This is a genomic window from Bradyrhizobium sp. 26S5 (genome assembly GCF_036923295.1).
GTDB lineage: Bacteria > Pseudomonadota > Alphaproteobacteria > Rhizobiales > Xanthobacteraceae > Bradyrhizobium > Bradyrhizobium septentrionale.
On record NZ_CP145948.1, the window covers coordinates 1,486,418 to 1,601,760 of the forward strand.

General features: G+C 59.9%; 68 protein-coding genes, 36 pseudogenes and 1 riboswitch (2 of these 105 running past the window's edge). Of the genes and pseudogenes, 50 read left to right on the plus strand and 54 right to left on the minus strand.

Going from position 1 to position 115,343, the window contains the following annotated elements; genetic code table 11:
• A protein-coding gene (locus V5279_RS07050; RefSeq protein WP_338696091.1) for a carbohydrate porin crosses the window boundary here: on the minus strand, positions 1-1,018 show its 5' portion. It extends 566 nt beyond the left edge of the window; 1,018 of the gene's 1,584 nt are visible here — the first part of the coding sequence; the start codon lies at positions 1,016-1,018; its stop codon lies off the left edge, out of view.
• Positions 1,019-2,165: 1,147 nt separating this feature from the next.
• Here V5279_RS07050 and V5279_RS07055 point away from each other — a divergent pair.
• The gene (locus tag V5279_RS07055; RefSeq protein WP_224496603.1) at positions 2,166-2,675 is read left to right on the plus strand and encodes a hypothetical protein; all 510 of its coding nucleotides are present in this window, start codon (positions 2,166-2,168) and stop codon (positions 2,673-2,675) included.
• Positions 2,676-3,217: 542 nt separating this feature from the next.
• Here V5279_RS07055 and V5279_RS46985 read toward each other — a convergent pair.
• From V5279_RS46985 to V5279_RS07080, 6 genes and pseudogenes are all read right to left on the minus strand, one after another.
• Positions 3,218-3,346 (minus strand): annotated as a pseudogene (locus tag V5279_RS46985) (sarcosine oxidase subunit beta); the annotation flags it as partial.
• 13 nt (positions 3,347-3,359) lie between these two features.
• Positions 3,360-4,223, minus strand: coding sequence for an IS21-like element helper ATPase IstB (gene istB, locus V5279_RS07060; RefSeq protein WP_338687724.1), 864 nt, complete (start codon positions 4,221-4,223; stop codon positions 3,360-3,362).
• A gap of 8 nt (positions 4,224-4,231) precedes the next feature.
• Positions 4,232-5,722, minus strand: a pseudogene (gene istA, locus V5279_RS07065) (IS21 family transposase); the annotation flags it as partial.
• A gap of 1,322 nt (positions 5,723-7,044) precedes the next feature.
• Positions 7,045-7,227 (minus strand): annotated as a pseudogene (locus V5279_RS07070) (IS630 family transposase); the annotation flags it as partial.
• A gap of 166 nt (positions 7,228-7,393) precedes the next feature.
• On the minus strand, positions 7,394-8,728 hold the full coding sequence (gene hemN / locus V5279_RS07075) for an oxygen-independent coproporphyrinogen III oxidase (RefSeq protein ID WP_338696094.1): 1,335 nt from the start codon (positions 8,726-8,728) through the stop codon (positions 7,394-7,396).
• Positions 8,729-9,545: 817 nt separating this feature from the next.
• Positions 9,546-9,647, minus strand: a pseudogene (locus V5279_RS07080) (IS66 family transposase); the annotation flags it as partial.
• Positions 9,648-11,333: 1,686 nt separating this feature from the next.
• Here V5279_RS07080 and V5279_RS07085 point away from each other — a divergent pair.
• Positions 11,334-11,591: a transposase gene (locus V5279_RS07085; protein WP_338696096.1), complete on the plus strand. Its 258-nt coding sequence runs from the start codon at positions 11,334-11,336 to the stop codon at positions 11,589-11,591.
• A gap of 75 nt (positions 11,592-11,666) precedes the next feature.
• Here the strand turns inward: V5279_RS07085 and istB (V5279_RS07090) are convergent, their stop codons facing one another.
• Together istB (V5279_RS07090) and istA (V5279_RS07095) are read right to left on the minus strand one after the other, a co-directional pair.
• The gene (gene istB / locus V5279_RS07090) at positions 11,667-12,509 is read right to left on the minus strand and encodes an IS21-like element helper ATPase IstB (RefSeq protein WP_176535476.1); all 843 of its coding nucleotides are present in this window, start codon (positions 12,507-12,509) and stop codon (positions 11,667-11,669) included.
• Positions 12,506-14,038, minus strand: a complete 1,533-nt coding sequence (gene istA / locus V5279_RS07095; RefSeq protein ID WP_422389058.1) for an IS21 family transposase — start codon at positions 14,036-14,038, stop codon at positions 12,506-12,508. The genes istB (V5279_RS07090) and istA (V5279_RS07095) overlap by 4 nt, the downstream gene beginning before the upstream one ends.
• A 180-nt stretch (positions 14,039-14,218) precedes the next feature.
• Here istA (V5279_RS07095) and V5279_RS07100 point away from each other — a divergent pair.
• A pseudogene (locus V5279_RS07100) lies at positions 14,219-15,191 on the plus strand (IS3 family transposase); the annotation flags it as partial.
• Between the two features lie 36 nt (positions 15,192-15,227).
• Here V5279_RS07100 and V5279_RS07105 read toward each other — a convergent pair.
• A pseudogene (locus V5279_RS07105) lies at positions 15,228-15,617 on the minus strand (ISL3 family transposase); the annotation flags it as partial.
• On the opposite strand from V5279_RS07105, the pseudogene V5279_RS07110 reads away from it, so the two are divergent.
• From V5279_RS07110 to V5279_RS07125, 4 genes and pseudogenes are all read left to right on the plus strand, one after another.
• Positions 15,615-16,385, plus strand: a pseudogene (locus V5279_RS07110) (NEL-type E3 ubiquitin ligase domain-containing protein); the annotation flags it as partial. The pseudogenes V5279_RS07105 and V5279_RS07110 overlap by 3 nt on opposite strands.
• Positions 16,386-16,829: 444 nt before the next feature.
• Positions 16,830-17,076: pseudogene (locus tag V5279_RS07115) on the plus strand (IS256 family transposase); the annotation flags it as partial.
• A 1,245-nt stretch (positions 17,077-18,321) separates the two neighbouring features.
• A pseudogene (locus V5279_RS07120) lies at positions 18,322-18,911 on the plus strand (helix-turn-helix domain-containing protein); the annotation flags it as partial.
• 198 nt (positions 18,912-19,109) lie between these two features.
• A complete protein-coding gene (locus tag V5279_RS07125) occupies positions 19,110-20,075 on the plus strand; it encodes a TauD/TfdA dioxygenase family protein (RefSeq protein ID WP_166104080.1) in 966 nt (321 codons plus the stop codon).
• 637 nt (positions 20,076-20,712) lie between these two features.
• Here the strand turns inward: V5279_RS07125 and V5279_RS46990 are convergent.
• From V5279_RS46990 to V5279_RS07140, 3 genes and pseudogenes are all read right to left on the minus strand, one after another.
• Positions 20,713-21,605: pseudogene (locus V5279_RS46990) on the minus strand (hypothetical protein).
• Entirely contained in the window at positions 21,575-21,949 is a 375-nt protein-coding gene (locus V5279_RS07135) for a hypothetical protein (RefSeq protein ID WP_224924218.1), read from the minus strand. The pseudogene V5279_RS46990 and the gene V5279_RS07135 overlap by 31 nt, the downstream one beginning before the upstream one ends.
• Positions 21,950-22,042: 93 nt before the next feature.
• On the minus strand, positions 22,043-22,717 hold the full coding sequence (locus tag V5279_RS07140; protein ID WP_338696106.1) for an EamA family transporter: 675 nt from the start codon (positions 22,715-22,717) through the stop codon (positions 22,043-22,045).
• A gap of 921 nt (positions 22,718-23,638) precedes the next feature.
• Here V5279_RS07140 and V5279_RS07145 point away from each other — a divergent pair.
• The 6 genes from V5279_RS07145 to istB (V5279_RS07170) all read left to right on the plus strand — a co-directional run bounded on the left by V5279_RS07145 (position 23,639) and on the right by istB (V5279_RS07170) (position 28,948).
• Positions 23,639-24,142, plus strand: a complete 504-nt coding sequence (locus V5279_RS07145; protein ID WP_338696108.1) for a cyclic nucleotide-binding domain-containing protein — start codon at positions 23,639-23,641, stop codon at positions 24,140-24,142.
• The gene (locus V5279_RS07150) at positions 24,057-24,233 is read left to right on the plus strand and encodes a helix-turn-helix domain-containing protein (protein WP_224924784.1); all 177 of its coding nucleotides are present in this window, start codon (positions 24,057-24,059) and stop codon (positions 24,231-24,233) included. The genes V5279_RS07145 and V5279_RS07150 overlap by 86 nt, the downstream gene beginning before the upstream one ends.
• A 120-nt stretch (positions 24,234-24,353) precedes the next feature.
• Complete coding sequence (locus tag V5279_RS07155) at positions 24,354-24,656, plus strand: hemerythrin domain-containing protein (protein WP_338696110.1); 303 nt, start codon at positions 24,354-24,356, stop codon at positions 24,654-24,656.
• A 552-nt stretch (positions 24,657-25,208) separates the two neighbouring features.
• On the plus strand, positions 25,209-26,513 hold the full coding sequence (gene hemN, locus V5279_RS07160; protein WP_338701024.1) for an oxygen-independent coproporphyrinogen III oxidase: 1,305 nt from the start codon (positions 25,209-25,211) through the stop codon (positions 26,511-26,513).
• A gap of 72 nt (positions 26,514-26,585) precedes the next feature.
• Entirely contained in the window at positions 26,586-28,085 is a 1,500-nt protein-coding gene (gene istA / locus V5279_RS07165; protein ID WP_166309211.1) for an IS21 family transposase, read from the plus strand.
• The gene (gene istB / locus V5279_RS07170; protein WP_166107168.1) at positions 28,085-28,948 is read left to right on the plus strand and encodes an IS21-like element helper ATPase IstB; all 864 of its coding nucleotides are present in this window, start codon (positions 28,085-28,087) and stop codon (positions 28,946-28,948) included. Before istA (V5279_RS07165) ends, istB (V5279_RS07170) begins: the two co-directional genes overlap by 1 nt.
• 839 nt (positions 28,949-29,787) lie before the next feature.
• Here the strand turns inward: istB (V5279_RS07170) and metE are convergent.
• Positions 29,788-32,121, minus strand: a pseudogene (metE, locus tag V5279_RS07175) (5-methyltetrahydropteroyltriglutamate--homocysteine S-methyltransferase).
• Positions 32,122-32,222: 101 nt separating this feature from the next.
• A riboswitch (cobalamin riboswitch) is annotated at positions 32,223-32,419 on the minus strand.
• Positions 32,420-33,319: 900 nt separating this feature from the next.
• On the opposite strand from metE, the pseudogene V5279_RS07180 reads away from it, so the two are divergent.
• The 7 genes and pseudogenes from V5279_RS07180 to V5279_RS07210 all read left to right on the plus strand — a co-directional run.
• Positions 33,320-33,511: pseudogene (locus V5279_RS07180) on the plus strand (helix-turn-helix domain-containing protein); the annotation flags it as partial.
• 4 nt (positions 33,512-33,515) lie between these two features.
• Positions 33,516-34,130, plus strand: coding sequence for a group II intron maturase-specific domain-containing protein (locus tag V5279_RS07185; protein WP_338701026.1), 615 nt, complete (start codon positions 33,516-33,518; stop codon positions 34,128-34,130).
• A 78-nt stretch (positions 34,131-34,208) separates the two neighbouring features.
• Positions 34,209-34,702: pseudogene (locus V5279_RS07190) on the plus strand (IS630 family transposase); the annotation flags it as partial.
• A 22-nt stretch (positions 34,703-34,724) separates the two neighbouring features.
• Positions 34,725-35,484 (plus strand): annotated as a pseudogene (locus V5279_RS07195) (IS30 family transposase); the annotation flags it as partial.
• Between the two features lie 178 nt (positions 35,485-35,662).
• Positions 35,663-36,380, plus strand: a pseudogene (locus V5279_RS07200) (IS256 family transposase); the annotation flags it as partial.
• Between the two features lie 593 nt (positions 36,381-36,973).
• On the plus strand, positions 36,974-37,219 hold the full coding sequence (locus V5279_RS07205; RefSeq protein ID WP_338696114.1) for a hypothetical protein: 246 nt from the start codon (positions 36,974-36,976) through the stop codon (positions 37,217-37,219).
• A 606-nt stretch (positions 37,220-37,825) separates the two neighbouring features.
• Positions 37,826-38,548 (plus strand): outer membrane protein, encoded by a 723-nt coding sequence (locus tag V5279_RS07210; RefSeq protein ID WP_338696116.1) that lies wholly within the window; start codon positions 37,826-37,828, stop codon positions 38,546-38,548.
• Between the two features lie 603 nt (positions 38,549-39,151).
• Here the strand turns inward: V5279_RS07210 and V5279_RS07215 are convergent.
• The 12 genes and pseudogenes from V5279_RS07215 to V5279_RS07265 all read right to left on the minus strand — a co-directional run bounded on the left by V5279_RS07215 (position 39,152) and on the right by V5279_RS07265 (position 54,087).
• On the minus strand, positions 39,152-39,877 hold the full coding sequence (locus V5279_RS07215; protein WP_338701028.1) for a LuxR family transcriptional regulator: 726 nt from the start codon (positions 39,875-39,877) through the stop codon (positions 39,152-39,154).
• Between the two features lie 2,603 nt (positions 39,878-42,480).
• Positions 42,481-43,323, minus strand: a complete 843-nt coding sequence (istB, locus tag V5279_RS07220; RefSeq protein WP_176535476.1) for an IS21-like element helper ATPase IstB — start codon at positions 43,321-43,323, stop codon at positions 42,481-42,483.
• Positions 43,320-44,852, minus strand: a complete 1,533-nt coding sequence (gene istA / locus V5279_RS07225) for an IS21 family transposase (protein ID WP_422389058.1) — start codon at positions 44,850-44,852, stop codon at positions 43,320-43,322. The genes istB (V5279_RS07220) and istA (V5279_RS07225) overlap by 4 nt, the downstream gene beginning before the upstream one ends.
• A gap of 353 nt (positions 44,853-45,205) precedes the next feature.
• A complete protein-coding gene (locus V5279_RS46995) occupies positions 45,206-45,367 on the minus strand; it encodes a transposase (protein ID WP_063618987.1) in 162 nt (53 codons plus the stop codon).
• A gap of 21 nt (positions 45,368-45,388) precedes the next feature.
• Positions 45,389-45,827 (minus strand): annotated as a pseudogene (locus tag V5279_RS07230) (transposase); the annotation flags it as partial.
• A gap of 332 nt (positions 45,828-46,159) precedes the next feature.
• Positions 46,160-46,966 carry a glycosyl hydrolase gene (locus tag V5279_RS07235; RefSeq protein ID WP_338696119.1) on the minus strand — a complete coding sequence of 269 codons (807 nt, stop codon included), beginning with the start codon at positions 46,964-46,966 and terminating at the stop codon, positions 46,160-46,162.
• A 460-nt stretch (positions 46,967-47,426) separates the two neighbouring features.
• On the minus strand, positions 47,427-47,639 hold the full coding sequence (gene tnpB, locus V5279_RS07240; protein ID WP_338696121.1) for an IS66 family insertion sequence element accessory protein TnpB: 213 nt from the start codon (positions 47,637-47,639) through the stop codon (positions 47,427-47,429).
• Positions 47,640-48,143: 504 nt separating this feature from the next.
• The gene (locus tag V5279_RS07245) at positions 48,144-48,668 is read right to left on the minus strand and encodes a hypothetical protein (protein ID WP_338696123.1); all 525 of its coding nucleotides are present in this window, start codon (positions 48,666-48,668) and stop codon (positions 48,144-48,146) included.
• Between the two features lie 247 nt (positions 48,669-48,915).
• A pseudogene (locus V5279_RS07250) lies at positions 48,916-49,179 on the minus strand (transposase); the annotation flags it as partial.
• Positions 49,180-49,478: 299 nt separating this feature from the next.
• On the minus strand, positions 49,479-49,664 hold the full coding sequence (locus tag V5279_RS07255; RefSeq protein WP_173640776.1) for a hypothetical protein: 186 nt from the start codon (positions 49,662-49,664) through the stop codon (positions 49,479-49,481).
• 240 nt (positions 49,665-49,904) lie between these two features.
• Entirely contained in the window at positions 49,905-50,915 is a 1,011-nt protein-coding gene (gene trpD, locus V5279_RS07260) for an anthranilate phosphoribosyltransferase (RefSeq protein WP_166072521.1), read from the minus strand.
• Positions 50,916-52,932: 2,017 nt separating this feature from the next.
• Positions 52,933-54,087, minus strand: a pseudogene (locus V5279_RS07265) (IS3 family transposase).
• 2,080 nt (positions 54,088-56,167) lie between these two features.
• Between V5279_RS07265 and V5279_RS07270 the strand changes: the two are divergent.
• Together V5279_RS07270 and V5279_RS47200 are read left to right on the plus strand one after the other, a co-directional pair.
• A complete protein-coding gene (locus V5279_RS07270) occupies positions 56,168-56,338 on the plus strand; it encodes a hypothetical protein (RefSeq protein ID WP_165125932.1) in 171 nt (56 codons plus the stop codon).
• A 182-nt stretch (positions 56,339-56,520) separates the two neighbouring features.
• On the plus strand, positions 56,521-56,739 hold the full coding sequence (locus tag V5279_RS47200) for a DUF7694 domain-containing protein (RefSeq protein WP_420840919.1): 219 nt from the start codon (positions 56,521-56,523) through the stop codon (positions 56,737-56,739).
• Positions 56,740-57,351: 612 nt separating this feature from the next.
• On the opposite strand, the pseudogene V5279_RS07275 reads toward V5279_RS47200, so the two are convergent.
• Positions 57,352-57,867 (minus strand): annotated as a pseudogene (locus V5279_RS07275) (transposase); the annotation flags it as partial.
• Between the two features lie 184 nt (positions 57,868-58,051).
• Here V5279_RS07275 and istA (V5279_RS07280) point away from each other — a divergent pair.
• Positions 58,052-59,584: an IS21 family transposase gene (gene istA / locus V5279_RS07280; RefSeq protein ID WP_422389058.1), complete on the plus strand. Its 1,533-nt coding sequence runs from the start codon at positions 58,052-58,054 to the stop codon at positions 59,582-59,584.
• On the plus strand, positions 59,581-60,423 hold the full coding sequence (gene istB / locus V5279_RS07285; protein WP_176535476.1) for an IS21-like element helper ATPase IstB: 843 nt from the start codon (positions 59,581-59,583) through the stop codon (positions 60,421-60,423). Before istA (V5279_RS07280) ends, istB (V5279_RS07285) begins: the two co-directional genes overlap by 4 nt.
• Before the next feature lie 102 nt (positions 60,424-60,525).
• Here istB (V5279_RS07285) and V5279_RS07290 read toward each other — a convergent pair.
• Positions 60,526-61,339: pseudogene (locus V5279_RS07290) on the minus strand (IS1380 family transposase); the annotation flags it as partial.
• An 898-nt stretch (positions 61,340-62,237) separates the two neighbouring features.
• Here V5279_RS07290 and V5279_RS07295 point away from each other — a divergent pair.
• Both V5279_RS07295 and V5279_RS07300 read left to right on the plus strand, forming a co-directional pair.
• Entirely contained in the window at positions 62,238-62,687 is a 450-nt protein-coding gene (locus tag V5279_RS07295) for an RICIN domain-containing protein (protein ID WP_166072413.1), read from the plus strand.
• Positions 62,688-63,141: 454 nt separating this feature from the next.
• Positions 63,142-63,648: pseudogene (locus V5279_RS07300) on the plus strand (transposase); the annotation flags it as partial.
• A gap of 219 nt (positions 63,649-63,867) precedes the next feature.
• Here V5279_RS07300 and V5279_RS07305 read toward each other — a convergent pair.
• Positions 63,868-64,512 (minus strand): class I SAM-dependent methyltransferase, encoded by a 645-nt coding sequence (locus V5279_RS07305; RefSeq protein WP_338696141.1) that lies wholly within the window; start codon positions 64,510-64,512, stop codon positions 63,868-63,870.
• Entirely contained in the window at positions 64,509-65,342 is an 834-nt protein-coding gene (locus V5279_RS07310) for a radical SAM protein (protein WP_338701030.1), read from the minus strand. Before V5279_RS07310 ends, V5279_RS07305 begins: the two co-directional genes overlap by 4 nt.
• Before the next feature lie 949 nt (positions 65,343-66,291).
• Here V5279_RS07310 and V5279_RS07315 point away from each other — a divergent pair.
• From V5279_RS07315 to V5279_RS47000, 4 genes are all read left to right on the plus strand, one after another.
• Complete coding sequence (locus V5279_RS07315) at positions 66,292-66,558, plus strand: hypothetical protein (RefSeq protein ID WP_338696143.1); 267 nt, start codon at positions 66,292-66,294, stop codon at positions 66,556-66,558.
• 1,197 nt (positions 66,559-67,755) lie between these two features.
• A complete protein-coding gene (locus V5279_RS07320) occupies positions 67,756-67,932 on the plus strand; it encodes a glycosyl hydrolase family 28 protein (protein ID WP_248577157.1) in 177 nt (58 codons plus the stop codon).
• A 451-nt stretch (positions 67,933-68,383) separates the two neighbouring features.
• Positions 68,384-68,686, plus strand: coding sequence for a hypothetical protein (locus tag V5279_RS07325; protein ID WP_338696150.1), 303 nt, complete (start codon positions 68,384-68,386; stop codon positions 68,684-68,686).
• 36 nt (positions 68,687-68,722) lie between these two features.
• Positions 68,723-68,905 carry a hypothetical protein gene (locus tag V5279_RS47000; protein ID WP_414645695.1) on the plus strand — a complete coding sequence of 61 codons (183 nt, stop codon included), beginning with the start codon at positions 68,723-68,725 and terminating at the stop codon, positions 68,903-68,905.
• Between the two features lie 330 nt (positions 68,906-69,235).
• Here the strand turns inward: V5279_RS47000 and V5279_RS07330 are convergent.
• From V5279_RS07330 to V5279_RS07340, 3 pseudogenes are all read right to left on the minus strand, one after another.
• Positions 69,236-69,932 (minus strand): annotated as a pseudogene (locus V5279_RS07330) (IS5 family transposase); the annotation flags it as partial.
• A 106-nt stretch (positions 69,933-70,038) separates the two neighbouring features.
• Positions 70,039-70,917: pseudogene (locus V5279_RS07335) on the minus strand (IS630 family transposase); the annotation flags it as partial.
• Positions 70,906-71,673 (minus strand): annotated as a pseudogene (locus tag V5279_RS07340) (IS5 family transposase); the annotation flags it as partial. The pseudogenes V5279_RS07335 and V5279_RS07340, both read right to left, overlap by 12 nt.
• A gap of 115 nt (positions 71,674-71,788) precedes the next feature.
• Here V5279_RS07340 and V5279_RS07345 point away from each other — a divergent pair.
• From V5279_RS07345 to istB (V5279_RS07370), 6 genes and pseudogenes are all read left to right on the plus strand, one after another.
• Positions 71,789-73,378 (plus strand): acyl-CoA dehydrogenase family protein, encoded by a 1,590-nt coding sequence (locus V5279_RS07345; protein WP_338696151.1) that lies wholly within the window; start codon positions 71,789-71,791, stop codon positions 73,376-73,378.
• 374 nt (positions 73,379-73,752) lie between these two features.
• Entirely contained in the window at positions 73,753-74,280 is a 528-nt protein-coding gene (locus V5279_RS07350; protein WP_338696152.1) for a hypothetical protein, read from the plus strand.
• 122 nt (positions 74,281-74,402) lie between these two features.
• Positions 74,403-75,893, plus strand: a pseudogene (istA, locus tag V5279_RS07355) (IS21 family transposase); the annotation flags it as partial.
• Positions 75,894-75,901: 8 nt separating this feature from the next.
• Positions 75,902-76,765, plus strand: coding sequence for an IS21-like element helper ATPase IstB (gene istB, locus V5279_RS07360; protein ID WP_338687724.1), 864 nt, complete (start codon positions 75,902-75,904; stop codon positions 76,763-76,765).
• A gap of 27 nt (positions 76,766-76,792) precedes the next feature.
• Positions 76,793-76,966 carry a hypothetical protein gene (locus V5279_RS07365; protein ID WP_338696153.1) on the plus strand — a complete coding sequence of 58 codons (174 nt, stop codon included), beginning with the start codon at positions 76,793-76,795 and terminating at the stop codon, positions 76,964-76,966.
• Entirely contained in the window at positions 76,963-77,805 is an 843-nt protein-coding gene (istB, locus tag V5279_RS07370) for an IS21-like element helper ATPase IstB (RefSeq protein ID WP_176535476.1), read from the plus strand. The genes V5279_RS07365 and istB (V5279_RS07370) overlap by 4 nt, the downstream gene beginning before the upstream one ends.
• A gap of 200 nt (positions 77,806-78,005) precedes the next feature.
• Here the strand turns inward: istB (V5279_RS07370) and V5279_RS07375 are convergent, their stop codons facing one another.
• Complete coding sequence (locus V5279_RS07375; protein ID WP_338696154.1) at positions 78,006-78,890, minus strand: type III secretion protein; 885 nt, start codon at positions 78,888-78,890, stop codon at positions 78,006-78,008.
• 914 nt (positions 78,891-79,804) lie between these two features.
• Here V5279_RS07375 and V5279_RS07380 point away from each other — a divergent pair.
• A pseudogene (locus V5279_RS07380) lies at positions 79,805-80,065 on the plus strand (transposase); the annotation flags it as partial.
• A 204-nt stretch (positions 80,066-80,269) separates the two neighbouring features.
• On the opposite strand, the pseudogene V5279_RS07385 reads toward V5279_RS07380, so the two are convergent.
• A pseudogene (locus tag V5279_RS07385) lies at positions 80,270-81,193 on the minus strand (transposase); the annotation flags it as partial.
• Positions 81,075-81,449, minus strand: a pseudogene (locus V5279_RS47005) (IS110 family transposase); the annotation flags it as partial. The pseudogenes V5279_RS47005 and V5279_RS07385, both read right to left, overlap by 119 nt.
• A 228-nt stretch (positions 81,450-81,677) precedes the next feature.
• Between V5279_RS47005 and V5279_RS07390 the strand changes: the two are divergent.
• Positions 81,678-82,553: pseudogene (locus V5279_RS07390) on the plus strand (IS3 family transposase); the annotation flags it as partial.
• Positions 82,554-84,352: 1,799 nt separating this feature from the next.
• Here V5279_RS07390 and V5279_RS07395 read toward each other — a convergent pair.
• The 6 genes and pseudogenes from V5279_RS07395 to V5279_RS07420 form a co-directional block, all read right to left on the minus strand.
• A pseudogene (locus tag V5279_RS07395) lies at positions 84,353-85,293 on the minus strand (IS630 family transposase).
• Positions 85,294-85,384: 91 nt separating this feature from the next.
• A complete protein-coding gene (locus V5279_RS07400; protein WP_338696155.1) occupies positions 85,385-85,612 on the minus strand; it encodes a DUF3329 domain-containing protein in 228 nt (75 codons plus the stop codon).
• A gap of 85 nt (positions 85,613-85,697) precedes the next feature.
• A complete protein-coding gene (gene iolE / locus V5279_RS07405; protein WP_338696156.1) occupies positions 85,698-86,615 on the minus strand; it encodes a myo-inosose-2 dehydratase in 918 nt (305 codons plus the stop codon).
• Positions 86,616-86,796: 181 nt separating this feature from the next.
• The gene (iolD, locus tag V5279_RS07410; RefSeq protein ID WP_338696157.1) at positions 86,797-88,647 is read right to left on the minus strand and encodes a 3D-(3,5/4)-trihydroxycyclohexane-1,2-dione acylhydrolase (decyclizing); all 1,851 of its coding nucleotides are present in this window, start codon (positions 88,645-88,647) and stop codon (positions 86,797-86,799) included.
• Between the two features lie 20 nt (positions 88,648-88,667).
• Positions 88,668-90,575: a bifunctional 5-dehydro-2-deoxygluconokinase/5-dehydro-2-deoxyphosphogluconate aldolase gene (locus V5279_RS07415; RefSeq protein ID WP_338696159.1), complete on the minus strand. Its 1,908-nt coding sequence runs from the start codon at positions 90,573-90,575 to the stop codon at positions 88,668-88,670.
• Positions 90,576-91,212: 637 nt separating this feature from the next.
• Positions 91,213-91,386: a hypothetical protein gene (locus V5279_RS07420; protein WP_321576395.1), complete on the minus strand. Its 174-nt coding sequence runs from the start codon at positions 91,384-91,386 to the stop codon at positions 91,213-91,215.
• 214 nt (positions 91,387-91,600) lie between these two features.
• Here V5279_RS07420 and V5279_RS07425 point away from each other — a divergent pair.
• From V5279_RS07425 to V5279_RS07435, 3 genes and pseudogenes are all read left to right on the plus strand, one after another.
• A pseudogene (locus V5279_RS07425) lies at positions 91,601-92,357 on the plus strand (ABC transporter permease); the annotation flags it as partial.
• 105 nt (positions 92,358-92,462) lie between these two features.
• Positions 92,463-93,458 (plus strand): inositol 2-dehydrogenase, encoded by a 996-nt coding sequence (gene iolG, locus V5279_RS07430; protein ID WP_338696165.1) that lies wholly within the window; start codon positions 92,463-92,465, stop codon positions 93,456-93,458.
• A gap of 62 nt (positions 93,459-93,520) precedes the next feature.
• Complete coding sequence (locus V5279_RS07435; RefSeq protein ID WP_338701032.1) at positions 93,521-94,333, plus strand: TIM barrel protein; 813 nt, start codon at positions 93,521-93,523, stop codon at positions 94,331-94,333.
• A gap of 94 nt (positions 94,334-94,427) precedes the next feature.
• Here V5279_RS07435 and V5279_RS07440 read toward each other — a convergent pair.
• Positions 94,428-94,855, minus strand: a pseudogene (locus V5279_RS07440) (IS5/IS1182 family transposase); the annotation flags it as partial.
• 406 nt (positions 94,856-95,261) lie between these two features.
• The gene (locus V5279_RS07445; protein ID WP_338696167.1) at positions 95,262-97,496 is read right to left on the minus strand and encodes a hypothetical protein; all 2,235 of its coding nucleotides are present in this window, start codon (positions 97,494-97,496) and stop codon (positions 95,262-95,264) included.
• 134 nt (positions 97,497-97,630) lie between these two features.
• Here V5279_RS07445 and V5279_RS07450 point away from each other — a divergent pair, with 134 nt between their 5' ends.
• The 4 genes and pseudogenes from V5279_RS07450 (at position 97,631) to V5279_RS07470 (ending at position 100,576) form a co-directional block, all read left to right on the plus strand.
• Entirely contained in the window at positions 97,631-98,086 is a 456-nt protein-coding gene (locus V5279_RS07450; RefSeq protein WP_338696169.1) for a hypothetical protein, read from the plus strand.
• Positions 98,083-98,547 (plus strand): reverse transcriptase domain-containing protein, encoded by a 465-nt coding sequence (locus V5279_RS07455; RefSeq protein WP_338696171.1) that lies wholly within the window; start codon positions 98,083-98,085, stop codon positions 98,545-98,547. The genes V5279_RS07450 and V5279_RS07455 overlap by 4 nt, the downstream gene beginning before the upstream one ends.
• Positions 98,548-98,811: 264 nt before the next feature.
• Positions 98,812-100,115, plus strand: a pseudogene (istA, locus tag V5279_RS07460) (IS21 family transposase).
• Positions 100,115-100,576 (plus strand): ATP-binding protein, encoded by a 462-nt coding sequence (locus V5279_RS07470; protein ID WP_414645908.1) that lies wholly within the window; start codon positions 100,115-100,117, stop codon positions 100,574-100,576. The pseudogene istA (V5279_RS07460) and the gene V5279_RS07470 overlap by 1 nt, the downstream one beginning before the upstream one ends.
• Here V5279_RS07470 and V5279_RS07475 read toward each other — a convergent pair.
• Complete coding sequence (locus V5279_RS07475; protein ID WP_173640842.1) at positions 100,500-102,569, minus strand: recombinase family protein; 2,070 nt, start codon at positions 102,567-102,569, stop codon at positions 100,500-100,502. The genes V5279_RS07470 and V5279_RS07475 overlap by 77 nt on opposite strands.
• Positions 102,550-102,738 carry a hypothetical protein gene (locus V5279_RS07480; RefSeq protein ID WP_207835012.1) on the minus strand — a complete coding sequence of 63 codons (189 nt, stop codon included), beginning with the start codon at positions 102,736-102,738 and terminating at the stop codon, positions 102,550-102,552. The genes V5279_RS07475 and V5279_RS07480 overlap by 20 nt, the downstream gene beginning before the upstream one ends.
• A 306-nt stretch (positions 102,739-103,044) precedes the next feature.
• Here V5279_RS07480 and V5279_RS07485 point away from each other — a divergent pair.
• Positions 103,045-103,559 (plus strand): annotated as a pseudogene (locus V5279_RS07485) (ATP-binding protein); the annotation flags it as partial.
• Positions 103,560-104,106: 547 nt separating this feature from the next.
• Here the strand turns inward: V5279_RS07485 and V5279_RS07490 are convergent.
• The 3 genes and pseudogenes from V5279_RS07490 to V5279_RS07500 form a co-directional block, all read right to left on the minus strand.
• Positions 104,107-104,481 (minus strand): NolY, encoded by a 375-nt coding sequence (locus V5279_RS07490; RefSeq protein WP_338696173.1) that lies wholly within the window; start codon positions 104,479-104,481, stop codon positions 104,107-104,109.
• A 1,432-nt stretch (positions 104,482-105,913) separates the two neighbouring features.
• A pseudogene (locus tag V5279_RS07495) lies at positions 105,914-106,442 on the minus strand (LLM class flavin-dependent oxidoreductase); the annotation flags it as partial.
• An 84-nt stretch (positions 106,443-106,526) separates the two neighbouring features.
• Positions 106,527-106,784: pseudogene (locus tag V5279_RS07500) on the minus strand (transposase); the annotation flags it as partial.
• 176 nt (positions 106,785-106,960) lie between these two features.
• Here V5279_RS07500 and V5279_RS07505 point away from each other — a divergent pair.
• On the plus strand, positions 106,961-107,173 hold the full coding sequence (locus V5279_RS07505) for a hypothetical protein (RefSeq protein ID WP_166104865.1): 213 nt from the start codon (positions 106,961-106,963) through the stop codon (positions 107,171-107,173).
• A 631-nt stretch (positions 107,174-107,804) separates the two neighbouring features.
• Here the strand turns inward: V5279_RS07505 and V5279_RS07510 are convergent.
• The 5 genes from V5279_RS07510 to nodD1 form a co-directional block, all read right to left on the minus strand.
• Positions 107,805-108,098, minus strand: coding sequence for an ABC transporter substrate-binding protein (locus V5279_RS07510; RefSeq protein WP_338696179.1), 294 nt, complete (start codon positions 108,096-108,098; stop codon positions 107,805-107,807).
• A 494-nt stretch (positions 108,099-108,592) separates the two neighbouring features.
• On the minus strand, positions 108,593-109,306 hold the full coding sequence (locus tag V5279_RS07515; protein ID WP_338701034.1) for a MerR family transcriptional regulator: 714 nt from the start codon (positions 109,304-109,306) through the stop codon (positions 108,593-108,595).
• 122 nt (positions 109,307-109,428) lie between these two features.
• Positions 109,429-109,638, minus strand: a complete 210-nt coding sequence (locus V5279_RS07520) for a hypothetical protein (RefSeq protein ID WP_176533550.1) — start codon at positions 109,636-109,638, stop codon at positions 109,429-109,431.
• A gap of 612 nt (positions 109,639-110,250) precedes the next feature.
• Positions 110,251-111,246 carry a LysR family transcriptional regulator gene (locus tag V5279_RS07525; protein ID WP_338696185.1) on the minus strand — a complete coding sequence of 332 codons (996 nt, stop codon included), beginning with the start codon at positions 111,244-111,246 and terminating at the stop codon, positions 110,251-110,253.
• Between the two features lie 620 nt (positions 111,247-111,866).
• Positions 111,867-112,811, minus strand: coding sequence for a transcriptional regulator NodD1 (gene nodD1, locus V5279_RS07530; protein WP_029084501.1), 945 nt, complete (start codon positions 112,809-112,811; stop codon positions 111,867-111,869).
• Between the two features lie 842 nt (positions 112,812-113,653).
• On the opposite strand from nodD1, the gene V5279_RS07535 reads away from it, so the two are divergent.
• The 3 genes in view from V5279_RS07535 to nodC are tightly spaced (at most 17 nt apart) and all read left to right on the plus strand, a layout consistent with a single transcriptional unit that may run on beyond the window.
• The gene (locus V5279_RS07535) at positions 113,654-114,286 is read left to right on the plus strand and encodes a NodA family N-acyltransferase (protein ID WP_338696191.1); all 633 of its coding nucleotides are present in this window, start codon (positions 113,654-113,656) and stop codon (positions 114,284-114,286) included.
• Positions 114,283-114,942, plus strand: coding sequence for a chitooligosaccharide deacetylase NodB (nodB, locus tag V5279_RS07540; RefSeq protein WP_166104841.1), 660 nt, complete (start codon positions 114,283-114,285; stop codon positions 114,940-114,942). The genes V5279_RS07535 and nodB overlap by 4 nt, the downstream gene beginning before the upstream one ends.
• Positions 114,943-114,959: 17 nt before the next feature.
• Positions 114,960-115,343, plus strand: partial view of a chitooligosaccharide synthase NodC gene (nodC, locus tag V5279_RS07545; RefSeq protein WP_338696196.1) — the 5' end (the start) only. It continues 972 nt past the right edge of the window; 384 of the gene's 1,356 nt are visible here — the first part of the coding sequence; the start codon lies at positions 114,960-114,962; the stop codon falls past the right edge of the window.

The following is a 115,343-nucleotide window of genomic DNA, read 5'->3' on the forward strand; positions in this document are numbered from 1 at the left end:
CCGCGTTTGCTGTGCTCCAGTTCAGGCCGCTGGGATTCTCGGTTACATGCGCATAGGGTCCATCTGGACTGATTGAGCGCTGCACGGAGACTTTGTTGTACCAGCGATCATCGAAATTGTACTTCAGGTTGAGGGCGGGGGTCGGCGCCGCGTTGGTGCTCATCCCTGCTTGGAAAAGGGCGAACATGTTTGATCCTGAAATTCCTCCGAACAATGTGCCGGTGAATTCGTTCTGATTTCTAAGATAGCCAAACTTGAGTTCGAGTGTCCTGTCGAGGAAAGTTTGGTAGTAAGCGAGCGTGTTGAGTCCTACTCGATCAGGCCCCGGGCGCTTCCATGTCCAGTATTGCTGCTCGGCCCCCACGGCAATTTGACCATCAGCAATACCGAAGCGGCTGAGATCGTAGGTGACGATCATGAAGTTCGCCGTGGCAAATGTCGGATTCTGTCCCATATAGAGCTGGTTTGCGAAGCTGCTTCTGGCTGCATTCGGCAGCTGGTTGTCTGCAAAGCTGTTGTGCGTCCAGCCGATATACCCGATGCCGATGTCCGCCAGCGCCGATCTGGCGCCGCCCTTGTCCTGATCTATCGTATCGGAAGGCCCAGGTATGGCGAGCCACAACCCCTTTTCTCGTAGATTGTCGAAACGCGCGAAAGGGTCGATCGCCGCTTGTGTTCTCGTCTGGGTAGCCCGATCGGCACCGCCGCTCTTTTTGAGAGGCATGCTGGGACCATTTGCCGGCGCCGCGGCACGGGGTCCGGATGCCTTACTGATCAAGCGGATGGAGAGCCTTGTCTTCCGATCGGGAGCGGTGCTGCGGCTTCTTTTGGTGACCTGATCTGCAGTATCTCTGTTGAGATCAAGCTCGTTAGCGGCTTTTGCCAGAACTGAATTGCCGACCAGACAAGCCGCCAGCGGAAGTGCGACAACCCGGCCCCGTCGCTTCGAGCTGTATGCAAGTGCCGCCGTAGCCGAAGATGTTCGAGACGTTATCGCCGAAACAATGCGATCGCGCATAATGTACTTCGCGTCCCTATCTGCGAGCCGTGAATGGATCGAGCTTCGGCCTGATTGCCCGAGAAGCGGACTTCCCAGCCTTTGGAGTCTGAAGGCTATGGTGACCTCTAAAAGCAAAAGGTGTCGTATGTCCCCAGCGGGACCGGCTTTAACCGTCCCGAACCTCGTCACCCGGGGAGGGCGAGGCTGATCTGGCCTGCACGTAGCTTGTGCATCATGCGTGGCGCCGAGCGCGAGCGGCGTGCTGGCTCGATGAGGTGATGATGACGAACGAGCTTCAGCTGTCCTTGCCAGCAAGACATCGCGAGCGACCGTGCTCCGTGATGCCGCAGAGGAGTCTTATGGTGCCGAACATCGTGCTTGAAGACGTCATTCTCGACGAAATGGTAGTCACCGAAAAGCAACCCCGCCGGTGACGAGGGCAGGCATCATGAAGCTTTGTTGGCATCTCGGTCACCGAAAGACGAGGCAATCGACGGGCACGAGGTCTGGAAAATGTTGCCGTCTGTGCCCCCGGCGATCGTGGCAGAGTGTTCTGCGAGCTGGCGCAGGAGAACGGAGAAAATAGCATTCGAGCAGCTTTAATCGCTGCCGCAGGGCAGTTGGCGAATCCGTCAGCTCCATTAGCGCGGCCAGATCTATGGTGCATTCCAAGTTCCTTGACAAATGACCCGTGGGGCGTTCGATGGCCACGCTTGCCAGCTGTCCATCGTCTCGATCAACCTGCCGAGATTGGTAGTTGCAATGGCTGCCGGTCCAATGGCATGGCGCCCAGTGCTGAGGTGGCTAGCTGGCAGGGCTGAGTTTCCGTCGCAACGCACTCCGGCGAGTTGGCGCGGTTCGTATTCGGCCGCAGCAGGGTGAGAAAATCTGCAAGGATCTTGTGAATCGTGAGAAAATGGTGCCCCGTTGCTCGCAAAGACGCGAAGCAGTACGCCGCTGCCGACGGTAGGATGCAGGAGATCCCCGCTAGGGGGGCTTTTGCGCTGAAAAAGAGCCCACATTGGAGCCGAAGGGCAAACAATCGGAGGTTGCGAAGAATGATGGTGCCCGGGGGGCGCGGGCGGCTGCAGCCCGTCAGCATCGCAGGCTATTGCAGCAACGAGCGGCCTATTGGGTCGGGGAAGTCGCGCGTGGAACCATGGAGATGACAGATCAAGCTGCCGCCTCGGACTTGCGGCCGCTCTTGCACAGCTCGTTAGGGCGCATTCGCTGGGGTTTGATGTTTCTTGTTGTCTTCGTCGGCCTGGGTGCGGCGGCAGCCCATTTTGCATCGAGCCTCGCAGAGTTCGTCGAAACGCCTGCCGCTGGGCAAGTCGGTTCAACGATGGTTCTGTCACCGGAGGACAGGGCATCCCTGACCGAGACACAGGGGGCGCAGCAGAAGCTGAGCGATGACATCGCAGAGCTCACCCGCCACATCGATGCCCAGCGGGGCGACCTCCAAGCGATCTTGGATCAGCTCACAACACTGACTTCGCGAATCGACACCTTGCAGATTCCGGCGCCTGGTCCATCTGCTCCTTCCGCTGCTACTTTGCCGCCAGACAAAGCGGTCTTGAGCTCCGTCAAGAAACGCATCGGACGCTCAAAACCACAGGGTCCTGTTTCGGTCGGAGGCGCGCCTTTGATCGCAGGACCGATCGGCGAGCGCTGACACCACAGACCGGTCGCCTCCGTATCGCTGTCTCACCGCCTCGCCACCGCCGGGGCGGGGCCCGCGCCGAGCGCCGCGTCAAGCTGGCTCGCGCCGCCTCGACCCAAACCGGATATGGATTGGCCCCGTCCATCACATGTCTCGTCAGTGCAGCCGGATCTTCGCGATCACAGCGAGAAGATCCGCTACGGACGGCCTCCGCCGTAAGTCCGAACCGAAACGCCTGTCGATCTGAATGATGGGCCCGAGCAACGCCGAACCTGGACTATCCTAGTGGCTCTGCACAGTGATTTTGACTGGTTAGCACCGTGGGGGTCCAACGGACTTTCAGCGGAAGCTTAAGAGCGCTAAGGATGCCGGGGTCATCTAACGGGCCAGGCAACTCGCAGGGCAGCCCGTCGCCGCCGGGGCGCGGACGCGTCTCCCGCGGGCTCGCGTGAATCTTCCGTATAGAGAGTCTGCGTTGCACGACGATCCTGGCCTTGCGCGCGACCCATCGCAGCACAGCCTGTCGGTGGAGGTCACCGCTGCGTCTGGGTCCAAAGGTTCGCATCGACGCCGTGTAGCCGCATGGCTTTGCGCGCCGCGTATAAGCGTCGCGCTGAGCGTCGGAATGGAAGCGATCCAACGCGCCACGCTGAGACCATGGCGTTTAAGTTGAAGTCCTGCTCCCAGTTCATGGTGTCAATCGGCCTGCAAATTTGACCCCTCATCGGCGTCCAATTTTGACCCCTTCGTGCGGCGGGGTTTGCTGGTAGCGCTCGTCTCGTCGGAGCTGGCCGGGATAGCGGAGGCGAGACGAGCGCGGGTGGCGTGATCGTCGTCTCGGCTCTTGAATCGCCAGCTGTCGTTGCCGGTCTCGACGATGTCGCAGTGATGGGTCAATCGGTCGAGCAGCGCGGTGGTCATTTTGGCGTCGCCGAACACGCTCGGCCATTCGCCGAAGGCGAGATTGGTGGTCACGATGATGGAGGCCCGCTCATAGAGCCGGCTGACGAGGTGGAAGAGAAGCTGTCCACCGGACTGGGCGAAGGGCAAATAGCCGAGTTCATCCAGCACGATGAAGTCCATCCGGGTCAGATGCTCGGCGAGCCGTCCTTGCCGTCCGTTGCGGGTCTCGGTCTCGAGGCGATTGACGAGGTCGACTACGTTGAAGAAGCGGCCGCGGGCACCGGATCGGATGCAGCTTCTGGCGATGGCAATGGCCAGGTGGGTCTTGCCTGTGCCGGTTCCGCCAACCAGCACGACGTTGCGTTGTTGGGCGATGAAGCCGCCGCCAGCGAGATCATTGACGAGCGTCTGATTGATCGGCGTGCCGTCGAACTGGAAGTCGGCGATGTCCTTGGCAAGCGGCAGCTTGGCAATGGTGAGCTGGTATTTGATCGACCTTGCTTGCTTCTCGTTGATCTCGGCGTTGAGCAGGTCGCCGACAATGCGCTGAGGTTCGTGCTGGCGCTTGACGGCGGTTGCCATGATCTCGTCGAAGGCGGCCTTCATGCCGTAGAGCTTCAGTTCGCCCATGAGGTCGAAGATTTGGGTTCGTTCCATCAGATGGTCCTCCGGAGGTTGTCGTAGCGGGCACAATCGGCGATCGGTGCATGACGGAGCGTCAGTGCGGCCGGCGTCATGATGTTGGCCGGTGGGGCGGGTTCACGTTGACGGGCCAGGATATTGAGCACGACATCGGCGGAATGGACGCCATGACCGAGCGCTTCGGCACAGGCCGCTTCCACCGCGGGCAGACCGTCAGTCAGCACCGCGTTGAGGATGTCGACCATCTGCCGATTGCCATCGTCGGTGCTGGCAAGCTTGCGCCGGATCCGCTCGATCGCGGCCGGCAGCACCCAGTCTTTGAAGGGAGCACCGTTGCGCAAGGCGCCGGGTTTGCGGGCGAGCACCGGCACATAATGCCAGGGGTCGTAGACGGTATCGCCGCGGCCAAAGGATCGCGGGTGCTCGGCAACGATGCATCCATCCTGACGGATCACGATGCGATCGGCATAGGCTTGAACCTCGACCGGTCGTCCGACTGCGCTGGCTGCGACCGAGTACTTGTTGTTGTCGAAGCGCACCAGGCAGGTCTTCGAGACCGATGCCGTCACCGCATGGAAGCCGTCGAAGCGGCCGGCATAGGGAACGAGTTTGGGGCGTTCGGCTTCGAACACTTCCCAGATCGTCTGATCGACCAGCTCCGGATGGCGATGAGCCTTGGCGTAGGCGATGCATTTGTCGAGCAGCCAGGCGTTTAACTCGTCGAGGTTTTTGAACCGCAGCCGCGGCGTGAAGAAGCGTTCCCTGACCAGCCCGACCTGGTTCTCGACCTGCCCCTTCTCCCAGCCCGACGCTGGCGTGCAGGCGACCGGATCGACCAGATAGTGGCTGCACATCTGCAGGAAGCGGCGATTGTAGAGACGCCCTTTACCGACGAAGATCGTCTCTACGGCAGTCTTCATGTTGTCGTAGATGCCGCGGGTGCAGGTACCTTTGAACAGGGCGAACGCCCGGTCGTGGGCGTCGAACACCATCTCCTGCGTCTCCCGCGGATAGGCCCGCACGAACAGCATGCGGCTGTGGCAGAGCCGGACATGGGCGGCCTTCACCATTACCGTGGTGCCGCTCAGCAAGACCACCTCGTGGCTCCAGTCGAACTGATAGGCTTCGCCTGGGGCAAAGCTCAGCGGGACATAAGCGGCCGCGGTCGATTGCCCGCGTTCTTTGCTCCACCGCCTGGCGTAACGCCGCACCGCATCGTAACCGCCGTCATAGCCGCGGCCGCGCAGCTCTTCGAAGATCCGGATCAACGTCAGCTGTTCACGAGCCGATTTGGCCGCGTTCGCCGCCAGCAATCCGTCAAGCTCTACTGCCCATCGTCCCAGCTTTGGCCGCGGCTGCACCTGCCGCTCGTACTCGAAGGAGGTCTCTCCCGACCTCAGCACCTTCCGGACCGTGTTCCGCGACACCTTCAGGTCACGGGCGATCTCCTTGATTGTCTTGCCCTTGATGAAGTGCTCGCGCCGGATCCGGGCAATCGTCTCCACGATCAGCATCCCCCACCACCTGCTTCGTTCCAAAGCAGGCAGCGCAACAGACCAATCTGTAGGGGGTCAATTTTGGACGCCGATCCCCCGGCTTAGGGGGTCAATATTGCAGGCCGAATGACATTCATGGCTCATAGAAGGGATTGTTGCCGGGCAGTAGGTAGTTCGAGCGAGCAATCGTCGCGTTACGACCAACATTGCCTACGATGTCAAGTCGCTATCCCTGGACGGAGCGGCCGTCGCGAGTCCATCGGGAGCCATTGTCCGTCGCAAGAAGGTTCTACGACTAAATTCTTCAGACAATTGAAGCGTCTCCGCACTGAGCGAGTATGCCGCGCGGTTGGCACAATCGCCAAGATCGGGGATTTCGGGTCAGTTGGTCGCACACTTGTCAGAGAGACGCGAGCTCACGACGAACATCAGTTGGCGATCGTGACAGCGGTGATCGCTCACCATCCCCCGCGTAGCGCTCATGGCTCATCAAGACGTCGAGGGGAGCCTCAGAGGGCTGGTAGGTCAAATTTGGCTTGAAGCTGACGTAAGGTCATATTGTAGCGTCGCCAGCGAAACATGACCAAAGCAGGCTCGATCCGATAATGCAATTTAGATTTACAGACTTCAACGACGTGCGCGCCGCAAACAGAGCATATAGCAAGGCTTCGGGAGTAGGTTATCATCGCAGTAGACTGCGCGGGACGCCACATCTCGAGCAGCAGGCAGCTTCAGCTCTTGACATATGGACTTGGTGTCTATCGCCTCAAGAGAGGATCAATTACATCCGAAAACATCGTTCCCAATTCCGGTTTGACAGCTACGGCCAGATGATCGGTGTCGTCCGCGGTCGTTGCTTCAGTGGTTACGCATCCGAGCTCATCAAATGGCGAAATCGATTCAGGGCCAACACGTGGCGTGCTGCCGTGTTGTTTTGCGCTGGGACTTGGGCAATCCTCATTTATGCTGTCCTCCGAATGCTAGATATTGTTCGCAATTGACTGGAGTTCCCATAGTAAGGCCGTTCACCGCCGCGTGAATTGAAAGTCTTTAGTATGCGTATGAACGGTTGCAAGCTGACTCGTGTCTGCAGCCGTAGTTCGGACTCGTCCCATCTTCGGCGCGTTACGGATTTGGTTCACGTGCAATCGGATAGTCATGAGATTGCCGCCCACGAACAGGGCCCCGTCTCGGTTGGTCGTCGGATGATCCAATCTTGGTCCGAAACCCCTGCCGGAGCTAATCTGACCGCCGGACCCAACTTATCAAAATCACTGTGCAGAGCCACTAGGCGAGCGTGATATCCGGCTTCGCTGTCACCGCCTCCAGAATCAATTGCGAATGCGCTTCGATTTGCGGTCACCGCCCTGGCGTTTAGGAGCGATGTCGCCGACTTCCTTGAGGCGACCGCGCCGGCGGATCGCGCTGACACCAAAGCGCTCGGCAGCCTGTCGACAGGACATGCCACCGTCAATCGCTGCTACCACCCTTTGGCGAAGATCAACCGAAAACGCCCTGGCCATACATGCTGGCCTCCCTCGCCAGCATGTGGCTTGAATCTGACTCGCGCCGTTTTGGGAATCCCACCCGATTCGGTCCGGTCGGAAAATGCTCTAGTATGACCGTACGGGCCGCGGCCCGCGACCTCATTTGATGCTTCAAGAACTGTGCGCATATGGGTGGTCTTCGTTAATATGGTGCGCGGTCGAGATAAGCGTCGAATGCCGCAGCAACGGCGCGGATGACAAAACGGTGCTCCTGCTTGACGCGGAGGATACCCTTCTCGATCTCCACTATCCCGTCCTCGGTGAGCATCTCCAAGCGATCAGCTGAAACAAGAAAAGCTACCGGATCAAATCCGTGCTTGACGCAGATTGCTGGAACATCGGCCTGTAAGTCGCACATCACGCGTTCGATGATTTCGGCCCGAAGCCGATCTTCCTCGGTGAGACGGTAGCCCTTTGAAGTCGGGAAGCAGCCAGCTTTGATATGCTGATGATAGGAAGCGGTTGCGAGCTCATTCTGGACGTAGCCGTCAGGAAGGCGGCCAATGGCGGACGGACCGAAGCCGATCACGGTTTGACAGGTATCAGCCGAATAACCCAGGGAGTTGCGGCAAAGGCGACCGGCCTTCTGCGCCAGCGCGAGCTCGTCGGATGGCAAGGCGAAATGGTCGAGCCCAATTTGTCGGTAGCCCGCCGCGACCAGAGTTTCAGCCACCGCCGCGGCTTGCTCGGCGCGAGCGACATTGTCTGGCAGCGCCGCCTCATCGATCTGGCGCTGACGTTTCATATAGGAGGAAACATGGGCGTAGCCGAAAACCGCAAGCCGGTCCGGCCGCATAGCTACCGCGATTCTGGCGGAGTCAACGCAGGACTGCACCGACTGGTGTGGCAATCCGAACAGGAGGTCGAAGTTGATGCGGCTTATTCCATGCTGGCGCAGACTTTCGACGGCAAGAGCTATCTGTGTCTCGCTCTGGACGCGGTTCACTGCCCGCTGCACCAGGGGATCAAAACTTTGCGCGCCAATGCTGGCGCGGCTGACGCCGGCTGAGCCTAATGTTTCGGCCATCTCGGTCGTGAACGTTCTGGGATCGATCTCGACGGCAACGGTGGTCGACTTGCTGAATGTGAAGCAGTCGCGCAGGAGCTCCATCAGGCCCAAGAAGTCGGCAGGCGAGATGATGGTCGGCGTCCCGCCGCCGAAATGCACGTCGCTGACGGACAAGGCGCGGGGCGCCTGCGCTGCGACCAAATCAATCTCCTCGCGGAGCACCGCGAGATATTTGCGGATCGGTCGCTCGCTGTGAGTGAGGCTTGTCGGGAAGCCGCAATACCAGCAAATCGAGCGACAGAACGGAACGTGGAGATAGATGGATACCGGTTCATCGCGCGGCAGCCGCCTCAACCATCTCCCATAAGTGTTGGCGCCCACCATCGCGGAGAAATCAGGTACGGTCGGATAAATAGTGTACCAAGGCAGGCGGGAATCGCAATATTTGTTCAGCAACGAGGTCTGCACGTCTTATCTATCCATGCTCACACAACATGAAGTTGACCCATCTCCTCTTCGGTGTCTTTGCTTCATGTCAATGCGCCCGCTTTGGTCTCGATCTTTGTCTGGGCGTAGTGGCAATCCGTCCTCCGAAGGTGTGTCGCTTCTGGCTCTCACACGTTTATGAAGAAGCAATGATCTCAAACCATCAGCTCGCGGCGGATGTGGTAAAGCGCGCCGACGGCTGGCGGGATCAAATTCGCTCTGGCAGCCTGGCAGCATAGGATCAATAGGGCAGGAGGGTTCATGAACTGATGGTCATACGTTCAAATCCGGTCCCGCAACGACCGATGTTTGCGATAGCAAGCCATCCAGAGCCCAGGCCTCCGAGAGGAAGTCGGGGTTCTTCTTGTCCGCCGCAAATCGCAGGATCGCGGCCAAGTCACCGCGCAGCACGATTCGAGCGCATCCATCTCAGCCTTCATCGACGGTTCATACATGCCATCTTGATCGCAGTGATAATGCCTCAAATCTGCTTTTTGACTCTTTCCAGCTCGCTTTGCCCAGCATCCTGATCGGTTCGACGTTCGATCCGCATTCGGTTCACTTCTTGGGTGAATTCCTCGCAAAACTGCTTGAACAATTCGGGCTTTATTAAGTGCGTCCGGAGGCCGTTCAATACGGATGGCGCCAGCGCATCGTGCCGGATGTTCACGCGATTATTGCACGTCCCCTTGTTCCCGCGCCGCCGCGCAGCCGAGCAGGTCCTTCGTGTACCCACCGCCGACGCCGGCGGCCCAGGCATCTCTTCGCCGGCCTAGTGAGATGCGGTTGTTGCGTGGCGGTCGAGCTTGTCGCGGGCGTAGATGGCCTCCTGGCGGTAAGGCGGCTCGCCATCGGCATATTTGGCAACGGCAATCTGGGCCAGAAGCGCTTCCGTCGTCAAAGCAAGTGCCGGTAACGAGAGACGCGGAAGCCAACTCCAGCGTCGCCGACCGCCTCGCAGTGTTCCAGTTCAACGTCCTCTCGGCCTAATCCTCCGTAGAAATCACCCGGCCTCGGCGAGCCGAGGGGCATCAGCAGCTATCGGATTGCACGTCTCTCCACCATACTGTGTATGTGAAGGACAGGACTTGGCGGCAATCAAATACCTGAACGTGACCGCTGACGATTTTCACTGAGAAGAAGGACGATGTGTCGTCCTCGTAGCCGATGCATATCTCCGAGGTCCCAGGGCTCAATATCCAACGCGATTTCGCCCCGTGGTGACATAGGTTCGGTAACAAACCGCTGACGTGGCATTCACTGTCGTAGTCGTATCCGTACACTTGTTTTCCGCATACGGCGACACTAATCTCGTTGCGCGTTTTGGTTTCGCGTTCGTACACGCTGAGGACTTCGCAGCGGCGATGGTAAGCGAACGCGACCGCCGCTGACGCCACTCGGACATGCTGTTTCATATCACCTACCTAATGCCGGACGGACGAAGGGCGGGATGCGCCGAGTGCGCCCCCGTGTCGTCAATGGCCGGCAACGATCGCCGAGGGTAAGGGAGTCCAAATAAAAGACGCCGCTCCTCTTCGTCCTAACTCCCCACCGCGGGTTCTTTCTTTAGGCCCGCAAGGGTGACGACCCGGATCCTGATCGCCGAATCACTGCGCTTTAGCTCACTCGCGATCTCTTGCGCAGCTCGCGCGGCTTCCCGCAGTTCGAATACCCGCTGGTCGTCCAGCTTAGTCCATCGGGTAAATCGCTTACCTAGCAACCCCACCTAAAAGCAGTCATTTATCTGGGTTCTCCCCGACTAAATTCGTGTCCTACCGCTGTGCGACGTCAGTGCTTTGCCTGACAAGCTCGCGAACTCTTACGCGATAAGGTCTCGTCTGAGAATGCTAACCCGTTTGTTCAGTGCTCGGCGCAACGCATTGCCCTCACCTGTCGTCATCCTGCCAGCGGACCGCTCGGACACACAATCCATCATGACCCGTTGAATCTGGACCAGTTTCATACTTTCGATCTGGGCAATGCGCTTCTTAACTTCGGCGTGCAAGCAGGCAGTCTTTCTAGACATCGTCAGATCCTGATGCTCCACGGAGTCCAGCCCGAAAGGCTAACGACGTTTGACGGTACAGCATCAACATTGGATCGGGCTCCTACCTTTTCTGGGGGGCCCGTCGCTCCCTGGCCACTCATCCTCTATTCATCCTCGGGGCGGCCCGGGCTAAAGAAGGGCACTGCCCGTCGTCACCCAGCGCTCAATCTAGCGGAGGTCGAGGCGCCGAGACCGAGCACCCGCGCCGTTTCCGTCTGCTCTCGCCGTCTTCGACCAGCGCGACCGCCCGCGCCCTGAGATCCTTCGAGTATCCCTTCGCCATCGCGACCTCGCCATTGCTTGTCAAAGCAACCCGAATCTGATTAGCGCGCCTCAGGGACCCCCCTTATTTGTTCCGATTCACATCAACCGAAAACCGCTCTAGCCTGAAGGAGATCGAGCTTAGCGCGCCCGTACATCTGCCGTTTGACCAGCTTGAGTTTCCTGAGCTTCCACTTGGCCATTGGACCATGGTTGCGTGTGAACCTCCTCCGAATGAGTGGACACCTGTAGTAGGCTCAATGAGCCCGGAGGTGTCGAATGGAACGTCAACGTCGGTCGTTTACCGAGGATTACAAGCGCCAGGCGGTCGAACTGGTCGTGTCGAGCGGTCGCTCGATCGGGTCGGTTTCCAAAGAGCTGGGTCTGCGCGACTCGGTGCTGCGGCGCTGGGTAGATAAGCTCCGGCAGGAGCCGGCATCGGCGGCGTGGCGCCCCACCACGCAGGCGACGCCGATGTCGGCGGACCAGGCTTATAGCGCGACAATCAGGATGAGAGCGGCGCGTCAATCAAGATGAGACGAGGCGGCCGAGTCAGGAGATAATTGACGCTGGCCGCCTACTTGGCAAGCGTTGATTGACGCTGCGCGACAATCAAGCGGCGCTGCCAGCGTCAATCACAGTCTTGTCGAGTTCGTTGGGGGTCGTGTGAACAGGTGGCCGGCCTGGACCGCGCTTGCGATCGAGGGCAACTTTTCGACGGTAACTTTCGACGTTCATCTCGAGGATCGTGGCGTGGTGGACCAAACGATCGATGGCAGCCAACGTCATTGCCTGGTCCGGGAAGATACGCCCCCATTCGCCAAATGGCTGATTGGCCGTGATCAGCAGCGAGCGTCGTTCGTAGCGGGCGGCGATCAACTCGAACAGCACACTGGTTTCCGCCTGATCCTTGCTCACATATGTGATGTCGTCGAGGATCAGGAGGTCATAGCGATCGAGTTTGGCGATCGCGGACTCCAGCGCCAGCTCGCGCCGCGCGACCTGCAGCCGTTGCACCAGATCAGTGGTGCGCGCGAAGAGAACGCGCCAACCGTTCTCGACGAGAGCCAGGCCGATCGCCGTGCCGAGATGGGTCTTGCCGCCGCCCGGTGGACCGAACAAGAGCAAATTGGCGCCGGCCTTCAACCAGGCGTCGCCAGCGGCGAGCGCCATCGCCTGTGCCTTTGATAGCATCGGCACGCTTTCGAAGTCGAAGGTGGCGAGCGTCTTGCCGGCGGGCAAACGCGCTTCCACCATGTGTCGCTCGATCCGACGGCGGGTGCGATCGGCCGCCTCGTGCTCGGCAAGGGCGGCGAGGAAGCGGGCGGCAGGCCACCCTTCCTTGTCCGACTGTGCGGCGAGCTTCGGCCAGATCGCCTTGACGCCCGGCAGGCGGAGCTCATTGAGAAGCAGCTCGACACGGGCAGCATCGACGGAGGTAGCGATACCGGTCATGCTGCCTCTCCCAGGTTCGAGCGGCCCGACATGACGCTGACGGAGGCGAGTTCATCGTAGACGTCGAGCGGCGCCAGCTTGACGGCGACACGCGGGATCGAGGCCGCCTCGGGTCGGAAGCGGTCGCGCAGCGCGGCAAGATCGGGTAACTGTCCGGCGTCCAGATCCATCGCGATCACCTCGGCGAGTTCTGCTTCGCAGGCGCGCTCGTGAGCCAGCGCCAGAAGCTCGACCGTCACCTTGCAGGCGCGCCGGTCATCACCATGCTCCCGCAAGGTCTCGAACAGACGTTTGTAAGCTGCACGCGGGAAGAGTTGGTCGCGATAAACGAGATTGAGGAGCGCCATCGGCTTGCGCCGCAGGGCATGGATGACGTGCCGGTAATCCACAACATGACCGCCCTGGCTCTCGGACACAGGCCGACCGCGCCGCAGCGTCACGACCGGCGTGACGCCAAGGAAGCATTCGAGCCGGTCGTCGAAGATGCGCACACGCAGGCGATGGCCGATCAATCTTGAAGGCACGGTGTAGAATACGCGCCGCAGGATGAAGCCGCCTGACGACGTCACCGGGATCACTTTCTCCTCGAAGTCGGTCGTGCGGCCTTTTGGCAGCGGCGCCAAGGCCTCCTTCTCGAGCGCGATCGGCTTGGCGAGGTTGGCGTTGCGCCGGCCGACAATCTCGTCGACAAAAGCCCGGTACGCATCGAGACTGGCGAACTCGCGCGTCCCCCGCAGCAACAGCGCATCTTCCAGTGCCCGCTTGAGATGGCCGTGCGCGCTCTCGATCGAGCCGTTCTCATGTGCGATGCCCGCATTGTTGCGCGTTGGCGCCATGCCATAGTGGCCCATCAGCCCGGCGTAGCGCTGCGTCAGATCCCCCCGTGCGTCGGCGGCCAGATTGCGGAATGCTGCCGACAGGCTGTCGCTGCGATGCTCCCGCGGCACGCCGCCAAGCGCCCACAGCGCGTTCTGCAAGCCCTCCGCCAGGGCGACGAAGCTTTCGCCGCCGAGCACGACATGGACATGCTCGAAGCCGGAGAACGCCAACCGGAAGTGATAGAGCCGGTGATCGAGCGGCTCACCCGCGATGGTAATACCGAGCGCGCTCACGTCGGTGAAGTCGGACAGACCCAGGCGGCCGGGCTCGTGCTGCTGGCGGAAGATCACGTCCTGTTCGGGGCCGTTGAGCGCCCGCCAGGCGTTGATGCGCCGCTCCAGCGTGCGGCGGATGTTCGGGTTCAAGTCATGATGCCGTCGGCGCAGCTCGTCCAGCACGCCGATCACGCGGATGCCGGGCGCAGCCTTCAGGATCGGAACGATCTCGGCGTCCCAATACTGCCCGAGCGGATCGGACCGGCGCCGGCCCCTCGGCGTCTTCTTCTGCGATGGCGGGCGACAATCGCCCTCGATTCGATACGCGCTTGCCTTCGAGAACCCCGCCTTGGCCGCGGCGGCCTCGGGGGACAGTGTCAGTCGGTACGTCATGTACAGCCTCATCTGGTGGTCGGTGATGTGGAGGCCAGGCAAGGCATCGATTCCCTCTTGTCGAGACGAACCAACAGCTTGCACCAGCCGCACCCGGCCGCCAGACGGGTCCAAAAACGCGCGACGCCGATGGGGACGGTCCTCCGGTCGGGCTGCGCCCTCCCTTCGGTCCGTCCCCATCGGCGCAGTCTCACCTTGATTGTCGCTGGAGTCTCACCCTGATCGCCGCCGCGCAAGGCTTCAGAGATCGCCCGGTTGCGTCAGGAGAACGAACGGCTGCGCATGGAGCGCGACATTTTAAAAAAGTCGATCGCGATCTTTGCCGGAACCCGGACATGAGCTTTCGCTTCATCGAGGACCACCGCGAGACCTATCCGATACGCTTGATGTGTGCCGTGCTCGAGGTCTCGCCGGCGGGCTATTACGCATGGCGCGAGCGCCCGGTGAGCGCGCGTGCGGGCTCCAATTCCACGCTCCTGGCCGAGATCCGGCAGGTCCATCACGACAGCGGTCAGCGCTATGGCAGCCCGCGGGTCTATGCCGCTCTGCGGACCCAGGGACGGGGCGCCAGCCGCGGCCGGATCGAACGGCTGATGCGTCGATATGGCATTCGAGCGCTCATGGCGCGACCCCGTCGGGTTCGCACCACCGACAGTCGTCACGATCTGCCGATCGCGCCGAACCTGATCGCGCGTGACTTTGCCGCCGCAGCGCCAAACCGGGTCTGGCTCGCCGATATCAGCTACATCCCGACCGCGGAGGGCTGGTTATACCTGGCGGCCGTCATGGACATGTTCAGCCGAAAGATCGTCGGGTGGGCGATGCGGGATCACATGCAGGTCGAACTGCCATCCGCGGCTCTGGCAATGGCCATCAAGCAGCAACGCCCGCAGCACGGGTTGATCCACCACTCCGATCGCGGAGTGCAGTATGCCTCACGCGCCCATCGCGACGCTTTCACGGGCGCCGGCATCACCGCATCGATGAGCCGCAAGGCCGATTGCTACGACAACGCCCCGATGGAGAGCTTCTTTCATACGTTGAAAACCGAGCTCGTCATCATCGCGACTACAACACCCGCGCCGAAGCCCAGCGCGATATCTTCGCCTTCATCGAGGGCTTCTACAACCGCACCAGGCTCCATTCCGCCATCGGATATATCGCCCCGATCAAAACGGAGCTAAAAGCCGCTTAAACCGTCCACTTTTTCGGGGGAAGATCAGTGTTAGCCGTGCACCGCACCCTTATCTTTGGCGATGCCATTCGCGAACGAGCCAATGAGGCTCCGCTTGGATTCATCCATCCAAGGTTCGAACTCGATCTCGCCCCTCTTTCTGATCATCGCGTGGAAGCGGCCAACGAGAGCGTGGGCATCGGCCAGCATAGGAACGCTTTGTTCAATACCGGCATCCGTTACGGTCTCGGCCTTGCTTAGGTGGTCGCTCTTCGTCGTCAACAACTGCGCGATCGTCCTGGCGGCGGGGACCTTCTGCAATTGTTGACGGCTGATAGTCTCGGCGCGTCGCCGTCGCGTGGCCCATTCCGCCACCGCGTGCAGTGATCCCTTAAAGCCTTGCCCTCTCAAACGGCGCTAGAGTTCGGCACCGTTGCGACAGCCGCCTGGTTCCTAGAGAGGCTACGAGAGACCGTTAACTATGGCAATCACGAGTTTCGGCAGAGAGTGGCTGATGATCTGCGGCAGGCGGCGGCCAATCCGAGATTGCGCGAGCAGTTTTTTGCACAGGCTTCCGAGGCCAACGCGAGCTGCGAGGATCGAGTTACCTTGCACTGGAACGGTATGCAGACCGCGCGCCTCAACGCTGATGTCGAAGGCGGCGTATATGACGATCGTCTTGGCGAACTGATCCAGCGCGGCCGTGTTGCGTTCCGCTTGGAGGCACTTGACGAGATCGCGCGCGACAGGGTCAACTCGCTCCTCAGCCTCGACCCAGACATAGACGACGTGGAAGTCTACTTGGCCTATCAACATCGGCTGCGCGAGCCGCTGGAGCTCAGTCACGTCGCCCCTGACATGCGCTTCCTGGCGGTCTCTCGCGTAAGCGAGGATGATGCGACGGAGGCGCTGGACCTGGTCCGGGAGCGGGAAGCGAACCAATTCACCGACTATATGGCCACCCGCTGGCAACCTTGGGAGACGGTGCTGAGGCGCATCGCACCGGACGAACATGCAGCGATGCAGGACCGGCTTGTCGAAGCCATGGGCGAAGAGTTTCAAAGCCGTCTGGATCAGCGACTGGCCGAACATGGTCTGGTAGGCGACGTCGATGCCGAGCGGGTGCTCGGAGCCCAAGTCCGAAACCAAATCGCAGCCGAGATAAAAGGCGAGGTCATGCACCGGCTGCTCGCAGAGCGTGGCCTAGAACAGTGAGACTTCCCCTCTTGGAAGCCGACATGAAGCTTTGCCACGCCGAGCTGGCCGAAGAGAATCAGCTCCTTTTTCTGGTCCTGGCATCGACAGGCGTGAGCCTGTCAGAGGCATTAGAAATCAACAAAGAATTCGAAGAACGAACTTGTAGGTACACCTTTGTTGGAATGAAGTCCTTGACCTCCAAAAGGCGCACTCCTTTCCGAAAGTCCTGCGTCTCCGCCAGCCGAAACAAATACGACGGAACCTATTGACAGGTCGCATCCCGGAGGCGTTGAAGAGGCTGAACAGGTTTCTGGACAATTGCTGAATCGATGATTCGATAAGGTCATCCAAGTGGATCGACCGGATGGGCTATGGGCGAAAGTTGGTGACAGCATGAAGAGGTAAGGCGGCGTATCGTGGTGGTGTTCGAAGCCTCCAGTTTCCATCGAAGGAAGATACGCCGTGACCGACACTAACGGTTTTCAATTTTCCCAGCCAGGAAGTTTCGCGGACCCGCTTACCGAGGTTTTTCGCAACGGCGCGCGAGCGCTGCTGATGGAGGCCGTGGAGGCCGAAGTGGCGGCTTTGCTCGGCAGGCACGCCGCAGGTTACCGATGATGGCCGCCAACGGCTGGTGCGCCACGGCCATCTGCCCGAGCGAGAGATCATAACTGGCATCGGCTCGGTAGCGGTGCGCTGCTCGCGGATATCTGTCGTACTCACAGTTACGCAGGAGAGTGACCGTCGACGCGTGGTCGATGAAGGCTCCGCACGTCCAGCTCAAATTGTCTTCAGGTCTTTCACTCCGTGGTTGACGCTTGCTCTTCAGGAGCGATTCGATGCGCCTCATGCGGCGGCACCGGCCGAAATCAAGTCGAAGTGTCCTGCAAACCTACAACTCAATAGGGTCCGAGTTCAGGACGGTGATGCGTCTGGGCAACTGTTGTCGACTAACTCAAAAATGTCACGCCAAGTCGGCGCGCATCACGCCAAACTACCTGGCATATCGTATCGATGTCCGCGCTTAGAACGCGCAGCCCAAAGGTTGCGGGCATGAAACGCGCGTCAGGCGTCTGAACGATTGCGGAGGATGCCGTGAGGTGGCGGACCTTGCAGCGCATTGGACTGCCATCAACCAAGATCTGTCCTGCGCAGACAATGCTTTTCCGCTCATTCGACATATTCCGCCTTTCCCAATATAGCACCTGCACTTTTGACCGGCGACTTCCGCCTCAAATAAGGCCAGACCATGGTGTCACGCTACTCTCGGCGTCTCTTTTTCAATCCCAGCCAACTTTGCCAACCTCCCATCGTGTGTCCACAATTCTCCACCCGGCGTGCTTCGTGTCGCCGCTGCTGTTCCAAGCTGCAACCTACTCGACCATGACGCGCTCCACATTCCGTAAACCGCGCAGCGCGCCCTCATCATGCCGCTCTTCGCTCCGCCAGTAGCAGATTTGCAGCGTCTTGGACAACGGCCCGCCTCCCTTCTTCTCGCAGGCCCTCCAAGCTCCAAACAGCGCGCTTCCGCCTTGCGCGGTACACCCATAGAAGCTTCGACGCTCGGCGCGGCTTGGACTCTTGACAACCGTTTCTGCCGCGGCCCGGCGTGGCGAGCGCAAGCTCCGGCAAAGCCGGCCGGGCCAATCGGCCGTGAAACCGTTGGAGCACAGTATCTTGGCACACCCGGGGACGTTGATCTGCTTACAAGGATGCCGCGGAACTGGATCGACGAGGCGTTGAAGTCGCCGTGACGGCGTCACGACTGCCGCTTTCACATGTCGATTGGACCGCTTATCAACTGAGGTGTATTCCCCTCGATGACTCTGCGCGATCTCGATTGAACAGGCTTTCTTGTGCTGCCCGAACGAAAGGCTCTCCACACCCGCCTCGATCAACGCCTGCTCACCCTAGCACCCACTTTTCGTGGAACGAGAGTCGTGATTCAAGCGAGATAATACCCGAAGCAAGAGAAGTGCGCTTTTCGAGGAAAGATCGCAAGTGCCTGAAACCTGTTGCCCCTCACCGGTGACATTGCAGCGTGATTTGAAGCGAGCGCGGATACTTCTGTTGGCGGCGGCCGGACGCGGCCCCCGGTCGATCGCCAAGGAAGTTGGGGTCTAGCCGCGGATTGTCAGCCTTTGGCGGCATCGCTATGCTGAGCAACGTCTTGAAGGGCTGCAAGACAAGCCGCGGCCCGGCAAGCTGCGATCTATACGAAGACGACCGACAAGCGGATTCTCAAGCTGCTGGATAAGGCGCCCCGCGCAAGGGTTTGCGCGCTGGACCACCCGCCCTCTGCTGGCCGAGGCGCTGGGCGATGTTGATGTCCAATATGTCTGGCGGCCCCTGCACAACCACAAGATTGACCTCGCGGCTCGCCAGTCTGGTGGGAGAGCAATGACCCGAACGTTGCGGCCAAAGCCGCCGATGTAGTCGGCCTTTACGTCGCCCCGCCAGCGAAGGCGCTATGCGTGGACGAGAAGCGCTCAGATCCACGCCTTGGAGCATCCGAAGTTGCTCAACGGCCGCGCCTTGCCCGGCTAGAGCCACGATTAGAAGCGGCATAGTTGCGCCTGAGCTCAGTCCCTGGCCGGCTCGCGCCAAATATTCCAATCCTTTAGTGTCCGTGTCGTGCATGGCCGCCTGGGGCGCGGTCCCTTCGCCTGGCACAATGCTTGCTGTGGATCATTCACTGGCTGGGACGAGGAAGCGACGACCAGACGTGGGAGATATGTCACGATGAGTGCAACACCTTTGATCGATGATGTCATTCCGCGCGGCAACGTTGTGAAACGGGCAGCGCGCATCGGCGCCGAAATCAAAGATCTGAGGCTCACGGGCGATTTGCCGACCCAGATCATCGCTGCGATCAGTGGTCTGTTACTCGAGCACAAGGTGATCTTCTTCCGTAACCAGAGCCATCTTGATGATGCTGGGCAGGAGCGCTTTGCAGCTCGGTTCGGAAAGCTGGTACCGCACCCGATGCTCGGTGCTGCCAACGGAACTGCGTCGCTCCTTGAGCTCGACTCCACCCGCGGCGGAGGTCGCGCTGACATATGGCACGCAGATGGGACCTTTGCCGACGCATATCCGAAGATTCTGGTTCTACGAGCCGTTGTAATCCCATCGTTCGGCGGCGATACGCTGTGGTCGAATACAGCAGCCGCGTATCTCGATCTGCCGCCTCCGCTACAACGGCTTGCCGACGGCCTCTGGGCCGTTCACAGCAACCTCTTCGATTATGCCGGAATGGCCCGTGTCCGCGAAGTCGACAAGAAGCATTTTGACGATGTCTTCACCAGAACCATCTTTGAGACCGAGCATCCTCTCGTCCGCGTCCACCCCGAGACCAGTGAACGCACGCTATTGCTCGGCGCGTTGGTACAGCGTTTTGTCGACATTCCCAAATATGACGGTCAGAAACTGTTCGACTTATTCCAATATCATATCACTGCAGCCGAGAACACCGTGCGTTGGAACTGGACGGAGGGCGACGTCGCGATATGGGACAACTGCGCAACGTTGCACTACGCGGTCAACGATTATGGCGATCAGCATCGCGTCATGCGCCGGGCCACGATCGATGGCGACGTGCCCGTAAGCGTCGACGGCAGGCGCAGCATAACGCGGCTCAAGATCACCAAGCAGCCGCCCTCGATACCGCCCATCATGCTCCAAGCTGGACAATCGAGCGAGCCTGGCTGAACGGAGCTGTTCCCGCTGAGTCCCACTGGTTGACTGCTCCCGCTGAAATCGTCTGAGGTCCAGCGCACGCGCCCCATACGTCGTTGTTCCCAGAGTAGTCACCGTGAAAAGTTGCCGTATGGATCGCTCGAGCTCCAAATCGGAGCCTTTGCCGGTACAGTTGGAGCAGATGATGACCCGACTTACACCATTGCGTCGATGACGCACGTGTTGTGCCGGCGACCTTTGCAGCCGGCCCGCTTGCGCGCGTCAGCTCAATCTTCGCTTTCATCTCCGCATGGTTTGTTCTGGTGGCGCTCACGGCCTGCTTGAATAGAGTTTTGTCCCCCTCTCTGCCGGAGTACTCCGTTGGAATTCCTGGCGAGCCAGCACCGCTTATCCAACTGAAGACCATAAAGCTCTCGCCGGTAGCCTATTTCCGGAGCGGACATCCCAGATTCGCGACGTTCGGTTATAGGCAGCATCGACCTCTTGAGCCGAGGTTCGAATGGTAAGAAGGTTCGCTTTCGAGGAGCTGACGAACTGGAACAGAATGGCCGATCGAACAGCCGGAAACGTGCGGTTGGTGATGCCGATCGCCGATACGCTCGGGCCCGCGGGCTTGCAAGGCGCTGTGCATCCTGACAAGGATCCGAGGTCAAGCCGACATCACGAACCATTGGAGCAGCATGGAGCTTACGCTAGGTGATCTCGAAGCACCGCTGACGTTCAAAGTCGGTAACACGATGTTGAACGGATTCCCATTCCCAACGGCGCGAGCAAGAAAAGGCTTCAACAAACATGTCTCCAAAGACATCCCTGGCGACTGGAGACCGTGCAAACCGGTATGTCGCCTCTGATAAGCTTTGCGGAAGTCAGCGGAAGTATGGCAGGTTTTCTCGCTTGCATCACCGACGATCGAAGCCCGCAATGCAGCATCTTCTTCGATTCCCAGAATGCCTGAACCGATCGCGCACGAGAGCGCGAGATATGGGTTCATGTCCGCGCCTATTGGACAGGCTGGAGCCCAGCAGCCGGGCACCAACCGCTTGTAGCTATTGAAGTTCGGCGCGGCGAGCACACAGAAATCACTCATGTATTTCAGCTGTCTGCCAATGAATTGACTCATCTGTTTTGAGATACTGCGGAACCTGTCGCGGTCGTGGAACGCATTGTCACCGTCGGACGCAACTGAGATGTGAATATGTCCGGACCGGCCGGGCCATTTCTCAGAAACCTTGGCCATGAAAGTGGCCATCATGCCCCGCGTTTGCGCCCACGCCTTTATCATCGATTTGAATGCGATGCTCGATCCGCGGCCTCCAGCGCATCACAATAATGAAGTGACGCTTCAATGACGCCAGGCCCCGTTTCAAAGTGCAGCGCGATAAGAGGTATTCTGGCCTTGTCACAAAGCGCCAAGATCTCCCCGAACAGCTCCTGGTGTGCGACAGAGCGCGCAATCGAGTAACCGAATGGACCACGCGTTAACGGAACCCATTTGTCAAAGGGCTTCTCTTCTATCGTGTCTGCGTTCTCCTTGAACAGCATAAATTCAAACTCGAACCCGGCAGCGCAGCTGTATACACGACCTGCCTGATCGATCGCACGCCTGCAGCGCCCAGCGCGTCAGCCAAACGCGCTTTGTCACGTCGGGCGGCTGACAGCGCCGTCCCATTTGAAGGTAAGCCTAGCCGCTCCGACAGCAAGTTGGCGAGCTCAACACCGGTTTCGCACCCTGCGATAACAAACTCCAGCTTCCTGCCGCGGAGGACCTGAGCATGAAATTCAACGATCTCCTCATTAGACATTTGCTCGGGCGGACGAGTGACTTCATCATACAGATCTGCATTGAAATGCGGTTGAAAGATCGCAGGAATTTGCGCAGCAGACATCACGTGCACCGTTCCAATTTCATAACATTCAAACTCCTCCGGTAGGTCATCGACCGGTCGAGTATGCGTCCACGATTACGCAACTGCGTTCCTTCATGCGGATCTCCGATACTGCAAGTAGATGTTGCCCGAGGCGACAGCCGTAATGAGCACGTTTCCAACGAACGTATGTGAGGAGGGCACGATGCGAGAATCGCAGTACTGGAACAGAAAGGTGATGATAGGAGCCGTGGACAGGACCATGTTGACTGTGAACGGCTCTACGCGGCGAATGCCCGCTTGGATCAAGAGCAAAGGAACGATGATCGTCGACAGCCCAATCGTCGCGATTGCAAGCCAATGCTGCGAGATCTCAAGCACGAGAGAGGAATAGTCAGCCAGTCCCAGCAGCAGCAGAATGGTTGCGTAAAACCGATGGGCCAGCACTTGCCGTACAGAAAACCCACGGTCGAAGAGTAACTTGACGAGAATATTTGTGAGGGCCAGCGAGAGACCGGCCACGATTGCCAAGACGATGCCAAAGGACGATCGAGTCCCCCACTCCATGCCCGCGTTGCCGCTAGCCGAGATCCAAATCATGTAGCATCCAATCGCCGCGATCGTAACGCTCACGACAACATCGGATGCTGGAGGGACGCCCTGTCGCCTGATCAGTGCATTTAACCACACTGTTGCTGTGGGCCCTAACGCCACCATGAACGCGACGACGATCGCCGGTTCTGCATATTTGAGACCGATGAACAAGCCGATCCAGCTTATCGCGGTCACGACATTGAGCGAGACAAAGCACCGGGAGCGAGCGCTTCGTCAGCCGCGCCTCGCCTCCCTCGTGGCGAGCTAGGAGATTGAACATTAGACAAACCGCAGCAAAGGACAGCAGCAGAGCGACGAACACGTCTGCTTGCTGAAAATACGACGCGGCATAAACCTCCCCTGCGGCGCTCACGACGACATAAAGCGCCACAAAGAGAACTCCTAGAGCGAAGCGACTTGCCGATCGCCCGCCTGCCATGCATCTTCCACGGCCCGTTTCGGCCTGGCGAATCGGGATTTGCTGGGACGGCAGCCGTCGCGCGGCCCGCGCGTTGCACGACGCGATGCCGCTGCTGCGCGAAGCTGACGTCCTCACCATTGTCGCGATCGCCGCTCCAAACAGGCTTCCGGCGGAAAGTTCTACGGAGCATTTGGGGCAGTACAAAGTCGGCCTTGCTGCAAAAGGTCGTTTCACTCCCGGCATCCCGGTCAGCGGGGCGCACCCTCCTGTCGCTCGCGGCGCACCAAAGCTTCGACCTGCTGGTGATGGGCGGATCCGGCACCTTCGTCCACGGCCGATTTCGGCTCTCCGCCTTAGGATGACCTGGCCAATAATCCTTCTCCAGCCACCGGCCGGCCGCCGCTGTGAACAACGCGCATATTGGCGGCTCCCCTCATCGGTTACGCCAGGTCCACCTGGACGACGAGCTTGGTATGATCGGATACGCGCGCACGCGTGAGCCCGAGAACTTGGCTCGGGTGACATATTGATCCGGCTCAACGGCTGGCCTTGCCGCTCTCCGGTGATTTTCGATCGATATCGACTTGCCACATTCTAAGGCATTGCGCTTCCGCCTGGCCGCACCTTCTCACGAGATCAGCCGACATCCGACTAGCGTCTTGCGCAGGCAGCCGCATGGTTGTGGTCCGTTTGGTATGATTGCGGCACCGATGCGGTTCACTCGCAACAGCGAGATCTACGGCGAGGATGAGGCAGCTGAATACCTGTATCAGGTGGTGTCAGGTGCTGTGCGAACCTACAAGATTCTGGAGGACGGACGCCGTCAGATCGGTGCATTTTATCTGCCCGGTGACATCTTCGGCTTCGAGGCCAGAGAAAGCCATATCTCTTCGGCCGAGGCGATCTGTGAGACGCATCTGCTGATGGTGAAGCGCTCCGCCGTCATTGTTCGCGCCAGTCACGAGAGGGAGCTCACGCGACAGCCGTGGGACGGTATGGCGCTGGAGCTCCGCCTCTTTCAAGCAACATTCAATGCTCCTGATCGGCAGCGCAGAAGATCGGGTGATGGCCTTTCTGCTCGATATGTCTCGCCGCGCTACCAAGAACGCTGCGATCGAACTTCCCATGTCACGGCAGGATGTTGCCGATTACCTTGGTTTGACCATCGAGACGGTGTCGTACGCCTTTACCCAACTTGAGCAGAATGGCGTTATTGCCCTACCAACCTCACGCCGAGTCGAGTTGCGTGACGGCAGATTATCCAGCCGCTATGCGCAGAACTTGGGTTAAGTCGCAAGCCGCGGCGAAAATGCGAATTCTGCAAGAACAGCGCGAACAATTGCGGCGCCGTGAAGGACACTGACCCTTAGCTCGAGCGACCTGCTACCTTGTTCCTCCATGGAGCCTGCAATGACCATCGATCTGTTGCTTCGAGAGCATCGCAATATTGATCTTCTTCTGACTTTCCTCCAACGCGAATTGGAGGTTTTCGAGCATGGGACCCGTCCGGACTATGAGGTCATTCGCGCGATCCTCAGCTACTTCGAGGTTTACCCGGCGATGTACCATCATCCTCAAGAAGACTTGATTTTCTCAAAGCTCGAGACTCGCGATCCGGATGCGATGTCGGCAATCTCGCACATGAACACCAGGAAGTCGTCGACCGTCTGCACCACGCCGTTCAAGCTATTGATGGGTCCTCGCGGATCGTGAACTCGTTCGGCAAGACGTCGGCAATACCGTACGCGACTTTATCGTACGCGAGCGGCACCACATGATGTTGGAAGAACGAGATTTATTTCCCGCCGCCGTTCTGGCTCTATCCCCTCAGGATTGGTCCGACATCGCTTCTGCTCTCACCGATCATGGTGATCCCCTATTCAGCGAAGCAGCAAGGGCGACCTCCGATGCGCTAAGAGCGCATATCCTAGAATTGGAGCAAGAAGCTGAAGCCGAACGGAGTTCGGTCGCTCTTTCCTCCGGAATGGCCAGCAGCCCGCTACATGGCCTCACGAGGGACGGCTAGTATCCTTCGGGAGAGGAATACTTTCTCCCTTCGCTCATGCAATTGGATCAAAACGAGAACTGGCTTGCATGCCGCCCATTGCTGCGGCATCACCGCTCATCGCGATCCAGGGACGATATACGCCGTGGGCATGCCCTACCAATTTGGCTTCAGACTCGCCACTGCCATCAGCCACCATTAAACTGACGCAGCGTAAAAACCTATCCGGCGTAACTGCGATTTGGACCCAGAGAAGAAGAATGCGACCCGACTTGGCAAAATCCTACGGGCAGCACTCCCTGCCACGCTACACCAGCTATCCGACGGCTCCCCATTTCTCGGCGTCAGTTAGCGAATCCGACTATCAAGCGTGGCTCAAGTCGTTAGGCGGCCAGCAGTCCGCCTCGATTTACGTGCACGTGCCATTTTGCCGAAGCATGTGCTGGTACTGCGGCTGCCACACATCTGTCATGAAACGCCAGGAGCCGCTCGCGACCTATGCAACCGCACTGCGAACTGAAGCCTACCTCATTGGAGAAACCATCGGTCGACGACAACCGGTCTCCCATGTCCACTTCGGCGGCGGCACGCCGACGATCATGACACCTGAAACGTTTGCTGATCTGGTCGCCTCGTTGCGCTATTCGTTCGCAATTTTGCCTGATGCCGAGATCGCCGTAGAGATCGATCCACGCATATTGACCGAGCCGATGGCCGAGGCGCTAGGCTATTGCGGGGTCAACAGGGCGAGCCTAGGTGTCCAAAGCCTCGATCCGGTTGTTCAACGGGCCATTGGCCGTCTGCAGAGCTTCGAACAGACCGCAGTATCGGTCGATCGTCTACACCGCGCCGGCATCGGCCGGATTAATTTCGACCTGCTCTATGGGCTGCCCCAGCAGACCGTCGTTTCCTGCCTCGACACTCTCTCCAAATGCCTCGCACTGCATCCGGATCGGTTCTCGGTGTTTGGCTACGCGCACGTTCCTTTCCTTAAGAAGCATCAACGCAAGATCGATGGATCCACTCTGCCCGACAGCGTCGAGCGACACCTCCAATCGGAAACGATCGCGCAAGCTTTGGTCGACGCTGGATATGTACGCATCGGCATCGATCACTTCGCCCTGCCGGACGACAATCTCGCCCTGGCACGGCAGGAAGGCAGGTTGAGGCGCAACTTTCAAGGTTATACGGATGATTCGGCGGACACCCTCCTTGGACTCGGCGCCAGCGCCATTGGCCAGATGCAACAAGGGTTCGTCGCGAACGCTGTGTCGATAAAGGACTACCTTGCTCGCATCGCCGAGGAACGGCTGGCCACGATGAAGGGCTATTTGCTGGCCGACGACGATCGCTTCCGCGCCGAAATCATCGAGCGACTCATGTGCGGCTTGGCAGTCGATCTTTGCGAGACATGCCGTCGTTACGGCAAGGATCCGAGCCTGGCCGTCGTCGATCGTTCTCGACTCGCCAACCTGATCGCAGATGGAGTTGCCGTACTGGACGACGGTCGACTTTCCGTGGTCGATTGTGTTTCGGCATGGAATAAGGACCCCGTTTCGGGGTGATCGGCATCCAATCGGGACCCCGGGATAAGGGTCCACAGTGGCTTCCATCGAGTCATGGAAGCCGAGGTTGGGATGCTGGTGGTGGAGACGATTGGTAAGATCCGTCGCGCCTACTTTGTTGATGGTCGTCCGATCAAGGCGATCTGCCGAGAACTTGGCGTATCGCGGAAGGTGGTTCGCAAGGTCATTCGTTCTCAAGCGACGGAGTTCCGGTACGAGCGCGAGACGCAGCCGCTCCCGAAGATGGGTGCCTGGAGTGCCGAGCTTGATCGGTTGCTGGCAGGGAATGAGAGCAAGGCGGCGCGGGAACGGCTGACGCTGATCCGGCTATTCGAGGAACTCCGCGGCCTGGGTTATGCCGGCGGCTATGATGCGGTTCGTCGATACGCCCGACGGTGGACCAAGGAACGCGGCACCTCGACAGCGTCGGCTTATGTGCCGCTGAGCTTTGCACCAGGCGAAGCCTACCAGTTCGACTGGAGCCACGAGGTGGTCCTGCTGAGCGGCACCACGGTGATGGTGAAGGCTGCTCATGTTCGGCTCTGTCACAGTCGCATGCTGTTCGTGCGGGCCTATCCGCGGGAGACGCAGGAGATGGTGTTCGACGCCCACGACCGGGCATTCGCCCTGTTCAAAGGCACCTGCACCCGCGGCATCTACGACAACATGAAGACCGCGGTGGAGACGATCTTTGTCGGTAAAGGCCGTCTCTACAATCGCCGCTTCCTGCAGATGTGCAGCCACTATCTGGTCGATCCGGTCGCCTGTACGCCAGCGTCGGGCTGGGAGAAGGGGCAGGTCGAGAACCAGGTCGGGCTGGTCCGGGAGCGCTTCTTCACGCCGCGGCTGCGGTTCAAAAACCTCGACGAGTTAAACGCCTGGCTGCTCGACAAGTGCATCGCCTACGCCAAGGCTCATCGCCATCCGGAGCTGGTCGATCAGACGATCTGGGACGTGTTCGAAGCCGAACGCCCCAAACTCGTTCCCTATGCCGGCCGCTTCGACGGCTTCCATGCGGTGACAGCATCGGTCTCGAAGACCTGCCTGGTGCGCTTCGACAACAACAAGTACTCGGTCGCAGCCAGTGCAGTCGGACGACCGGTCGAGGTTCAAGCCTATGCCGATCGCATCGTGATCCGTCAGGATGGACGTATCGTTGCCGAGCACCCGCGATCCTTTGGCCGCGGCGATACCGTCTACGACCCCTGGCATTATGTGCCGGTGCTCGCCCGCAAACCCGGCGCCTTGCGCAACGGTGCTCCCTTCAAAGACTGGGTGCTGCCGGCCGCGATCGAGCGGATCCGGCGCAAGCTGGCCAGCACCGACGATGGCAATCGGCAGATGGTCGACATCCTCACCGCGGTGCTGACTGACGGTCTGTCCGCGGTGGAAGCGGCTTGTGCCGAAGCGCTCAGTCACAGCGTCCATTCCGCCGATGTCGTTCTCAATATCCTGGCCCGTCAACGTGAACCCGCCCCACCGGCCAACATCATGACGCCGGCCGCACTGACGCTCCGTCATGCACCGATCGCCGATTGTGCCCGCTACGACAACCTCCGGAGGACCATCTGATGGAACGAACCCAAATCTTCGACCTCATGGGCGAACTTAAGCTCTACGGCATGAAGGCTGCCTTCGACGAGATCATGGCAACTGCCGTCAAGCGCCAGCACGAGCCTCAACGCATTGTCGGCGACCTGCTCAACGCCGAGATCAACGAGAAGCAAGCCAGGTCGATCAAATACCAGCTCACCATTGCCAAGCTGCCGCTCGCCAAGGACATCGCCGACTTCCAGTTCGACGGCACGCCGATCAATCAGACTCTCGTCAATGATCTCGCTGGCGGCGGCTTCATCGCCCAACAACGCAACGTCGTGCTGGTTGGCGGCACCGGTACAGGCAAAACCCACTTGGCCATTGCCATCGCCAGAAGTTGCATCCGCGATGGCGCCAGAGGACGCTTCTACAACGTAGTCGACCTCGTCAACCGGCTCGAGACCGAGACCCGCAACGGTCGGCAGGGACGGCTCGCCGAGCATCTGACCCGCATGGACTTCATCGTTCTCGACGAGCTGGGCTATCTGCCGTTCGCGCAATCCGGCGGTCAGCTCCTGTTCCATCTCATCAGCCGGCTCTACGAGCGCACCTCCATCATTGTCACCACCAATCTTGCGTTCGGCGAATGGCCCAGTGTGTTCGGTGATGCCAAAATGACCACCGCGCTACTCGACCGATTGACCCATCACTGCGACATCGTCGAGACCGGCAACGACAGCTGGCGATTCAAAAGCCGCGACGATGTTCAAACAACCCGCGCTCGCGCCGTCTCCGCAACCCCGACCAGCTCCGACGACCCGAGCGCTACCAGCAGAGCACGCCGATCAAAGGGGTCCCTTTTGGATGCCGATAGGGGGTCCCAGTCGAACGCCGATTGACAGTCGATGGCGCAGAGTTTCTCGTCCGGAGCGTCGCATCTTCGTTCGACGCGCACCTCCCTGGGTCGGAGGCTACGCACAGTCGGGCGGTTTGAACCGAAGCCAACCCGATCCGGTTCCGATCGGAGATCAACATCACCAAATCGGCTTCTGGTTAGGAGTATCGCGGGGCTGATAGCACGCCGATTTGGCATCCGGTCCCGAGCTATCTACAAGCGTCGTCACACCCACTACGTCGAGCCGTACGTAGATTTCAAACACTCGTTGGAACCGAGGATTCCAATCGGGCGACAACGGTTTGACCAACGACCGACCGAATCTGGCCTAACTCAAGCTGCTCATTTCATTGGTGATGATGAGGTCCTTGCGAGCGCGATTTTGATATGTCTCGGTGATTGAGCGTATTGTTTGCGGGCAGGAGAGCGCACCACGTTCTGCGGCTCGTTGCCTTCCATGGCGATCGCTCCACATCATCGCCCACCCATGCTCGACTCAGCGAGTCGTTGAGACAGTCCTCATCAGCAACAACCTTGGTGTAGTCTTCTAATCCTTGGCTATATTGGGCGCATACCAGGGCATAATTGAGTTACGATCATCCTGTGCCTTAACTGGGACTTAGATTTTCGGCGAATGTCCTCGCCGAGATCGATCCGTCGGCCGTGCTCCCTCTGCCGATGGAAGTGGCCGCGATGCCTAGCAGCGTCGCTCCTCCCAGACTCGACTTCCGCCCGGCCGCTAAACGCGGCCGGGCCTTTTGTATTCACCAAGGCTCTCCCGGGACTATCGAGATCTCCTTAAGCCGATCAGCTCGACGAAAGACCTGACCAAGGATCAATGGCCTATTGGAGCGGTGCAGCGCGCAGTTCGCGGGCCGCAGCGACCATGTTGACAAGTGCCGGGCGAACCTCCTCCCATTTGCGTGTCTTCAAGCCACAGTCCGGATTGACCCAGAGCTGCGACCGCTGCAGCCGCTTCAGAGCCAAGGCCATGAGCTCCTTCATCTCGCCGGTCTCGGGAACGCGTGGGGAATGAATGTCGTACACGCCTGGCCAATTTGGTTCGGATAGTTGTAGTTCCTGAACGCGTCGAGCAGTTCCATCTTCGAGCGCGAAGTCTCAATCGAGATGACATCTGCGTCCATTGCAGCAATCGCATGGATGATGTCGTTGAATTCTGAGTAACACACGTGGGTATGAATCTGAGTTTGTTCGGCGACGCCCGATGAGCAGATGCGGAAGCAATCTCCAGCCCACTCGAGGTAAACGGTCCACTGCGCACTACGCAATGGCAAGCCTTCGCGTAGTGCAGCCTCATCGATCTGGATCATGGAAGCACCCGCATTCTCGAGATCGCCGACTTCATCTCGAATTGCGAGCGCAATCTGACGGCAGACTTCGCTTCGGGGAATATCCTCGCGAACAAACGACCAGTTCAAGATCGTTACTGGTCCGGTCAACATCGCCTTCATCGGCCTTTTGGTTAGCGACTGCGCATAGCGCCACCAGTCCACCGTGATCGGCTTCGGCCGTGAGACATCTCCAAACAGGATCGGCGGCCGGACACAGCGCGAGCCATAGGATTGCACCCAACCGTTTTTGGTAAATGCGAAGCCGGAGAGTTGCTCGCCGAAGTACTGCACCATGTCATTGCGCTCAAACTCGCCATGGACGAGCACGTCCAGACCGATGTCTTCCTGCCAACGTACGGCGCGCGCCGTCTCTTCCTTGAGGAACTTGTCGTATTGCTCGTCGCTCATCGCGCCTCGCGCATGCGCCGCCCGGGTATTACGGACCTCTGAGGTCTGAGGAAACGATCCGATCGTCGTGGTCGAGAACGCTGGAAGCCCGAAGCGCTTGCGTTGGATCTCGGCCCGACTGGCAAATGGGCTGGCCCGCCGGCGCATGGCCTGGTTGATCGCACTCAGCCGGACAACGACATTGGCATCTCGGATCTTCGGCGACGTCCCGCGGACGGCTGCGGCACACTCCGATTCCGCAAGAGCTTTCGCAACATTCTGGTCGCCTGCGAGTGCCCGCGCCAAGGTCGCAAGCTCACGCATCTTCTGAACCGAGAAAGCAAGCCAGCTCTTGACGTCGGAGGCGAGCCCGGTCTCGAGTTCAACATCGACCGGCACATGAAGCAGCGAGCAGGATGGGGCGATCTGTACGCGGTCCTTACCAAGCTTCGCAATCGCGGGATCCAGTCGCTGGCGGAGCGCCGACAAATTCGATCGCCAAACATTCCGACCGTCTATGACGCCGAGCGACATGACGAGGTCACTCGCCGCTCGCAATGATCTGGCTCAATAACTCTGGCGCGCGAACCAGATCGACGTGCAGCCCGGCAACAGGCAGGCGCAGGGCAGCGTCCAGATTGTCGCAGAGGCCACCGAAATAGCTTGCAACCATGATCTTGATGGCCGGCCCTTCCTTTGCGAGCCGGCCATAAGCATGTACCAAGGATTTTCGCGAACTCTCATCCAGAACAAGGACTAGGCAAGGTTCGTCGAATTGACCCCAATTTGCCCCGCGTTTGGCCAATTCCTTCAAAAGCTCAATATAGACCGGTATCAGGTCATCTAGCAGTGACAGTGGCTGGAACGCAAGATCGGCACTCTTGCCAAGCTTCAAGAATGTAACCGGCCCGATCAGGACAGGGCGCGTCTGAAAGCCAAGGGCCTTGGCTTCCTCGTACTCCTCGATTGGTTTGCGAGAGGATAGTCTGAAAGTCTGCCCCGGGTGAAATTCCGGGACCATGTAATGGTAGTTGGTGTCGAACCATTTGGTCATCTCCTGCGCGGGTGCGCCATATCCACGCGACGGGTGACCGCAACTCCCATCCTGACCGTCGCATTGTGCCCCGCGTGCCATGGCGAAGTATGTCTTGAGCGAAATGGATCCGGCATTCGTCTCGTAGACTTCTGGGATGGCACCAACCATGACACTGGTGTCGAGCACCTGGTCGTACAGCGAGAAATCGTTCGATGGGATCACGGTGACACCGAGAGACCTCTGGCGAGCCCAATTTGCGGCACGTAGGCCAGCTGCATCCTCGAGCAACTGCTGTTCGGCGATTTTTCCGGCCCAGTAACTTTCGAGCGCAACCTTGAGCTCTCGCCTTGGACCGATGCGTGGCGTTCCGAGTGTGGCAACCGGAAGAGAGAGAAGAGACATAGCGTTAACCCCATATTGGTGGCAAAGGCCATGGCGGACGCAGGCAGAAGAAGCCGCGCGAGCGACCGCTGCTTGGCGCACCACCGGGACACCCGCCGGTGGACGAAGATAGTGGCGGGGCAGGTCTCCTGGCTCGCGGCTCTGCGCTGCTGTCCGGTCTTCCCGAAACCGTCAGGCTTCAGTGCCTTCGTTGGACAGCTCGCCACTCACAGTTGCGGGGACAGCGCCGGAATTGACACCGGCTTCCCTCTTAGCTCCGGCCTAATGAGACCGGAGAACCTCGACACCTTCAATTATCGGCAAAAGGGATATTCCGTCAACCTCGCGTCATGTTGCGATCTGCTAATGTGCCTAGCGGCATGCCCACCGTTCATACTCGATGCAGAAGTCGCTCTACAATCACGGACATCGGATGACATCCCGAAAGTCCCTCCGCGTGGGCAGCGACAAATCCGAATACGCCGCCTTTGCACCGAGGACCACTTGGTCGAACAGACGGCTTTCATGCAAGCTGGCCCCGGTTCATCAAGCACGGCGCGCTGCGCTGCCTTCTCCAAGCAATCAACGATCCACCGAATAAGATAGCATACGCGGCGCGAGGTGGTTCTGTGATGCCAGCCATTTCTGGTAGGCGTCACTCGGACACTTTTTGGCGATACTGCCCAGGCAAGCATATCAACCAAACCAAGGAGACCGGCTCGCAATGAAAATGGCTGTTTGGAGTGCCCTCGGTGTCTTTGCTGTTGCCGTCTCGGCGGTCGGCTTGTTCGGGTTGATGGTAAGACCGCTCTTGAGTAACACCGCTCGACAGTTTCTCTCGAAACTATTGATCGGCTCAGGCCGAGGCTAGCACGGCTCGGCGTCCTCTACCTGCTTGAGGAGGACAGGACTTGCGTCGAAGCCGCATCTTCCGGTCGATTGAAGAGCACGATATGCGCCGGCCGACACGAGCGATCGCGCATGCCGGCGAGTGAATGCTACCATCTTGCCCGCCTGCTTAAAGCGTGCACTTCGGCGGCGTCTGTTCCAAACGCCCGGCGCTGATGGGCGGTTTCGTATCGTTGTGGGCCCTTGAGTGCCAAGCACATCTGCCTGGCGCTGCAACTAGAGCATTTCATTGCTTAACTGAATCGGAGGGGATTCCGGTTTTTGGCGGTTTGTGATTCAAGATGCTGACTGGATTGGAGGCCAGCATCGCATGACCCGACCTCTTTCCCTGGACCTTCGCGAGCGTGTGGTGGCGTCGGTTTTAGCGGGCGAGAGCTGCCGATCTGTGGCGGAGCGGTTTGGTGTTGCGGTCTCGTCGGTTGTGAAGTGGTCACAGCGGCAGCGGGCGACCGGCTCGGTTGCGCCTGGCAACATGGGCGGTCACCGCAAGCCCGTGCTTGATCTGGATGGCGCGGACACATCCCGACCTCCCTTGGTGTCGGTATGCCGACGACGGACTGGTGCACTGCCGGACCGAGCAAGAAGCAGAGGCCATTAGGGCGGAGCTTCAAGCGAGGTTGGAGGTGTGCGGACTTCAGATGCACCCGACAAAGACGCAGATCGTCTATTGCATGGACAACAGGCGTCGGCGAACGTATCAGAGGGTCAAGTTTGACTTTCTCGGATATCAGTTCAGGCCGCGGCAGGTGGCAACGTCACAGCGGAAGGAATTCTTTTGTGGATACACCCCGGCGGTCAGTCCGACAGCTTTGAAGGCCATGCGAGCAACGATCCGAAGCTTGCACATTCCCCGGCAAACGCCGGGGACGCTGGCTGAGCTTGCCCAACAGATCAATCCGCTCCTCCGGGGGTGGATAGGTTATTATGGTCGGTTCAGCCGTTCAGCGCTGTTCTCTCTGGTCGACTACGTCAATCAGAAGCTGAAGGCGTGGATCATGCGAAAGTACAAGCGCTTCCGGCTCCACAAAACCGGTGCTTCGCTGTTCTTGCGAAAGCTGGCTCGGAATAACGCGGAGCTGTTCGTACACTGGCAGTTCTTCGGAACGACCACGTTCACCTGACGGGAGCGGTGTGAACCGAGAGGTTCACGCACCGTTCTGCGAGAGGCCGGGGGTGAAAATCCCCGGCCTACTCACCCTTGGATCAAGACCAGCATGGCCCCTTTGCGGGGCTGGGGCCCCAAGGGCGCACGCCTGCGCGGCTTCGCCCCGCACGGTCACTGGCGTACCCTCACATTCCTCGGCGCGCTCCGCCATGACCAACTCACGGCACCCTGCGTCTTCGACGGCCCGGTCAACGGCGAATGCTTCTGCGCTTATGTGAAGCACCTTCTCCTGCCAACCCTGCGCGAAGGCGACATCGTCATTCTCGACGAGCTCGGAAGCCACAAGTCGAAAGCTGTCAGGCAGATGATCCAGGCTGCTGGCGCCAGGCTCTGGTACCTGCCGCCATACTCGCCCGACCTCAACCCGATCGAACAGGCCTTCTCCAAGATCAAACACTGGATGCGGCAGGCTCAGAGGCGCACCGTCGAAGACACTTGGCGCCAAATCGGTCACCTCGTTCAGGACATCCAGCCTCGCGAATGCCAAACTACTTCGCAAACACCGGTTATGCTTCAGTCAAAATGTGAAACGCTCTAGGGTGTTGTGGCGATGGGACAATGTTATGGCCAGCTCAGCCTTGAAGAGCGCGTTGAGATTTACCGCCTGCATGCAGGCGGTAAATCTCGAAACGATATTGCGTCTGCGCTTGACCGCGCGACGTCGACGATAAGTCGGGAGCTGAAGCGCAACTCGCGGCCTACCAAGGTCTGGAGGGGCGGTTACGAACCTGTCCGGGCTCAACAATTGGCCGAACGTCGGCGACGGCAGGATGGCCGCTTCAAGCTGGCGCGCCAGCCGGCCCTGCGGGACTGCGTCGGCAAAAGCCTTGCGATGGGACATTCGCCGGAGCAGATCGCTGGTCGACTGGCGCGAGAGCATGGTCGCGTCATGATCAGCCACGAGTCAATCTATCGTTTCATCTATCATCGTACGGCCCAGAAGGATTACTGGCACCGCCTGCTGCCGCGCCATAAACTCAGACGAGGGCGCCGGCGACGCCCAGGCGGCAGCCCTGCCAGCTTCATTAAACAACGGCGCTCGATCGATGAACGACCCTCCGAGGTCGAAGGCCGGGGGACGCCGGGTCATTGGGAAGCCGACTTCATGCTGTTCGCGCGATATGGCCAAGGATTGCTGGTTCTCCACGGGCGACAAGCCCGCTTCAGCAGCCAGCGAGGCGCTCAAGCATATCGCCGAGTTCTACGCCAACATCGTGCTGCATCCACGCGATCGGAAAGCTGTCCTCACCCCTCGGACCATCGCCCGTCAACTTGGCAAGCTTCCACAGGCGATCCGCAAAACCATCAGCTGCCGAGGAGCGCCGTCTCGTTCGGCACCGCGGCCACGGATGTCCCTTTCGATGACCACGCCCTCACCAGGATCGTCAACGGCCATCCAAACAGCGACATCGATCAACTGCTTCCGTGGGCCTTTGCCGTCAAGACCTCAAAGCTGTGGCCTGAGAACGACGCTTACGCATGAAGAGGATCTGCGCCGTCGTGCAGGAGGCCTACGTGCAGGGCGTCTCGACCCGTTCGGTAGACGACCTAGTGCAGGCAATGGGGATGAGCGGCATCTCCAAGAGCCAAGTGAGCCGGCTGTGCGGCGAGATCGACGACAAAGTGAAGGCGTTCCTCGCCCGCCCGATCGAGGGCGACTGGCCGTATCTGTGGATCGACGCCACCTACGTGAAGGTGCGCCAGAATGGCCGCATGTGTCGGTCGCGGTGATTGTCGCGGTCGGCGTCAACAGTGACGGCCACCGCGAGGTTCTCGGCATGGACATTGGCCCTTCCGAAGCCGAGACATTTTGGACGGAGTTCTTGCGCAAGCTCGCCCGCCGCGGCTTGCGCTGCGTCAAGCTGGTTGTGTCCGACGCGCACGAGGGCATCAAGGCCGCCATCAGCAATGTGCTCAACGCCACTTGGCAGCGCTGCCGCGTGCACTTCATGCGCAACGCGTTGGTCGCATGCCGGCAAGAGCGGACCGCGCGTCGTCTCCGCCTTCATCGCCACCGCCTTTGCCCAGGACGATGCCGAGACCGCCCAAGCGCAGTGGGCGGAAGGTCGCCGACCAGCTCCGCCCCAAGCTGCCCAAGCTTGCTGGCTTCCTCGACGAGGCCGAGGCCGATGTGCTCGCCTACATGACGTTCCTGCCCCAGCATCGAACCAACCTGCACTCGACCAACCCGATCGAGCGCCTCAACGCGCCACACCACGCCCGTGGACCCGATCCGGCGCACTCTGGATCAATTCCGGCCCGATCGGCGCTGGCGTTTTTCATCCTCTTCTAACGTGTTCGGCTTGTACGGGGCTTAGATCCATAATGCGAGCAAGATAATGCCCCGACACATGTCACAACACCAACAACACTTGTCCGGAATATGCCGGGCTTGATCGGAAGCCGACATCTCAGAAAACGACCAGGCTGTTCGCTTGAGATCTGCAAATGGTGGACGACCCCGACCGCCATGGTCGTGTTGAAGCTGCGACTGGCACGAGCGAAGTTTGATCGCCCGAAACAACGCCTTGCACCGTTAGCGGACCTCAAGCGGTACCGCTAGAGACGCTTGTACTGCGTTGTTAGCTTCACTCGCTCCGAGATCAATTCCAATTGATCGACATTATGACGCTCGGTCATCCGAACTTCAACAAGCATCTATATGATGTCCATTATGGCGCCGAGCGTAGCTCGATGCGCGAGCAAGATCGCAAACCGATTTGAGCGCTGGCCACATGCTCTCGGTTTCGTTTGGGGCAAACTGATTTGTCTTTGAAGGGCGTTGCAGTGGAGTTTGAGATGGATCACGACTTATCCCAGCAGGTCCAGGCGCCAGAGGCTCTCGTGAGTGTGGCGTTTGATAAGGCGTGGCGCTTTGTCGAGAGTGATCCGATCCTAGCGCACAATCTGAAGTTCGTCCTTCGTCGCCGATTGCGCGATTTACTGGCGAGCTCGGTAAGGAACGGCGAACGCGATGCACTCCATCTTGCAAACGAGGCGATACGCAATTTGCGCGCCGAGCTTGCGCATGCGACCACGCAATAGGCTTCCTCGCACATCCACTGGCAAGAGAGATCCGGTTCGCCGGGTTTGCCCCGTCATTCAGCCAGAACGAACGCCGACGCCGATGGTGACCGATCTGACCTTCCTCCACTCATATCTTTCGCCGCGCTGAAGGCGCCGCAACGCCGCGCGCGATGTGATCGCACGTGCCCTGCGATCGGGTGATCCTCAACGGCTTGATAAAGCGCGGCCCGCCTGAGAGCACTCGCCAAGCAGCTCATCACGCACCGGCAGGACTTACGCAGCTCGGCTCTCGCGCTGGTTCTTGACGGGGAGCTTACACCCCATATCACGGCGCACCGCGATGCGAAACCGCAGTCCCAAGGAGCACGCTGCACCATAATGCCTCACGTCTTCCAACGTTGACTGATCCGAATTTCCATTGGCGTATTTTGCGTGTGAGCTCCAGCCAGATTCGGCCATTTCGCTGACGGGTGCGCGTGACGTCCTTGCACGCTCCACAATCTGACGCTGCGTGCGGTTCGACGCATTTCTCCCGAAGGATTGTTGTCCTGCAGTTACAGCAATCGGCGTCGATGTTGTTAAGACGCACAGCGCCGGGGGGCACCGAAAGGAACGACACTCGAAATGAAGAGTTTTCTGATTCTGACTGCAAGCATTGTCGCGCTCAGTGCAGCGGCACCGGCGCTTGGCGCAGACTTCGCCGTGCAGCCCGTCAATATAAAGGCGCCGCCGATGCCCATCGCGGCCCCGATCACACACTGGACCGGCTACTATATCGGTATCAATGGCGGCTGGGGGGCTGGCCATAATTGCTGGAACTTCAATGGCGTCACTCCCGAGGGCTGTCATAATTCGACAGGTGGTTCGATCGGCGGCCAGATTGGCTATCGTTGGCAGATCTTCAATATGATTTACGGCATCGAGGGCCAGGGCAATTGGGCCGACTTCAGCGGCTCCAATGTCAGCACCGCCTTCCCGGCCGACACCCTCCGCACCAAGACGGATGCGTTCGGGTTGCTTGCTGGCCAGATTGGCTACGCATTCAATGCCGTGCTGCTCTACGCCAAGGGCGGTGCCGCCGTGACCAGCAACACCTACCACATCGACTCAGTGGCGACTGGTACGGAGATTGCCAAAAGCAGCAATGTGCGTTGGGGTGGCGCGCTGGGCGCCGGTGTCGAAGTCAGTCTTACGCCGAGCTGGTCCGCCGGCGTCGAGTATGACCGTTTGTTCATGCAGGGCACCAATGTGGCCTTCCCAGGTGCCGGCGTGGATCGCGTCCACCAGGACGTCGATCTGATCACAGCGCGGCTCAATTACAAGCTCAGCCCAGTGCTTGGCAAATAATGATCTCTACGCACTAGCGCGGTGAATCGAGAGCCTCGACTTGGGTCGGGGCTCTTTCTTCAGGAGGCGCTCTCTGCAGCGGCCCGGCCGCGGCCGAATTTTCCTGAATCCCGAGCTCGGTCTCTCGACGGACTGCGCGACGTCAGTCAAATGGCGGCTACCATCAAATGGTGTACGTGGCGCCACCAAATTTATGAGCCAGATGCCGGGATGATCACCGGTTTTCGCGGACTGAGCGCAAGCAGCTCCAGACGACGTAGGCCACTGGCGCGGCCACCTTGCCCTAGGCGATCTCATTGAAGTGATGCATCGAGCGACACGTTGTTGTTGGGGGCGTCGGCATCACGACCAATACGATGCGGCGACGTATCAAAGGCGGAGCGTTGGACGAGCCGCTTCTGTACTCGCCCCGCGGGTCTGGGGATCTCATCAGTTCCGCACGCATTACCTTTTCATCCGACATATTGGCAACGTAGCGGATCCGAAGTTGACGCGGCGTCAGATTTCAATGCGCTTTTTCCCGATCGATCGTTGCGCGGCAGTTTCGGTGGCAAGCGCCACATTGAAAGTTGTGAAACAGCCGGCGTTTGCTCTCAGCCGGTATCAAAGGACATTGAGTCGAACGGCCATGATGGCGGCCTGGATCCGACTCGTCGCGCCCAGCTTTCGCATCACATTCTTAATATGAAAGTTCACAGTATTCTCGCTGATTTGCAAGATCATTCCGATTTCCCACGACGATTTACCCTCGGCCACCCACCGTATGCAGCTGGTTTCCCGCCGTGACAGCGCAACTTTCTTGTCGCAGTCAGCATCCGCGCGGCGCGCGATTTCACCATAGGCAGTGTGAAATTGCCAAGCCAGAGCGTTGAGGTGACTGATGCAATGCTGAGGATCAATATTCTCTGATGGAGACGCAAACGAGGCGACAGATACCCGGCCCAGCGGACCAAACAATGGCACGCTCATACCATGCTTCAGACCTGCCTCTCTAGCCTCGTCAAGCACCCGTCTTTCGTCCGGCTGAAGTTGATATTGTTGGCCGAGCTGATCCCATAGATAAGGCCGCGAAAGCAGCGGAGTGCGCCGGACCACCGGATCGATGGTATGGTACTTGCGTTTAAAATAGCGGTCGCACCAGTCTATTGGCCATTTCACGGCTACGGTCGGGGGTGGGTAGTCCGCCAGCCGAAGTGGCTCGACGAAGTTGAGAGATCCATAGGAAACTTCAGTAAAGCCCTCCTGGCTCGCACAGCTTACAAGAAGGTCGAACAGGGCTCTGAGAGAATGTGTCCGGTTTGCGCATTCAGTGAAGCTAAAAAGATCCATAGGCGCCTCAGGACGCCCATCACCATCGGTGTTGGTGTGTTCGATTGCGCTTGTTTCAGGCGGAGCCAAGTTTCGTTCCATGACCTGAACTCTTGGGTTGCTCTTCGTCAAGGCCGGAGCGCTCGGATGCTGCGCCAGATCTGCCATTGCCGAACTTGTCACCCTCCCGTCCGCTGTGGTCGCGTGACGCATCCTTCAAACATTGCGAGGTGCCGCCGCTATTCTTGATCAAAGGTTGAACCGCATGCGGCAACCGCCGCGCCGATGCCCCCTCAATATGTTCTGTCCGGCTCATCCGATGAAGCATGGGCACATTGACGATTGCCCAGCTCGCCCTGAGTTGAGGGGGCAGGCCCGCGGCTAAAACGTCGGCTCTGCTCAGACTGGGCCGTATGAAACCGATGTCCTGCCGAATGAAGCTTCGCCGCGCGATCCAGGTGAGATAGAGCACACCGATCGGTTTGGCGGCGCCAGGATCGAACGTCGCGGTGTTGCCATCGATCTTCTGCGTGCCAGTGACAACGACAGCAACCTTATTCTTTCTCCCAATCCAGCGAATTGGCGCCGTTAGCCCGTGACTGGTCCTCTCCTTTCGACGGCCTCGAACGGGTGATCGATGAGCTTTACGGGGTACTACCCGAGGCAGAAGGTAGCCGCCTAGTATCAGTGCCCCGTGTCGGACCGGGAAGGTCGGGCAGGTCCTGCGCGAAGGGGTTGTGCCCGCAAATGTTGGCCGCGACGGCGGCGCAACTTTACATGCGCGGAGGCGCGAGGCTCGCTTGATGCAGACGACACTTTGCATACAGATCTCCAGAAAGGAGAGGACGTGGCATCTGAACAGCAAGCGTCGGACCAATTGCCGGCCACGCGAAACCATCCGTCTGATCAATGGCTTGAAAGACGGACGACGCGTTCGCGCGCCTTAGGCACATTGAAGCGATCGCGACATCGGGAGGAAACGCGACAATGGCGCAGCACGAATCAATCGAGATCAGTCAGCCCAATTGCAGCTCTCTGCGCTGGAGCGAGCTGCTCGCGCTGCTGCTCACGCATTATACGCTTGAACGGCGTCCATCGCATCCAGCATCCGCGAGGAACACCACCCGCTTGTCTTGAAGGGCGCGAAACTCATGCGCGATTGGCTCGAAGGTCCTCATTGTACCTATGCAGAGCCATCGATCTGCTCGAGTTTGGCGAAATCGATCCTGTCGATAGTTCAAAGTGATCGGGGGCACGGCGACAGCTCGCAATTCGCGCCGCAACATAGAGGGACTCGACAGATCATTCTGCCCGAATTCGGCGAGGGCGAGACGCCGTCGAACCAAGGCGCCCCGACGCACTTTGCCGGGGTTGGAAGTGCGCCGGGTCCGCCCCAACATCATCAGTACATCCGTGATGATGCTTGTGGCAATGAGACAAGCAGCGTGGCGGAATTGAGGCTCGTCGATTGCTTTGACCTCCAGTCCGAATTGTTTTCATGCGCGCTCCCAGAAACTTGTATCGGACGTAGCGTCGGGTTGTGCAATTCTCTATTGGGGTCTTCGTCGCACAAGCAGCTTCTTGTTCATGGCTCGCCAGACGTCGAACGAAACGCATGCTGGGCATCTTGAGGAGAGATGCCGAGCATGGTGAGCATAATCGGCGAGAGGCAACTCGCCTCGCCAAGTTGCACTTCCAGATTCCCGCCGCCGGCTACCGCGTGGACATTGTGGTTAAAAAGATATACGTTCAGCCCTTCTCTCTAGGAGGAGCTCCTATTCGGCACTCCCAAAAGCCCAGATTGGCTTGCCGGCCGGCAACTCGCTCATCGACACATTCAGACTAGGGCTGCACGTTCAAAAACAAGACGCGATGAAAACATCGTGCGGCACCTTTCCGCGCGATGAAGTCTTAGCGGTTCCGACGCTTGTCATCGAATTCCATCACCGCTCAGGAAGAGTATCCCTTGCAGATATCGGGAATGAACTCTTCCGCGCGGAAGCCCGGACTGGCGCTGAACTGACGCTTGGGGCCGGCTTTCCGGATCGACATCACCGGATCGGGTGACTTCGCTTGACCCGCCGCAAAACACCACCAGCATTTGCATGCTGAAGCCGCGGCAGCGGAGCCGCATTCGCACCGGCATCTCCACGAGCCGCTTCGCCACAAGCATTCGCGCTATCCAGATTTGCATTATCGACATCAACACTGTTGCGACTCCGCTCTCCGCAGATAACGGCTGCTTCGCGACGGCTCGGGTCCGAATCGGACGAAGGCGATACATCGCGTCACCTTCGCAGATAGCGGCTGAACCGAAAACGCTGCGTGTTGCCGCTGGGGGTAACATGATCGTGCCGCTTGGAATCGACCAGGTCGAACTCGGGTCCGAGCGCGGAGGCGCGGCAGCGCAATGGGGACGCAGAAAATTAGGCCCACGCCTTCCGGGATCGCAGACCTCGTCAGCTTCTCGAAAGTTTGCCCGATTAGGCTGTTTAGCCCGTCCTTATAGCGCGACAATCAGGATGAGAGCGGCGCGTCAATCAAGATGAGACGAGGCGGCCGAGTCAGGAGATAATTGACGCTGGCCGCCTACTTGGCAAGCGTTGATTGACGCTGCGCGACAATCAAGCGGCGCTGCCAGCGTCAATCACAGTCTTGTCGAGTTCGTTGGGGGTCGTGTGAACAGGTGGCCGGCCTGGACCGCGCTTGCGATCGAGGGCAACTTTTCGACGGTAACTTTCGACGTTCATCTCGAGGATCGTGGCGTGGTGGACCAAACGATCGATGGCAGCCAACGTCATTGCCTGGTCCGGGAAGATACGCCCCCATTCGCCAAATGGCTGATTGGCCGTGATCAGCAGCGAGCGTCGTTCGTAGCGGGCGGCGATCAACTCGAACAGCACACTGGTTTCCGCCTGATCCTTGCTCACATATGTGATGTCGTCGAGGATCAGGAGGTCATAGCGATCGAGTTTGGCGATCGCGGACTCCAGCGCCAGCTCGCGCCGCGCGACCTGCAGCCGTTGCACCAGATCAGTGGTGCGCGCGAAGAGAACGCGCCAACCGTTCTCGACGAGAGCCAGGCCGATCGCCGTGCCGAGATGGGTCTTGCCGCCGCCCGGTGGACCGAACAAGAGCAAATTGGCGCCGGCCTTCAACCAGGCGTCGCCAGCGGCGAGCGCCATCGCCTGTGCCTTTGATAGCATCGGCACGCTTTCGAAGTCGAAGGTGGCGAGCGTCTTGCCGGCGGGCAAACGCGCTTCCACCATGTGTCGCTCGATCCGACGGCGGGTGCGATCGGCCGCCTCGTGCTCGGCAAGGGCGGCGAGGAAGCGGGCGGCAGGCCACCCTTCCTTGTCCGACTGTGCGGCGAGCTTCGGCCAGATCGCCTTGACGCCCGGCAGGCGGAGCTCATTGAGAAGCAGCTCGACACGGGCAGCATCGACGGAGGTAGCGATACCGGTCATGCTGCCTCTCCCAGGTTCGAGCGGCCCGACATGACGCTGACGGAGGCGAGTTCATCGTAGACGTCGAGCGGCGCCAGCTTGACGGCGACACGCGGGATCGAGGCCGCCTCGGGTCGGAAGCGGTCGCGCAGCGCGGCAAGATCGGGTAACTGTCCGGCGTCCAGATCCATCGCGATCACCTCGGCGAGTTCTGCTTCGCAGGCGCGCTCGTGAGCCAGCGCCAGAAGCTCGACCGTCACCTTGCAGGCGCGCCGGTCATCACCATGCTCCCGCAAGGTCTCGAACAGACGTTTGTAAGCTGCACGCGGGAAGAGTTGGTCGCGATAAACGAGATTGAGGAGCGCCATCGGCTTGCGCCGCAGGGCATGGATGACGTGCCGGTAATCCACAACATGACCGCCCTGGCTCTCGGACACAGGCCGACCGCGCCGCAGCGTCACGACCGGCGTGACGCCAAGGAAGCATTCGAGCCGGTCGTCGAAGATGCGCACACGCAGGCGATGGCCGATCAATCTTGAAGGCACGGTGTAGAATACGCGCCGCAGGATGAAGCCGCCTGACGACGTCACCGGGATCACTTTCTCCTCGAAGTCGGTCGTGCGGCCTTTTGGCAGCGGCGCCAAGGCCTCCTTCTCGAGCGCGATCGGCTTGGCGAGGTTGGCGTTGCGCCGGCCGACAATCTCGTCGACAAAAGCCCGGTACGCATCGAGACTGGCGAACTCGCGCGTCCCCCGCAGCAACAGCGCATCTTCCAGTGCCCGCTTGAGATGGCCGTGCGCGCTCTCGATCGAGCCGTTCTCATGTGCGATGCCCGCATTGTTGCGCGTTGGCGCCATGCCATAGTGGCCCATCAGCCCGGCGTAGCGCTGCGTCAGATCCCCCCGTGCGTCGGCGGCCAGATTGCGGAATGCTGCCGACAGGCTGTCGCTGCGATGCTCCCGCGGCACGCCGCCAAGCGCCCACAGCGCGTTCTGCAAGCCCTCCGCCAGGGCGACGAAGCTTTCGCCGCCGAGCACGACATGGACATGCTCGAAGCCGGAGAACGCCAACCGGAAGTGATAGAGCCGGTGATCGAGCGGCTCACCCGCGATGGTAATACCGAGCGCGCTCACGTCGGTGAAGTCGGACAGACCCAGGCGGCCGGGCTCGTGCTGCTGGCGGAAGATCACGTCCTGTTCGGGGCCGTTGAGCGCCCGCCAGGCGTTGATGCGCCGCTCCAGCGTGCGGCGGATGTTCGGGTTCAAGTCATGATGCCGTCGGCGCAGCTCGTCCAGCACGCCGATCACGCGGATGCCGGGCGCAGCCTTCAGGATCGGAACGATCTCGGCGTCCCAATACTGCCCGAGCGGATCGGACCGGCGCCGGCCCCTCGGCGTCTTCTTCTGCGATGGCGGGCGACAATCGCCCTCGATTCGATACGCGCTTGCCTTCGAGAACCCCGCCTTGGCCGCGGCGGCCTCGGGGGACAGTGTCAGTCGGTACGTCATGTACAGCCTCATCTGGTGGTCGGTGATGTGGAGGCCAGGCAAGGCATCGATTCCCTCTTGTCGAGACGAACCAACAGCTTGCACCAGCCGCACCCGGCCGCCAGACGGGTCCAAAAACGCGCGACGCCGATGGGGACGGTCCTCCGGTCGGGCTGCGCCCTCCCTTCGGTCCGTCCCCATCGGCGCAGTCTCACCTTGATTGTCGCTGGAGTCTCACCCTGATCGCCGCCGCGCAGTCCTATTCGTGAGAGTGCTTTTTTATTCCGCTTGATGTGGCGCACATCTGCTCTGACGAGGCGCGCGGGATTGCCTTCGGCTTTTCACCGCCTGACGACCGGTACTTTGCAACGCGCTTGAGGGATGGGTTGGGCGAACGGGGGCGGACGCCCCGCCGGTCAAGGACCGAGCGGCAGCAGCGCGCCTGGCAAGCCGCGGATCAGGTCGGCTTCGGGACATGCCGCGGCAAACGCAAGGCGAATGCGGCTCGTGGTCTCGACGACACGGGCAGCGAGTTTCAAGAGACGAAGACGCAGCGTCGCGAACTCGGCTGTGGCCAATTCCCGGGCTTTGGGAATCGCGACGACATCGCAGGTATCATCGATGTCGAGCGTGACGGATGCCGGCTCGCGCGGGTAGCTATCCATCCATGCGTCGAAGGCGCGGAGCATTCTCCAGCCGCGACAGCGTCGGTTGGGAACACAGATCGCGACCCGTGTCCGGCAGCCGACCGCAGGCCAGCTTGAATGCGGGATCGGACCGCAGATGATCGAGGTCGTCGGCGTCCTCGTAGCCGCAGCAGATCGCGAACATGCGCGCGCGGAACATATCGACAAGGCTGTGCACGACCCGCGTCGGATCGCGCCGATCCGGGAACACGCGGGCCAAATTGTCGGCCAAGCCGAGACGCCGCTCGGCCATCGCCAGAAGCATCACGCCCCCGTTCGAGGTCAGCCGACCGCCATCGAAGGCAGCTGTGACTTTCTTGGCGTGAACGGCTGGAAACGAGAAGGGCAGAATCGTATCATCGGGGTTGGCTTTGCAACCGAATCCTACGCCGCATCAGCGCTTTACACCACGCTCGCCAGCCTCTCAGGCGCCCTCTGACGAATAAGACGGGCTTTAGAGGCCTTGACCGCGAGGGCCGGCCGTCAAGCCGTCGACGCGAGTGATCCTTCCAGCGAAGCCATCACCGAACGCGTACAGAACGTCCGCGACATTTCATCAGAGGCTGGTGCGGCGGGAATGTGTCCATTACGGCCGCGAGCGAGACGGTAAGCGCAAGCTAGGCCGTCAGCCAGCGTGGCTCATTGGCATAAGCGCAGCTCACCTTGCCGCCCGCACACGGATCTTCACTTCGAGGTCACAGACCAGTTGTTGAAATTGAAGTTCTTTCCCCCCGGGGACGAGGTAATCTCGACGCCGTATTGGACGCTACCGACGTTTATGTCGCCAAAGTACCCCTTCGATTTGATCCACTGCAGGATACTCTTGATGTCCACTGTCCCGCTGTTGGTCTTCGAAGTGCGCAGCAATGAGATGACCTTGTGACCGTCGGGGCCTTCACCTTCAAACACGTTCCAAGTCGCTCCGCCTACATTGACATTGATGTAGACCGGAATCGCCGCACCGGAAGGGGCATAATGATATGAAATGGGCTTAACGTTGCCGCTCCCGTCCGAGTTTCCGGTGTAGTTTGTCCAGAGCATTACCTCATGCTGGTTTGAGCTGTCCCAGATATCGTAGGCGACATCCCAGGCGCCGCCAGTAGGAACCTCCTGATTGAAGCTCGAGCTCAGACTGTTGATTGAACTGAGCGGTTTCCCGATACTAAAAGCCTCGTGCGGATAGCTCTTGATGCCCGGCGTATCAGGCTGGTTCGACCATACGCTCCACCGGTTGACGCCACTCACCGAAATCGTCTGAGGCCCAGGGCGCGGACCCCATACGTCGTTGTTCCAAGAGTAGCCATCGCGTGAAAAGCTTCCGTATGGAGCGCTCGAACTCCAAATCGGAGCCTGCGCCGATACAAGCGCGGCAGATGATAATGACCCGGCTTCATTCGCGGCCTGCCTAAATAGATCATGATCCTCCTGTGTCCGGACGTACCCCGGTGGGGACCCTTGCGCGCCGCCACCGCTTATCCGATTGGAATCCATAAAGCTCTCCTTTCGATTATAATAACAAAGTCTCCTGCATATCCGCCCAGCGGGGACCCTAGTTCAGCATAGGCGGCATTGGCATCTAGAGACCAGGTGCGAATGCTAGGAAGGTTGGCTTTCGAGAAGCTGACGAGCTCAAGGAGAAAGGCGGAGCCACGCCCGGGTTTGCCGTCTTTCGGATGACAACAGCCTGCTGAGACAGTGGCAACGATCCACTGGATGACGAGCCTAGTTCGAACATACTTAGAGCGAACGTCCAACAAAGAGTGTGGTGCTCTCGTTCGACTTACGGAAGTTCGCAAATTTATGGGTAGTGCCGTGACTCCTTCTAAAGGTCGGATTCGTCTGGTTCGTTCATGGGGGGACACTTATATCTCATAGCCAGACGGTCTAACCAGCGCTGGCGCGCAGTCAGTTGTTCGTCCGTGGCTGGCGACGGCTTTCGTCCACGCTGCCTCTACCCTGAATGCGAACTGACCGAAAGTACGCGGCAAGGTGAGGCCGTCAGGCGGCCGCGTTCCATGGCATAAGCGCATCGATTTCGCTGCTCGGCCAGCCGTTTGGCGAGCGCACGGTCGAACGGATCTGAGCCGGCATCGCGCACAAGCGCAACAAGGCCATGGATGCCCTTGCGGAAGTCGACTGGATGGCTGGCGAGGAACACCTTCACACCAGAGGGGATCATGCCGAACGGGCCGCGCGGATCACCCGCTGCAAGCACGCTTCGTCGATATCCACGCCCGCACGCACGACTACCTCGCCCTTGGCAATCTCGATCACTGCGCCTTCCCAGACGCCACCACAACCTCGCAACTCGAGTGCCGCGAGCGATAATGCCGCTCGGCCCGAGCGTCAACGCGCCAGGTGTCCGCGACAATCTGCGCCTTCAAATCATCTGGCCACTGTTTCCGGCCGCCGCCGGCGTACACTTCTATGCGCGGTGACAACGGTCGTCTGATGTCGTCCGAATGGTCGTCCATTGTGAGCGCCCTTGCAGAAGATGACTCTTCTAACGGCGCTCACAGGTCTACGCACAAACAATCTGATGGGGCTTCGCAGCCCCGCTTACTGCGTATCTCTTGCCCTAGGTAGTGGACTGCTCTCCTCGCCGGTCAAGATGACATTTCCAAACCCACCGGCTCCATTGTCCAACTTAACAATTACGCTGCCGGTCTCAGAGCTCAGGGAGGTGACCGCTCTGAATAGTTCGTCTGGGTTCGTCGTGACGCGTCCGTTGGGCAACAGAAGGCCAACACACGTCGCCAATTGTCGGAAGTGGCTCTTGCGATTCAATAGATCTGGACCGCGCTGCAGAGCGAAGTCGTCTCCCGGCTGCGCGACACATAGCACATCCGCCAAGCGTGCAAACCTTCACTGAAGTAGCAGGGATAGATTCTCCAAGAGGATTTCTGACGAATATGGAGTTGCTGATTCGCTTTACGAGCGCTTCGGACAGCAGAGTGCAATCGAGGACCGGTGCTTTGCGAGCGCCTCCAGGCACAAGCTGCGACAGGCTCGAGGCGTCGATATTGAGCGCCGCGCCGATGAAGGATAGCAGATCGGCTGGGATAGCTACCGGGGAAACTATGAGGTCTCCCTTCTGAGCAAACCACGCTGAACGGCAAGCCGGGTTGGCGGTGAGCGAAAGTTGAGCTGCTGTCAGATCAGCGCCCGACATTTGAGCCGTACCAGCATTCATGATTAGGATCCGAGGCACCAACGTTCTTCCGGCCGGAGATGGTCAGTTCTTCTTGCGGTCATGGACTTAAAAATCATCTAATCTGCCTCGCGGCGTCTAATGTCACCGGTGCGATCAAACAACTGGATAGAGCCACGCACGTCGCTTATTGATAGGCTCATTATTTTGCAGACGAGGTGCATCTCCGTGTGGTTCGGTCGGCGCATGCGCGTGTCCCGATGCAGTTCAGTGGGAGGTCGGAAACGTCTAACTCGCCGGAGGTCGCCGCACGCGCCGTATCGCCCGCCAGGCGGCGCTTACCGGCTTCGAGGAACTCCTTCGACCAGCCGTAATACATTGAGGCGGCAATGCCCTCACGCCGGCAGAGCTCGGAGATGTTCTCCTCGCCCCGCAGTCCTTCCAGCACGATGCGGATCTTCTCTTCCGCCGAATACTGCCGGCGGGTCTGGCGCCGAATGTCCCTTAGTACCTGTTCTGCCGGCGCTTTGCCCGGTCCGGATTTCTGCTTCATCTTCGCTCCTGGTGGCTACGATGAACCAGAAATCCTCCCTCCGCAAAATCTTTCAATTTGTCTCACACGCCCTGACGGCAAACACTCTGTAGACCAATGAGCAATTGCTCGATCTCGTCGAGTTCAATCCTATCCCCGCTAGGCAGAAAGGGGCGGCCATGCTGCTGGATTCCGTCGGCGCGATCGGTGCATGGCTGGAACGTCGCCGACTGGCCGTGCGGACAGGATCATACCGATTGCGGTACTGGCGGGCGCTGGCCGGGGCAAATTGTTTCTCCTTATGCAGGGCATTGGCGCGCTTAATGTCCCCGTGAGAGAACACGCTTTTTTGCATCGATAAGATGCTCATCGAGTATTGCGTGCAGCGCGCCCCGCAGCTCCGGGGGGATCGAGCTGTCCGTATCAATCAATTCCCTAAACTTGCGAATGATGTGTTCTATCGTTGCGATGGATCCGAGTGCTTCCGTTTTTTGTGCGAACGTCATCGATCATCTCCTTTGGCCGGCAGCGTTAGCACCACGTAGCGGGCTCTGAAACCTCGGCAACGGTGCGCCGCAACAGGCTCTCGCCGACGATGAAGGCCGGCTCTTGCCACCTATTCGATGCCAACTGCGTTGATGCATGGGCAAGCGGCGCAAGCTCGCAAGCCTCGCAGGGGCAGCGCGCATTCGCGCTTGTGAACGTTGGCCTTGGCGGTCACAACTGAACAGGGCCCAACTCAGTTGTCATTCGTTGGAAGCCGCGATCAGGCGCTCCAGTCGGGTGGCTGCGGCGCCGCGATCAAGCGCTTCCTGGCCAAGTGCGACGCCTTCCTGGAGCGTGGAGGCCCGGCCGGCCACGATCAATGCCGCCGCCGCGTTCAAAAGGGCGGCATCGCGATATCGACTTGCTGCGCCACCGAGCACGCTTTGCAGCGCGACGGCATTGCCGTCCACATCGCCGCTCTCCAGCGCCTCGGTGTGGCGGGGGAGCCCAGCATCTTCTGGCGTCACCTCGAAGGTGCGGACTGCACCCGCCTCGAGCGCGGCAACAAAAGTCGGGCCGGCAAGGGTTATCTTATCGAGCCCGTCTGAGCCGTGCACCACCCACACCGATTCGGCGCCAAGGTTCTTCAACACTAGGGCCAGTGGCTGCACCCATTCACGAGAGAACACTCCGACCATCTGCCGCTTAACCCCCACGGGGTTGGACAGAAGTGTGATTAGATTAAAAATCGTGCGAGTCCCAAGTGCAGTTCGGATCTGGCGAATACGCTGCATGGCCGGATACTGGGCCGACGCAAACAGAAAGCCGATGCCGGCTTCCTGTAGACAACGAGCAACGGCTTCAGGCGTGAGATCGGTCTTCACGCCTAGGCGCGCCAAAATGTTCGCGGTGCTCGAGCTTGATGACGCTGCGCGGTCGGTGTGCTTGGCGACAGGAACGCCGGCCCCGGCGACGATAAAGGAGGCGCACGTCTCCACGTTGACTGAGCAAAACGGGGTATCGTTCGTGCTAGCGATACCGATGGGATCGCATGGTGCATCGACCCGTGGCATTCTATTGCGGATCGCGGAGGCCGCGCCGGTGACCTCTTCGACGGTCTCGCCGCGGACCCGCATTCCCAGCAACAAGCCACCGATCTGTGAAGGGCTCGCTTGACCCGACATCATGCTGTCGAAGGCGAACTCACTTTCCTCACATGTCAGAGTGGTGCCGCTGGCAACTTTGCCAATGATCGATCTAAGCGCTTCCATCGAACTTTACACGTTACCTGTCTATCCTCGGGCTCCTCGTTCAATAGGGGACTTTTCGTCGACGAGGCGTGGCGTCAATTGCATTGATATTGTTGTGCGAGCACCCGCTCGCGGCAGACCGTCCTCGATGCTTGCGTATCTGCCGCTTAAATGCGATTCCTTCGTGAGGCTACAACCTGACGCTACGTGAGGGTCAAGCGCTCCAGGCTGAGCTGCCCGATAGAAGTAATCGGCGACCGTGTCCGTCAGTTCTAAGTTATCGACGTCGCTCTCGATCGCCCGTGCCTGTTGTCCCGCCATCGCGTGACGGCCTGCTGGTCACGGTCGGCAATCTCTGAGCCTGAGGCGAAGGAGCAGCCACCTGGTTCGCCATCCCCTCATTTCGGTTCGTTACTCTTCTTGCCAGCGTCACCAGCGGAAATCATGTAGCGACATTTCAGACTGAGCCTCGATTGCTTGGATATGAGACAAGCGATGATGGCGACGCGATCCGGAATATGGCTGCTGCACAGGCGGAACACGTCCTCCATGCAGGCTTCTTTCTCCTTCTACGGTCGGCGCGTGATCGCGCGCGTCTACTCGCTCTGGGATGAGGACGGTCATTGCAAAAGCAAGGGGATGGCAGCCTTCAGGGGCGAAGCCAAACGAAGCCGCTGGTTTTGAATCATGGTGTTCCTTCGCGTCGGTTGGTTTGCGGCATGTTCTTCAGGCCTTCCGACCGAAGACATGCCGGATTGTTAGGTGGGCGCCTGCGAGACCGTTTTTTTCTCTTGCGAAACCATCCGGGCCGGGAGTCGGTATTTTCGCGGCGACTTGTCAGCATCTGTCGTTGCCGGCGCCGAGCTGCACTGACCGAACAATTTGATCACGGTTAAGCTTTCGGTGATCGTGCGGTGGCCGCGGTCATGCCCCGATCTCGTGAGGCATTGGGAGGCTTTTGCATGAGTCTAAAGTGCGGCCGCAGCCTAATGACGAGTCAACCGACGGAGGAGGCCATCGTCGTCCCGACGCAGGGATCGAACAGGACTTGTGACCGCGGGCCAGGAAAGGCGGCGAGGAGCGCCCAAGGCAGGGCTGCTCAATCCATTGACAAATGATGCACTCGACTGCGCAGGCAAAGCTGTCATCGCGCGTGTCCCTGTCACGCGCGGCGCGGTCCCGCAACGTGCGTGCCACTTCATTTGACGCAAGAGCGGGGGCGGGGGCAATCGAGTTGGCGTCAGTACCGGGCGTCCGTTCCCCTGCGCATGCCATGATCGAAAGGGGCCGTCCATGTCTCGAAGAGCGCAATTGTTTCTGCCTCTCATTGGACCAGCCACCAATAAAGTGCAGACAAGTGTGCTTTGAATCTCGCGGGTTGAGCTTGGGGTGTTTGAAGCATTCTCAGTTCTGGGGATTTGGCGGGAAACGCCTGGATTGTTCGAAACAGTCTTCACTCGTCTAGGATCGTGCAATCTGACGCTACGTGCGATTCAAGCCCTATCGTCTGAATACGTCTTGGGATCTACAGGGTCCGTCAGCAGGACGAGTATGCTCCGGCGAAACCTCGCGCTGAGTGTTTGTAACCGCGGCGTCTCTATGACCACGCTCAGGGCAAGTGTGAGTTTGCGCGCACCGTTGGTGTCTACTCGCTGATAACCCAGGGCCACAAGCGTCACTGCTACGTAATTGTACGGAGCGCCACTGTCACATTTGTTTGATCTGCAAATTGCATGTTCATCGCTATGAATCCGAAGAGTAAACTCTACGATCCCGACCTTTGGCGCGGCCGTGCGGAAGCAACGCGAGAGAAAGCGGAAGCGCTGGCGTACGGCAAAGCCAGAGATAGGCTTCTCAAGATAGCCGAGGAATACGACAAGCTCGCTCGGCGCGCCCTAGAGTGGCAGACGCACAAGTGAAATGGACCCGCGGGGCGGGGCCGCTTGAGCCGGTTTGTTAGTTGGAAACTGACCGCTCCTGATTACTTCCTATCACGCTGCCAGAGACACTGTCTGCTGCTGTTGCTGTGGGCATGTGGTCAACGCGTCAGCGTTGTCCACCATTCCACAGCCTTCGCGGCCTGCATCCGTTCGCGCCAGACCGCCATCGGCGTGCGATAGCTGAGCGCCTGACGAAGGCGACGATCGTTATAGAAGGCGATCCAGCTCGCGATCCCTGCCTTGGCCTCGCGGCCGTCGGCATAGCCCTTGAGATAGATGTCCTCATGCTTGAGCGACCGCCACAGCCGCTCGATGAAGACGTTGTCCGCGGCCATCCATGGAGATCTTGATCCCTGCGCCCGCCAACGCGCCGGTGAAGGCCGCGCTGGTGAACTGGCTGCCTTGGTCGGTATTGAAAATCTCCGGCCTGCCGTACTTCGCCAGCGCCTCTTCCAGAGCCGCCACGCAGAACGAGACGTCGATCGTGTTCGATAATCGCCACGCCAGAACCGCACGGCTCGCCCAGTCGATGATGGCGACGAGATAAAGAAAGCCACGGCCGATGGGCAGATACGTGATGTCGGCGGCCCACACCTGGTTCGGCCGGTCGATCGTCATGTTGCGCAACAGATAAGGATAGATCTTGTGGCCCGGCGCCGGCTTCGTCGTGTTCGGCTTCGGTCCCAGCGCCGCGATGCCCATCTTGCGCATCAACCGCTGCACGCGCTTGCGATTGACCTGAAGCCCCTCAGCCTTCAGCATTGCGGTCATTCGCCGCGAGCCCAGGAACGGCCAGGCGATGAACAGCTCGTCGATCCGCCGCATCAGGGCAAGGTCGTTGTCGTTGGCCGGCCGGGGCGGCCGGTAGACCCCGGAGCGCGCGATGCCAAGCAACAGGCATTGCCAACGGATCGACAGCGCCTTGTCGGCGCGATCGAGCATTCCTCGACGGTCCGGCGTGCTCATCTTCCGGACCTCCGCGCTAAAAAATCGCGCTCGGCCGTCAGTTGTCCAATCTTGGCGTGCAGCTTCTCGATCTCGCGTTCGCGCGTTTCCTCGCTCTCGCGCCCGACACCCGCATCAAAGGCCCGCGCCGCCTGGTCCAGCAGTTGCTTCTTCCAGGCATAGATCTGGTTCGGGTGAACCTCATAGCGCTGGGCCAGATCGGCCACCGTCGCCTGCTCCCGCACGGCTTCCAGCGCAATCTTTGCCTTCAGTGCCGCGTCGATCTTGCGTCTCGTCTTCGTCGTCATCATGCCCTCCGTCTATCAAACGGAGCGGGCCTTTTCCAACTAACCTCTGGTCCCAAAATCGGGGTCCATTTCACAAGAACGAGCGGGGCACTTGGTCCGGCCAAGAGTCGTAGCGTCTCGCGTGTCGATGGAACCTCCATCGGCAGATCGCCACGAATGCCAACGGTGAGCAACAATCTGGCTCGGTACTCGGGTGGGCGATTCATTGCAGAGGCTGCCGTGCCGAGAATCTCCAGACGGTCCTCTCTCGCACAAATCGTTCCAATCGAATCCCAGTCAGCATGCCGCCTCAGCGCAGCGAGCCGCTTTAACGACCTACAAGGGATTGTATAGGCGCAGGCGTACTCTTTTCGTCAGCTTCTCGAAAGCTAATCCGCCTACTATCGAGCCGGCGCGCCGATCTTAGTCCCGTTCTTGCGCGAGAAACGTAAAGCACTTGTCGGGCGTAGTGCCGAATACCGGATGGGAAAATAGCTGCCGTCAGGTCAGGTCAAGTCAAGCTTGCAGGCATATAAGTCCGATAATCCGCGATATCCAACACTTCTTCACCTGCCTGTCTGACCTCGGAGGTTTTCATATCTAGCCACTCAACAATTGCAAGACCGCGGCCGCGGTATACGACGGCATCCCTCCTATACCAGCACCCATCCACTGAGATCTCCTCCGGCTCGTCGTTTCGCTCATAAGGACGCTGCGATGATCCAACATATACTGGCCCAAAGCAGCGCATGAAGGAGAAGCCCGGCCAGCGGCGACAGGTTCCATCTCCTCTGCGTCTGCCAAGAGCGGCGGTCAGCAGCGTAATGCTTCACCATGGACTGCTTTGGTGCGCGCCAGTGCGTCATTCCTCGCATGCTCCACTGGTCCAGGGAAAAAGGTTAGCGTCCGGACGCCTCGTGTTATCCATCAGTTGGTCTTCCAAAGCTCGGAGTGTCAGAATTCGGCTTGTTGCACGTGAGGTATGCGGCCTGTCGACTTGGTCGCGTATTATCGATCAGGGAGATGCCGTGCAAGTCCGAAACGTGCTTTGGCAATGCATAAGTCAAAACCAAACACCAAACAACGAGTCCATTGCAAATTGATGTCGGGATAGCGTGTCCTTCCTGTTTCGACACTACAGCAATCAGTATGCCCGTAATCGAGAAGTGCCTGCACCGCTCGACAAGGGTTAGATGCGTGCCTCTAGAGTGCGGCGCTGTGGACCAATCGACGATTGTCGGAGCCGCGACCATCGATGTCCGAAAGCCGACGCCAGCAATGGGAGGCAAGCGTGAATGTTTGCTGACGTCATACCTGCAACGATGCGCCAGCTGTTGCATTGTATCGACGCGCCTGAAGATCCGCGGATGGTCGCAGTGATGGTCTGTCCAAAGGACTAACTCGTCATGTCTGATCATCCTCGCGAGGAGCCGTAGGATGCTATCAACTCGATCCGAAACACATTGTGCCAAGCATTCACGAGCTAGACGCGCCCGTTCGAATTTTTGGTCCGACAAGTTCTTCATGGTCACATAGATGACGTATTGGCATTGTTTCAGGCTCCGCTAGCGGCGAGAGCTGCGAATGATTCAAGTGCTGCCACGTCACAAGGCCGCGCGAGCCATAATCGAGTGCACAAACGGATATCGGCTGCGACATCAGAACAGGAGGGATCAGGAGGGATGAAGTGATACGCGTCGATTGACAAATTTCATATTGCCGAGATGCATCCTCGAGACTTGAACGGAAAGGCTAATGAACACTCGTTTTGCAAGTGCGGGAAATCGAGCGCGGATCTTACCTTGCTGAAGCGCACTCTGTCCGGCGCCGGGTGATCAGCGCCCGCGGGCATGGGTAAGTAAGATGTGTCGCCAAAAGCGCGCTTCGTGACCGAGTTGTCTGGCGGGGCTGGTTACCCCATCGGGTGTTCGTGAGTGTGGAGGTCAATTCCGCGGATGAAACGGATCGAGCACTTCGTGCATCGGCGGCCTTTCATGCAATCGGGGAGTGCAGTGAAGGCGTTCGTCGGGTGCTTGAAGAGTTCGTCGGGTGCTTGAAGAGGATGTGAGCTGCCGAGAACTAAGTAATGGGAGAATACGTGATGATGGACATCTGCGGCTTTCTCAGCAGATGGTTCGCTGGAGAGTGGTGCTCGAACGCTACGCTGCTGACGGAGCTTGCGCCGGCTCATGAGTTGCCAAACAACGTCATCTACGTCGACTTCAAAGCGATCCGTAAAGCAAAGGAGGGTGCGTGCGAGCGCAGATCATAGAGAAGCTGGAAGCCGGCCGCGTACGATCCGGCAAGTTCGCCAGCGTACCAGGATCAGGCCCCGGTGGGCTGTTCTTGGTGCAGGGCCCTTGCGGGAGTGAACTGAAAATCAGTGGCTTTGTCCGTCCGGGCTGGGAGCAGGTCGCCGTTTCGACGCCGCGGCGTTGTCCGAACTGGCAAGAGATGTGCTTTGTCAAAGACTTGTTCTGGGATGAGGAGGAATGCGTCATGCAATTGCATCCGCCGCATTCGCAGTATGTCAATAACAGCCGGTACTGCCTTCACCTCTGGAGACCCACTGATCGGCACATCCCAAGGCCGCCGCCGAGCTTTGTAGGTATTGTTGGGCTAGGACCATCCGAAGCGGCAATGTTGTCTGCTAAGATTCGCGCGACGGTATGATGGTTTAGAGGACGAGGCAGAGCGGGTGCAGAAAGATCGGTTCGGCGTCGCCGGAAGGCCGTGCAACCAGCTCACGTCGCAAGTGTTCTTCTGTATGCGACGGACGGGAGGTCAACCCGGGATCACTGCCGCCAAGCGAGAGGCGGCAGTGGAGAGGGTGTCTCACGCGGCTGGCCTCAGGGGGAGCTTCGACGACTTCTTGGCGATAATTCGCACCGTCGGAGTGATTATCAGGTCCGCAAGTCGGTCATCGCGCATCTCTCGTAGTCAGCCTGACCACCCGCCTTCGCGGGGCAAGCGCATCATGATCTATTCGCAAACGATATCGCGCGGCGAGCGGCCGCATTAGTGCTTCAGCCCTTGGTTCAGCACTTTGAGACCGATTCTGTGCCCGCGGCAGCCGACTTCAGCTTCCCAAGCGGAAGCTGAGAGCGGAGCTTTGGCTAACCCGTCCTATTCGTGAGAGTGCTTTTTTATTCCGCTTGATGTGGCCCGCACATCTGCTCTGACGAGGCGCGCGGGATTGCCTTCGGCTTTTCACCGCCTGACGACCGGTACTTTGCAACGCGCTTGAGGGATGGGTTGGGCGAACGGGGGCGGACGCCCCGCCGGTCAAGGACCGAGCGGCAGCAGCGCGCCTGGCAAGCCGCGGATCAGGTCGGCTTCGGGACATGCCGCGGCAAACGCAAGGCGAATGCGGCTCGTGGTCTCGACGACACGGGCAGCGAGTTTCAAGAGACGAAGACGCAGCGTCGCGAACTCGGCTGTGGCCAATTCCCGGGCTTTGGGAATCGCGTCGCGCACGGTCAGCATCAGCCAATAAGCGGCGGTGTGGAGAACGAGGCGGACTTGATTGGCGAGCGCCGAACGGCAGCTGGTGCGATCGGAGGCGAGCTGCGTCTTATGCAGCTTGATCAGATTCTCGGCTTGGCCGCGCGCGCAATACAGGCTGTCGTAGATCCACTCGGCCGAGCCGACATCGAGGCTGGTGACGACGAAACGGATGTCGAGGCCGAGCATCGTCGCCTCAGTACGGGCGACGGTACGTCGTTCGCGATCCCAGGACTTTGCCTTGTGGCGCGTCTCGGTATAGCCACGCAGAACCGGCAGGTTCTCGATTGCGCGGCGGCGATCAGGGTGAGACTCCAGCGACAATCAAGGTGAGACTGCGCCGATGGGGACGGACCGAAGGGAGGGCGCAGCCCGACCGGAGGACCGTCCCCATCGGCGTCGCGCGTTTTTGGACCCGTCTGGCGGCCGGGTGCGGCTGGTGCAAGCTGTTGGTTCGTCTCGACAAGAGGGAATCGATGCCTTGCCTGGCCTCCACATCACCGACCACCAGATGAGGCTGTACATGACGTACCGACTGACACTGTCCCCCGAGGCCGCCGCGGCCAAGGCGGGGTTCTCGAAGGCAAGCGCGTATCGAATCGAGGGCGATTGTCGCCCGCCATCGCAGAAGAAGACGCCGAGGGGCCGGCGCCGGTCCGATCCGCTCGGGCAGTATTGGGACGCCGAGATCGTTCCGATCCTGAAGGCTGCGCCCGGCATCCGCGTGATCGGCGTGCTGGACGAGCTGCGCCGACGGCATCATGACTTGAACCCGAACATCCGCCGCACGCTGGAGCGGCGCATCAACGCCTGGCGGGCGCTCAACGGCCCCGAACAGGACGTGATCTTCCGCCAGCAGCACGAGCCCGGCCGCCTGGGTCTGTCCGACTTCACCGACGTGAGCGCGCTCGGTATTACCATCGCGGGTGAGCCGCTCGATCACCGGCTCTATCACTTCCGGTTGGCGTTCTCCGGCTTCGAGCATGTCCATGTCGTGCTCGGCGGCGAAAGCTTCGTCGCCCTGGCGGAGGGCTTGCAGAACGCGCTGTGGGCGCTTGGCGGCGTGCCGCGGGAGCATCGCAGCGACAGCCTGTCGGCAGCATTCCGCAATCTGGCCGCCGACGCACGGGGGGATCTGACGCAGCGCTACGCCGGGCTGATGGGCCACTATGGCATGGCGCCAACGCGCAACAATGCGGGCATCGCACATGAGAACGGCTCGATCGAGAGCGCGCACGGCCATCTCAAGCGGGCACTGGAAGATGCGCTGTTGCTGCGGGGGACGCGCGAGTTCGCCAGTCTCGATGCGTACCGGGCTTTTGTCGACGAGATTGTCGGCCGGCGCAACGCCAACCTCGCCAAGCCGATCGCGCTCGAGAAGGAGGCCTTGGCGCCGCTGCCAAAAGGCCGCACGACCGACTTCGAGGAGAAAGTGATCCCGGTGACGTCGTCAGGCGGCTTCATCCTGCGGCGCGTATTCTACACCGTGCCTTCAAGATTGATCGGCCATCGCCTGCGTGTGCGCATCTTCGACGACCGGCTCGAATGCTTCCTTGGCGTCACGCCGGTCGTGACGCTGCGGCGCGGTCGGCCTGTGTCCGAGAGCCAGGGCGGTCATGTTGTGGATTACCGGCACGTCATCCATGCCCTGCGGCGCAAGCCGATGGCGCTCCTCAATCTCGTTTATCGCGACCAACTCTTCCCGCGTGCAGCTTACAAACGTCTGTTCGAGACCTTGCGGGAGCATGGTGATGACCGGCGCGCCTGCAAGGTGACGGTCGAGCTTCTGGCGCTGGCTCACGAGCGCGCCTGCGAAGCAGAACTCGCCGAGGTGATCGCGATGGATCTGGACGCCGGACAGTTACCCGATCTTGCCGCGCTGCGCGACCGCTTCCGACCCGAGGCGGCCTCGATCCCGCGTGTCGCCGTCAAGCTGGCGCCGCTCGACGTCTACGATGAACTCGCCTCCGTCAGCGTCATGTCGGGCCGCTCGAACCTGGGAGAGGCAGCATGACCGGTATCGCTACCTCCGTCGATGCTGCCCGTGTCGAGCTGCTTCTCAATGAGCTCCGCCTGCCGGGCGTCAAGGCGATCTGGCCGAAGCTCGCCGCACAGTCGGACAAGGAAGGGTGGCCTGCCGCCCGCTTCCTCGCCGCCCTTGCCGAGCACGAGGCGGCCGATCGCACCCGCCGTCGGATCGAGCGACACATGGTGGAAGCGCGTTTGCCCGCCGGCAAGACGCTCGCCACCTTCGACTTCGAAAGCGTGCCGATGCTATCAAAGGCACAGGCGATGGCGCTCGCCGCTGGCGACGCCTGGTTGAAGGCCGGCGCCAATTTGCTCTTGTTCGGTCCACCGGGCGGCGGCAAGACCCATCTCGGCACGGCGATCGGCCTGGCTCTCGTCGAGAACGGTTGGCGCGTTCTCTTCGCGCGCACCACTGATCTGGTGCAACGGCTGCAGGTCGCGCGGCGCGAGCTGGCGCTGGAGTCCGCGATCGCCAAACTCGATCGCTATGACCTCCTGATCCTCGACGACATCACATATGTGAGCAAGGATCAGGCGGAAACCAGTGTGCTGTTCGAGTTGATCGCCGCCCGCTACGAACGACGCTCGCTGCTGATCACGGCCAATCAGCCATTTGGCGAATGGGGGCGTATCTTCCCGGACCAGGCAATGACGTTGGCTGCCATCGATCGTTTGGTCCACCACGCCACGATCCTCGAGATGAACGTCGAAAGTTACCGTCGAAAAGTTGCCCTCGATCGCAAGCGCGGTCCAGGCCGGCCACCTGTTCACACGACCCCCAACGAACTCGACAAGACTGTGATTGACGCTGGCAGCGCCGCTTGATTGTCGCGCAGCGTCAATCAACGCTTGCCAAGTAGGCGGCCAGCGTCAATTATCTCCTGACTCGGCCGCCTCGTCTCATCTTGATTGACGCGCCGCTCTCATCCTGATTGTCGCGCTATACTCGATGGCGCGTCGCGTGCGGATGCCGTCGGCGGCCTCGTCGACTTTTCTGGCGAGCGGCTTGGTGCCGGACAGACCGAAGATGTAGTCGATGCCGTTGGTCTCGCACCACGCCATTGCCTCCGGCCGGGCATAGCGCCCGTCGCCACGGAACGTAATTCGCGTGTTGTGCCACCGCGTCCGGATATGCCGTATCAGGCGGCGCAGATGGGCACGCACCTCGACGCCGCCCGGCGTCTTGCCGGGCCGCAGCACGACCGCCACGGGCCGGCTCTTCTCCGTGTCGTAGACGTGGATCGGCAGGAAGCAGCGTTCGTCATAATGAGCGTTGAACAGCGAGAGCTGCTGATGGCCGTGGACGACATCGCAGGTATCATCGATGTCGAGCGTGACGGATGCCGGCTCGCGCGGGTAGCTATCCATCCATGCGTCGAAGGCGCGGAGCATTCTCCAGCCGCGACAGCGTCGGTTGGGAACACAGATCGCGACCCGTGTCCGGCAGCCGACCGCAGGCCAGCTTGAATGCGGGATCGGACCGCAGATGATCGAGGTCGTCGGCGTCCTCGTAGCCGCAGCAGATCGCGAACATGCGCGCGCGGAACATATCGACAAGGCTGTGCACGACCCGCGTCGGATCGCGCCGATCCGGGAACACGCGGGCCAAATTGTCGGCCAAGCCGAGACGCCGCTCGGCCATCGCCAGAAGCATCACGCCCCCGTTCGAGGTCAGCCGACCGCCATCGAAGGCAGCTGTGACTTTCTTGGCGTGAACGGCTGGAAACGAGAAGGGCAGAATCGTATCATCGGGGTTGGCTTTGCAACCGAATCCTACGCCGCATCAGCGCTTTACACCACGCTCGCCAGCCTCTCAGGCGCCCTCTGACGAATAAAGACGGGCTAAGCGCGTTTGTTTCTTTGCCCCACTTCGTTCATTTGCTTGCACGTGATGACGGGCATGTCCGAAAGCTGATACTGATTGACCGCGAGAAGCCTCCGGGCGCTGTGAAAGCACATCGTTTTCCCTCGAACATCCAATGACCGTCTGGCACGCAAGTTGCTGAGATATCGACGGCTTGGGTGCTTCTACGTTAGTGACGCTTACGAGACAATCAAGCCCTTTCGTCGCGCCAACTCGCACGGGATCCACCCCACCGTCCGTGCGTCTTTACTGTTGATCGGTCTCAGCCATCCATCACAGGGGATCATGCCGTGACCCGCGAAGAGGCTCTGACAAAGGCGATAGCGGCGCTTAAAGAATGGTCGGAGGGGAATATCTCGATCAGCGACGTGCTCGACGCGATTGTAGAGCTTCACAAGACTGTTCCGCCACCCGAGCCCCCAAAGCCACCAAAACAGAAAGGCCTTTCATAGCATTCCGCTCTCTATTGCCTGCGTGCGTACAAGGGCGAGATGCAGCCGTGATGGCGCGCTCGTGCGTGCGGTTGTCGAAGAGCTATTCCATTGAACCTGAACTCGCGACGTCCATCTTTATTTTGAGGATAGCCAAAGTACGTGGTCTTGAATGCCGTGATCGAGAACAGCGCAAGCGTTGCTCGAGTAGCCTCTTCCCAGAGCACAACGCAGCCGTGGCATGTCATTTGCTTAGATCACAACGAAGGCTCAAACGCCCAGCCCCCTCTGCGTGCTGGATAGGACTCGCCTTCGCAAGCTTAGCAAACCAACAGGAGGAAAATATGGGTCTTTACCTTATCGAGTACAAACAAGACCGAAACTTCGTGCTCGGCGTGAAGGATCAGCAAGACGGTGCGGCGGTCGTGCTGCGGAAGAAAGATACGCCTCTCCGTTACGTTCTCTGGGACCTCAACTTCGATACTGGAGCGATTACACTGAACTCGAGCGGGGGCAATCTCGCGGTCGGCACCGATCGCGTCGCGCCGGAGGCTCTCCTCTCGCTCAAAGTGTATAACCCAGCCATCCAAAGTCAGCGGTGGGAATTTCTCAAGAGCCCCGGCTTCATCCTTAGCCTCCCGGATAACAGTCTGTGTATCGATAATAAGACTCGTGGCACGAGTGACGGCAACCCGGTTTGGCTGTTCAAGTTCAACGGCTCGCCCGCGCAGCAATGGAACTTCGTTCCCTTGATGAACCTGCGGGCCTTGGAAGTTGCGGAGAATGCGGCCTGACGCCGTTCGGCCGCTCGGCTCCTCAATGGCGACGGGTAGCGGTACGCGACAATGCGGCGGCGAGCATTCCGGTTGTGAATATTCGCCGCCACAGAACCGGACGTTGCGCAGCCGTGCAACTCAACCGTAAGGTCGGCCGTTCGCTTGGTCACCAATTGTGTCGGTCTGCGCTCACCAACTCATTGACCTATTCTCCGCCCGGGCTCAGGTCGGAGTCCCTTGACTGACGAGGCTTCTGGATAAAGTTGGCTTCTTGTACTGCCATCGGCGGCGCGTTCAGTGGTTTGGTGGCACACCACACCTCTCGATTGGACTAATGTCCCCGAGCTCTTTCCATCTGCGAAGCGCTCCAAACCCTCAAAGCCCGGGGTGTGAGGCTTGCACTGACCAGTTCCCCGAGCCGACATCGAGGCTGGTGACGACGAAACGGATGTCGAGGCCGAGCATCGTCGCCTCAATACGGGCGACGGTGCGTTGCCAGATCCACAAGGCACGCAACATCATGGAGCGCCTGCCGAAAGAGCATCATGCGGCCACCCGTCGGGTGCTGCGCCAGGCCTGGCAGCTCGATGACGCCGACAAGGCTGAAAAATTGATCCGCAATCTCGCGCGTCGACTCGACCAGCAATGGCCCGGCGTAGCGGCCAGCATCCTCGAAGGCCTCGACGAAATCCTGACTGTCGTCCGGTTGAAGCTGCCGAAGGAGCTTCGTCGCTCGCTCGCCTGGACCAACATCGCCGAGAACATCATGGGCACCATTCGCCGCGTCACGCGCAACGTCAAACGCTGGCGGGATGCCGGTATGGCCTTGCGATGGGTCGCGGCCGGCATGATCGAGGCCAACAAGGACTTCCGACGATTGAAGGCGTATAAGCAATTGTCGGTTCTGCGTGCGGCCCTTCAAGCTCGCCACGATCGCATGACGATCAAGCCCGTTGCCCACGTCTCGAGGGCCGCGTAACATTCATTCCGGCAACGTCGGCCCGACGTAGTTCAACACCGATCGGGACATCCCCGACGTGACCCAAGACCTTTTCGACGGGCCAAGGCGGCCAATGAGAAACCGTTCGAGCATCACTTATTTCGAATGAGCAAGCGCTTCGGGGGCGTGAGGTATCGATATTTGCCGGTAAGCGTTCCATTGACGAACTGGAGGCCGTGATCGCCATAGATCATATCCTCACGCACGTAGCCGTCCGCTATGGCCACTTGATTGTTGCCGCCAACTGTCTTCCGGGTAGTCTTCAACCCATGGCTGGCTGGCGGCGAGCCGTATGGCATCGCGTGGTGTGCCCAATTTCAAGGTATCAAATTGTTTGACAGGAATCATCCCGGCTACCTTGATGGGCTCGGCTCTCATTCGCGGGAGATCTTCAGATCCAATTGGCTTACGAACCACAACTTTCTCGAGGCAGTGTGAATGGATTGGAATGCCAGGGTGCGAGTCCCATTTGATGTAATGATCGGAGCGCAAGATCTCCCAGCCCGCTTCTGTATAGATGGCCTCGAGCTCGCCGCGCTGGAACGAGTTTTTGTGACCAGATGCCAAAGCCTCCTTCGAAATAGGATGGTCTGGTTGATCGAGCGTGTTTGTGAAGCAATGAAATCCACCAGGCCGCGTTCGATTCATTAAGGCCGTGACGAGCGGCTTCCAGACTCCCCGTTCCGTGAAATGCAATACGCAATGCGCTATAAAGACGTCCAGGCAAGCAGGCGGCCGGAAGTCTTCAACGCGAGCGACCCCACTCGCTATGTTCACGCCAAGATCACCTGCGAGCCGGTTCAGCTTGGAGATAGCGGTTTCGGAGATGTCGGTCGTGATCACCTGATGACCAAAATGGGCCAAATAGAGGGCATGTACTTATCCGCGTCAGAGAAGAATAATTCGGGGGCGTGCGCCTTTGAGGTCATGATGTTTGTCATCGGACGAACAACAACGGGGTAAAGGGAGAGTGTCTGCGACTCGTAGTCGAGCGCGCGGCCAAGCGAAAAGTTCCAGGAGTCGCGAGTTTGACCACGCAGGCCGTAGATCAGATCAAGATTGACGTGGGAAAACCGTTCCGTCAGTGCTTTGATTCCCGCTTCTGCAGTCTCGACCGAATATGGTCTACCTGACTGCGCAAGCTCGCCGGGTACCATGGTCTGGATGCCCATGCTCATTCGGTTGACGCCAAAGGCCTTCAGGCAATCCAGAAGGTTGTTGTCGAAAGTGTCTGGCGCGCTCTCGACGGTAATCTCACATTTCCGGCTTCGTTTTGGAAATGCAGCCTCAAGGGCGGCGAAAAGCTCGCGGAATTGATGCTGAGTCAGCAGAGTTGGCGTGCCGCCGCCGAAATAGATACTTACAACCTCTCGATCTCCGAAGTATTCTCCATATCGCGCGATGTGCTCCGCCAATCGAGCAACATAAGACTCCCCCGTCGCCGGGTTTTGACGCGTTGTCAGGAAGAGCGTGCAGTAGGTGCACCGGTAGCGGCAGAACGGTATATGGATATAGATGTTGATGTGCTTAGAACGGCTAGCCTGCTCAACGACATCAGTTATGCGGAGTGGCTGCGGAAAAACCCGATACGCTCGCTTGGAAGGATAGCCATAGACGTAGGTCGGCAGCTCCTTTTTCGCTATGCTCGTCCGAAGAAAGTCCAGACAATTTATGACCTAACCTATTGATTGCCAAACCCGGTGAATGCCTGTACGCCGTCGTTCGCCGAAGCCCACAAGTTCATGGCTTGTGGTGATTAGCAGCTTCCATGGAAGCTGCTAATCTGTAGTCCGTACTGCGTTTTCGTCACTTGTGTTCATCGGGTCTAGCCGTGCGGCTTACGTGTAAGAGACCAGTCTAGCCGTACGGCTTATATGTAGGAAACCGGACGCCCGCAGATATAACTACAGCGGCTGCACCCCGAGAATTCCGCCCACTGCTCCTATGAGGAGCCAAAACCGGCCTCCTGAAGTTGCAGATGCTTCTTCAGCAGTTAATTTAGTCACACCTTAAGCTGACATATCGATCTTCATTGTTGCTTCCCTTCTCAATGAGAGGAAGAATCAGTGATGGCCGTCGGCAACTCGTGCCGCCGGGCAACGAGAGACACTCAAGAGTCGTGCCAACTGTGGGGGAAGAGACCCCAAAAAGCCGTCGTTCATTCTATTCAACAACTTGACTGCGAGCTCAGCACCCCGTCGGTCGAGCATCATGTGTCGCAGACGCGATAAGCCGAGCAACTGAAAGCAGCGCAAGTCACGTCGGGAGAGCTGCAACCGGAAGCGGTGGGGGCGTTGGAAGACCAACGGCGTCGAACAGCAGGCCGCATGCTGTGACGCCGATGATCACGTAGTGGTCCTCATGTCCCGCGAAAAACCCCGGAACTTCTCGATGCCAGCTACCATGTGATCCTCTCCAAGAGATGTTCTTGCCGTCATGGAGACACGTTCGTCACGGTGAACCTATGCGTGCCGCTCATCCACACCATCGATGTGCCCGGAGCAGCTCTCGTCACAGCGAGCATCAAGCGGGCGCTGTTGCTGGCCACGCTCTACACAATGGAGCAGCCGTTCCATTGTGACCGACTGCGTGAGCGGTTCGATCTTTCGCCGATCGTGCCCGATGAGAAGGATCGGAGCCGGATCCACAATGTTGTTTTCAATGAAATTTGCGGCGGTTGTCATTTCGGATCAGCAGGACTTTATTGAAATCATCGCGCGCGGTCGCGCAAGAGGCGCCGATGCGGTCATCCTCGGCTGCACCGAGATCGGCCTGCTGATCGGGCCGGAGCATACACAGCTGTCGCTGTTCGATTCGGCCAAGCTGCACGCCAAGGCGGCAGCTGACTTCGCCGACGGCAAGCCGCCTGCCGGCGCCGTTTTCAGTTGAGCCGCACAGAGGCTGTCCCACGATGACAGCTGATCGAGCGCCACGATATTCGCTCAGCTCTCATTTGCAAAGTTGTGCCGAGGTGGAATAGCATTGATCCGAGATCTGCGCACTCGATGGTGTGTGCTTGGTAAGTCCGCCCAGACCACTTGCAGTATGAGCCATTTCAGCCCAGTGATCGAAGACGTCGGTTGTCCGAAGCCCGACGTCGGTATCCAGACAGCGCGCCGAGAGGTGCCGCGATTCGTCAAAAACGACGGTCGGCGTCACTGGCACGTCGGTTGCTCGATGTGCCGAGCATCCGCTGCGGCGACTATTGCGATCTCGCGGCACCTGATCTGTGAGTCAGATGAAACTTGCTCGTTCATTTCAAGCGGTCAGCGAGCTGCATCGGAGACGCAGCCTCGCCTGGCAAGCTCTCTATCTTCCGGTGCGGCTTCGGTCCTGCGCCGAGGATGAGATTGCTCTGTACGGTATCGACGAATGGTGATCCTAAACGTGCTACGCACAATTCGAGCAACTTGCTGTGAACAGTGCCTCAAGTCGTTCTGGCAAAGGTCCACCTGCGCCGGAGATCGACAGTCCGAGGCTTTGAGGATTGTAGTCATCTGCAGATCGGAGACCGTACGTAAATGACCATTGAGCCGATCGAGGATAATTTGCGGCTTGAAGAGGAATCGAGGCGACGAGACGAGATCAAAGTCAAGCTCCTTCGCGCGCGATCGGATGTGGCCAGGTACCAAGCAGAATTGACAGAGCTCGAGCAAACGCCGAAGCGTGAAGACGGCTCATCGATCTGCTCTGGGACACTTCAGCGCACGTGCGCAGGAGGTCGGAGAGCATAACGTGCGACCACGTCAATTGGAGCCTGTCTTGGATCCCGCTAACCTGCGAGCGGATGCTGGGGGCAGCGTCCGACCGAGCGACAGCTGGAAGTAGGCTGCCAACCGGGTCTTCGCAACAGGGGCTTGGCTTAGTGCAATGGCTGAGCGGTGTAGAGCGCAAGAATTCGCGCACAAGTGCAAGTGGCGAGAAGCCAAGCCACGAACGCTCACGCGCGTGACAAGTGTTGGGATCAGCCGTTTTTGACCGGCTCATCTTTGTTCGCTCACAAGCAAGGTGCTGTCGCCGGGTTGCAAGGTTCACGTCTCGCGCCGCCGCGCTCAGACTGAGAGCGGCAATCAGAACGCCCCGCGTTTGATCCAGATCGATCAGGCGCAGAACATCACGTTCTATGGTGTCACGCTACGCAATGCGCCCAATTTCCACGTCGCGATGAACAGGGTCGGAGGTGCCACCTTTTGGGGGCTCACGATCGGTGCGCCGGCCGAGGCCCGCAACACCGACGGCATCGACCCTGGCGCAGGCCCATAGGCGCTAAAATAGGATTGCGTGTTGAATTTGTATGTGATTCCAAGAAGGGATGAGACACGAATCGCTTGTGAACGAAGACTGGGGCTAGAGGTTGGCGCGCGCGAGACGAAGGCGTTTGTTCGTCCGCGCGAGATCACCAATGCGGTTGATTTGCTGCGGCTGATACTTGCGTATCGTCTGGGCACGCGGGGTCTGCGGCTGACGGCGGCGTGGGCGACGTCGGTGGGCCTTGTCGGCATCTCCAACGTGGCTTTGTTGTATCGCTTGCGTCAGTCCGGAGATTGGCTGGCGCAACTGATAGGTCAGGCAATTGCGAGTGGTGCGCCGAAGGCAAGCCGCGGTCGGCTGATCCGCATCGTTGATGCCACGACGGTCCCCAAAGCGGGACCGAGGGCAGGCAAAACAACGCAGTGTGGCGTATCCACAGTGCGTCGATGCCGGCGCGGACTTCGTGATCCGCGCGGGCTGCAAGAGCGCGCGTTGGCTGGATCGCAACGGCAACCTTGTCGGTCTCATCGCGGAGCTGCGCAAGGCCTTGGCAGGCGGCATGATCGATCGACCGATCTGGATAGAGCGCAAGTCCGGCGCGCAACCGCTTGCTGTGCGCTTGGTCGCGGTCAAAAAGCCGGCGCATGCGGCCGCGGAGGCGCGACGCAAGGCACGCAAGACAGCCCAGAAGGGAGGCCATCAACTCTCCAGGCAAACGCTTGAGGCCGCTGATTGGGTAATCCTGGCGACCTCGCTCAAGGGCTAGGACTTCACGGCTGCTGACGTCATTGCCCTCTACCGGTTGCGATGGCGGATTGAGCTCGGCTTCAAGCGGCTGAAGAGCTTGATTGGCTTGAAGGGACCTCCCGGAACTGACCAGCGGTCCGCTAAACCCCATATCCTCGCTCACCTGCTGATCACTCTACTGCTCGAGCCGCTGGTCAACGAACTCGAGGACTCTCTCCGCTTGGACGAAGCCGCCTGACCGGACCTTCCGCATGGCGCCTGCTACGTCAGCTCATCGCCTCATTGCTCCAAGCCGTCATTCCCGAATCCACGATCGCTTGTCTGCGCAGAGCAAGCCGTGCTCCCCGGCGACATCTGCGCGAGCCCCCCAGACGCAAGCGCCGCTATCAGGCAATGATCAAACTATCTTAGCGCCTATGGGGGGTCGATGTGACCATCACCCACAGCTTTATTCGCGCTGGAGATGATAACGTGGCGCGACAATGGCCCAAGCAGTCATATCTCCATCATCGACAACCTGCGCATAGAGCGATGTCAGGCGTGGCGGACGCAGGCGAGGAAGTAGTCTCGCCCGTCGGTCATATCGCGTGGCGAAGCGGCGGAAGTGTTTGAGCTTGTTGAGGCAGCGCTCGATGCGGTTGCGTAGCTTGTAGATCGTCTCGTCTTGCGGGATGGGGACCTTACGAGAATGGGTTGAGTGGATACCGCTTCGGCGTTCATGTCTGTGATGGTCGTGCGTAGATTGTTGTTGTCGTAGGCCTTGTCGGCCAGCACGGCCTCGGCATTGAAGCCTTCGAGCAGGGCTTTTGCAGTGAGGTTGTCATGTCGTTGGCCGGCGGTGAGCATGAAGCGCAGCGGCCGACCGAGGCTGTCGCAGAGCATATGGATCTTGGTGGTCAATCCACCTGCGGAACGCCCCAACTCCTGAGTTTTGGCCCCCCTTTTGCGCTCGCGGCCTGCTGGTGGACACGAACCAGAGTGGTGTCGAGCATCAGGTATTTGTTGTCGCGATCCTTGATCAGTTCGGCAAACATCTTCTCCCATACGCCGGCCTTGGCCGAGCGAGTGAAACGCGCGTGTACGCTCTCCCACTTGCCATAGCGCTCCGGCAGGTGCTGCCAATTGGCGCCGGACCGTAAAACCCACAAAACCCCGTTCACGAACAAGCGGCTGTCAACACCGCTGCGGCCGGGATCAACTACCTTGCCTGGCAGCATAGCTGCAATCCGAGCCCATTGTGCCTCGCTCAGCTCATAGCGCTTCACACCCGTCAGTACGCTCCGAATCAAAAGGTTCGGAACGCATTGGTTCAGCATCATTCAGCTATGGGAATCCTGAATGTGGATTGGTCCTAGTACCTCGTCACAGTGATTATGACTCTTTGGAAGTGGCGGGATAGGCGCCTGCCATTTTGGCGCGAGCCTTGTCTGTTGTGAACATCCATTTGATACGGGAGCGGGCGGCATTTCGTTGTCGTTCCCAGGCGGTGATTTCGCGGCGCAGTCGCTTGGGGTCGTCAATCCTGCGATTTAGGCACTGGCCTCGCAGGACGCCGATTTCGATCTCGACCATGTTGAGCCAACTTGCGTGCTTTGGGGTGTAGTGGAACTCGAGCCGTCGCAAAATCCGCCTGGCTTCGGCGGGCGGGAACGCCTGATAGAGGGCGCCGGCGGAGTGGGTCGATAAATTGTCCTGGACGACCCGGATGATCTCGGCGTCGGGATAATGGATGTCGACGAGATCACGCATGCATTGGGCGTAATCTCGTGCCGCTCGGTGACCTTGACCTTGCGCCAGGGGCGATGCACGTCGAAGAGAACGAAGAGATTGACCGTGCCATTGCGCGATACTCATAATCGTAACGTTCGAGGTGGCCGGGCTTGGCCGGAATGGGCTGACGCACCTCGCCGATGAGTTGCACCGGGCTTTCGTCGAAGCACACCACTGGCCGTCTGGAGTCGGGCACCTCGGCATAGAGGTCGAGCACATCCTCCATGCGGGCGACGTATTCGCCGCCGACCTGCGGAATGCACCACATGTCTTTGCGCCAGGGCTTGAGGCCATTCTCGGCCAGGCGCCGCCGAACCGTCTCGTGCGACAGGCTCTTGTGTTCGGTGAGCTTGACCATCGCAGCCGCCAGCAGCTTTAGCGTCCAGCGGGCACGGCCCTTTGGGGGACTGGCGCAGGCTGTCGCCACCAGCAAGGCTTCTTCCTTGCCGTGAGTTTGCATTCCGCCCCGGCACGCGGTTCGATCAGGTGCAGCGCGGCCACCCGTTCGGCATGCCCGTCGGCCCGCGTCAGGCAGGCGTCGACCAGCAGGCCGTGGCGGTTCTCCATCAGCCCATGCCCGATGAAGCACAGCTTCGTTTCGTTGCCCTTTCCCTTGCGGTAAAGCCTGGCATCCCGATCGGTGGTCGAAGCATGGGTGCCGTTCGAGCGCTTCTGGCCATGGAAGTCCGCTTCGGCGTTGCGCCCGCCGCCTTGCGCCGGCGGCGCGCCAGAGCCATCCTTCGGCTTCACGCTCTTCATCGAGGCCCAGGCCTCGATCAGCGTGCCATCGACCGAGAAGTGATCGCTCGACAGCAGCTTCTTCACCTTGGGCTGCGCCAGCACCGCCGCGAGGAACTTGGCCGCGATGTCGCCTTCCGGCAACCGGTCGCGGTTTTTCGAGAACACCGAATGGTCCCAGGCTCCGTCGTCGACGCCAATTCCGACGAACCTGCGGAACAGCAGGTCGTATTCCAGCCGTTCGATCAAAAGCCGCTCCGAACGGATCGAATAAACGCTTGCAACAGCATCGCCCGCAGCAACTTCTCCGGCGGGATCGACGGCCGCCAAATCGGCGAATAGAGCGCGGCAAACTCGCGCTCCAGCGTCGACAGCGCCTCGTTCGCGATCGTCCGGATCGCTCGCAGCGGATGGTCACGCCGCACCCGCCTCCAGATCAACGTAGCTGAACAGCTCGCCCGCCGCGCACGCACCATCTCCGAATCTCGTCGGAGCCAATGAATCACGGTCGCTGGTCGGCGGCGAGCACCTTTTTCAACAGCCTGCTAGAGCAGCCTGCTCATGCTACGCTCCCACCCACATATACCATTGTGTGATCGAGCTAGCCCTGGGGATGATTGGCACGAAGGGCGGGCTCATCCATTATGCACTAATGGCTATGTACTCTCAAGTTTACTCTCCATTCGGGGAGGCGCAGGAACGCACAGCTGAAGGTGCTGTACCTACCCTATATTCCAGTTTGATCGATGACCTGAGTCAGCTGAATTTCGCTGATGCGGATGACCGTCGGGCATTTCCTCCGACCCTACACAGCATATTAGCAAGGCACGGACTGTTCGGGCTCACTACACAAACAGAGCTCGGCGGATTAGCTCTTCCCTTGCAAGAGGCCATCGACCTCATCTCTGCCACTGCATCCTTCGATATCTCGGCCGCCTCTACCCTCGTTATCCATAACTTCCTGGCCTTGCCCTGCATCGAAGCAGCACCGCGCATCCCTGAACAAAGGCATGTCATGTGGGGTGCAACACGCGGAGACCTTTGCGCTTTCGCTTTGACAGAGCCTGGGGCTGGCTCTGCCCCGCGGCACATAGAGACTTCGGCTTTCATGCACGAGGATAGAGTTCGCATCTCTGGCCGCAAAATTTGGATTGGCCTCGCTGACTGGGCTCGCTGGATCGTTTGCTTTGCACGAGCCTCTGGTCCCGACGTGAAAGGTCGGCTCGTTGGTGTACTAGTTGATAGGCAGGCTCCGGGCTTAATGGTCACACACGAGCATCGCACACTCGGTCTACGTGGCATTATCCAGAATACTTTGGAGTTCCAGGATGTCGAGGTGCCGAGCGCTTACGTTCTTTCTCGCGATCAAGACGGCTGGGGAACAGCAGCATCCAGTATGAACCGCGGGCGCATCGGTGTGGCTGCGATGGGCCTTGGAGCCCTTGAGCGCGCTATCCAGGTCGCAGCCTCATATGCAATACATCGTCGACTAGGTAAGCTGCGCATGATTGAGAACAGCTATATCGAGCAGCTATTCGGGCAAATGGTGCTCCGGCGGGAAGTAGTGAAGGCAATGCTAGCTGCATCCTGCCGACTTATCTCAGCGAAGGGCGCGCCCAATGTCCACCTTGCGTCGGCAACGAAGGTTTTGTCGTCGGAGTGGTGCGGCCTCGTCGCTGATCAATGCCTCCAGCTGTTGGGGGGCCGTGGTTACGATGAGGGAACGCCTGTAGCTAAAATCTATCGAGACGCTCGCATTCTCCGCATCTTTGAAGGTCCGACAGAGACGCTCCTATCACATCTCGGCCGCTGCCTTCTCTCTAGAGCCACGCGTGATGAGATAGCCGATCTTTTTCTGTCTCTTGGTGCGGCGCCGGTCCATGCTGCTGCAATTGAGGAACTCTCTGGGCTCAATGAGACAGATGGTACCGTGCTCATCTATGCCGGTTGGCTCACCACATTAGGACTTGCACAAGCAGTCATGTCTGCTGGTTGCTTCTCCGCCTCAGATTGCGCCGCTGCCGCGGCTGACCTTGTTGGTTCCGAACTAGCAACTCTCCGTACTCGCGCACCGGCACGGCTATCTTTCGAAGGCCGCGCTCGCGCTAGTCGGACACTGGATACCTTCCTTCAAGACGCAGCTTCTTCTATCCGCTCACCTGTCCTCACGAGCGATTACCTCAAGCTGGAGCAGTATGTCTGATCCCGTAGCTAACAAGGGGAGCGAGGAGGCCCGTCTTATAACTGCTGGCATTGTGAACGCCCCGATTCACGCTCGCTCCTCTCAGCGAACGCTTGGCGTCCGAAAGCCCGCTCGAAGAAAACGCTGAGCGCCTCAGCTTGCGTCCCGGCGGGGAGAGGACGGCGCCACGGTAGCCTCACTCATGGTACTTAAGGCTTCTCGTTGAAAACACATTGTGCGCGACGACGGGCTGGCATCGCAAGTATGAGGTGCGGGCGCTCCGGCGACGCGAGACGGTTGGACCGGGCCAGGTCGAGGCAACAAGAAAGCGAAGACGCAGATATGGCGCGACGATCAAGGACGCGCTGACGGCGCTGTGGGAGGCGTCGGATCGGGTGTGCGGCAAGCGGCTCAAAGTGATGATCCCGACCTTGCTGCCGGCCCTCGAGCAACATGGTCGATTGCAGCTTGGCCAGGCGGATCGTGACTGTGTTCTCTCGATCAGCCCCGCAACCATCGATCGCCTGGTCGTCGATATGAAGATCGCGGCGAGCCGCGGCAGGCGGCGCCGTGCCGGATTCTATTCGGCAATCCGGCGCGAAGTCCCGATCCGCACGTTCAATGACTGGAACAGCCCGGTGCCCGGCTTCTGCGAGGTTGACATGGTCGCCCATGGCGGCACGTCGGTGGCTGGTTCGTTCATCCAAACTCTCACGATGGTCGATGTCGCCACCGGCTGGACGGAGTGCCTGCCGTTGCTGACGCGGGAAGGTTCGCTCGTCGTCGAGGCGATCAACCGCGCACAGAGCCTGTTCCCCTGGCTGTTGCGCGGCGTGGACTTCGACAACGACAGCGCCTTCATGAACGATGTCGTCGTGCCATGGTGTCGCGAAGCTCGAAGTCACTCGCTCGCGCGCCTATAAGATGAACGTGTCATTCGGCCTGCAATATTGACCCCCTAAGCCGGGGGATCGGCGTCCAAAATTGACCCCCTACAGATTGGTCTGTTGCGCTGCCTGCTTTGGAACGAAGCAGGTGGTGGGGGATGCTGATCGTGGAGACGATTGCCCGGATCCGGCGCGAGCACTTCATCAAGGGCAAGACAATCAAGGAGATCGCCCGTGACCTGAAGGTGTCGCGGAACACGGTCCGGAAGGTGCTGAGGTCGGGAGAGACCTCCTTCGAGTACGAGCGGCAGGTGCAGCCGCGGCCAAAGCTGGGACGATGGGCAGTAGAGCTTGACGGATTGCTGGCGGCGAACGCGGCCAAATCGGCTCGTGAACAGCTGACGTTGATCCGGATCTTCGAAGAGCTGCGCGGCCGCGGCTATGACGGCGGTTACGATGCGGTGCGGCGTTACGCCAGGCGGTGGAGCAAAGAACGCGGGCAATCGACCGCGGCCGCTTATGTCCCGCTGAGCTTTGCCCCAGGCGAAGCCTATCAGTTCGACTGGAGCCACGAGGTGGTCTTGCTGAGCGGCACCACGGTAATGGTGAAGGCCGCCCATGTCCGGCTCTGCCACAGCCGCATGCTGTTCGTGCGGGCCTATCCGCGGGAGACGCAGGAGATGGTGTTCGACGCCCACGACCGGGCGTTCGCCCTGTTCAAAGGTACCTGCACCCGCGGCATCTACGACAACATGAAGACTGCCGTAGAGACGATCTTCGTCGGTAAAGGGCGTCTCTACAATCGCCGCTTCCTGCAGATGTGCAGCCACTATCTGGTCGATCCGGTCGCCTGCACGCCAGCGTCGGGCTGGGAGAAGGGGCAGGTCGAGAACCAGGTCGGGCTGGTCAGGGAACGCTTCTTCACGCCGCGGCTGCGGTTCAAAAACCTCGACGAGTTAAACGCCTGGCTGCTCGACAAATGCATCGCCTACGCCAAGGCTCATCGCCATCCGGAGCTGGTCGATCAGACGATCTGGGAAGTGTTCGAAGCCGAACGCCCCAAACTCGTTCCCTATGCCGGCCGCTTCGACGGCTTCCATGCGGTGACGGCATCGGTCTCGAAGACCTGCCTGGTGCGCTTCGACAACAACAAGTACTCGGTCGCAGCCAGCGCAGTCGGACGACCGGTCGAGGTTCAAGCCTATGCCGATCGCATCGTGATCCGTCAGGATGGATGCATCGTTGCCGAGCACCCGCGATCCTTTGGCCGCGGCGATACCGTCTACGACCCCTGGCATTATGTGCCGGTGCTCGCCCGCAAACCCGGCGCCTTGCGCAACGGTGCTCCCTTCAAAGACTGGGTGCTGCCGGCCGCGATCGAGCGGATCCGGCGCAAGCTTGCCAGCACCGACGATGGCAATCGGCAGATGGTCGACATCCTCAACGCGGTGCTGACTGACGGTCTGCCCGCGGTGGAAGCGGCCTGTGCCGAAGCGCTCGGTCATGGCGTCCATTCCGCCGATGTCGTGCTCAATATCCTGGCCCGTCAACGTGAACCCGCCCCACCGGCCAACATCATGACGCCGGCCGCACTGACGCTCCGTCATGCACCGATCGCCGATTGTGCCCGCTACGACAACCTCCGGAGGACCATCTGATGGAACGAACCCAAATCTTCGACCTCATGGGCGAACTGAAGCTCTACGGCATGAAGGCCGCCTTCGACGAGATCATGGCAACCGCCGTCAAGCGCCAGCACGAACCTCAGCGCATTGTCGGCGACCTGCTCAACGCCGAGATCAACGAGAAGCAAGCAAGGTCGATCAAATACCAGCTCACCATTGCCAAGCTGCCGCTTGCCAAGGACATCGCCGACTTCCAGTTCGACGGCACGCCGATCAATCAGACGCTCGTCAATGATCTCGCTGGCGGCGGCTTCATCGCCCAACAACGCAACGTCGTGCTGGTTGGCGGAACCGGCACAGGCAAGACCCACCTGGCCATTGCCATCGCCAGAAGCTGCATCCGATCCGGTGCCCGCGGCCGCTTCTTCAACGTAGTCGACCTCGTCAATCGCCTCGAGACCGAGACCCGCAACGGACGGCAAGGACGGCTCGCCGAGCATCTGACCCGGATGGACTTCATCGTGCTGGATGAACTCGGCTATTTGCCCTTCGCCCAGTCCGGTGGACAGCTTCTCTTCCACCTCGTCAGCCGGCTCTATGAGCGGGCCTCCATCATCGTGACCACCAATCTCGCCTTCGGCGAATGGCCGAGCGTGTTCGGCGACGCCAAAATGACCACCGCGCTGCTCGACCGATTGACCCATCACTGCGACATCGTCGAGACCGGCAACGACAGCTGGCGATTCAAGAGCCGAGACGACGATCACGCCACCCGCGCTCGTCTCGCCTCCGCTATCCCGGCCAGCTCCGACGAGACGAGCGCTACCAGCAAACCCCGCCGCACGAAGGGGTCAAAATTGGACGCCGATGAGGGGTCAAATTTGCAGGCCGATTGACAAGCAGAACTCGCCGAGGTGATCGCGATGGATCTGGACGCCGGACAGTTACCCGATCTTGCCGCGCTGCGCGACCGCTTCCGACCCGAGGCGGCCTCGATCCCGCGTGTCGCCGTCAAGCTGGCGCCGCTCGACGTCTACGATGAACTCGCCTCCGTCAGCGTCATGTCGGGCCGCTCGAACCTGGGAGAGGCAGCATGACCGGTATCGCTACCTCCGTCGATGCTGCCCGTGTCGAGCTGCTTCTCAATGAGCTCCGCCTGCCGGGCGTCAAGGCGATCTGGCCGAAGCTCGCCGCACAGTCGGACAAGGAAGGGTGGCCTGCCGCCCGCTTCCTCGCCGCCCTTGCCGAGCACGAGGCGGCCGATCGCACCCGCCGTCGGATCGAGCGACACATGGTGGAAGCGCGTTTGCCCGCCGGCAAGACGCTCGCCACCTTCGACTTCGAAAGCGTGCCGATGCTATCAAAGGCACAGGCGATGGCGCTCGCCGCTGGCGACGCCTGGTTGAAGGCCGGCGCCAATTTGCTCTTGTTCGGTCCACCGGGCGGCGGCAAGACCCATCTCGGCACGGCGATCGGCCTGGCTCTCGTCGAGAACGGTTGGCGCGTTCTCTTCGCGCGTACCACTGATCTGGTGCAACGGCTGCAGGTCGCGCGGCGCGAGCTGGCGCTGGAGTCCGCGATCGCCAAACTCGATCGCTATGACCTCCTGATCCTCGACGACATCACATATGTGAGCAAGGATCAGGCGGAAACCAGTGTGCTGTTCGAGTTGATCGCCGCCCGCTACGAACGACGCTCGCTGCTGATCACGGCCAATCAGCCATTTGGCGAATGGGGGCGTATCTTCCCGGACCAGGCAATGACGTTGGCTGCCATCGATCGTTTGGTCCACCACGCCACGATCCTCGAGATGAACGTCGAAAGTTACCGTCGAAAAGTTGCCCTCGATCGCAAGCGCGGTCCAGGCCGGCCACCTGTTCACACGACCCCCAACGAACTCGACAAGACTGTGATTGACGCTGGCAGCGCCGCTTGATTGTCGCGCAGCGTCAATCAACGCTTGCCAAGTAGGCGGCCAGCGTCAATTATCTCCTGACTCGGCCGCCTCGTCTCATCTTGATTGACGCGCCGCTCTCATCCTGATTGTCGCGCTATACGCAGATCTCACGCGGGCCCACGCCAAGCGCAGCGCGTGCCGCAACACGCAGTGCCCATCGAGACGACACGGAGTCGTCGTCAATATTCCGGCGGCACCACCGGCGGACGATCCTGATGGTCTAGGAGCCCAACCTGTTCCAGCACCGAGTGAATAAAATGCGGGGCGCCTGCCTCATGGGGAGACAGCCCATAGAATTCCTGCGCCGCCATCGAGACCAACTGCTCCTGCTGTTCCCGCGGAAACTGCTCTAGGGCTTCCCTCGCTTTTGCGGCGAACTCGGCCGACACTACCTGAGTTTCCAAAAAGCGATCATGTTGGGTGGGATTTCGGCGCAAATGCTCCAGCCAATTCGCTGTGTGTTCGTCTTCGTCCGGGTGGACGAGAGGTATCAGTTGTTCGACGCGATCTTTCAACCACAGGGCGCCGTCCTTGTCGGTACTCAGGTCCTCTCTCTCCACCTGGACGTGCGCCCACGCGCTGTCTTTCAGCCGCACCGCCGGGCCGTTCGACCAGCCGTCCTGCACGATGGTCGTCTCTCCATCGCGTCCGTTGCCGCGGCGTAGCTCGTTCCATGCGTGTCCAGTTCGCGTGGCCGAGATGGTGTGATCGGCGTTCAGTTCCATAATTTCCACCTCGCCGCCTGCATTCACGACCGATTCACCATCGCGCAAATGCGGCGCGTGCGAGACTGCAGCGAGGCGCGCGAATTGATCGCAAAAGCCTGCGCCCAGCGCGCCCGCCAATGCCATCTGGTTGTTGCGATCGAGTCCGCGGTAGGCCAGACGTGAGGCTACGACGTTGTGCCCGTGGGACGGCTCGCCATCCGCATGAACGTTGCCGCGTCCGTGCCTGAGCAGCAGGCGAACGTCGTGCACTGTCTGACCGGCCGCGGTGATCCGAGCGGGGCTTCTGACCGGATCGCCAGTCATCATGGCCGCAATGAGGTAGGCGAGTTGCTGCATCTCATGTCGCTGTAGTGCCACACCGCGTCGTTGTTGCAACGTGTTCGGCGACGTTCCCAGAGCAACTCGGGGAGCCATCGCGGCCGGTCCCGATGCCGTCGAAATTAGCGCGGACCATTGGCGATCGCTGGCGCTGCGGGCCGTTGAGTGCGATGCGCCGTCGGCGCTCGAACTATCATAAGGCGAGCCTACTACTGAAGGCTTTGAACAACAAATTCCCACAAGCAATCTCCTTTATGCTGATGAAATTTCACTGCACCAATGCTCCTACAGAGGAGCTCAGGCGGCACCGTTAAGCCAACGGATTGGAGCGGCCGGGATATCCCCTTCGCGCCCGGCACGCGGAAAACGGAACATGATAGCCTTCATGCACATTCCCGTTAGTCTATCTAGACTCTCATTCCGCTGGTCCGCCGCGGAAATTGAGCGCACGCGCCACGTACCAAGAAAGATCATCGTCGGACGACTCTAACTCGACACATCCTTCGTCTTCGTCGCTACTTCGTTCAGCGGGATCCTCGCTCTCGGCTTGAAGATACAGCCGGGGCTTGTCTGCCCGCTGCCATTCACCCTCGTTGTTCATCGTCCACTTATCGGACCGTCGAGGGTCAAGCACGAACTGGTTCTACCCCACGTCAACAAAGCCCATCTGCTCCAGACGGGGCTTCGCCGCATCGTTGTGGGTTGGCTGGATGAACATGTGATTCTGCTATCCACGCGATTCGCTCTTATCGACTGATCTGCGCTGTAGTCAATATCGGTCTTCTTAGGACTTGCTAGCAGGGTAAGCGAGCAATCTGACAACAAGCTGACGCACAGAAGAGTGCAGAGCCGGCCCCGGAATTCTGCACAGGGCGATAAGTGGAGTTTCTGCCTGACAGCGGGCACGCCGTGCCTGCGAATCAGGAGCGACAATGAGCAGAAGAACACGCCGGAACCACACGCCGGCCTTCAAGGCGAAGGTGGCGCTCGCCGCCGTGAAGGGCGATCGAACGCTGGCTCAGCTTGCCGAGCAGTTCGACGTCCACCCCAATCAGATCACGGCGTGGAAGGCTCAGCTTGAAAGCAAGGCCGCCGGTGCGTTCGGTCCCGGCGGCGGCTCCGGAGCGGAACAAGCAGCCATCGATGTGAAGTCGCTGCACGCCAAGATCGGCGAACTGACGCTGGAGAACGATTCCTAAGAAACGGCAGCATCTACTTTTCGGCTCCAAGGGATGGAGAACAAAGCCGAATGGCTTGGCACGCCGATGCAAATTGTTGACCACTCGCGTCCGGTAACGCGTCTCGTAGGACGAGGCCTTGGGATCGACATAGTCCATTCCGTATCGCACAGCATTGTAGAACAGAACTGCGATCTTCCGGGCCGTGGCGGTCACGGCCTTGGCCTTGCCGATGCGTGCTGAGAGCCGTCTATAAAAGGCGCCGAGCGCAGTGTCTGTACGCCCCACGGTCACGGCAGCAAGGCGCAGAAGTGCCGCCGCTCGGCCGCCGGATCGGCGCGTTCGGGACGAGAGCATTTTGCCGCCGGAGACCTTGTTGCTCGGCGCCAGTCCCAGCCAGGAGGTAAAATGCTTTGCACTTGGCCACGAGGAGAGGTCGTCGCCGCATTCAGCGATCAGCTTCAGCGAGAGGTAAGGACCGAGGCCGTCGATCGCGGTGAGGTCCTTTCCGAGCAACGCGAACAGCGCCTCGCGGACGTCGAAAGCTGGAGCGTTCGCCTGATCGGTTCGATTCCGACGCCGCGAGACCTGCGGCGCTGATCCGTGGCCATGACCGCGATGGAAGCTCAGTTCCTTCAACACGGCTTCAATTCGGGCGTCGCAGGCAGATGCCTTCTCGTGGTAGGCGTCGTAAAGCGCAAGTGCCTGCTCGAGCGCAAACAGATGCTCGGCGCGGTAGCTTCCGGTGAGCACCTTCGCGATCGTCTCGGCGCTGGAGCGGCAACTATAATGGCGCAAGCACGCCAGCGCCTCAGGATCGCGCTCGCCGGCAAGGATCGCTCGTATGATACGCAGGCCGGTCACGCCGGTGATGTCGGTGACGACGTGGTGCAGCTGAAGATTCATCTCCGTCAAGGCCTTCTGCATATGCTGGATGTGTGAGGCCGCGTACTCCAGCAGACGCTCGCGCTGACGCACGTAGGCTCTCAGCTCGGCAATCTGCCCTTTGGGCCGAAAGCTGGCCCGCAAACCCGAATGAATGGAGCCGCTGCAGCCATTGCGCATCGCTGACATCGGTCTTGCGCCCCGGCACGTGCTTGGCATCGCGCGCGTTGACAAGAAACACGTTAAATCCCCGGGCATCGAGAAGCTCGAAGATCAGAATCCAGTAGACGCTGGTCGATTCCATGACGACAGTCTCGACGCCGCATTCAGTAAACCAGTCGACTAGCCGATGCAGATCAGCCGTGAAGGTACCGAAGCTGCGGACTGGCTCCGGTGCGCGATCTGCCCTCACGGCAGCCATGTGCATAGTCGCTCCGACGTCGATGGCAGCCGCGTCCGGGTGCACCATCTGCATCTTACCTCCGTTCCTCGACTTCGATCTTTTGGGGTTCATCTCTAATCCTCCTGCTGACGGCGGCGGAAGGGCTGGGCTGCGCTATCCGTCAGATTCCTAAACGGGATCGCCGGATGGCGTCACCACTCTCAAGTGCGCGACAACCCATGGACCAGGTTTTTTGACGGGGTCACGTGCCACCAAAATCGTATCGGCCGCTCCCTCCCGGTCGGCAATCTAGCGCCGGTCCGTTTCTATCCCACAGGGGGAGCGCAGCGCCGCGCATAGTTTTTTAGAAGGAGCGCTCACCAAGGCGGGATTGCTGAGCGCAAAGCGATGATCGACCGTGAGCACGAGCTGTCGATCACCAGGCAAGCGGAGGCTTTGAACATCGGCCGCGGCAGCGTGTACTACCTGCCGCGGCCGGTGCCGGACGCCGACCTTGCGATCATGCAGCGCCTCGACCGGCTGCATCTGGAGTTCCCTTTTGCCGGCTCTCGCATGTTGCGAGGGCTGCTGGCTGCCGATGGGTGCAAGATCGGCCGTCGGCATGTGAAGACGTTGATGCGGCGGATGGGGATAGAAGCGCTCTGTCGCCGTCCACGCACGACAAAGCCCGAGCCGGGCCACAAGATCTACCCGTACCTGCTGCGCGGAATGGAGATCACGCGGCCGAACCAGGTGTGGGCGATGGACATCACCTACATCCCGATGGCCCGCGGCTTCGTTTATCTGGCGGTTGTGCTCGACTGGTTCAGCCGCCGCGTGCTGTCGTGGCGCGTATCGATCACCATGGAGGCGACGTCCTGTGTCGAGACGCTTCAGGATGCCCTGGCTCGTCACGGCAAGCCGGACGTCTTCAATACGGATCAGGGCTCGCAGTTCACCGGACAGGCTTTTACCGGCGTGCTCGCCGACAACGGCATTGCGATCAGCATGGACGGCAAGGGAGCCTGGCGAGACAACGTGTTTGTCGAACGGCTATGGCGCAGCGTCAAATACGAGGAGGTGTATCTGCGGGCCTATGACAGCGTCAGCGAGGCCCTCGCGTCGATCGGCCGATACCTCGACTTCTACAACGGTCGGCGCCCGCATTCGAGCCTTGACGGCGTCACCCCCGATCAAGCCTACTTCAACCCGCTGCCACTCCGCTTGGCAGCCTAACCATGGCAGAGACTCCACTTATCGACGCGGAAAATCTGTTCAGACAACCGGAGCCAGCTCAGGCTCTGACGTATTTCCACACGGTTACGCAAAGGAGACTCGCGCTTGTACTGCCAAAGGCGATTGCGGCTCGTGCGGACATAATTTCATCACAGCCTGCTTCTTGCGCCTTGGCCGACTTCGGCTTGGTTTCGCAAAAGGCTGTCAGGGCGCTCTTGAACAGGGTGATCACAACACATGAATTGTCCGCAACAAGCACCTTGGCTCGCTTTTTATGGGCGGAACGTTCCAAACGGCTTTCTGCATTCTATCCTCCCGTGGCACACTGCAGACAAGCAGGCGTACCACGGTAGCCTGAACGGGAATGTTAGGAAAGCCGCACAACAGGACCAACTCGTCTCCAGGCGACTACCCGACCCAACTGTCGACTGACTGAAAGAAGACGAGCGCGAGCGCTGCTGCATCGAATAAGCCCATTCGGCGGTCCTCACTCATCCACGGTTTGCGAGGCGGCGGGACATGTCGCCCAAGCGCAGGAATGTGCCTCGCGATCAGCCCGGCTAGGCTATGCTTGTTTGTGCATCCGTAGCGCTCGAACGCTGCTCTGACCTGATCGCGCGAATATGCAAAAACGGGAACGTCGCGGTCTTTCGCGAGCATCGAGGCATCGAGACCTGTGATCCACCGCGCTCGTTGTGTGCCCTGCGCGGACGTGTCCTGGATAACGAGGACATCAGGAGCATATCGATCGACGATTTGCGTGATCCGCAGGCGACATCCGTTGCATTTTCGAGGCCCGCGTATCTCGCGTATTCCCCAATCGAACGGCGATGCATGGCCTTCGAACACGACGAATGCGAAACCGCGCGTGTTTATGTAAATTGAGAGAGTGAGCCCATGTCGATCAGCGCGCGTCATACGGCACGAAACACGCGCTTTTCAGCCCGTTCTAGTAATCTCTCCAGGAAGTCCAACTTGAATTGCGTCGTGTTAGATGGGTTTCCTTGAAGCTCCTCATAGAGATCATTTGCGCGCCGAACGGTGACCTCATGGAGCTCCGACATAAGCGCTGGAAATAGCTCCGACGGAGTTGTGTCAAACAGCAGCGCGAATATAAACGCGGCCTCAAGGCTCGATTTGCGCTTCGCGCCCTCAAGGCGCGAGATAGCCGTGCGGCACTTGACCCCGATAAGAAAAGCAATCTCCTTTTGCGTAAATCCAAAGCGGCGGCGAAGAGGTCGAACGTATGATCCAAGATCGTGTTTCATAATTTGCGTGGCCTATGGCTGGCACACACGCAATTATTCACTTGAGAACGCCTCGGTTCGAGGGCACGAAAAAGTGCCGACTCGGTACCGAAATAAAACGCCGTACCCCATTTTGGCTTAGGCAATACTGCCAGCGGTTCGATGAAAGGAGTGTGGAGCGGAACAGGGAGATGTGGGGAGTTCGCGCGGCGTGACCGTGAGTTCGAAAATGGCGATCAGCCCTTGATCAGCGCCACCCTATGGCGTACCTGCTACTTCCCCGAAGTCCCCATGTCCCCTTCTGTATCCATCATTACGTTATCGGCAAAAACATTCACGCCGTACCGTTCGCATAGAAGCTCCACTTTCTCCTTCTCGCGGGAACGACATTCACCCCGTGAGATTTGTACGTTTGACGATTGAGCTTGTTGCGGAGGATGCTCCCTATCCACCGGTTGGTGATTGGCCGATCCTATTCGGCGCCGTGCCGATTGATGAAACTCATCGTAATCTCGCCGACGGCAAGAACGGGCCGCCTAGAGCATTTTCCGATCATGTTGCGTCGCAACCAGCCGCGACGAGATAATTTTGACATTCCTCGGGTGAGAAGCGTTTGAGAGAGTTGGCGATTGCTTGCCAGAGATCGGGCATGGTGCGCGCTGCGGCGGCCCGCAACAACGCTTTCAGTTTGGAGAAGGCCATTTCAATCGGGTTGAAGTCTGGACTGTGGGGCGCAAGATAGAACAGGCTTGCTCCGACAGCCTGGATGGCCTCTCGAACGCCATGGACCTTGTGAGTGGGCATGATAACGGTATCGCCCGGCCGCAGCGATGGGGCGAGCAATTGCTCGACGTAGGCCAGGAACGCGTCGCCATCCACTGGACCGTCCAGAACAAGCGGCGCGATCAGACCGTCGGAGCGCAATTAGCGGTGAATGTCATCATCGTCTTCCAATGTCTGTGTGGGATAGCTGCACGACATCGCTCGCCGCGTGGCGAGCGCCCGTAACGCCGCGCCATTTTAGTGTTGGCGCTGGTTTCGTCGATGTAAGACGAGACGCTCAGGGTCAAGATCGATTTGCCCTTCGAACCACTCCTCACGCGCGGCATTTATATCGCCGCGCCGTTGCTCGGCGGCGTGCGCTGTCTTTTTATAAGTTTGATCTTTCTGCGCTGGAAAAAACGCTAGAGCGACGTGATGCCAGTCGATATTCCACGACGTTTCAACAGTTCTCGCAACTCGGCGAGCGTGATATCCGGCTTCGCTGTCACCGCCTCCAGAATCAATTGCGAATGCGCTTCGATGCGCTGCGATTTGCGGTCACCGCCCTGGCGTTTAGGAACGATGTCGCCAACTGCCTTGAGGCGAGCGCGCCAGCGGATCGCGCTGGCCGCGCTGGCACCAAAGCGCTCAGCAGCCTGTCGACAGGATACGCCACCGTCAATCGCGGCTACCACCCTTTGGCGAAGATCAACTGAAAGCGCCCTGGCCATACATGCTGGCCTCCCTCGCCAGCATGTAGCTTGAATCTGACTCGCGCCGTTTTGGGAATCCCCACCCGATTCTTTCTGGTCGGAAAATGCTCTAGACATCATCCGCCCCTATCGCGCTTCGATCTGTGTCGTTCCCGGTCTTCGACGAATCGTATGTGTAGAGAAATCGCCAGAACGCGTAGCCGGTAAACGCCAAGGCGATCGTCCCCCAGCCAGGCGAATCGGCCCAAAATCCGGTAGCCATCCAAAGGGCGCACAGCGCGACCAGCACGACGCGGCGCCAAGGCGGGTTCAAAAAGGGATGTTCGCTGTTATCCATCACATCATCCCGGTACGTCGATGTGGGCAACAGAGCCATTCGTACACGAAAGCTGCCGGCAACGGAAAAGCATCTCAATTGCCAGTCAGCGCCAGGGAAAGGTCGGGGCTTCCACAACATAGCCCGCCTTGGTCGTCACCCGCATGAGTTCGGCATAGCCCATTTCGGCCATTCTGAGCGGCGGATTCTTCCTCGGATCCTGCTCGGCCTCAACAACGAACCAGCCCTCATAGCCATAGCCAGCGAGCTTCTGCACGATTGCGCCGAAATCCAGCGAGCCGTCGCCGGGAACAGTGAAGGCGCCCAGCGCGACGGCGTCGAGGAAAGATTGCGTCCTCCAATCGAGCGCTTTGATGACGGGGCCGCGGATATCCTTCACATGCACGTGGCTGATGCGCTTGTGGTGGTTGTCGATGACGCGCAGCACGTCGCCGCCCGCGAAGGCCAAGTGGCCAGTGTCGAACAGCAACGGGATGCCTTCTCCCGAACACTTCATAAAGGTATCAAGTTCGTGCTCGAACTGCACAACCGCGGCCATGTGATGATGGTAGGAGAGCGGCATGCCCTGCCCAGCGCACCATTCACCAAACTCGGTCATCCTCCTGGCATAGGCCTTCATGTCGGCGTCGCTCAGCACTGGCTTGGTCGCTAGAGGCCTTGAGCGATCGCTCTGGATCGAATGGCCAACTTCACCATAGACGATGCGGGGTGCGTTCACGGCCTTGAACAGATCAATCATTGGCTGGATGCGATGCTTGTTGGTCGCGATGTCTTCGTTGACGAGCGTGCCAGAGAACCAGCCGCCGCACAGCGCAACGTTAACCATCTTTAGAATCGACGACATGACCGTCGGATCGTCGGGGAAGCGGCGGCCCTTCTCGATGCCGGTGAAGCCGGCCGAGCGAGATTGGCGTAAACATTCTTCAAGCGAAACATCGTCGCTCAATTCGGGAAGATCGTCATTCCACCACGCGATGGGGGATATGCCCAGTTTGGCCTTCACGTGATACTCCTATCAGCCTAGGAGAGCCCTGAGCCAATTCTCATCTCTGCGTCGCAGTTCGCTGGTTCTCGGCTTGCCGAAGGGCGGGACTGTCCGGCGGACCAGCGGCGATGCTTCTGCAACCCGCGACACCGTCGAGCGATGGATGGATGGGAATTCGCGCAAAGGTGCATTGCCACTTCTAATTCCCGACGCGTTGTTGCTTCACTGCTTGCTCATAGGCCTTGCGCGCTTCCTGCACCTGCTCGCGCGAGCTGACTTCCGGAACCACGACATCCCACCAGTGTCCGCCAGCCTCGGTCGTGACGTGAGGATCCGTATCGATCACGATGACGGTGGTGCGGTCGTTCACTTTCGATTTCTCCAGAGCTGCTTCCAGCTCGGCGATCGATGCTACATGCTCCGAGAATGCGCCCATGCTCGCGGCATGTGCAGCAAAGTCAATCTTCGGCAGCGTATCGTGCTGGCTGTCCTTCAACAGATTATTAAAGTTAGCGCCGCCGGTTGCCATCTGGAGCCGGTTGATGCAGCTGAACCCGCCGTTGTCGAGTACGACGATGGTGAGCTTCAGGCCCAGCATGACGGAGGTGGCGATCTCGGAATTCAGCATCAGATACGAACCGTCGCCGACCGGGATTACGATCTGCTCGTTGGGCCGCGCCAGCTTGACGCCAAGGCCCGCCGCGATCTCATAACCCATGGTCGAGAAGCCATAATCGACGTGATAGGAGCCGGGACGGCCCGCCTTCCACAATTTGTGCAACTCGCCGGGGAGACTGCCTGCAGCCTGCACCAGCACGACGTACGATCCAAAAACGCGATCGAGTGCGCCAATGACCTGTGCGTCAGACGGAAACTGTGCATTCGTGCTGGCTCGCGCGGTGTCTGCTTCCACCTGCCAAGTGGTCTTGCCCTTCTCCGCCTTGCCGGTCCAGCGCACGGGTGCTTTGTAGCCCTTCAACGCGGCCAGAAGCTCGTCCAGTCCTCCACGCGCATCCGTCACGAGTGGCAGCGCGCGATGCTTGTGGGCGTCGAACGGTTGTACGTTGAGGCCGACGATGGTTTTCCCGTCGTTCTTGAACAATGCCCACGACCCCGTGGTGAAATCCTGCAGGCGCGTACCGACCGCCAGGATCAGGTCGGCCTCCTCGGCAAGGCGGTTGGACGCCGATGTACCGGTGACGCCGATGGCGCCCATGTTCAAGGGATGGTCATCCGGCAACGACGACTTGCCGGCTTGGGTTTCGCAGACAGGAATTCCCGTTGCCTCGGCGAAGTTTGTCAGCGCGGCGGACGCCTCGGAATAGAGCACGCCCCCGCCGGCGATGATCAACGGCTTCTCCGCAGCCATCAGCGCCTCGGCTGCTACGGTGAGCTCGCCCAAATCGGCGCGCGGACGTCTTGGCATCCACATCCGCTCCTCGAAAAAGCTCTCGGGGTAGTCGTAGGCTTCCGCCTGCACGTCCTGGCACAATGCCAGCGTCACCGGCCCGCATTCGGCCGGGTCGGTCAACACCTGCATAGCCCGGTTCAACGCCGGAATGATCTGTTCAGGTCGAACGATACGGTCAAAATAGCGAGACACCGGCCTGAAGCAGTCGTTCACGGTCGCCGTGCCGTCGGTGAAATTCTCGGCTTGCTGCAAAACCGGGTCCGGGATGCGGTTAGCGAAGGCGTCGCCGGGCAACAGCAGGACAGGCAAGCGGTTGACGTATGCCATGCCTGCGGCGGTCAACAGATTGAGTGCGCCTGGTCCGATCGAGGTCGTCACTGCCATGAAACGGCGGCGGAAATTCGCCTTGCCGTAGGCGATCGCCGCATGCGCCATCGCTTGTTCATTGTGAGCACGGAAAGTCGGCTGTTTGTTACGCACGGCATAAAGTGCTTCGCCCAGACCGGCGACGTTGCCGTGACCGAAGATCGCCCAGACGCCGCCGAAGATCGGTACCACCCTGCCATCAATTTTGGTCCGCTGGCACGTCATGAAACGTATGAGGGCTTGTGCCATCGTCAAGCGGGTCGTCTTGGGCATGAAATTGCTCCAGCAGAAGTTTATGCCGCCTTGCGCTCGCGGGAGGCTAGCCATGCTTGGCTCAGTCGCTCGAAACGAGCGGCCATGTCGGCGATCGCCTCCTCATCTGACATCTTGCCCGCCAACCACTCTTCGGCGGTATGGGCGATGATCGTGCGCCCGACGGCGAAGCCCTTGATGATCGGAACGTGCGCCGTCGCCACAAACGCTGCCTCGAGCTGGTCCTGCGGTGCTTCCAGTCCGAGCAGCATAACGCCCCTGCACCAAGAGGCGTGCTTGACGATGGTCGCTTCGATCCGTACCCAGGCGGTGGCGGAAACCTGCGGTTCAAGCTTCCACCACTCCGGCTTGATGCCCAGCGCGTAGAGTTCGTCGAGTGCGCGCTGGATCGTGTCGTCCTGCAGCGTGCCGTGCTTGCCGGCGATAATCTCGATGAGGAACTCGCGGCCGACCTTGTGCGATGCGTCGAAGAGCGCGCGAAGCTTTTCCTGCTGTTCCTTCTTCAGTGGCGCGGGATCGTCGGCATGACAGAAGCACAAGCACTTGATGCAGTGATCGAGCGGCCAGCCGATCAACTGAGATCCGATGTCCTGTGAGAACTCGAAACGCAGCGGCCGCGAACCTGGCAGCTCGACCGGCCGGCCGAGCCAGGAGAACGGATGGCGCGCGAATTCGAACAACGCTTCGCGGCCGAAGCGCTCGTCGATCAGCATACCGTAGTCGTCGCGTCCGGCAGCCACTCGGACTGCTGCCTTTACCGCCAACACCTTGAAGGCATTGATGCGCGAGGGCTCTGCGTCCACCCTCACGGCGACCTCCTCGAGCTGGCTGCGGTGATCGCACGCCAGCGCCATGACCGAGGGGATCTCGCGCCGTCGCGTCGTGGCCCAATGGATGTGGTTGATCGTCTCGTCCTTGCGCAGCGCGGTGAACGGGCTGCCGTGCTCGAGGAAATATCGTAGCTCCTCGAACGTTGGATACTCGGGCGCGCATAGCAGCCGCGACACGGCAAATGCGCCGCAGGCATTCGCCCAGGTCGCTGCCGTGGCGAGGCTTTCACCGCCCAGCCAGCCGCGCAGGAAGCCCGACATGAAGGCGTCGCCGGAGCCGAGCACGCTGAAGACTTCGATAGGGAAGCCCTTGCCGAAAATGCCATCCTCGAGATTGTCGCTGATGTTGCCATCATAGACGACACAGCCCATGGCGCCCCGCTTCAGCACGATGGTCGCATCGGAAAGCGCCCGTATCGCCTTCAAAGAGCCAACAACGTCATCCTCTCCGGTGGCTATTCGAATTTCCTCCTCGGTCCCAACGATTAGGTCGCAGTCGGCGAGCACGGCACGAAGCTTGTTGGAAACGGCATCCGATTTCACATAGCGTTCGGCCGCATACCCGGCAAGGCCCCACAGGTTCGGCCGGCAATCGATGTCAAACACCACCTTGCCACCCGACGCCTTGATCGCCTTGAGCTGGGCGGCTTCCGGAGCGGAGAAGTGCGTACCGGTCACCACGATTGATCGCGCGGAGGCAATGAAGCTCCGATCGACGTCCTCAGGCGAGAGCGCCATGTCGGCGCGATCCGGGCGGACGAAAATCATCGGCGAAACGCCTTCGTCCTCGACGGCGAGCAGGACCAGCGCACTCAGTCGGTCCGGATCGCTCTTCAGCGCCTCGACATTCACACCCTGACGTATCAGTTGCTCGCGGATGAAGGATCCCATTTGCTCGCCGCCGACGCGGCTCAGCAGCGCCGAAGGCAGGCCGAGCTGCGCCGTGCCGACCGCTACGTTAGCCGGACACCCGCCAACCGATTTGGCAAAGGAGGCGACGTCTTCGAGCCGCGAGCCAATCTGCTGGCCGTAAAGGTCCACAGAAGCCCGACCGATGGTGACAACATCGAGCTGCCTAGCTCTGGCGATCTCAACCAAAGCGACCTCCTAGCTATGAAATGGCCCTTTCGTATTTGAAACACTGGTTTTTTCTGGTCAAGATGAAATGTTTATAGCATAAATGTCGGGCCCTACTTTTGATGACGGATCTCCGCGACGCGAATAGCCAGCGCGGCCACCAGGGACGTGCTGGCAGCCAGGGAGGGCAATCCTCCAAAATCTGACTCCGCCACCTCGAACCGCACATTCGAAAGGTCCGAAAGCGGTGAGAATGCACTGTCGCTGATCCCGACTGTGGGGACTCCCCGAACTGCAAGAGTGCCGGCGTAGGATGGTCTCCTGGGGGTGAAAAACTTATGGCTATGGCGGCGGCGTGCGGCGTTGCGAAAGAAATGGTCTCGGGATCAAGTCTCGACGATGAATCGATCAGAACATTCCTGGCCTTTAGTAGCTTCCCCAATATGTAGGCAAGATAGCTTGCGACGGGGAACGATCATCGTTTGGCAAGTACATATATTACATTAGCACCAGATAGAATTTTTGTTGCCTGGTCAAAGCGGTCTCTCTCAATCGAATCGGAAAGCGTATCTATCGATTGTATCGATGCATGCATCAGGCCTTTCAGGACGTGGACGCCTTCACCTTCTGCTCCAATCATTTTCAGCGAGGTAAGGCGCTAATCACAGGAGATGTTACGGTCGCGAAGCCGTTCGCGGTATACCGATTGAAGCTTGGTGACTCCCTCAAATCCAAAGTGTTTCGCGAAACGAACCAAGGTCGATGCCTGAACGCCGGCTGAAGCGGCAATGCTGGCGGCGGTACCGAGGGCGACTTCGTATGGATTGTCCAACGAATATGCGGCGACCTGCCTGATCCATTTGGCATTCTTGTGCGTTGGTCGAGGATACGCTGCCGCAGCTCTTCAAAACCCGCTGGCGGCCCACGGCGGGTTTCGTCTGTCAAATTCACGTTCACCTACGCACCAGATATTCCATTTCGACTGTAACACGGCACCGGTGCCATGGGCATGTGGTCAACGCGTCAGCGTTGTCCGCCATGTTAGCGTCGATTGGTCGTCCGGCTCGGTCGTCGGCTTCTCGGCGATGGTGGCCGCGAGCTTAGCTCAGCCTCGACGTGGGGCAAAGTCGTTTATCCCGACCTCACGCACCTGCCGGCGGTCGTCCCGGTCCTGATCGGTATGGCTGTTTGCCGGTGCCATCAACGGCGCGCTCATTGTCTACACCAAGATCCCGCCGTTCATTGCCACGCTTGGTATTATGGTGTCTGCCCGCGGATTGGCGAAGTGGTATACTAAGGGGCAGCCGATTTCGGGTCTGATGGCTTCACCTTCTTTGGTAGTGGCATAGCACCAGTTATCATCTTCCTGGTGATCGCGGTGATCTTCCCAGGTTGCTCTTCGCTATTGGGCTGGCAAGTTCACCTACGCCATAGACGCGAATGCGCAGGCGGCCCGTGTGTCCGGCATCAACAATCGAGCGTCATTTGATCAAGGTGTACGCCATCGCCGGCACGTTGGCCGGTCTGGCGGGTATCGTGACCGCAGCCCGCGCCCAGACGGCACAGGCAGGCATGGCCACGATGAACGAACTGGACGCGATCGCGGCAGCAGTTATCGGCGGCACCCTAGCTCACAGGCGGCTCCGGAAGGATCGCCGGAACGGTCATCGGGACGATCATCCTCGGCACGATGATGTCTGGCTCCACGTTCCTGTATGTCAACATATTGCCAGGCGATCATCAAAGGCGTTATTATCGTCGCCGCATGTCGTGACCGACACGTACCATCAGCGCAACAAGAAGCCCATCAGCGCAACAGGAAGCGCCGACACTTTAGCGACCATTTCCGGCACAATAAGGGTGAACGTGTCGGGGACGCGTCCACCCTTCAGCTTGAAAGAGGAAGGAATGACAGTTCGCTTCGGGTTGCTTGGTGCAGGGCGCATTGGGAGAGTTCATGCCCAAGGGGTCGCTGCAACCCGCAAAGCTAAACTAGTGGCTGTGGCTGACTCGTACCAAAATGCCGCGCAAGATATTTCGTCTGCCTATGGCGCCGAGGTCCGGAGCGTTGAGGAGATCGAAATCTCGCACGACATCGACGCTGTCATCATCTGTACACCGACCGACACGCATGCCGTTTTGATCGAACGGTTCGCGAGGGCCGGTAAGGCGATCTTCTGCGAGAAGCCGATTGATCTCAGTATCGAGCGCGTCGAACGATGTCTCGCCTTAGTCGAGAAAACCGGCCGGGCACTGATGCTGGGTTTCAATCGCCGCTTCGACCCGCACTTCGTTGCGGTACGGAAGGCGATCGACGAAGGGGCCATTGGTGATGTCGAGATGGTCACGATCGTGTCGCGCGATCCCGGCCCGCCGCCGCTTAGCTATATCAAGCGTTCGGGCGGAATCTTCCGCGATATGACTATCCATGATTTCGACATGGCGCGCTTCCTGCTCGGCGAAGAGCCGGTCAGCGTTAGCGCCGAAGCGTCCGTGCTCGTCGACAAAATGATCGGAGAAGCCGGTGATTACGATTCAGTGAGCGTTATCCTGAAAACCGCCTCCGGCAAGCACTGTACTATCTCAAATTCGCGTCGTGCCACCTATGGCTACGACCAGCGTATCGAGGTGTTGGGATCAAGAGGGATGGTGGCGGCCGAAAACCAGAGGCCGGTATCGATCGAACTTGCGAGCGGCTCCGGCTACACCCGCCCGCCGCTGCACGACTTCTTCATGAATCGCTATGTCGACGCCTATGCCAACGAGATCTCCGCCTTCATCGCCGCCATAGTCGAAAATCGCGCTATGTCGCCGAGTGGCGCCGATGGTCTCGCGGCGCTTCGGCTGGCCGGCGCTGCGCTCAAATCGGCAGAGACCGGCCGGGTCGTACGGCTCGAGACGTAATTGTTTGGCGCATGAACAACAGCATGGCGGCGCGCCGCTGCCCCATGACGTCGGAGAACGCGATGATTGAGCCATCTTTTGCCATCAATCATATTCTGGCGCCATCGCTGCGGCAGGATGCCTTTTTTGAGCTGTGCCGCAGAGTTGGCGCGTCCGGAGCTGAAATCCGCAACGACCTCGACGGGAACGCGATTCTGGACGGAACGCCGGCTGAGGAGGTGAAAGCTGCGGCCGAAGCAGCGGGTATCCGCATCCTCACCATCAATAGCTTGCAGCGCTTCAACCAGTGGAATGCGGCCCGGGAAGCCGAAGCGATAGAGCTTGCCGACTATGCGCAGGCGGTCGGTGCAGGAGCCATCGCGCTGGTGCCGCTCAACGACGGCAGCGGTCGGGAAGGCGGGGTACGCCAGCGCAATCTTGTCGCCGCGCTCAGGGCTCTCAGGCCGATCCTCGCCGATCGGGGCCTTCGCGGCTATCTCGAACCGCTCGGCTTCGAGATATGCTCTCTGCGCCTGAAGAGCGAGGCGGTTGATGCGGTCCGCGAAATCGATGGGGTTGACATATTCCGTTTAGTTCACGACACCTTCCATCACCATCTCGCCGGCGAAACGAAGCTCTTTCCCGAAGTGACCGGGATCGTCCATGTTTCTGGGGTTACGGATCCGAAACTCGCGATCTCCGGCATGCGCGATGAGCATCGCGTGTTGGTGGATGCGGACGATCGGCTCGGGAACATGGCGCAATTGCGCACATTGCTGGCCGTTGGGCTTGACATGCCGCTTTCGTTCGAGCCGTTTTCTCCGGAGGTTCAGACGCTCGCCGATCCGGCAGGGCCGCTGTCTACCAGCATTGCATTTGTTCGATCCAGCCTTTAAATGAGAGCCATATGTCTGCCTTTCGCGGTGAGGTGGTTCGCCTCCCGGAAAATCCCATCAGTAGCGTTCCTAAGACCAGTGATGTAGTCGTCGGTTAAGAAGCCGATTTGAGTGGTGTGCGGTGGCTGGTGACTGAGAAGAAGGCAGCCAGGAAGAGGTACCAAAGAGCCCTTAGCCAAGCGAGGATGCGGCGGAAGTTGTAACCGACGGCGGAGAGGATGACGTTGGCGGCATCGTCGGCGCGGCCTTTGAGGTAGCAGCGGCCGAGGTGCCCTTCAGCCTTCAAATGGCCGATCACGGGCTCGATAGCGGAGCGGCGCCGCAGCTGGCGCTTGATAGTGCCGAAGACGCCGCGCTTCTGGCCGGAGATGAGACGCGGCGCGGGTTCTGTGCGTCATGGCCGCGGTATCCCTTGTCGACAAAGGCGCGCTCGATCGCGCAGCCGGTGAGTGTCTCGGTTCGGTCGATGACGTCCCGCAGGGTGTGACCGTCGTATCCGCTTGATGGGCGCGGACCTGCATGAGCACGGGAGAGGACGGGACAGCGGCCTCGCTCAGCTGCCTGTGAAAGGCCGCCGCCTCTACCGACGAGTCGGCCGGAGGGGCATCTTGCGCGTCCACGCTATCCGTTTGTTGACGCACGCGATTCATTAAGACGAAGTTGATCTGTACTCACTTTCGAAGATGAAGGGCCAGGAGCGCTGATCGTATGCGTCTGGACTTGAGCGCTGGCATTTGACGGTTCAGCCGCCAAGCGAAAGGAAGTCGTGGTCACGACGCTCCCGATCGAATTTCAATCGTGACCCCGCTGTCGATCTGTTCGAGGAGTTCGTGCTGGCTTCGGCTCATCGAGGATTTCCTCTCGGTGATAACGGCCACTTGATCGTGTCACCACAGCGGCGCTCCGGCGCGAGACAAACCACCTGTAGCTACATCCCCAGGCGCGCCATCTGGGTCGACATGTGCTCCGTCTCGGGAAGGGGATACCACGGGTGGCCACCAACTGCGGTGCTCATCAAGGACCTACAGAACGCCGGCGTGAGCTTCCCGCGGTGGATCACGACGTTCTCGCGCCCCGTCGCAGCTCGAGCGCTCTGCCAGTCCTGATTGTAGCCGCGTTGGTCATTGGACTTCACGTGGCAAGCGGCGAACTCGGCATCGCTCAGCGTTGCCAACTGCCAGGCATGTACCGGCCGCTTGGTATGGATGTGCACCCACATCGGGCTTGGCATCGCGCCATTGCGCAGGGCCTTGGGCTGCAGCTTGATCTCGAATAGTGTCCCCGGATCATCCTTCAAGGCGCGCGGTGGATTCACAGACGCCAGCTCCCCGGCCGCCCGCAACTGTTCAAGATACTTCTGGGACGGAAACGCGTAGGTCTTCATGCAATCGATCGTGATCGCCGCCTTTCGCGCCTTCAAAGAGTTCGCCTGTCCCTGCACCTCGGACAACATCGCCTTGAGCCGGGTTATTTTGTCATGCACTTCCGGCACTTGCGCAGGCGTGAGTAGGACACGTCGGCGAGGCTCCTCCAGCGCGACTACACTGGCCTCAATCTCGGAGGCCTGCGTCTGCAGTCGCTTAACGACGAGATCCACGACGTGATCGGCGTCCTCGGGCTTCATCTGGCGCGCTTGCGAGACGGTGCTTTGCTGAGCGGGCAGATCGAACTGCAAAAGTTCGTCCAATCGCTCGATTAATCCGGTCAGTGCTTTCCTGGAGGGCGGAGCCTGCAATATCTCCAGGTGCCCAGTCGCCGACGATGACACCCTCGCGTCTGCCTCCTCCGCGCTCGCGAGTTTCTTTGTACCCAAATCCGAGAGTACGATCACCTTGCCTGTTGGGGCCGTGGCAGCGTCGGGCGTGGCGAGCTGCGGCTCGCGCAGCCCGCCCGCCGAACTTCGCTCGCCTGCGGCCGGGGCGCGCTTGCCTTTCCCCTTCCTCCGCGCCGCGCCCCCTTCAACCACTACGGCAGTCCGGGCCAGCGGCTCAATCATGGCGGGCGTCTTTGGCTGCACGACCAAAAGACGCGTGACGTCGTCCGCGGTGACCCATGCACCTTCCGCGATCTGGCCCAACAGTTCCAACGGAAGGTCGGCATCCGTTCCGGCGCCCCTTAGTCGGGTAACGATGCCGTGCACCCCTGAGGCAAATTCCGAAAGCCGTTCCATGACTCCTTCCAGAACGGTGCAGTGGTCTGCGTCGAGCGCCGCTCCCTCCAGAACGGCGTGGGAAGTCGAGTTGAATGCCGGAAAAAAATCCGCGATAAAGGTCCCAAGCAGTCGCACCCGCCCATCCTCACCCATGAGGGCGTCGTTCACGGCTGGGCCGAACGTGGCCGCCTTCGACTCGATCAAGAGTCGCGCGAGAGCGATGCGCGATTCCAGGTACATGCACTTCGTATACAGTGCCCAGCCGGTATGCTGGCGTAGCGCGGCCTCTTCCTCCTCCCGCATCTTGGACGTGGTGCTGGGCAAGTTGGCGGTGTCCGTATAAACGGACCGCATCCGCTCCGAGCGCAATACCTTCTTTCCCCACCAATCCAAGCAGGCTTCGTAATGCTTCGCCACGCTGGATACCGCCCGGCCCAGCTGGTCGGACGGAGCGCCGGCATCTCGCATCCGCTCGAACACGGCTGCTGCTTTGCTCCTGTTCTTATCCAGCTTGTCGCCAATCTGGATGGCCACAGCGTTGCCGTTGTTCCCCGAGGCGAGAGTCTCGTCGCGGAGTTGACGAACCTGACTGTCGGAAAGAAGCCTGCGCGCCATGTCCGAGGGGAGGCTCGCGTAATACTCCAGAACTTCCGAGCCCGCCTTGACGCCTTGATCAATCAGGTCTTGCGTCTCCGATAGGCTCCGAGCTTGCATAACCGCAGCTTGGGCAGCAATAAAGTTCCCAAGCAGACTGCGCATTTTTTTCTGCGCTGATTTTCCGTCGCCACTTGAGGAACTCGGGATTGGCGCACCCGAAGCTGGTGGTAGGCCTGCGAGCGGCGCCGTTCCACCCTGAGGCCCGAGGCGCATCCCCACCACGACGGAGTCGAAAGATTGCCTGCCTTCGCCGAGGGCGGCCCCGGGCTCCGGGCTCGAACTGCTCGATCCCCATGTGCTGCCGGCTTCCGCAGGCCCAATGTGCGAATTGCCAGTTCGGCCAATGCCCGTCATATCTCCCCCATCAAGTCGAGAATGCGCAGCCTGTCCGGTAGACCAGCTGGCTGACGAGTAGCTGACGCAGGGCGTTTTTCCGAGGTGCACGGTAACGCCCGGATCGCCGCGGGCATCAATTCCTGGAAGCTGGCGTGCTGCTGGAGGCAGCGGGTAACCTCCGCGACCTCTGCGCACGAGTCCACACTGGTCGTTATCGGCCACAGCCGGTGCGACGAGTCTACATCCCCAAAGCCGACGGCGGTAAGCGGCCTCTCGGTGTGCCGGCGCTAGAGGACAAGATTGTCCAAAGCGCGGTAGCCGAGGTGCTGAGTGCCGTCTACGAGGCCGACTTCCTCGGGTTCTCTACGGCTGTCGGCCGGGGCGGAATCCTCATATGGCGGTTGACGCCTTTGCACACGGCGATCATGAGCCAGCGCGTCAACTGGGTGCTCGATGCCGACTTGAGAGCGGCGAGAAGCAAGATACAGACAGGGGTACGCCGCAAGGCGGCGAGCATTAGCCCGCTCCTTGCCAACATCTTCCTGCACTACATCCTCGATCTCTGGTCCACCAATGGCGTCGTCGCCATGCACGCGGTCGCGTCGTGACTGTGCGTTATGCGGACGACTTCGTCATGGGCTTCGAGAACAAGGCAGATGCGCAGGAAATGCTCTTTGCCCTCAAGACGCGGCTGACCGGCTTCGGCCTAACGCTCCATGAGGACAAGACGCGGCTGATCGAGTTTGGCCGGTTCGCGGCCCTCTCGCGTCAGCGGCGCGGCGAGCGGCGGCCAGAAACCTTCGCCTTCCTCGGCCTCACCCACTACTGCGGGCGGACCAGGGACGGCGGGTTTATCGTGAAGCACAAGACGGAAGGGAAACGCCTGACGCGCAAGCTGACGGCGTTGCGCCAGGAGACCTGGCGGCTCATGCACGCGCCACTGCCTCGCAGCATGAGTGGTTCGCCGCTGTGCTGCGTGGACACTACGGCTACTACGGCAGGCCGCACAATTATCCAGCGCTCAACGGCTTCTACCGCGAAGTGCGTCGGACCTGGATGCGCTGTCTGAGACGGCGCAGCCAGAAAAGTCGGCGCATGGGCTGGTCCGAGTTCGAGACCCTGACGGCACGCTTCCGTCTGCCCGGTCCACGCATCACTCGCACGTGGGCACAGGCGCGGATATGACGCGGGTTACCCTCGGGAAGAGCCGGGTGCGGGAAAGCCGCCTGCCCGGATCTGTGAGGGCAAAGCCAAATTGTCGCGCGCCATGGAAAGCTGCCCCCTCAGCGTCACGAGGAATGGCCCCCTCCTCGGATAGCTGAGGAGAGAGTGAATGAAGCGGGAACGAATCACTGAAGGCTCGCCGTGGAATGATCCACGGGGGCAGGTGATGAAGACGCCGGATGACGTGGCGGAAATGATGCGCCTGAGAGCGTGCGGGTGGGGCGTGAAGCGGATTGCGCGGCAGCTTGGCTGCAGCCATCACACGGTGAAGGACTACGTGGCGGCGGGCGGGGTGAAGCCGTTCAAGTCGCCTGAGCGGCCGAAGCGTCTCGACGGCCTTGAGGGCTGGCTGCGCGAGAGGCTCATTCGGCATCGCGGCAATGCCGACGTGGTGCGCCAGGACCTGTTGGCCGAGAAAGGCGTGGCCGTCAGCCGACGGACACTGCAACGCTCCGTGCAGCCCTATCGCCAGGCGCTGAAGGCGGAGGCGCTGGCGACGACGCGGTTTGAGACGCCGCCGGGCCGGCAGCTGCAGATCGACTTCGGGGAGCGTCTGGTCGAGATCGGAGGGGCGAAAGTCAAGGCATTCGTGTTCGTGGCAACGCTTGGACACTCGCGACGGCTCCATGTGCGTGCGTTCCGGGCCGAGAGGCAGGAGCATTGGTTCGCCGGGCTCGAGAGCACGTTCACGACCTTCAGCGGTGTGCCGGAGGAAGTGCTGATGGACAATCCACGCGCGCTTGTCGTGCGCCACGACGCGGTGAGCCGGTCGGTTCAGTTCAACGACAAGCTGATAGCCTTCGCAAAACATTGGGGCTTCCGTCCTCGCGCGTCCGCGCCATATCGGGCGCGCACGAAGGGCAAGACGGAGAACGGCGTCGGCTACGTGAAGAAGAACGCGATCGCCGGTCATTCCTTAGTTGGGAAGCATTCGAGGCGCATCTCGACAGGTGGGAGCGTGAGGTTGCGAACGTTCGTATCCACGGCACGACCGGCGAGGCGCCGATCATCCGCTTCGCGCGTGACGAAATACATCGGTTGAAGCCGCTCGGCGAGCAGCCGCCGTTCGGATCCTTGCGTGAACTGACCCGCGTCGTCGGCAATGATTGCGCCGTCGAGATTGATACGAACAGCTACTCGGTGCCGTGGCGCCTTATTGGCGAGCGCGTAGCGGTAACGATCGCGGCCGGCGAGGTGCGGATCCGCCATGGCGTGCACCAGGTCGCGGTTCACGAGCAATCGAAGGGGCGCCGGCTGCGGATCGTCGATCCGGTTCATCTCGACGGTGTTGCCGGGCGCAATGGCGCGGTCCGCCGGCCGGAGACTGCAGCGGCGGTGCCGGGATCGTCTCCACCGCATTCGTTGTTGCGTCCGCTTACCGAATATGAAGCCGTGATCGGGGGAAGCTTCTGATGACGCGCGCAAAGAAGGCAACCGAAGCACCGACCGATCCGCTCGATGCCATGCTGGCGCGATTGCAGCTCTCCGGCATCCGCGATCAGCTCGACAGCCTGCTCGACGAGGCGGCGCGCGCGAACCTGTCGGCGCGTGAGACGCTGATCTTGCTGTGCGAACGTGAGATCGCGCGCAAGGATCATCGCCGCATCGATATGGCGCTGAAGCTTGCACACTTCCCGGCCGTGAAGGAGCTCGCAGGCTTCGACTTCGAGGCGCAGCCCTCGATTGATCCCAAGCAGATCCGCGACTTTGCCGCATCACGTTGGATCGCTAACGGAGAGAACGTGCTGTTGCTCGGGCCGCCCGAGTCCGATTCATACTGCTCACCTCGCTATGCCGTTATAGTTCAAGCTCTCTTTGGCGCAGATCGTCGGACGGCGGCCGCCGGAAGCGTCGCGCCTGCGCGGCCTTCTTGACCTCGGGTTGCTCCAGATCAAGCGCTTTGATCACCCAAGGTGCGCCTTTGCACAGCTGGTGCGCAGGTAAGCTCTGCTCCGCGATCAGACGGTGAACCGTCGATGGGCTGACCTGCAAGGCTGCGGCGGCTTCATCCAGAGTGATTTCTCCTCTCTCCTTGCGTTCGCCCTCTCGGTAGGGCGCGATAGCCTGCTGGTTGCGCAAGTGGCAAACGCGGGCGCGGGTCCAATTGTTACCCCGCCCCGTCGACTTGCCGGCCCGGTTGAGGACTGCCGCGATCGTGTTGTCGGGCATCTGCCGTGCCAGAACACGCACGAGATCGATGGCATCCGCGGACGTCCTCCAGCGGTGTTGACCCGTACGGTTCTTCCTGGTCTTCAGTGCTGTATGATCGCCGCCCTGCCAGTGGATGACAAGCTCGATCGCCTCATCGTGGACGCGCACAACGATCTCGCGGATCACAGTTCGGATGATCCGCTTGCGCGTCGCAGGCGTCGCCCCAGGGCTGTTCCAGGCTCGCTCCAAATCGGAGCCAAGCGCGAGTAACCGCTCGCGATCCGCCTCGCTCAGAGTCGTCTCCGGCTTGGCTAAAAACGCCCCGCGCTCATCCTCGAGCGCGCGGACAGCCAGCAGGCGTTCATTCCAACGCCGCTCCAACTCGCCAGCTACCAAGCGATGGTCGGGATCGACGGCCTCATAGTGCCGACGAGCACGAGTGGCCTCATAGCGCGCTTGCTCCAGAGCCAGTTCAAGTTGGCGCAGCTTCTCGGCGTGCTCACGGCCGCGAGCCTCCATGGCAGCCAGCGCAGCCTTGACACCGAGCGGCTGCAAACGTGCGATGACTTCCGCGCTGATTGCGCGATCCACGCGCAGGCCGCCGAATGAGATGCACGGATCTCCGCCATGGTTGATCTGGCTACCGCGGCAATGATAACGCCCAACAGTGCCGTGCGTGCCACTGTAGGCAACGTGAAGTTTGCGACCGCAGTGACCGCAACGAAGGAGCCCTGCAAGAAGGGCCTCGCCGCAGCGGACCGAGCCACGACTCATGAAGCTCTTCCCATTGGCGTTATCGGTGATCAAGCGCTGATTCCTCTCGAACTCCGCCCACGTAATGTAGCCCTCATGGTGATCCTTGATCAAAACTTCCCAGTCGCTGCGCTCCCGCCGGAAGCCCCGCACGATCCTCTTGCGGCCGGCCTCGATCGTCACCCGACTGCCCGAGCGCCCGAAGGCGTAGGCGCCAGCATAGATGGGATTGGTAAGGATGTGATAGATCGTATTGTAGACTGGTAACTTCCACTCGACGTGGCGACCCTCGGGGCCATGGCTGACCGCGGGCAAAGTGATTCGTTCTTGCCGTAACCACAGGTGGACCTGGCGAAGTGTCTGCATCTCAGCAAACCTGGTGAACACGAGTGCGAGCGCCTCCTGAATGCGCCGATCAGGGTCCTTCTCGATCCGATCGTGGGAGACTTTGAGATAACCGATTGCAACGTTGAGGAAGAGCTCCCCCCTGCGGGCCTTCTGCTTCAAGGCTTCAAGCGAGCGCTGCCGAAAGATAGACAGCTCCATCTCGCTCATTGTGCCCTTCATGCCGAGCAGAAGGCGATCATTGGGGTGGCGCGGATCATAGACGCCGTCCTCATCGGCGATCAGTGTTCCGACGAGCCCGCAGAACTCCAGGAGCGTATGCCAATCCCTGCCGTTGCGGGCCAGCCGAGAGGCCTCAATCGAGACCACAGCGCCAACTCGCCCTTCGCAAATGGCGGCAAGCAGCTTCTCGAACCCGGGACGCGTGGTGCCGCCACCAGAGCGACCGAGATCATCGTCGATCACGACCACCTCGCTCCAGCCCAGCTGCCGCGCACGGTCGGCCAAGCCGTACTGGCGGCGCTGGCTCTCTCGGTTGTTGATAACCTGGTCGGCCGTCGACTGACGAACGTACACGACGGCCTGGCGAGCAAGGTGCTCAGGCGTGATCTTGCTCACCGCTGTCCTCCCGGTTCACGTCGTTTGCGTCGACCGCGCTGTCGGTGAGTGCTTCGGTCAGAAGCTCCTTCAACAGCTCCAACATTTGCTGGTGGGCTTCGATTGGAATGCTGCTGTATTTTGGAGGGCTCCCGAAAAGATCCCCCTGACGACGTGATGCGTCCGCCATGACCGCCTCCTCGCGATTGGGACGATTCCCTGGGAGAGGAGGCTAAGACCGCGTCGGCAAGAACGCGCGCCTCCAGCAGACGATCCACCGGAAGCCGCGGATCAGCCGTCAGTCGGAAGGAAGCGGCGGCGGGGGCCGTCATCCATGCCGGCAGAAGCGTTAACGTCGCATCAGGTTGTCTGATAACAAAATGCGTCTCACTCCCGAGCCGCTTGCGGGCGACAACGACGACTAACGCTCCACATCGCGGATGAAATGGGTAGAGGATCTCAACCTCAGATCCCAGACACCCGGCATTATGACGCTGGCCCGCCCGGAGTCGGCAAGACGCACTTGTCGATCGCGCTGGGCGAGAGGCGATCCTGGCCGGGTACACGGTGCAGTTCACCACGGCGACGACACTGGTCGCAGGCCTTGCCAAGGCGCATGGCGAACGGCGTCTGGATGAGAAACTGCTCGCGCTGTCGAAGCCAAAGCTGCTGATCGTCGACGAGCTCGGCTACCTGCCGCTGGAACCTGACGCGGCGCATCTGTTCTTCCAACTGGTCAGTCGGCGCTATGAAACTGGCGCCATGCTGATCACCTCGAACCGCAGTGTTGCCGAATGGGGCACCGTGTTCGCCGATCCCGTGGTCGCCACCGCGATCCTCGACCGGCTCTTGCACCACAGCCACGTGCTGACGATCCGCGGCGACAGCTACCGGCTCCGAGCCAAGCGCAAGAGCGGCCTCATCAAGCCGCCCGCCGCTGACGGCCCTCCGGTCGGCTCCGCCTCCCTCCGTCCCGTCAGCGGCGGAGCCAACCTTCAACCGAGATCATAATCCCGATGGTGGAGGCAGTTCTTCATGACGCAAAGGGGGCAGTTCCGGATGGCGTTTGACAGCCAAATGGCCGAGCTACTCGACCACGACCGTGCGCCGCCGCCCCCAGAAGGGTTCGAGTGAAGTTCGTCGTCAGCAAATAAGGGGATATTGCCGCAACAACGGCCTAACCACTATACACGAAACGAAGGTTAGGCCGAGTTGGCAGTCATTGTGAGTGTCTCGCACCCGGGCGGCCTGTGCTTTCTCGTTATCCGGCTTCCGCACGGCGGTAGCAGAGCCATGAGGTCCCGAAGCAAGAGCAAAAGTTGAACTAAGGGGCGAAATCAAACTGGGTTGTTGCAGTGCAAATGCGTGATTGTCCGACGTACCCGACCCGACCGCGATAGCTAATGAATCAGTCGCAGACGGCGTAATGGAGGCGGCGCCCGCATGCCAGGTTAGCTCGTTGGATGCTGCGCTTCGCTATGATACTCTGTTCGTACCATCGCAGCCGGCGTTGTTCGGCCAGGAAAAGCGCTCTCCACATCAAACCGTCAACGAAATCTCACTCCGCGGCACGCGAGAAAATGAGTTTCGCGATCTTCATCCGGTTGGCCGGAGTTCGTAGGTTTGCCGGCAAGGCATCGACGGCTTGATCGAACAGGCGTCCCAAAACGAGAAGGTCTTCCGGGTAATAAGCGCCGCGGTCCCCGGACATGTGCGTGGTGCGAGCGCCGCCGTCATGATTGCTTGTTCTTGTCTCGCCGAGCTGGCCGAGCTCCAGCTCCGCCGTGATCATTTCATTTGTGAGTGCGTTGAGCAGTCGGATCGCGTCAAGCGCGTCACCATCCTCGCCTACGAGAGTGGCGAGGATGGTCAGTTGCAGGTCGATCCGATCCTTAAGATTCTGTACGCGGGAATTGGAGGGGGCAAGTTCCACGATGTGCTCCTGGTGGTGAAGTGAATGTAAAGTACCTGATGGTTTGTGTTGCGTTTCGCGGTCCGCGAGAGCCGGCAGGTGCGGCGCGACAAGGAATGTCTCCGTCCCAGCTGCGTGTTCATTGAGGCGATCGTCGCGCTCGCTCGACGCCGCACAATGGCAGGGCCTGCGGGCCATGACTGCGACTGACGACTGAAGCCGAGCAGCCCGCGGATGTGCTGTGAGACGCCGCCCGGCATAGCCGCCGAGAGCCAATTGGGGCTCATCGGGGATTGCAGGGCGATCTTCCGCCACAATCGTCTGGGCTGCCACGCTCAGATCGTTAAATGCTCGGCACAGTGAGCGTGCGGCCAGGCGGGGAAAAGGAGCCCGCGAACAGATGGGAGCTCGGCAGCTCGCCCAGCTGCGCCAATTGCTTAGATGATGGTGTGATGCTTGCCGGAAACTCAAAGAGCGCTCGCCCCCGTCGAAAGTTGATCGACAACAGCGGATAAAGCCGGATGAGCATCGTGCAGGTTTGTAGAGCGTAGATCTGGCCTTCGCCGACCGAGCTGGGCTCAGCAAGCGAGCGCAGTGAGGATTTACGGTCACACGACGTTGCAGAGTGGACGGCAAGTTGGCGAAGTTGATCTGTCCATGTCGTCGCAGATCGGGTCCTCGTCCGGGCCGTCGGACACGTATCTTGCAATCGGGGCAGGTACAGACCTGCCAGCACGGCCTCGCTTGCAGCCGCCAGATTGACGGCGCTGCCGACCTGGTCAGGGCGAAAGGTCCAAGCTCCGGCGAGGAGGACGGTTCACCTGGCCGAATCCTAAACGACGTACGCATTTACCGAGGCCACTGGAAGTGCGCTAACGCCGATCGTCTGAAACGCCTTTGGGGGAATGGCCATGGTATCAGCGAGGACGCGGTTGATGACTACGCGCCGCACGCGGCGATCAGGGGACAGACTAAAAATGGTCCGCACATGCGTCGATTTGGACGAATCGAACGTATCTTTGTGGATCCAGGTCGGGGTGGCTTGAACTGACCTGCGACTGTGCTGAAGGCAAAAGGGATCCATAGCCACACGACATTCGTGAAAGGTGCTTTCCGGAAATCGCGATCGACTTATGGGGTATTTGGCTAAATCCGGTAAAATCGAAAGTTTTGATGGGATCGATCCAGTTCGCGGATAGCCCGGGGCGAGGAGTCATTGACCTTTCTGGATGGCGCTGGATTCTCGCGCGGTCCACGAGCCGATGAGACGGGCCGCGGGGCTGACCCGGTGCTGCTCCAGGTGCTCGAGCATGCTCTATTGGTCCGAGGACCCCATGTTGGGCAAGGCAGCGAGCGTGATGGCAGGCGGATATCGGCGTTGTCGGCAGGGCGGCCGATCATGGCACATAGCGTTGCGGCGCTGAACGCAGGTAGCAAAATCGGATCGAACGTTTCAGCCAAAGCCAGGCATGATCTCGGATTGGATTGTGGTTGCTGTGTACAGCGAAACCTCCAACGGAAGGTTCCCGAATGCAAGCTGGCATAGTAGATATTAGTTGGCGCCCGCCTCCTCGCTCTGGTTAAGGAGGAGCTGTCGGATGGAAGCTGGCTTTCCGACAACGCACAGTTCGCTTCAAGCGCTGCATCGAAGGTCAGCTGCAAGTTAGGCGGTGTCGGAGTGGCATCAATTCGTGAGGGAATCTAAAGCTCCTTAGCCATCGTTGATAAGCGGCTTCCGCGGCCGCGCGGGCATCTTTGTCAGACTGCGCAACAACGACCATGCGCAGCAAGCCGAGAAATGGCATCCGATCGTCCGCGGCGGTCTTATGCGCCAGATGAGAGCGGAACGCATCTGTCATGTTTCGGACAGCAGAGGAGTGGCCTGCGCACGCCAGATTGGCGCCGTTTGCAGCAGCCCACGCCGCTGGCTCCGGGCGATTGCTCGCGATCCAGGTCGGCTGATGTGGGCGCTGATGAGGCCTCTGTTCACAGTGTCTCTTTTGAATTTGCCTCTCTGGCGCGCGAGGCGCCTGACACCAAGCGTCCGGGAGATGGTCGCATGGCTACTTTGAAAGCAGTTCGCGAAGCTCCGCGACATCGAGCATGTGCTTGACCAGAAGCATCTTTAGCATCGCGTTCTCCTGCTCCAAGACCTTCAATCGCTTGGCCGCAGGAACGTCCATGCCGCCAAACCTGGCGTTCCAATTCTGGATGGCCGCTTCTGAGGTCCCGTGTTTGCGAGCCAGGTCAGTTGCCTTCGCCCCAGCCTGATGCTCCCTCAAGATCGCGACGATCTGCTCTTCCGTGAATCGTGGCCGCTTCATTTGACAGCCCCTGTTAGGGGGGAGCTTGCATTCCAGCCGGAGGAAGCGCGGAATGATTGGTCATCTGCCGAGCGCGGGTTGGAGGGGGCCGCAGACGATCCGACTGGGGCCAAATGGGCTTCATCGATCTGCCCTAGAGGCCCGTTAGGCGAACCCTTGTCGTCGATAGCTGAAGGATGCGTCAGGATCCCGTCGCCGACGTTGAAGGTATTCCGGATCTTGCCAAAGCACTCGATTGGCGCGTCAACATGCTCGGCTTGATGAGTGCGTGCCACATGGTGAAGTCTTGGTCTGTATGTGTGCCTTGCGATTTGAGCGCAGCGCTGGGTGAGTTGTGCGTTGCGGCGCTCGGCAGCGAGAAGGGGTTTCCATTGACGTCGAAGTTGTAATTCGCGCAGAAAACTGTCTGGCGGAAGGGCATAACGAGAAACTTGCGCAGCTCGAATTAGCGCGAGAGGACGTAAACGACGCAGCGTCTGGCGCCCTGGAAGCTGTGCAGGGCAGGGGCACTTGTCAGCACGGGAACTCCATAGGCTGGAATGTTGCCGAAAATCGATTTTCGCGGCTACGGCGGTTGAAAGGATAACGGCCAGCACCTCCCGACAGCGCCAATCAAATGCTGCAGGGCGAATGGAGGGCTCATATGGCCAACAAGCCCATCGATCAGGGTAGCCAACCATTAAGCGATCAGGCCGTTGCTTAAAAGACTCGCAAACAATGAGGATTGGCACGGTACTACTTGTCTATCATCGGACGCAGCTCGTTATCGAGCGTGTCGACATCGGGGAGCTCTGCTAGCGCTGCAGCAAACGCAAGAAGTGCTCCGAGAGCCGCCAGTACAAGGGCGGACGCAACTATTGCAGCTGCCAGGTCTTGAGAACGTCTCATGTCATTCGCTGTTTAGGGAAACGATGCGTTCGCGCCGGTCAGTTCTGCTCGACGGCTTCAACACACCCGTCGCGTAGCGATAGACCAGAAGGGCGGGAGCCGCGTTGTTGCCATCCAACCGGAGCGGCCCGATCAGGTTATCGATCGCCCCTGAACGAAGTGCCACGACAACTCGCGAGGCGTTGAAGGAACCGGCCCGCCCCACCGCCTGTCCGCTTCGGCGTGGACTTCGGAGCCTGGGATCGACGAGAGGGAACAAAAGTGGCCGACGACTGACTGGACTCGGTCCATTGTGAGCCTATTGGCAACTGCGACCGCTTGCTTCGGATCGCTGGCGTCGTCTGCGACGCTCAACATCACTTTGGTATCTGGTATTGGGCCCGAGGCGTTCAATGCCTCGACGGAGGCCGCCGCACCATCGCGCATTTGCGCGCCAAAACGCAGCGCTGTTCCCGCTCATCGGGCCAGCCACGGCAATATTGACGTCGGAAGCGTGCGCAGTCGAGGCGATGGCGCAGAAGACGAGCGCTGCTCTTGCAGCCGAAGCGTAGCGCCCATTTAGCATTGTAGAACTCCCAATCTCAAATGAAGTGAACGGCCAGCGCCGCGGTCAGCCAGCTGCAGCTCGATGCGGTTGCTTCCGGCAAGCGAATCCATGCGCGGCAGTTCGCCAGACCTCAATCTCGCTAGAGCCTACAATTTGACGTTACGTGCGGTTCAAGCCCCATTCGGGGTTCATGCCGCCAGTTGCAGCAAGTGGCCGTGCGTTAGGCGGGCGGATCGCCAAAGACGCGCTACGCAGACAGGCCCAGTGAGGCCGCAGAACGGCAGGCACGAATCAGAACCAGCAGATCAACCGGCGCTTCAACGCGCTTTGATGTTGACCGGGCCGTCCGACAATCCGCCCGTCGGCGCCGCAATCAGTACGGCTGATCTTCCAATCCAGCAAGGGCGAGATCGAGATACTGCATGAGGTGGGGATCCCAACCGGCCAGAGTGCGAGGTGCGCTTAACCGTGCAAGCACCTTCAGGATCGTCGAAACGCGCGAATCGGCGCCGGCTATTTCGCCGATCAGCGAGCGTGCTGCGATCGCGACGGCCTTTGCCCGCTCGCCGCAGGGATGCTCAGCCCTATCCATGCATTCGCGCAGCTCATCGCGGATCCGCCGCCACCGCTCCTCGCGATCTGCAGCCAGCTTGCAAGTGCATCGGGAGGGCTGGCTACGCGTCTCGACCCGTGACATGGCATCCAAGGTGGCGGGTAGCTCATCAACACTTACCTGGATTTCACTGTCCGTCGTCATGTTGCGTAAGCGATCTCGCAACAGGGTTGCACGAGCGACTTGAAGCTCTATCCGCTCCAAATGCTTGCGCATGAGGTCCGTAAGTGAAGTCGTACGCTCCATAGCCTTACCGATCTCGAAAAGGGAGAAACCAAGCTCACGCAGCGCTCGAATCTGATGAACCCGTTGAACGCTTTCGCGGTCGTACATCCTGTGGCCGCCGTCGGTGCGTTCGGAGGCAGCTAAGAGCCCCGTGTGTTCATAGTGATGCAGCGTGCGTACCGTCACTCCGGTCGCCTCTGCAAGTTCGCCAATGCGCCATCGACGCCTTCGTGGTGTAGCTTTGCTCATGTTGTTCAATTTCAAAGCCTACAACCTGACGTCACGTATGATTCAAGCTATTTCAAAGCTCTAGCTGGATCGTCTTCCATTCCAGCGCAAGAGATGGTGACTATCCTTAGAATGGCGGGCAATCAACCCTGAGGGGAAATGGTAACTAGTAAGTTCATCAGGTATGCCAGTCGAGCCTCGCTCGCTGCTGTCCGCTCCAAAATGAGTTTTGCGATCGCCGTTCGATTATCGGGAGTCCGCATCGATGGCGGCGACGCGGTGATTGCACTATCAAAAAGACTTCCCAAGCCGGAAAGTTCTTCCGGATCAAATACGCCGCTGTATTGCTCCAACGCTCAGCTCCTGTTTGTCATCGCGCTAGGGTAGCGCACGTCGTCGAGACGTTTGGCCGCGGTAGGGCCAAAAGAAGTCGGACCGGCGGCGCGGAGCGACGAAGATGCGATGCGCTTGAAGGTGATGCGATACGGCAACACGGCTGCGCGATGCTGCGTCGAAATTGCGGGGATGTACCTCATCTGCACAATCGATCAGCACAGCGCTCACTGTGGGTGATGATGTGACGCCGGCTAATCCGAATCGAGCTCGCGCCTGGGAGCTGCTGATTCTGAGAGTGGACGGCGCGTGGTCCGAAGCTGATTCCAAGTTGTGCATCGAGCCTGGTGAGCTAAAGAGAGAGGCCGGGTGCAGCGTAAGACCCCGGCTGGAGCGGCGGCGGGCGCGTCGTGCTTCGTCTTTGAGGGTTAAGTTGCAAACAACGCAATCGACCGCGTTGCGTCGCAGTTCGCGCGCCGGTCGGATGATAGAATGCGAGCGGCACAGCGGCTGATAGCCATCGGCCGAAACTGACCGAAGTTTATCTGCCAATAACCGGTGTCATTGGAACAAGCGTGAATTGGCCGCGTCGAGACATGCGTCCGGATAGAGGTTACGCACTGCGGACGTCCTTACGACAACGGCGAGCCAGACTTTGCGAAGTCTGCGCCAGTGTCCGCTTGGTCCGAAGCGTTGATGATGAAGCGCTCTTCACGTGTAGATGCCATGCGGGCCGCCTCCTGCAGCAGTATTTCTCGCATCCAGACGCTTTCCGGATCGCTGTTGTGACGGACAGTCCATTGGACCGCCTCGGTAAATGTGGGGAATGGCTGCGGGAGTTCGGCAATCCGAAGGGGTATCATTCTTTGGAAATGCTTAACGAGCCTCGATGGCATGGTCCCTATGCGGGTCGTGCCTGCCAGCAGGGGCGGAATCATGCTGAAGCTCTGCACGAGAATGTCGATGCGCCGGTTGAGGCCAAGGTCGAGTAAAAAGTATTCCTCGGTGGGGGTCTTGCGCGCACCTCCGAGTTTCACCGCAACGTGCCCCATGGACATATATCGATCAAATGTTAGCCGTCGGAGCAACTGGCTGTTCTTGCCGCAGCCTACGCAAACGAGTCTCTCCTCAAACAGGCTCATCTTAGGATGCGCGCACGACATGAATAATTCCGGCAAGATGATGAAATCGGCCTCACCGCGCCGGAGAATCTCATCGTGATCATCAGCAAGCGCCGCCAGTTCGAAGCTGACGGCGGGAGCTTCTCGCGCAACGCGCTCTACGACGTTTCGGAAGAATACGACTGTTATGAAATCGGAAAGGCCGATCCTGAATCGGCGCTTTGATTGAGCGGGATCGAACACGTTCCGAGCGATAATGGAGAGCTGAATGTGCGTCAGCGCCTCGCGAACGGGAGCTGCCAGCGCTTCGGCGCGTGAGGTCGGGACAAGTTCGCGGCCTCTCATTGAAAACAGATCATCGTGGAAATAGAAGCGCAGCCGGGCAATGGCCGCGCTCATGGCTGGCTGACTAAGGTTGATCCTGCGTGCTGCTGCAGTGAGGTTGCGCTCAGTCATCAGAGCGTCAAGCGCGACGAGAAGATTTAGATCCAAGTCCTTGAAGCGCATATCGTCTTATCCTGCGCGAGTGTCGTTGCGGTACATTAGAGTAGCGAAAGCGGCTCTGAAGCGCTCTCATCGGATCGCCTGAAACGAATCCGTTCCCATCCTGCGATCGCGAAAGAAGCTCGCGGAAGCCATCGTAAGAAGGGCGCGGAGGGCGGTCGGCGAACGACCGGCGACTAGAGTGTATCGGGAGCCGCGGAGCTGATCGATTTCGACACTCCGGCAACCCCGCAACGCGACCTGGTCAATTTACGGCTGGCGCTGGCCCTGGTGCTATGGCCAGAGCCGTAAGTTCGCCGATGCCCCTGTCGATGGCCGCGCAACGCGTCCCAGCAGCGTGCCTACAACCTGACGCGGCGTGGAGTTCAAGACATTGATTGGACGAATCAAACATTATTGAGAAGTTGCCGCGATGGTGAGCGCTGTGCTTTCACGCAAGCTCACCGAGTCACATTTTGCGGCATCTACGGTCAGCGCCTGCCAGGCGTTTGCGACTGACCGACGGCTTGAGTGGCCTCTTAAGGAGGGCGCCGCCCGACACGGCGAAATGAGAAAGCGGCCGAATACGACCAAAGGCCGAACACGGTATTTGCAGCGTGCGGAGAGCGGCTCGTGGCCCCGACCTAGCAGCGCCTGCGAGCTGGGCTCTTCTGATTCGCAGATGTCATGTGGGATCCCTCCTCCAACAGTATCCGCCGCATCCAAATGCTTGCCGGGTCCGTGTTGTGGAAGGCTGGCCACTGAACGGCCTCGGTGAACTGGGGCAGCGGCAGCGGTGGCTCGACGATCCGCAGAGGCGTCCGCTTTTCGAAGTGTCTGGCGAGCCGTAAGGGCATTGTCCCTATGCGGCTCGTGTCGAACAGTATAGGCGGAATGAGGCTGAAGCCCTGCACAACGACCTCAATGCGTCTCTTAAGGCCGTGCTCAAGCAAAAACCATTCCTCGAGGTTGGGCCTTAGCGCCCGCCCGAACTTGGCCGCAACATGTCCCATCGAATTGTATTTATCAAACGTAAGCTGCCCTGACAGCTGCCTGTTCGAGCGGCATCCCACGCATACGAGAGTCTCTTCAAATAACGTCGCCTTCGGATGCGCGCTCGACATGAACAATTCCGGCAGAATGAGAAAATCGACCTCGCCGCGGCGGAGTAGCTCATCGGGCTCATCCGAATATGGTAGCAATTCGAAGCGTACTGCCGGAGCTTCCTGTGCGATACGATCCACAATCCGCCGAAAAAAGACGATTGTCATGAAGTCGGAGAGAATGATCCTGAACCGTCGGTTCGACTGACTTGGGTCAAACGCGTCCCTTGAGATGATCGAGAGTTGAATATGCAGCAGGGCCTCGCGGACAGGGCTCGCAAGCGCCTCCGCGCCGGGCGTTGGGACGAGCTCGCGACCTCTCATCGTGAACAATTCATCGCGAAAATAGATGCGCAGCCGCGCGATCGCAGCACTCATCGCGGGCTGGCTCAGATTGATTTTCCGTGCCGCCGCAGTGAGGTTTCGCTCGGTCATCAGAGCATCGAGCGCAACCAGAAGGTTTAGATCAAGTCCCTTGAACCGCATGTTGTGAGTCTATCCATCGTGTGGATGAGTTCTATCGAAACAACGGAATGTTGGATAGCAAACATCAGTTTGGAAACTGATTAGGCGTACCACGATGGCTGCTTGCCATTACGCGACGCGAGTTCCGAAACGGCCTGCTGGGGTGTGCGAGCACCTGCCGAATCCGTTTAGGGGCGGGTGTCGGCGCGCTATCCGAGCAACGTCTGTTCTTCTCGGTGCGACGAGCGGCCTGACACGGCGCTCGCTCGTGCTGCCGATAAACGTTCGTATGTGTCTTCCATCCCTTTCCATATTTGTGGTTTACCCGCGTACACTAGAGATGGCTTACGCCTCACCCTAGTGTCGGAACCGAGAGGCAGGCGCACATTGCGGATGCCAAACGTCACCCGCGACCGGCCAAATAGTTGCTTGTCCATCACATTCAGAGCGTGTCGAAGATGCATATGACCCAAGTTGATCTGGGGCCGATCGGGAGCGCTTGCGGTGAGATCTCGTTCATCGATGGGGCGCCATCAGACCGCACAGCATCGATAGCAATCCTGGACCGGACCGAACCTCTTGATAATGCGGGTAGGTGCCGGACAATCCAAGCGCCACGTCGGCATGTCTGGCAGATCTCGGACATGACATTGACTGGGATGACCAGCGCCGACTGCACGATCGCCTCTTCTCTGGCCAAGGCGCCACTCCAAGGGGGCCGTTCTGCCGCGCCGCTGGCGAACTGAGCCGGGCGCCGGCGCCCCACGTCAGTGCATTCGAGTATTGATCAGCGATTCAGCCGATAGCGAGTTGTTCACGTGACCACCTCCGCTCTTAACGTCACTGGTGCAGGGAAGCCCGTCATGAATATTCCCGGATCTCGGTCGGCGGAAAGTCGTTCCGCGCGCCCTCAAGTGCAGTGGAGCCTGCATTGGGAAAGCGAGCTGCGGCTGGGCGACCATACCGAGCTCGCTGAGTTTTTCCGCGAAAGCTATGGGCCGACGGGTGCTTTTAATGCGCAGCCATTTGAGGGGAGTCGAAGTTGGGCCGGTGCAAGGCCGGAGGTCCGCGTAATTGGTTACGACGCGCACGGCGTAGCTGCTCACATCGGCGCCCTACGCCGCTTCATCAAGATTGACGGGGGCGATCTACTCGTGGCCGAACTGGGACTATATGCGGTGCGTCCGGATCTCGAGGGGCTTGGAATCAGCCACTCAATGCGCGTGATGTATCCTGCGCTGCAGGAGCTCGGGGTTCCGTTCGGCTTTGGTACGGTTCGGCCCGCGCTTGAGAAGCACCTTACCAGATTGATTGGAAGGCGGGGGCTGGCAACCCTCATGTCCGGCATTCGCGTCCGGTCCACCCACGCAGATGTGTATCCCAATTTGCCGCCGGTCCGGATCGAGGACGTTCTCGTGGTGGTGTTCCCGCTCGGACGCCCGATCAGCGAGTGGCCGGCCGGGACGATCATCGACCGGAACGGGCCTGAGCTGTGAAAGGGCTCGTCCCCCTGTCTGCGGTGCGTCGCGACTACGCCGACGTCAGCGCAAGTCGCTGTGTCTATTTGACCTTTGATGATGGGCCAAATCCATTTTGCACGCCCGACGTGCTCGATGTGCTGACGCAACATCGGGTGCCGGCGACGTTCTTCGTTATCGGCACGTACGTGACCGATCAGCCTGAACTCATTCGACGAATGATTGCGCAAGGACACGAGGTTGCAAACCACACAATGACGCATCCGGATCTCTCCAGATGTGAACCAGCGGTGGTTCACGATGAAGTGCTAACGACGAGCAAGGCGATCCGTTCGGCATGCCCGCAGGCTTCGCCCAGGCACATGCGAGCACCCTACGGCTTATGGACCCAAGCGGTGCTCGCTACGACAGCGAGCGCTGGCCTCACAGCTCTGCACTGGTCGGTCGATCCGAGAGATTGGTCGCGCCCAGGCGTCGATAGGATTGTGAATTCAGTGCTGGCGGCCGTTCGTCCAGGCGCAATTGTACTTCTGCACGACGGGTATCCTCCTGGTGAGGAAAGACTCTGCAGCGATGCCACTCTGCGTGATCAGACGGTGATGGCGCTGTCACATCTGATACCGGTTCTGCAACAGCGCGGGTTTGCAATCCGTCCGCTTCCTCAACTTCACTAAACAAAACTGGCCCCAAAATGGACCTGCTCGCTACAACCAGCGCTGTCGCCGTTTCGTCTTATGCGCTGCTCTCAACTGTCTACAAGAGCGCGCAAGCGCTCTATGCTCAGCCGGCGAATACCTCGTCGCTGCAGACCGATCTGGGCCAATCCGAGGTAGCTCTGCCCAGCGTGGACGTCATCGTGCCTTGCTTCAACGAGGACCCGAACACGCTCTCCAAATGTCTCGAGTCGATTGTAGGTCAAGACTACGGTGGAAGACTGCAGGTCTATGTGGTCGACGACGGATCTGCAAATCGCGATGTCGTGGGGCCTGTACACGACCTCTATGCGAACGATCCGAGATTCAGCATCATCCTGCTGGCCAAGAACGTTGGAAAGCGCAAGGCGCAGATCGCCGCT

Coding starts and splice junctions, on each gene's coding strand:
- V5279_RS07055 (WP_224496603.1), top strand. CDS start 2,166: ATGACAGATCAAGCTGCCGCCTCGGACTTGCGGCCGCTCTTGCACAGC.
- istB (WP_338687724.1), bottom strand. CDS start 4,223: ATGGAACGAACCCAAATCTTCGACCTCATGGGCGAACTGAAGCTCTAC.
- V5279_RS07085 (WP_338696096.1), top strand. CDS start 11,334: ATGGAACGTCAACGTCGGTCGTTTACCGAGGATTACAAGCGCCAGGCG.
- istB (WP_176535476.1), bottom strand. CDS start 12,509: ATGACCGGTATCGCTACCTCCGTCGATGCTGCCCGTGTCGAGCTGCTT.
- V5279_RS07125 (WP_166104080.1), top strand. CDS start 19,110: ATGAGTGCAACACCTTTGATCGATGATGTCATTCCGCGCGGCAACGTT.
- V5279_RS07135 (WP_224924218.1), bottom strand. CDS start 21,949: ATGTCTGCTGCGCAAATTCCTGCGATCTTTCAACCGCATTTCAATGCA.
- V5279_RS07145 (WP_338696108.1), top strand. CDS start 23,639: ATGATTGCGGCACCGATGCGGTTCACTCGCAACAGCGAGATCTACGGC.
- V5279_RS07155 (WP_338696110.1), top strand. CDS start 24,354: ATGACCATCGATCTGTTGCTTCGAGAGCATCGCAATATTGATCTTCTT.
- hemN (WP_338701024.1), top strand. CDS start 25,209: ATGCGACCCGACTTGGCAAAATCCTACGGGCAGCACTCCCTGCCACGC.
- istA (WP_166309211.1), top strand. CDS start 26,586: ATGCTGGTGGTGGAGACGATTGGTAAGATCCGTCGCGCCTACTTTGTT.
- istB (WP_166107168.1), top strand. CDS start 28,085: ATGGAACGAACCCAAATCTTCGACCTCATGGGCGAACTTAAGCTCTAC.
- V5279_RS07185 (WP_338701026.1), top strand. CDS start 33,516: ATGGCGCGGACACATCCCGACCTCCCTTGGTGTCGGTATGCCGACGAC.
- V5279_RS07205 (WP_338696114.1), top strand. CDS start 36,974: ATGGATCACGACTTATCCCAGCAGGTCCAGGCGCCAGAGGCTCTCGTG.
- V5279_RS07210 (WP_338696116.1), top strand. CDS start 37,826: ATGAAGAGTTTTCTGATTCTGACTGCAAGCATTGTCGCGCTCAGTGCA.
- V5279_RS07215 (WP_338701028.1), bottom strand. CDS start 39,877: ATGGATCTTTTTAGCTTCACTGAATGCGCAAACCGGACACATTCTCTC.
- istB (WP_176535476.1), bottom strand. CDS start 43,323: ATGACCGGTATCGCTACCTCCGTCGATGCTGCCCGTGTCGAGCTGCTT.
- V5279_RS07235 (WP_338696119.1), bottom strand. CDS start 46,966: ATGGATTCCAATCGGATAAGCGGTGGCGGCGCGCAAGGGTCCCCACCG.
- V5279_RS07245 (WP_338696123.1), bottom strand. CDS start 48,668: ATGAATGCTGGTACGGCTCAAATGTCGGGCGCTGATCTGACAGCAGCT.
- V5279_RS07255 (WP_173640776.1), bottom strand. CDS start 49,664: ATGACGTTCGCACAAAAAACGGAAGCACTCGGATCCATCGCAACGATA.
- trpD (WP_166072521.1), bottom strand. CDS start 50,915: ATGGAAGCGCTTAGATCGATCATTGGCAAAGTTGCCAGCGGCACCACT.
- V5279_RS07270 (WP_165125932.1), top strand. CDS start 56,168: ATGATGGACATCTGCGGCTTTCTCAGCAGATGGTTCGCTGGAGAGTGG.
- V5279_RS47200 (WP_420840919.1), top strand. CDS start 56,521: ATGTGCTTTGTCAAAGACTTGTTCTGGGATGAGGAGGAATGCGTCATG.
- istB (WP_176535476.1), top strand. CDS start 59,581: ATGACCGGTATCGCTACCTCCGTCGATGCTGCCCGTGTCGAGCTGCTT.
- V5279_RS07295 (WP_166072413.1), top strand. CDS start 62,238: ATGGGTCTTTACCTTATCGAGTACAAACAAGACCGAAACTTCGTGCTC.
- V5279_RS07315 (WP_338696143.1), top strand. CDS start 66,292: ATGAGAAGGATCGGAGCCGGATCCACAATGTTGTTTTCAATGAAATTT.
- V5279_RS07345 (WP_338696151.1), top strand. CDS start 71,789: ATGATTGGCACGAAGGGCGGGCTCATCCATTATGCACTAATGGCTATG.
- istB (WP_338687724.1), top strand. CDS start 75,902: ATGGAACGAACCCAAATCTTCGACCTCATGGGCGAACTGAAGCTCTAC.
- V5279_RS07365 (WP_338696153.1), top strand. CDS start 76,793: ATGGATCTGGACGCCGGACAGTTACCCGATCTTGCCGCGCTGCGCGAC.
- istB (WP_176535476.1), top strand. CDS start 76,963: ATGACCGGTATCGCTACCTCCGTCGATGCTGCCCGTGTCGAGCTGCTT.
- V5279_RS07375 (WP_338696154.1), bottom strand. CDS start 78,890: ATGCAGCAACTCGCCTACCTCATTGCGGCCATGATGACTGGCGATCCG.
- V5279_RS07400 (WP_338696155.1), bottom strand. CDS start 85,612: ATGGATAACAGCGAACATCCCTTTTTGAACCCGCCTTGGCGCCGCGTC.
- iolD (WP_338696157.1), bottom strand. CDS start 88,647: ATGCCCAAGACGACCCGCTTGACGATGGCACAAGCCCTCATACGTTTC.
- iolG (WP_338696165.1), top strand. CDS start 92,463: ATGACAGTTCGCTTCGGGTTGCTTGGTGCAGGGCGCATTGGGAGAGTT.
- V5279_RS07435 (WP_338701032.1), top strand. CDS start 93,521: ATGATTGAGCCATCTTTTGCCATCAATCATATTCTGGCGCCATCGCTG.
- V5279_RS07445 (WP_338696167.1), bottom strand. CDS start 97,496: ATGACGGGCATTGGCCGAACTGGCAATTCGCACATTGGGCCTGCGGAA.
- V5279_RS07470 (WP_414645908.1), top strand. CDS start 100,115: ATGACGCGCGCAAAGAAGGCAACCGAAGCACCGACCGATCCGCTCGAT.
- V5279_RS07480 (WP_207835012.1), bottom strand. CDS start 102,738: ATGGCGGACGCATCACGTCGTCAGGGGGATCTTTTCGGGAGCCCTCCA.
- V5279_RS07505 (WP_166104865.1), top strand. CDS start 106,961: ATGCGTCAGGATCCCGTCGCCGACGTTGAAGGTATTCCGGATCTTGCC.
- V5279_RS07510 (WP_338696179.1), bottom strand. CDS start 108,098: ATGCGCGATGGTGCGGCGGCCTCCGTCGAGGCATTGAACGCCTCGGGC.
- V5279_RS07515 (WP_338701034.1), bottom strand. CDS start 109,306: ATGAGCAAAGCTACACCACGAAGGCGTCGATGGCGCATTGGCGAACTT.
- V5279_RS07525 (WP_338696185.1), bottom strand. CDS start 111,246: ATGCGCTTCAAGGACTTGGATCTAAATCTTCTCGTCGCGCTTGACGCT.
- nodD1 (WP_029084501.1), bottom strand. CDS start 112,811: ATGCGGTTCAAGGGACTTGATCTAAACCTTCTGGTTGCGCTCGATGCT.
- V5279_RS07535 (WP_338696191.1), top strand. CDS start 113,654: ATGAATATTCCCGGATCTCGGTCGGCGGAAAGTCGTTCCGCGCGCCCT.